The organism is uncultured Stenotrophomonas sp. (genome assembly GCF_913778665.1).
In the GTDB taxonomy this organism is placed as follows: domain Bacteria; phylum Pseudomonadota; class Gammaproteobacteria; order Xanthomonadales; family Xanthomonadaceae; genus Stenotrophomonas.
Window position 1 is genome coordinate 55,021 of record NZ_CAJYVQ010000005.1, and the last position, 90,742, is coordinate 145,762.

A 90,742-nucleotide genomic window follows, 5' to 3' on the forward strand; every position below is an offset into this window, starting at 1 on the left:
TGTCCTTGGAGTAGAAGTCCATGCGCGACTGCGCACTGCAGCCAGCCAGCAGGCCGAGCAGCAGGCCTGCGGCCAGGCGCAGGCCACGTTGGGGGAACGCAATGCCTTTCACGGTTCGCAGGCTCAGTTGATCATCATGTGGTAGTGCATGCTCCAGATGATCCAGACCGACAGTGCGACGATGATGAACAGGATCACCAGGGTGAACACGAAGCTGGCCAGGTTCCAGCCACCTTCGGACGTGCGGTCCATGTGCAGGAAATAGACCAGCTGTACCAGGATCTGCGCCACCGCGAAGCCGACCAGCAGGAACAGCGTGAGCGGCCGCGACAGCACTGGGTTCATCACCAGCGCGAACGGCACCACGGTCAGCAGCGCGCACAGCACGAAGCCGATCAGGTAGGACTTGGTGGAGCCGTGCGCATTGCCGGCGCGCGAGGTTTCGACGTGGGCCATGTCAGAAGGCTCCGATCAGGTAGACGAAGGTGAAGACGCAGATCCACACCAGGTCCAGGAAGTGCCAGAACAGGCTCAGGCACGACACGCGGGTGATGTTGGTCGGGGTCAGGCCGCGGCTGTAGACCTGGTGCATGACCACCGCCATCCAGATCAGGCCACTGGCCACGTGCAGGCCGTGGGTGGCGACCAGCGCGAAGAACGCCGACAGGTAGGCACTGGTGCTGGGGCCCGCGCCTTCGTGAATCAGGTGCGAGAACTCGTAGATCTCCATGCCGATGAACGAAGCGCCGAGCACGAAGGTCACGCCCAGCCAGCGCAGCACCGCCGAGGCATCGTGGCGATGCATCGCCAGCACGGCCTGGCCGTAGGTGATGCTGGAGATCAGCAGCAGGAAGGTCTCGGCCATCACGAACGGCAGCGAGAACAGCTCCTTGCCGGTCGGGCCGCCGGCGTAGGCGGTGCTGAGCACCGCGTACGAGGCGAACAGCGAACCGAACAGCACCAGGTCGGACATGAGGTAGACCCACATGCCGAACACCTTCATGCCGCCCTGCTCGTGGCCGTGGTCGTGCGCGTGGTGGTCCTCGTGCGCCTGCGTGTCGCTGGCCAGCTCGGGGCGGGTCAACAGGTTCATGCGCGTACCTCCTTCAGCTTGGCCAAGCTGGCCGCTTCGGTGCGCGCCACCTCTTCGGAACTGACGTAGTAGTCCACGTCCTCGTCATAGGAGCGCACGATCAGGGTGACGATCATCGCGATGAAGCTGGCTGCGGCCATCCACCAGATGTGCCAGACCAGAGCGAAGCACAGCACCAGAATCCAGATGTTGAGGATCAGCGGTACGCCGGTGTTCTTCGGCATGTGGATCGGTGCGTACGTCTTCGGCGGCGGCGGCAGGCCGCGCTTCTTCGCTTCATGGAAGGCATCCAGCTCATCGGCCTTGGGCACCACGGCGAAGTTGTAGAACGGCGGCGGCGACGGCGTGGCCCATTCCAGCGTGCGTGCGTTCCACGGGTCGCCGGTCAGATCCAGGTTGCGCTTGCGGTCGCGCACGCTCACGTAGATCTGCACCAGCATCAGGATGATGCCCGCGAACACGAACAGCGCACCGATGAACGCGGCGATCAGGTACGGCGTCCACGCCGGGTTGTCGTACTGGTTCATGCGGCGGGTCATGCCCATGAAGCCCAGCATGTACAGCGGCATGAAGGCCAGGTAGAAGCCGATCACCCAGCACGCGAACGACCACTTGCCCAGGCGCTCGTTGAGAGTGAAGCCGAACACCTTCGGGAACCAGTAGGCGAAGCCGGCCAGGTAGCCGAACAGCGCGCCGCCGATGATGGTGTTATGGAAGTGCGCGACCAGGAACAGGCTGTTGTGCAGCAGGAAGTCCGCGCCCGGGATGGCCAGCAGCACGCCGGTCATGCCACCGATGGTGAAGGTGACCAGGAAGGCGATGGTCCACAGCATCGGTACGCTGAACTCGACACGGCCGCCGTACATGGTGAACAGCCAGGTGAAGATCTTCACGCCGGTGGGGATGGCGATGATCATCGTCATGATGCCGAAGAAGGCATTGACGCTGGCACCGGAGCCCATGGTGAAGAAGTGGTGCAGCCAGACGATGAACGACAGGATGCCGATTGCCAGCGTGGCGCCGACCATCGACTTGTAGCCGAACAGTTTCTTGCGCGCGAACGTGGCGGTCACTTCGGAGAAGATGCCGAACGCCGGCAGCACCAGGATGTACACCTCCGGATGGCCCCAGGCCCACACCAGGTTCACGTACATCATCGGGTTGCCACCCAATGTGTTGGTGTAGAAGTTGAAGTCCAGGTAGCGATCCAGGGTGAGCGCGCCCAGCGCCACGGTCAGGATCGGGAAGGCGGCGATGATGATCACGCTGGTGACCAGCACGGTCCAGGTGAACACCGGCATCTTCATCAGGGTCATGCCCGGCGCACGCATGCGCAGGATGGTGATGAACAGGTTGACGCCGGTCAGCAGGGTGCCGATGCCCGAAGCCTGCAACGCCCATATGTAGTAGTCCACGCCAACGCCTGGGCTGAACTCGATGCCCGACAGCGGCGGATAGGCGACCCAACCGGTCATGGCGAATTCGCCAACGCCCAGGGAGATCATCATCAGCGCTGCGCCGACCACGAAGATCCAGAAGCTGAAGGCGTTGAGGAACGGGAACGCCATGTCGCGCGCACCGATCTGCAGCGGCACGATGATGTTCATCAGGCCGACCACGAAGGGGGTGGCCACGAAGAAGATCATGATCACGCCATGCGCGGTGAAGATCTGGTCGTAGTGCTCGGGCGGCAGGAAACCGTCACTGCCCGGCCCGGCCGCGGCCAGCTGTGCGCGCATCATCAGCGCGTCGGCAAAGCCGCGCACCAGCATGACCAGCGCCACCACCACGTACATGATGCCGATCTTCTTGTGGTCCACGGTGGTGAACCAGTCGCGCCACAGCGGGCCCCACAGCTTGAAGTACGTCACTGCGCCAAGCAGCGCGAGGCCACCCAGCACCATGGCCGCCAAGGTGACCACGACGATCGGCTCGTGCAGCGGCACGGCCTCCCACGTCAATTTACCCAACATGTTCGTTACTCCTGGGAAACCTGGGCACCATCGGCAGCGCCCGCCGGGGTAGCAGCAGCGGTGTTCTCACCGACGCCGATGAACTGGTCGATGACCTTCTTGAACAGCAGCGGTTCAACACTGGAGAAGTGCTGCACCGGTGCGTTCTTCGACGGCGCGGCCAGCGCCTTGAACTGCGTGAAGCTGAGCGCGTCCGGCGCGCTGCGCACCTCGGCCACCCAGCGCTCGAAGTCTTCGTTGCTGCTGGCAGTGGCGATGAACTTCATGTTCGAGAAGCCATGCCCGCTGTAGTTGCCGGACATGCCGCGGAACTGGCCGGGTTCGTTGGCGATCAGGTGTAGCTGCGTGCGCATGCCGGCCATCGCGTAGATCTGCCCACCCAGCTGCGGGATGAAGAAGGTATTCATCGTCGAGTTGGAGGTGATGTTGAATGCCAGCGGGCGGTTGGCCGGGAAGTTGAGCTGGTTGACCGTGGCGATGCCCAGGTCCGGGTACACGAACACCCACTTCCAGTCGGTGGCGATCACGTCCACGTGCAGCGGCTCACCGGCCACGTCCAGCGGCTTGTAGGGGTCCAGCTCGTGGGTGGACTTCCACACGATCACCGCCAGCACCGCGATGATGATCAGCGGCACGCCCCAGACCACGATCTCCACCTTGGTGGAGTGCGACCAGTCCGGCGTGTATTTCGCGTTGGTGTTGCCGGCGCGGTAGCGCCACGCGAACACGAAGGTCAGCACGATGGCCGGTATCACCACGATCAGCATCAGGCCGATGCAGATCAGGATCAGGTCGCGCTGGGCGAGCCCGACCATGCCCTTCGAATCCAGCAGCACCCAGTCACAGCCCGACAGGCCGACGCAGGCCAGGGCGACCAGCGCCAGGCGGATGCGGTTCCAGCAGATATTCATTGGAGGTCAACCCTGTTGAAGAAGCGCGCTTGACCGGCTCGCCTGCGCGCAGCGCCCGGGCGTGGAGCGGCTACACTGTGGGTACGAGGTCGCCTACAAGCAGGCGAACCACTCCAATCAAGCCCATACAAGATACAGCATTGTATGGACTTGTGCATCTGCACGTATGGAAAAATCTGACCGATGACGCCACCTGCCGCCGGCCGCCGCCTGAAACACCCCAATCGCACCTGGGTCCGCCCCTTCCGCGAGGGCGCCGGCCCGCTGTACCTGCAGATTGCCCAGCAGGTGCGCGAGGCAGTGGATGACGGCGTGCTGCGCCCGGGCGACCGCCTGCCGCCACAGCGCGACCTGGCCCAGCAGGTGGGCGTGGACCTGACCACGGTCACCCGCGCCTTTGCCGAACTGCGCCAGGCCGGCCTGCTCGATGCGCAGGGCGCGGGCGGCACCTTCATCGCGCTGTCGGCCGGCAACCGCAGCACCTCGGTCGACCTGAGCATGAACATCCCGCCGCTGCTGGGCAGCGCGCCGTTCGCACAGGGCATGGAGGCCGGCTTCCAGCACGTGGGCCAGCAGCTGGGCCAGGGCGAACTGATGAGCTACCACGTCGGCGCCGGCACCCGCGAGGACCGCGCCGCCGCCGTACAGTGGCTGGCACCGATGCTGGGTACAGTCGGCGCCGACCAGGTAGTGATCTGTCCCGGTGCGCAGACCGCGCTGTGTGCATTGATCCTGGCCCGCACCCAGCCGGGCGAGCTGATCGCCGCCGAACAGCTGACCTACCCGGGCCTGCTGGCCGCCGCGCGCGTGCTGCAGCGGGGCGTGGTGCCGGTGGCGATGGACGCCGAAGGCATGCTGCCCGAGGCTCTGGAAGAAGCCTGCCAGCTGCGCCGCCCGCGCCTGCTGTACCTGGTGCCGACCATCCAGAACCCCACCACGGCAACGATGTCGGCGCAGCGCCGGCAGGCCCTGCTGGATGTCGCCAAGCGCCACGATCTGACCGTGATCGAAGACGATCCCTACTGGTTGCTGGCCGGGGACGCCGCGCCGCCGCTGGCCGCGCATCGCGACGCCGGCTGCTCTGTCTACTACATCTCCACCCTGTCCAAGTGCCTGGCGCCTGGCCTGCGCACCGCCTACCTGGTGGTACCGGCCGGCGAGCCGATGGAACCGGTACTGGACGCCCTGCGCGCCATCGCACTGATGCCGACCCAGTCGATGGTGGCGGTGGCTTCGCAGTGGATCCGCAGTGGCCAGGCCCAGGACATGGTGCAGCGCTTCCAGCAGGAGCTGCGCGAGCGCCAGGCCATTGCCGCCCGGTATCTGCCCACCCGCGCCCAGGCCCATCCGGCCGGCCTGCACGTGTGGCTGCCGTTGCCGCCACGGCTGGACCAGTACCGGCTGATCCAGGCCGCCCAGGAACAGGGGCTGGGCATCGCCAGCTCCGACGCCTTCAGCGTGGAGGAGCCGCCACCGGGCAACGCGATCCGCCTGTCGCTGGGCGGCGCGGTCGACCAAGGCGCGCTGGCCGGGGCGCTGGCGAAGCTGAATGAGATCCTGTCTGAAGCGCCCGAGGCCCGGCACAGCGCCATTGTCTGAGTCATCCACGTGGCACGGCATCCATACAAGGTGATATTTTGTATGCAATGTATGGATGAAGGGACGTGCATCGATGCGCGCCGAGAAACTGAAGTTCCACCTGGTGATGGCCGGTTGCGGCGGCTTTGTCGTGCTGATGATGGCCGCGCTGGCCTGGGTCTGCCTGCAGCCGCAGACCGTGGACGTGCAGGCCGCCGAGCGCCACGCCATCGAGCAGTGCGTGCAGCGCAGCGAGGACCCGTCGCGTAGCGAGATCCAGCGCCGCGCGCAGGCCGATTCCTGCCGCGAGATGCGCAAGCAGTACGTGCACAAGTTCGGCCGGGAAGACTCCTGATGGGCGCAGCCGCGCCGCGCCGCCGCTTGCTCCTGCCGACGATGATCGCCCTCGCCTGCCTGTTCATGGCCGGCGTGGCGACAGCCCTGTGGCAGTACTTCGGCTACAGCGCGCAATCCACGTTCACCGAACAGGTCATCGTGTTCGACGACGCGCAACTGCGCCTGCCGGCCGATCTCGCCGGTGACACCGGCCGCATCCGCGTGGTGCACTTCTGGGACCCGGCGTGCGCGGTCTGCAACCGCGAGACCGGTGCGCACCTGAGCTACCTGATCAGCATGTACCGCCGCGCTGGCATCGACTTCTATGCAATCCGACGCCCGGGCACGCAGGGCGAACTGCCCGAGCCACTGCGCAGCAAGGTGATCAACCTGCCTTCCATCGACGGCATCGAGCACATTCCGGCCAGCCCGGCGGTGGCGATCTGGGACCGGCAGGGACATCTGGCCTACGCCGGCCCATACAGCATCGGCATGGTCTGCAACTCGGCCAACAGCTTCGTCGAACCGTTGCTGGACAAACTGGTGCGCGGCGAGACCGTGCGCCCGAAAGGACTGCTGGCCGTGGGCTGCTACTGCCCATGGCAGGCCAAGCGCTGAGGACGCGCCATGACACCCTCGATGCTGGCGTGCATGGCCGCCGCAAACAACAACGGCGGTCACCTGCCCGAACCGACCGATGGTTATGGACAGGCTCCCGCCGTTGCAAGCAACGATACGCCCCGACATGCTCCGTACATGCCGCGACCGGATGTCGCAGCGCGCGAGTGGGTGCAGGATGTGCTTGCGCACAGCGGGCCGATCTACCTGCGCATCGTCAATTCGCTGGAACGCACGGTGCGCCGTGGTGGTCTGGCACCCGGCCAGCGCCTGCCGTCGCAGCGCGCGTTGGCGCGACAGCTTGGCATCGACCTGACCACGGTCACCCGCGCGTTCGATGAAGCACGCAGGCGCGGCCTGATCGAGGCACGCGGTCCGCAAGGCAGTTTCATCGCACCGCCGAAGGCCGGCTTCGAGCAGGTGGTGGACCTGAGCATGAACGTGCCGCCGGTGCCCGACGCCGACGTGCTCGCCGAAACGCTGCGGCGTGGCGCCGCCGCTGTGCTTGCGCGCAGCAACGCATCGAACCTGATGACCTACCACCTGGGCGGCGGTAACCCGACCGACCGCCATGCGGCGGCGCGCTGGCTGCAACCGATGCTGGGCGCGGTGGACGATGCCTGCCTGCTGCTGACCGAAGGCGCGCAGGTGGCGTTGTCGGCGATCCTGCTGAGCCAGAGCCGCGACGGCGATGCCATCCTATGCGATGCGCTGGTGTATCCCGGCCTGTTGCAGGCGGCCGCAGCACTCGGCCGGCGATTGCTGCCCGTGGCCAGCGACGAACACGGCATGTGCCCCGACGCGCTGGCGCGACAGGCACGCGAAAACGGCGCACGGCTGGTCTATCTCAACCCCAGCTGCCAGAACCCGACCGCGCTGACCCTGCCGTTGCAACGGCGCGAGGCACTGGCTCGGGTGCTGGAACGCGAAGGCCTTCTGGCGATCGAGGATGATCCGTACTGGCACCTTGCCGAGGACGCACCAACACCGCTGGCGACACTGGCGCCACGCCATGTGTTCTACGTGGCAACGCTGTCGAAGGTGATCAGCCCCGGCCTGCGTACTGCCTTCGTGCACTGCCCAGGCGCCGCACACGCCGAGGCGATGACAGCCGCACTGCGGGCAACGCGGTTGATGGGCCATCCGCTGGTGTCGGCGCTGGCCAGTCAGCTGCTGCTGGATGGCTCGGCACAGTCGCTGCTGGCGCAGGTACGCAGCGAGGCACGTGAGCGCATGCGGATGGCGCGGTACCTGCTGGCGCCGTCGCTGCTGCAGCGTGCCGAGGGCCTGCATGCCTGGTGCCGGATACCGGCGCCGTGGACCGATGCGACCCTGGTGCGTATCGCCCAGCTGCAGGGGCTGGCGATCGCACCGTCATCGGCATTCTGCCCGCCGGGGGTGCTGCATCCGAATGGCGTGCGGCTGTCGCTGGGGCTGGCAGCGGACCGCAGGCAACTGGAAAGCGCGTTGCGTCGGATCGACCGCCTGTTGTTGTCGGATGCCTTGCCGGCGATCGAACGGTAGCGCTGGTCCCTGCCCGGCGAGACGAAGGGTTGGCCCGGTGGATCCACGCCATGCCTGGATAGGATATGCCCACCAACGGTCGGCACCCGCCAGACCGGTCGTGCCGGCCGCTGGCCGGCAGTACCGTTTACTGTCAGGCCAGGGCGGAGAGAGCCTGCACCAGAGCGTCCATCTGCGCTGGCCGGGTGAATACCGACGGTGTCACCCGCACGCAGGCACCCGATTCCAGTCCATCGCGATAGGTGGTGAAGATCCGATATTCATCCAGCAGGCGCTTCTGCAGTACCTGGTTCTGTTCCACCGAGGTGTGGCCGCGCAGGCGGAAACTGGCCAACGCACTGGCCAGCGCCGGATCCGGCGGAGACAGCACTTCGATATGCGCCATCTGCCGCGCGGGCACCGTCCAGCGTTCACGCAGGTAGCGCAGGCGCGCCTGCTTGTTGGCGGCACCGATACGCTGGTGCAATGCGATCGCCTCCGGCAGCGCCAGGTAGGCGGCGAAGTTGACCGTACCGGTATGAACGCGGCTGCCGACACGGCCATCGTCGGTCTCGCCCATGTACGGGTCCAGGTCCGCCACACGCCCCCTGCGCACGTACATCGCGCCGACGCCGACCGGCGCACCGATCCACTTGTGCAGGTTGATGCCAACGAAATCAGACTTCAGCTGCGGCACCGTGTAGTCGATCTGGCCGAACCCGTGCGCGGCATCGACGATCACATCGATACCACGCGCACGTGCGCGTTCGGCAATCTCGGCCACCGGCAGCACCAGCCCGTGGCGATGGCTGACCTGGGTCAGCAGCACCAGCTTCAGCCGCGGCAATCGCGCGAATGCGGTCTCGTAGGCCTCCACGGCCTGCGCGTGGTCCGGCACCGGCGGCAGCGCGATCCGCTCGACCTGTACGCTACGACGCTGCTGCAGCCAGCGCATCGCTCCGATCATGCTGTCGTAGTCGATGTCGGCGTACAGCACCTGGTCGCCCGGCTGCAGGCGGTTGTAGCCGCCGATCAACGCCAGCATCGCTTCGGTGGCGCCCCGCGTCAGTGCGATCTCATCGGCGCCGACACCGAGCAGTTCGGCCACCTGCCGCTGTACCCCCATGTACTGTGCCGGGAACGCGCGGCGCCCATACCAGGCGTTACCACGATTCACCTCGGCGCTATGGTGCTGGTAGCTGGCCAGCGTCTCGCGGCCCATCGCCCCCCAGTAGCCGTTCTCCAGGTGGTTCACTTCATCGGTGATGTCGAAGTGGCTGGCCACGGTCGACCAGTAGTTCTCATCGTGGGCCAGCATGTCCGGCGCCACGGTCGTCGCGGGAATCTCCATGGCCGCAGCGTAATGCGAAGTACCGCTGGCAGCGAGTGAAGGCAACGCCGCAGCGGCCGGCAGCAATGCACCGGCACGCAGCAGGGAACGACGACGAGCGTCCATCAGAAGGTCAGCCGGTACTGCGCGTACAGGTTGGCACCGTCGGTGTCATACGGCGCGTTGCGCGAGTAGACCAGGCCTCGGCTGGCCTGGAACGTTGCCTCGTCCGGATAGCGGTCGAACACGTTGTCGGCGCCGACGCGCAGGCTGTGGTGTTCGTTGATGCGATAGCCCAAGGCCAGGTCGAGGAAGCTCATCGCACCGAAGCGCTGGTAGATGTCGCCGGCCGCGTTGCCGCTGGAATCGGTCCAGGCACCGTAGTAGCGCATGCGCGCCATCAGCGACCAGGCGCCAATGTCCCAGCTGCCGGTCAGGCTGCCCTTGTGCGCGGGCAGGCGGTCCTCGAACAGCACGCGCTGGGTTTCGTTGGTGGCCACCGAGGTGCGGCCGTTGTCCACGCGGGTACGGTTGTAGTTGTAGGCCAGGGTCAGCGTCATGCGGCCGGCGCCGAGATCGCGCGGGTAGTTGCCGACCACGTCCACGCCGGTGGTGGTGGTGTCGAAGTCGTTGGTGAAGTAGTTCACCGAGGTATAGCCAAGCGGATTGGGCGTACCGGCCGGAATGGCGAAGCTGGCCGACTGGCTGAAGCGGTCGGTGAGCTTGATCTGGTAGACGTCCACCGAGCCTGACAGGCCCAGGTCGGTGCGCCAGGTCAGGCCCAGCGAGGCGGTGCGCGATTCTTCCGGCTTCAACGGCCTGGCGCCGAGCAGCTGCGCCAGCGGATCGTTCGGCGACAGGCGGCCACTGGTGAAGATCTGCAGCGTGCGCGTGTCCAGGCCCTGGCTGGTGCTGGTGGTGTTGAGCTGCGCCGGCGTCGGTGCGCGGAAGCCGGTCGACACGGTGCCGCGCAGGGCCACCTCCGGGGTGATCGCAAAGCGTGCCGAGAGCTTGCCATCCAGCGTGCTGCCGAAGCTGGAGAAGTCCTCGTAGCGGCTGGCTGCGCCGATGCTCCAGCGTTCGCCCAGCGGCACTTCAATATCCACGTAGGCGGCCTTGCTGCGCTGGCTCCACTGCCCGGCCTGGCTGGCCGAAAAGCCCGGCGCACCATTGGCATTGGCCTCCAGGCCCGCCACGGCGCCCGGACCCACCGCGTACGAGGCCGGATCACCGGCGCGCACCTGGTAGGTCTCCTGGCGGAACTCGCCACCAAAGGCGACGTTGACCGGCTTGGACAACGCAGCCACGTCCCATTCGTAATTGAAGTCGGCGTTGGCGTTCTTCTCGGTCTGGGTCAGGCGGCCGAGAACGAAGTCGGTCGGGCTGGCTGGGCCGAGCGAGGCATTGATCGAGTTCTTCAGGCTGTAGTCGATGGCGTTGCGACCATACGAAGCACTGACATCCCAGCGCAGCTTCGGCGTGATCTCGCCACGCAGGCCGCCAACCAGCTGCAGATCGTTCTGCACGTTGCCGTACTGCGGGCTGAAGCCGACCGGGTACAGCGAACGCAGGTTCCAGCCCGGGAAGATCGACGTGGTGCGGTAGGCACCGGTGGTGGTGTCCGGGTTGCGCCAGTTGAAATCGCTGACGCCATCACTGTGGCTGTAAAGACCGAACGCGTACAGCTCCAGCGCCTCGCTGGCGTTGGCCTTCACGTTGAAGCCAACGCGGCGGCTTTCCAGTTCCGGCTGGCCCCAGCGCTGCACCGGATTGGGCACGTCCAGCTCCGGATGCGCGGCCTGGAAGGCGATGGCATCCGGGCGCTGGCGGGTGCGCGACGTGGCATCGGAATTGAACGACTCGGCGAACAGCACCAGGCTGCCATAGTCACCCAGCGACCAGCCGGTGCGCGCACTGAAGTCGCGCGAGGCACCGTCGCCCTGTGCGTACTGCGAGTAGCCTGCGGTGATCTCGGTGCCCGGGCCGTCTTCGAGAATGATGTTGATGACGCCGGCGATGGCATCCGAGCCGTACTGCGCAGACGCACCATCACGCAGTACCTCGATGCGCTTGATTGCACTGGTCGGAATCTGCGCCAGGTCGGCGGCCTGCGCGCCACGGTTGCCGAGCAGCGCGCTGCGGTGGAAGCGGCGGCCGTTGACCAGCACCAGGGTCTGGTCCGGCGACAGGCCACGCAGGGTGGCCGGGCGCACGAACACCTGGCCATCGGCCATCGGCAGGCGCTGCACCACGAACGACGGCACCAGCTGGGCCAGCACGTCCTTCAGGTCGGTGGATTCAACGGACGTGATGTCTTCCTTGGTGAACACGTCCACCGGCGCCAGTGTTTCGAACTGGGTGCGGTTGGACGCGCGGGTACCGGTGACCAGCATCGCGTCGAGCTGGGAGGGCGCCGCACGGCTGCCGCTGGTGGCATCGACCGCATCGGATTCCGCTGCGATCGCGCCTCCTGCGCTGGCCATGGCAAGGGCAAGGAGGATGGAACGCGAAAGCTTCGAACGATGCACGGCAGGACTCCGGGAGGACGCGACAGGGCCAGCACCTGTGCGCACACAACAGGCCTGGCCAAGGCGCGCAGTCTCGGCGCGATGTGTGAAGGAGGCATGACGTCAGTACGACAGCTTGATGCGCCAACCAAGGTTGGCCCCTGCCAAGGCTCATCCTTGGATCCACGCCCGGCATGGAGGGGCAATGCAGACCCACGCCCCATCCCCGCACACAGCGGCTAGCCGTTGCCGTCGTCGCCAAAGCCGAAACGGGCCGGCCGTGCCGTTCGCAGCGGAACGAACATCATGGCGGCGAACACCACCAAGGCGGGGGTGGACATGATCCAGATGCCCCGGTTGCGAATCCCGATCCCCATGAAGTCGACCTGCAGATCGCCGATCCACTGCAGCTGCGTCAGTATCATCACCAGCCCGCCGAGAGTCGCGCACGGCAACCCACCGTGACCGGCCCCAAGCAACGTCGGTGTCAGAAACCCGGCCAGCAACGCGAAGCCGACACGGTACACCCAGGGATTGCCGCGCCACCGTGGCGCACCGAACAGCATCAGCAGCATCAGCGCCAGGGTCAACAGACTGGGAAGTACCCAGAGGGCAAGCAGCATTTCGATCATCTCGATCATCGGCCGGGCTCCGCTGGCCTGGCATCCCACGCCGTCGATCGCATCTCCCTGCCCCCCATCACGTCCATGAAGCACGCATTGTTGCCGGTACGCAGGCACGCGCAAGGCCCCGGCAGCGCAAGAACTGCTAAACGCCGCGCCTGCCGATCCGCTACTGTGCCGGCATTGGATGCGGGGAACGGCAGGATGAGCGCGGCAGGCAAGGCGTTGTGGTACATCGAAACCCATGCGGAGCAGCCGCTGGCCCTGGCCGATATCGCAGCAGCAGCGGGGCTGTCGCCCTTCCATCTGTCACGCCTGTTCCAGGCCCGCACCGGCACCTCGGTGGTGCGCTACCTGCGTGGACGCCGCCTGACCGCCGCTGCTCAGCGGCTGGCCAACGGTGCGGGCGACATCCTGCAGGTGGCCTTGAGCGCCGGCTACACCACCCACGCTGCGTTCACCCGCGCCTTCTGCGAACAGTTCGGGCAGACCCCGGAGCGGGTGCGCGAACAGGGCACCGATGGGCTGGCGCTGGTGCAGGCGATCCGCCTGGACGATGCGCCGGCTGCCTGCGCTGAGGCACCACGGCTGCTCGACACGCCCGCGTTCCAGCTGGCCGGGATCGGCATGCGTCATACCCGCGACAGTGGCGGTGCGATTCCCGGGCAATGGGCCCAGCTCAACCGCGAATGGCCGACGCCGGCGCCGATCAGTTTCGGCGTATGCTGCAACAGCGACGACGACGGCGGCTTCGACTACATCGCCGCGTTGCCGGTCAGTTCACTTCGCGCCGTGCCCACGCACTGGCAACGCGTGGACGTGCCCGCACGGCGCTATCTGGTGGCCTGGCACGGTGGGCATATCTCGGCCATCCGTTCCACCTGGTTCTGGCTGCTGGACCACTATCTGCCCGGGTCTGGCCTCAGCCTGGCCGACGCGCCTGACCTGGAGCGCTACGACACCCGCTTCGATGAGCACACCGGCAATGGCGGCGTGGAGATCTGGTTGCCGGTAGACGAGCGTCCCTGCTGACATGGAGCTGAAGATGCGTATGAACACCGCGATTGCCGGGTTGCTGCTGATGGTATCGGCGCTCTCCGCGCGCGCAGACGGCAGCTGGACCGCCGGCGAGCGCCATGGCACCACGACGGTGGCCAGTGCCGTCGTGCGCGACGCAGCGCAGCGCGACGCGCTTCGCTACACGGTCTGGTATCCGGCACCGGCCAGCAGCCGGGAAACTGCGCTGACCATCGGCCCACCCGACGCGCCGCTTTTCGACGTCGGCCGGTCGGCCAAGGATGCACCGGTCGCGGGTGATCGCCTGCCCACGCTGCTGCTGTCACACGGTAACGGCGGCAGTGCACGCATGATGGGCTGGTTGGGCACGGCGCTGGCGCGGGACGGCTATCTGGTGATCGCGGTGGATCATCCCGGCAACAACGGTGCCGACGAGATGACGCTGACCGGCAGCATGCTGAGCTGGCTGCGCGCGGACGATCTGCGCGCCGCGTTGGCGGCGGTGAAGGCCGATCCGAATCTGGGACCCCATGTCGACGCCGGACGACTGGGCGTGGTCGGCTTCTCCGCCGGCGGTTACACCGCGCTGCTGGCCGCTGGCGCACGCCCCGACTTGCAACGACTGCTGGCGTTCTGTCGCGCACATCCCGATGACGGCGTCTGCCAGCCGCAGCAGGAGGCCGCCATGCACACGATGCAGGCGCGCCTGGCCGCTGCCGCTTCACCCGCGCTTGCCCCCTGGATCGCCGAGGCCGACGCACAGCGCGCGATTCCTGGCGTGCGTGCCGTGTTCCTGCTGGCGCCCGCCATCGTCCAGGCGTTCGCGCCCGCGCAGCTGTCCGCGTTGCAGCAGCCGGTGTCGATCACGCTGGGCGAGGCTGACACGGTTGCGCCGCCGGAAACCAATGGTGCGGCCGCACAGGCGCACATCCCGCACGCCACGCTGCAACGCCTGCCGGATGTGGGTCACTACGACTTCCTGGCGGACTGTACCGCTGTGGGCATGCAGAGGCTGCCCGAGCTCTGCAGCACTGCGGTTGCCAGGACGAGAACCCACCGGCAGGCGATGGATGCAGCCGTGCGATTCTTCGCCGACGCGTTGCGCTAGTGGCCGCCGGGTGCGACCGGGCGCTACAGTGATAGCGCCCACGGAGGAACGATCATGCGCCTGCTGCACCTCACCCTGCCGGTCTCCGATGTCGGCGCCGTTGCTGCGTATTTTCACGATGTCCTGCAGCAACGCGTGGTCGGCAACCATGTGCACATCGGCTGGAGCACGATCGAGCTCCAGCCTGCGCAGGATCATCCGGTCGGTGGCGTGCACCTGGCCTTCAACGTGCCGGACAACCGCTTCGGCGAGGCGATGACCTGGCTGCGCGAGCGCACGCCGTTGCAGCGTAATCCGGCGGGACTGGACTACTTTGCGCTGGAGAGCAGCTGGCAGTCGCAGTCGGTGTACTTCACCGGCCCCGATGGCCTGATCCTGGAGCTGATCGGCCGTCGTCGCCTGCCGGCCAGTGCCCGCGAAGGTGCATTCCACGGCAGTGAGCTGACCTGCCTCAGTGAAGTCGGACTGCCCAGCCACGCTGTAGGCGCCATACGCGAACAGGCCAGCCAGCGATTCGGCCTGCAACCAATCAGCCCGCCCTCGCCGCAGTTCGCACCGATGGGCGATGACGAGGGCCTGCTGATCGTGGTGGCGGCCGATCGGCGCTGGTTCCCCGAACAGAAAGACCTGCCCAACGCGCAGGGGCTGACGCTGCAGGTTGGCGATGTGGCCGGCCAGGGTACGGTCGAGGAGGCCGCGCAGGGCTGGCGCGTGCAGGCGGGCTGAGCTACCAGCTGCCCGACGCACCGCCTCCGCCGCTGCGGCCCCCGCCGCCGGACCAGCTGCCGGAGATGCTTGACGATGAACGTGACGACGCGCTGCTGGAAGCGCTGCGGTGGCCACCGGATGCGCTGCCGCCGCCGCGCGCCTTCTCAGCCGGCAGCATGGTGAAGACCCAGGCGAAGTACAGCACGAGCGTGCCGGCACTCCACCCGATCGTCGCCGCAAGGCGCGCAACCGGGTCAGCCCGATCAATGGCGAGCAGGGCGACGATCGCGTAGCCAGCGGTCAGCAGCAACAGCACTGCGAACCGCGCCCCGAAGCTGCTGCGGTCCTTGTGCCAGCGCGCACGGCAGGCCTGTACGAGGAAGAACACCAGCATCGCGGCAATGCCCACGGCCAGGTTCAGCAGCGTGTGCAGGGCCATACTGGGCGGCAACTGTCCACGCAGCAGCATCACCACGCAGAAGCCCGCACTGACCCCGAGCATGCCCAGCAGCACGATGCGCAGGCCTCGGCTGCGGCGCCAGCACCAGCCAAGCAGGCTCGCCACCGGCACGGACAGCGCCAACACGATGCAGAGCGCCGCCAGTGCCGGGCGCGGTGCCCACAATACTGCCGCCAGTACCCCTGCGGCCACGACCGCAGTCACCAGCATTGGGCGAGCCCAGGCCGGCAACTTCTTCGGTCGCGCCGATCGCTTGGCACCCGCCCGCGACGTGCCGCGCTGGCGCTCGCGATGCCGGCGTGCGAAGTCGTCCGGCATCCTGGCCGCGGGCCGCGAAGATGGTGAGCGCCACAGGCCGGCGAAGAAGCCTGCCAGCAGCGCCAGTGCGATCACCGAATCCGCACTGCCCCAGTCCGATGGCAGCGCGCTGCGCGCCGACGGGTCTTCCCAGCCCGGCAGTTCTTCCCCGTCGATCAGGGCAACCACCATCCTGGTTCCGTCCAGCAACCCTTGATCGAGGTCGCCATCGCGGAAGCGCGGCACGATCGCCTTGTCGATGATGCGTGCAGCATACGCATCCGGGATTGCACCCTCCAGGCCATAGCCGGTCTGTATGCGCACGCGGCGATCCTGCACGGCCACCAGCAGCAGCACACCATCATCGATGCCGTCACGGCCCAACCGCCACTGCTCGAACACCCGCTGGGCGTACGCCTCGATACCCTCATCGCCAACATGATCGACCACCAGCACCTGCAGCTGCGCACCGGTACGTGCCTGCAGCTGCAGTGCTTGCCCGCGCAGCGCCGCGCGGGCATCCGTTGACAATGCACCCGCGGTATCCACCACCGGATCATCCAGCGCAGGCACCGCAGCAGCGGCCATCACCGCCATCGGCAGCAGGCACCACAGCATCAACAGCCATGCCCGGGCCCGGCTCCGCGTCATCTTCCGCATCCTGATCATGCGCCCTCCCCTTGCTCGATCCGCGCATGCAAGGCCTGCAACTGCACGGCCATCTGGTTGAACACCTTCAGGTCCGCATCCACCAGGGCCGGCCAATCCGGCGCGCGCCCCAGCAGCTGCGCTACCTGTGCCTGCGGCGCGCGGTCGAAGCCTTCGCCCAGCACGGCGAGATAGCGCTGGCGGAATCCTTCCGGATCGTGCTGGTCCTGCACATAGAGCTGTACCGCCAACAGCCCTGCATACAGGTAGTTCACCAGATAGTTGGGGTCTTCATACATCAGGCGCTTGGCCATCCAGCTGTTGCGCAGCTGCGGATAGCGTTCTGGTTGCTGGCCGAAACGCGCCAGCACCTGCCCGGTCAGTGCATCAAGGTCATCGGCCGTCCCCAACGTACCGGCGGCGGCACCCTGGTAGATCGACTGCTCCAGCTGCGCTTCCTCGGACGAGGTGAACAGCTGCATCACCATGTCATCCAGCAGCGACTTCAGGTAGTAGGCCTTGGCCCGCGGGTCCTGCGCCTGCTGGTACAGCTGGTCGCGGAAGCGCAGCTCGCTGTAGATGGCGAACGCCTCGGTCAACCATGGGCTGCCATTGCGCTGCAGCGGCGAGGCATGACCACGCTGCATCCACTCACCGTGCAGGGCATGGCCGGCTTCGTGCGCGATCTCGACGTCGCTCTCCAGATCACCGCTGCGCATGCCGACAAACAGCATTGCCGGTGCGTCGGGTGCATTTACCGGGAATGCATCCTGGCTGCGCTCACCACGCTCGGTGGCGAGGTCCATGCGCCGGTTGCCGGGATCGAGCAGCGCACGCAGCTCGGCGACATACGCCGGCCCCAGATGCTGCATGGCGTCGGCGGCGGTATCACGCAGCTGCGCCAGCGTCAGCACCGGTGGCGTGTAACCGGCATCGGGCACCGTGGTATCCCAGAGTTGCGGCGAATCGATGCCGGTACGTGCGGCGTGGCGCAGCAGGATGTCCTGGTAGGCGCGTCGGTCGCCTGCATGGTGTTCGATTGCCAGCAAGGTCACATCCACCGTCGGCGCGTCCAGGCCCATGTGCTGATAGCCACGCGCCGGCGCCGGACCTTCGCCTTGCAGGCGCGCGGCCGCATCGTTCACCTGCACCAAGCCTAGCAGCACCGACGCCATCGGCTCGCGGCGCGACTGCAGTCCCTGCCAGTAGCCCTTCCAACCCGCCTCGCGCAAGGTGCGGTCTGGCTGCTGGGCCAGCGCCTGCCGGTCTCGCCCCGTATCCCAGCGCCGTCCGCCGCGCTCGATCTGCGGGTACACAGCCGTGCGCAGGATCTGCCCGCGCAGGCGCGCGAAGCTGTCCAGCGCCGGATCAGCCAATGCATCCACCGCCTCATCCAGCTCGGCATTGGCCGGGGCAGCGGCGTCCTTCAGCGCACGCGCGCGCAGGAATCCATACGGCGCCGCCCACGCCGCGTCCGCGGGCGCCTCGCGCAGCACGGCGCGGCCGGTACGGGCAATGCGGCTGCACAACCCCATCACCTGGTCCAGCGCCTGTGCCGGACGATGATCGCGCGCGTTGCGGGCGGCCTGCAGGTGCAGGTAGCCGTGATGGCGCAGGCACTGCGCTTCCATGACCTCGGCCTGCCGGAAACGCTCCGCAGGCGCGATGCCGGCCGCGTGCTGCAGGGCTTCCAGCTGCCTGCCCAGCGCATCACGTGCGCTCTGCTCGGCTGCGGCGTTGGCGAAGTAGGCGCGGTCGTCGGCGCGCAGCGACTCCGCGCGCAGACCGCTGAAGGGCACCACCGCCAGCAGCGCGGCAATGGCGGTGGTGGCAAGCATCCTGCGAGTCTGCATCGGCGTCTCCCTGCCTGGGTCAGGCTTCGAGCCTAGCAGCCAGCCGCCCGCCCTGCCTGTGCCGAGTGAGGCTTCAGATCGACTCATCCTGGCGCTTGACCAGCGTCCAGCACGGCGCCTGCGCGAAGGTGTAGGTCTGCTGGTCACTGCTGTCCGGGGTACGGATCTGCACCTGGCGTTGTCCATCGGCCAGCACGCTGATCTGCATCTCCCGCCCCTGTCCGGCCAGCGTTGCCGGATCGGGCATCACCGGCCACTCGACGTCGGCCAGCGCCAGCCGGTTTTCCACGTTGCGCGGTTCCGGTTCGGCCTCGGCATCGATGTAGGTGTCCAGCAGCGGATCGGCGGTCGCCGTTTCCTGCAGCGTGATTTCGTTGCCGAAATGCTTCAGGAAGGCATCGAAGTCCGGGTACGCGCAGTCCGTGGCGGCGGGGGCGGGAGCGGGCTGCACGACTGCCGCAGTGGTCGCCGGTGCCGGTGTGGCCGCTACGGCCCGAGCGGCTTCGGCAGGAGCGCTCTGCGGCGCGGGCTGGCACGCTGCCACGGCCAGCGCGGTGGCAAATACCAGTACAGCGGAAGCGCGATCGCAACGCATGGGCTCATCCTGAATCCGGTTCAGTCGCCCCATGCTAACGCGCGACCTACAATTCCGGCATTCCGCCTGTCCGAGATGACCATGCGCCGCCTGCTTCTCCTGTTTGGCCTGATGCTGCCGGCGCTGTGGCCTGCGCACGCCATGGCCGTCGATGTCCGCGAAGGTGACCTGTTGTTCGTCACTGCCGGTCATAGCGGCCTGAGCGCGGCCATCGACGATGCCACCGGCAAGCAGGGCGCCACCAGCTTCGATCACGTGGCACTGGTCGCCTCGTCACCGTCGGGCTGGGAGGTGCTGCACGCCGACGAGCAGGGATCACGCCGGCAGCCGCTGTCCGCGTTCCGCCAGGATGCGCAGGCCAAGCAGCGGAAGATCGTGGTCTATCGCCTGCGTGCGCCGCACCGGGACGCGATCAAGGACGCGGTCGCCACCGCGCGCACGATGCTGGGCAAGCCCTACAACACCTCGTATGTGTTGAACGAGGACAGCTACTACTGCTCGGACTTCATCGAACGCACCTTCCGCGCGCATCACGTGTTCGCGCTGCAGCCAATGAACTTCCGCAATCCGGAGACCGGGCAGATCGCACAGCATTGGGTCGATCTTTACCGTGGCATGGGCATGGAGGTGCCGCAGGGTCAGCCCGGCACCAATCCGAACGACATGTCGGCAGCACCGGTGCTGCAGCGTATCGGCGTGCTGGAATAAGCGAAGCCCCGCACGAGGCGGGGCTTCACCGGTCACACCGCGTGTGCGGCGAGGTCATTCTTCTTCGTCATGGCCGCCCTGCTGCTGGTTGCGCTCTTTGCGCTGCTGGTCCTGCTGCTGTTGCTGCTGCTGGTCGCGACGACCCTGCTGCTGGTCCTGCTGGTTCTGCTGACCCGGCTGCTTCTGGTTCGGGTTCTGGTTCTGCTGTGCCATGTCCATTCTCCGAAAGCCACGCGCGAAATGCGGTGGACGCAGCCATCGTCTGCAGCCGTTGGTTAACCACGCGTGGGTGGGCGGCTACAGTCGCGTGTACGGCCGTGAATGAACGCGCGCGGCCCCTTGCGGCACAAGCCCCTGAAGGATTCATGCGGGTTCGGCATGTGCTCATGCCGTGGTCAGTGAGGCGCGCATTCATGGCATCCGCTGGCGGAAACACGCGCTGAACGAGGCTGGTTTCCCGGCGCATGCAGGAGTCAGCTCTGCATTCACGGCATCACCGGTGGCACATACGCCAAGGTCATCCCCAGCAGCCACAGCAGGCCCAGCACCAGCGGGATGTGCACCAGCAGCTGGATGAAAGTGAAGCCGACGATGTCGCGTGCCTTCAGGCCCAGCACGCCCAGCAGCGGCAGCATCCAGAACGGATTGATCAGGTTCGGCAGCGCTTCGGCGGCGTTGTAGACCTGCACCGCCCAACCCAGGTGCGCCTTCAGTTCGTTGGCGGCCTGCATCACATACGGCGCCTCGATGATCCACTTCCCACCACCGGACGGCACGAAGAAGCCCAGCACCGCTGAGTAGACACCCATCACCAGCGCGAAGCTATCGGTGCTGGCCACGTGCACGAACAGGCTCGACAGCCGGTGCGCCAGCGTCTGCCCATCACCGCCAGCAGCATGGGTGAGGATCATCGCGATGCCACCGTACAGCGGGAACTGGATCAGCACGCCGGTGGTGCTCGGCACCGCCTTGGCCACCGCGTTGAGGAAGCTGCGCGGCCGCCAGTGCAGCAGCAGGCCCAGCGAAATGAACAGGAAGTTGTAGGTGTTGAGATTGGCGATGGCGGTGACCACCGGCTTGTTGGCGAACTCGTTGAACAACCAGCCGAAGGCGAGCAGCGAGAGCAGTACGGTCAGCAGCGGGCTGTATTCCAGCCATTCGCCCGGGCGCGTGCGGCGCTGCAGCGGCTCCGGCTCGGCCTGCGCGGCGCCGGGGAAATCCTCGGCGGTACGCGCACTGGCGGCTGCCGGTGCGGTCAGCCAGGCAATCAGCAGCGAGACCAGGATCAGTGCCGCGGTCAGTGCGATCGATTGCCACAGGAAGATGGTTTCGGTGAACGGCAACACCCCGGTGATCTCGACCAGCCCCGACGGCATGCTGGCCGGATTGGCCTGCAGCTGCGCAGCCGACGAACTCAGCCCCATCGCCCACACCGCGCCCAGCCCCAGGTAGGCCGACGCACCCGCGGCACGATAGTCCATGCGCAGCTCGGTGCGGCGGGCCAGCGCGCGCACCAGCAGGCCGCCGAACACCAGCGAGAAGCCCCAGCTGAGCAGCGAGGCGAGCATGCTGACCAGGCCCACGTACACCACCGCACCGCGGCCGGTGCGCGGCACCCGGGCCAGGAAGTCGATGAAGCGCGCGACCACCGGTGCGGTCGCCACGGCGTAGCCACCGATGACCACGAAGGCCATCTGCATGGTGAAGGGGATCAGGCTCCAGAAGCCGTCACCGAAGGCACTGGCGGTGGCCTGCGGAGTCGAACCGAAGCCCATCGCGGCAAGTGCGACGATGACGACGCCGAGCACCGCGAACACGTACGCATCGGGGAACCACTTTTCCGCCCAGGCGGCCGAGCGCAGTGCTGCGCGCGCCATCCAGCCATCCTGTACTGCTGCCGTCGAGGCCATCGCCTACCCTCCCAGGTTCGATGGCCCGATTCTGGGCGGTGGGATGCGGGCTGTCTGCCACCTATTGGTCGTAGGTGGCGGAAGGCGGTAGTGCCGGCCGCTGGCCGGCAACCTCGGGATCGCACATGGGTGCAGCCGGCCAGCGGCCGGCTCTACCGTACCCTGGGCTCAGCGCAGCGCCAGGTCCACTGCGATGCCGGCAAACAGCGCGGCACCCACCCAGTTGTTGTGCAGGAACGCCTTGAAGCACGGACCGCGCTCGCGGTTGCGGCAGATCCAGAACTCGTACACCACCAGCGCGGTGGCCACGGCCACGCCGGCCAGGTAGTACCCGCCCAGCCCGCCGCGTACGCCGACCAGCGCCATGGTGGCCAGGAACAGCGCGTACAGCACGCCCTGGATGACCAGGTCGAGATCACCGAACAGGATCGCGGTGGAGTGCGAGCCCATCTTCAGGTCGTCCTCGCGGTCGACCATGGCGTACCAGGTGTCGTAGGCGGTGGACCACAGGATGTTGCCGGCATACAGCAGCCAGCCCAGCATCGGCACCTCGCCCTGCACGGCGGCGAACGCCATCGGGATACCCCAGCCGAATGACATGCCCAGGTAGACCTGCGGCAGGTGGGTGTAGCGCTTCAGGTAGGGGTAGCTGGCGGCGAGGAACACGCCGATGAAGCTCAGGCCGATGGTCAGCCCGTTCAGGGTCAGCACCAGGCCGAAGGCCACCAGCATCAGCACGGCGAACAGGGCCAGCGCGGCGCGGCCGCTGATTGCGCCGGTGGCCAGCGGACGCGCCTTGGTCCGCTCCACGTGCGGGTCGAGCCAGCGGTCGGCGTAATCGTTGATGACGCATCCGGCCGAGCGGGTCAGCCACACACCGGCGGTGAACACGAACAGCGTCCACAGCGGCGGCAGCCCGCCAGCGGCCAGCCACAACGCCCACCAGGTGGGCCACAGCAGCAGCAACGTGCCGATCGGGCGATCAGCGCGCATCAGGCTCCAGTAATGCCGCCAACGCGGCGTCGCCGACGATTGCGGCGAAGTGAGGGGGGTATCAGCCATGCCGATAGGATACTCCTGCCCCTCCGGCGGGGCTTTGCCCGGCGGGGGGAGATTTGTTTGGCGAAACTGGATAGAATGCCCGTCCCGCACCGCCTCATGGCGCTGCGATGCCCGCCCCGGCACTGGTCGGTGGCGCGGCGGTTCTACAACGCGCCCGTAGCTCAGCCGGATAGAGTAGTGGCTTCCGAAGCCATTGGTCGGGGGTTCGAATCCCTCCGGGCGCGCCATCTCCCCCTGCTCCACCCTGTTACCGCACCTGGGGCATGCGCCGAGCGTAGCTTCGATTCGGATCCGGTGTGGCGCGCACGATCGGACTTCGTGCGTGCCTGATCATGCCGGGCAACCAGCACAGCACCGACAGCAGGGCCAAGATCGCGGCCAGCCAGAACCATCGACCCAGGGTGTAGGTCCAGATCACGGGAAATACAGCCAGCATGGCGATGAACTGTGTGTACAGCAGATAGAACGTGTGCATGCCCAGACGAGGGTCCGAGCGCAGCACCACGCCACACCCGCGGCAGGCCGTCCTCGCTTGGCGTTTCCCTGCGGAGTGCAGTGGAAACCGCTGGCCTGCGGCGGCGCAGAGCGGGCAGGTGAACGTCATCAAACGCATGCGCTGCATGCCCTTGCACATCCTGATGGATGCCACAGCATACGGCAGATGCAGCAACGCCGGGCATGGCCCGGCGTTGTGTTCAAAGCAGTCGAGCATGGCTCGACGCTACAAGAGCGGGTCAGTACTTCCCATCAAACGCAAAGATCGGCTTGCGCTGCTTCCACGCACCCGCGGTAAAGTCCGGGAACTCCAGGGTCTGGAAGCTGTTGGCGATCGACTGTTCGCTCAATGGGGTGATCGCGCTCCAGGTCACTGCATCGTAGATGTCGATCGGCATAGGCGCCTTGGCCTTCAGCGCTTCAACGAAGGCGTGGATGACGAACCAGTCCATGCCACCGTGGCCGGCGCTGGCGGCGGTGTCGGCATTCTGCTTCCACAGCGGGTGCTCGTATTCGTCCTGGTACTTCTTGAATTCTTCCCACTGGTGCGGCGGGCTGCGGCCTTCGATGTGGATCGAATGGTTCACATCCATCCACAGGCCCTTGGTGCCCTGCACACGGAAGCCCATCGAGTACGGACGCGGCAGCGAAGTATCGTGCTGCAGCAGGATGGTTTCGCCATTCTCGCAGGCCAGCGTGGTGGTGACGATGTCACCCAGCTTGAACTTCACCTGGGTGCTGGGGTGGGTGGTGCCGCCACTCTTGGCCACGGTGTATTCGTGCAGGCCGCGGGCCTTGGTCGCGAAGGCATTGATGTGGGTGAAGCGGTTGCCACGGTTGATGCCGGTGTACATCGCGCACGGGCCGATGCCATGGCTGGGGTACAGCTCGCCGTTGCGCTCCACCGAGTGCTCGGTGCGCCAGCGCGCTTCGCTCCAGCCCTTCGGGCCGAATTCCACGCCGCTGTCATAGGGCTGGTTCGGATCGCCGGAATTGAACTTCACCCCGCGCAGGTCGTGCTGGTAGCCGGCCTGCAGGTGCACCAGCTCGCCGAACAGGCCCTGGCGCACCATCTGCAGCGCGGCCATCACGTCGCGGCGGTAGCAGACGTTTTCCAGCAGCATGTACGGGGTGCCGGTACTCAGCTGGGTCTTCAGCACATCCCAGTGGTCCTGGAGGGTGATGCCGGCCACCACTTCACAGCCCACCGCCACCCCGGCCTGCATCGCGGCAATCGCCATCGGCGCGTGGTATTCCCACGGCGTGGCGATGATCACGCCATCGATGCCCTTCTGCTCCAGCAGGCGCTTCCAGGCGTTGGTATCGCGGTCCTGGCCGTAGGTCTTCGGGGCCGGCTTGCCGGCCTTGGCCACCATGTCCATGGCACGGCCGAGCATGATTGGTTCGATGTCGCACAGCGCGACCACCTCGACGTCGTCGCGGCGCACCAGCTCCTTCAGCAGCACCAGGCCACGCATGCCGGTACCGATCATGGCCAGGCGCACCTTTCGCCCACGCGCCCAGGCCGGGGTCTGCGGCAGCAGGCTGCTGGCGGCGACAGCGGCACTGGCCGCGATGAATTCCCTACGTTTCATGGCAAACATCTCTCCTCTTGGCAGCGTGCCGGCCGCAGCCGGCACGCCAGGTCACGCAAACGGGATTACTTGAACCGGTAGCCGATGGTCACACTGTAACCACGGCCGAAGATGGTCGCGTAGTCACTGGAGTCACCCAGGAAGCTGTTCGGATCGTAGAACGGCAGTCGATTGAACAGGTTCTTGACGGTGAAGCTCAGGTTCCATGCATCATCCGGGCGCCAGGTGACGCTCATGTTGGCGGTCCACCACGACGGCGCACCATCACACTTGCTCTTCTGCAGGGCCAGGTAGCCGCCGGTGCAGGTTTCCTTGTTGTTGCTCACTTCATCGACCTGGTCGGTGGCCCACTTGGTGCCGCCCACGTAGTTGACGAACATGCTGGTGGTGACCTGCTTGTAGGTCCAGTCGGCATTGAGCGTGGCACGCAGGCGCGGGTTGTTGTAGTAGCCCACTACGTCGCCGTAGTACCAGCCGTTTTCCGCATCCATGTAGAAGCGGTTGCGGTTGGCAATGGTGGCGGCCAGGCCGATGTTCAGGTTGCCCCAGTCACCCAGCGAGAAGCGGCTGCGCGCATCGATGTCGAAACCGTCGATCAGCGTCTTGCCACGGTTCTTGTACTGGCCCACCACGCTGGCGACGTTGCCTGCCGAGTAGCCCGGCAGGTTCGCCGGGCAGCTCACGCCGCTGGCCGGGTCGGCGCACATTGCCGCCAGCTGGGCCAGGTTGGCACGGTCGCTGTCGGTGATCGGCGAGCGCGACATCGAGATGATGTCTTCCATGCGGCGATAGTCCGGCGCGACGATCTCATTGTTGCGGTAGATGAACCAGTAGTCGGCCGACACCGACAGCCAGGTGGCCGGCTCGTAGACGAAACCGAGCGTGGCGATCTTTGCCTTTTCCGGCTTCAGGTCCTTGTTCGGCTGGGTCATGCGTGCCACGGTGCGGCTGCAATCGACGTTCAGCAGGTTCTTGCCGAGGTCGACGTCACCCGGCCGCTGCGACTTCAGCAGCAGGTTGGCGATGGCATTGGTCTCGTTGCAGCGCAGCTCGTCGCGGAAACCGCCCAGCTGCGCGAACACGCCACCGTTGCCGGACTCGGCCAGGCTCGGCGCGCGGAAGCCGGTAGAGTAAGTACCGCGCAGCATCAGCTGGTCGAAGGCCTGGTACTTGAAGCCGATCTTCGGCGCCACGTTGGCGCTGAAGTTCGGGTACTTGTCCACGCGCACCGCCGCATCCAGTTCCAGCTTGTCAGTGATCGGCGCCACGGTCTCGGCAAACAGCGCGTAGGTGTTGCGCTTGCCGTCGAACCACGAACCACCCTGCTGGGTGATCAGGCCGTTGGCGGCGTCGGCGTTGCCCGGGGTATAGAAGGTTTCGCGGCTGGCGTTGAAGCCGAAGGCCGCACGCATCTCACCGGCCGGCAGCTGGGACAGTGGGCCTTCGATCTTGCCGTCGAGGGTGTGCAGGCGGGTCCACGACTGGATGTCGAAGGTCGGGAACGCTTCACGGATCAGGGCAGCATTGGCTTCACTGATCTCACCGAACTTGTAAGCCGGGTGGTCGGAGATGATCACGCGGCCGGTGCCCGGATCGATCGTGTACGGGCCGAACGCCTTCTCGAAGCCCTTGGTGTTGACGTTGATCGTCTGGTAGGTGGTGGAGTGGGTACCGGCGCTGGCGAACGCGGTTTCCCAGTTCCAGTCACCGACGTTGCCGCGCGCGCCGGCCAGCACGCGGTAGCTCTTGTCGGTGTTGCGCTGGCCGAAGTAGTCCGGGCCGGCATCCTGCAGCAGGTAGTTCAGGCCGACCACCCCGCCCATCATTGCCTTCAGCTGCGGGCTGGCGTGGTTGTATTCGTTGTTGGGGCCCAGGAACGGGTACAGGAACTGATTGACGGTGTTGCCGGTATTGCGCGAGAACCAGCTGGTCGGGTTGCCGGTGGTGGTGCCGTAGGTGCGCGGCGTGCCGCCGTTGGCACGCAGGTCGATGTCGGTATAGGTCGCCTCGGCGAAGATCTCGGTGCTCTCACCCACCAGGAAGGTGCCATTGAGGTAGGCGGTGTTGCGCTCGGACTTGGCGCCGGCATCGATCTCGTTGTTCATCCAGGTTTCCCAGACGCAACGCGGACCGGCCGCTTCACTGGTCAGCACGTTCTTGCAGCCCGGCGCCGCTTCCTGCACACGACGGCCGGTGACCGGATCGAAGGCGAAGTAGCTGCCCGGGTTGAACTCGCCCGGCTTGCTGCCCACGCCCAGGCGCAGGTTGTTGAGGTAGTTCGGGTTGTTGACGTAGTACTGCGCGGGGCGCTTGTCGTAGAAATCGCTCAGCGGGATCGCGTCGCGGCGGTACATGTTCACCGCGCCGTAGATGTTGAAGCGGTTCTCGGCCAGGTCGCCGAAGCCGGCGGTGATGCTGGCCTGGCGCTCGCCGTAGGAATCGATGCGTGAGGAGGTGTCGTTGGTGAAGCTGATCTCGGCACCCTGGAAGTTGCGCTTGGTGATCACGTTGATCACGCCGGCCACGGCGTCGGTGCCGTACACCGCCGAGGCGCCGTCGGTCAGCACTTCCATGCGCTCGATGGCGGCGGCCGGAATTGCGTCGATGTTGACGAACTGGGTCTGGAAGCCTGCCGGTGCGCCGTAGTACGACAGGCGGCGCCCGTTCAACAGCACCAGCGTGCCCTGCGCACCAAGGCCACGCAGGTTGGCCTGCGAAGCGCCATCGGAACCGGTGAACAGCGAGCGCGCATCCTGCTGTGCGGGGCGTGCCGCGGGCAGGTTGTCGAGCACCTGCAGCAGGGTGCGCGCCCCCATGTTCTGGATGTCCTGCTTGCTGATCACCTGCACCGGCGAGGCGGTTTCAACGTCGGTGCGGCGGATGTTCGAGCCGGTGACCTCGATGCGGGCCAGGTCGGTGGCCTTGTCCTTGCTGTCCTGGGCGAACACGGGAGCGGCGACCGACAGCAACACGCCGGCGATGGCCAGCGACAGCGGAGCGATCGAACGACAGGGGGGGCGGTGGTGGCGGGCGGGCAACATCGGGGTTCTCTCCTGGCAGGGGTGCAGCGCAATAGGTGAGCGCGTGGGCGTTCGGCGGGCAAAACGCTCCCGGGCCACGGCCACGAGGGCCGTAGTCGGAATGGGCGGGGGGAGGAGCGGTGTTACGAGGGGGTCATGGGGCGACGATGCTGGCGGAGTCGCCCTCCTGGCCGATCAGCACGGCATTGGCCCAGTTGGCGCAGACCTGGGCGGGTTGACTGCCCTGCGCACCCAGCGTGCGCAGGCTCAGGGTGGAAAGGCCACGAATGTCCAGCTCCGGCTTGACCACGCCGGGCGCCTTCACCAGGCCGCTGTCGTACAGCAGGCGGTTGTCACCCCAGACCTGGAACTGCAGCCCACCCGCGCTGCGGCAGGCGTCGTCGATGCCGAGGTCGGCACGCAGCAGGTGCCAGCCGCCCTGCAGGCGCAGGTCGATGCGGCTGTTGGCACCCACGCCCAGGCCACGGCGGAACTGCAGGCCGTTCATGCGCATGCCGGCGTCGCCACGGAACGACTGGTCGGCGCGCACCTGGCTGGCCAGCGCGGCCGGCACCGGCAGCTCGGAGAGATAGCGCTGCCGGGCCGGTCGCTCCGGTTCCTGGTGTTCGAGGATGTGGAAGGTGGACAATGCGATCGGGCCGACGTCGCGCGGCTGCAGCGCATCGAAGGCGCGGGCGCTGCCCTGCGCCGCAGTGACCATCGGATCGGTGCTGCTGGCGCCATCGCCCTCGGGGTTCTGCACGCTCAGCACGCGGAAGCGCAGCAGGCGACCGGCGTGGGCCGGGAAGTCGATGCGCTGCACGCCTTCCTTCAACTGCAGGCGGCCACGTGCGACCGGTTCGCTCCACTCGCCGTTGCTGTCACCCAGGTACACCTCGTAGTCGCGTACCTGACCATGCTTCCAGTTCTTGTCGTTGCGCGGTGCGATGTCGATGCCATCGATCATCTTCCGCTCACCGAACCCGATCACCCACTCATGCGCACCAGTGCGCACCGCCTGGTTGCGCACGCTGCGGAACCAGGTTGCCGGATCGTCGTCGAAGGCATTTTCAAGGGCGTGGCCGGGCTCTTCGGCCGGGCGGTTGACCACCAGCAGGCTGTCGGCGGGCAGTTCGCGGCCGAGCACCGGCGCGGCCGGATACACGTCGTCGGCAGCCGCTGCGGCGATCGTGAAATCCAGCTGCAGCTGCAGCGGCTGGCGGATGTCCTGGGTAGCGGTACGCACGTGCAGCGTGCCACGGCGCTCCTTGGCATCGAAGTACCAGCCTTCAGCCGCAGCGTTGAACGCAGCGGCGTCAGCCAGCGCCGGCAGCGCGCGGCCACCGGCCTGCACCGCACGCGGTGCCTGGCGGCTGAGCACGCGCAGGCCATAGCGGCGCTGCGGCAGCTGGCCGCTGTACTGGCCCTGCACCGGATCGATCTGCACCTGCACCGGGCCACTGCCCTGCGCCGGCGCCTGCACGCGGATCCGCTGCGTGCTCGACTCGCCCTGCTGGTAACGGCGGGTGTTGCCGTCGTCTTCGTACAGCGTGTACTGCGAATCACCTTGGGGGTACAGGTCGAAGGTGACTTCATCGAGCGGCTTCTCACCGTCGAACAGCATCGACGGATACATCGGCAGGATCGCACCGGCGCGCACGAACACCGGCAGCGTGGCCAGGTCCACCTGGCGGTCGAGTTGGCGTCCGTCGGCACCGGCCTGCACGCGGCGGCCATCCCAGTAGTCGATCCAGCCGCCGGCCGGCAGGTGGATGTCACGGCGCCAACCACGACTGGCCGCCTGGCTGCGGTACACCGGCGCCACCAGCAGGTCGCGGCCGAGCAGGAACTGGTACTTGTAGGTTTCATCCTGCGCATGCGGGTCGCGCGGGTTGTCCCACATCAGGCCGCGCACCGGCGGCGCACCGGTCTGCGCGGCTTCGTGCACCAGCCCGTACATGTATGGGGTCAGGCGCATCTTCAGCTTCAGGTAATCGCGGTTGATGCTGCGGTACGGCTCGTCGTACCACCACGGGTGCTTGCGCGCGTTCGACGACCAGCCGCTCATGCCCATCAGTACCGGCGTGAACGCCTTCCACTGCAGGTCGCGGGTGAAGGTCTCGGCGCTGCCGCCGAAGATCGCATCCACATCGCCGCTGGCGTAGGCCATGCCGGACAGGCCCGAACCGACCAGGGTCGGCACGTGCCAGCGGATGTAGTCCCAGCTGCTGCTCTGGTCGCCGGTCCAGGCCACTGCGTAGCGCTGGATGCCGGCCCAGCCCATCACCGTCCACAGGAACGGGCGCGAATCGGAATTGTCGAGGATGCCGTTGAACGCCTGACGGTTGGCGTCCATCGCGAACTGGTAGCCCTTGCCGGTCCAGGCCACGTCCAGCTTCTGCACGCGGCTGCCGGCCTTGCCCACTTCCCAGGCGATCTTGTCGACGCCGTTCTCGGTCCACAGGCCGGTGCGGAAACCGTAGCCGGCCAGCCCCTTCACCGTTTCCGGCAGCTGCTTGTAACCGCAGCCGTAGCCATCGTTGGGCAGGATCCAGCCACCGGGCATGTCGTGGGCACGGTACTGCTTGGCCACGCTGTCGATCACATCGGGGGTGGTGCCGGTCGGGCCGTCGCTCCAGCCTTCGGGCACGGTGCCGGGCTTCTTGCTGTTGTCGCCGTCGTTGTAGCAATCGGCATCGCCGTAGGACAGCGCCCAGCGTGCCACCATGTTCGGGCGGCCGGTCAGCTGGGTGTAGCGCTCGATCAGCTTCGGCAGATCCGCTCCGACGAAGTAGTAGGCGTCGAAACGGTCTTCGCGATGCAGCAGCGTGGCCTGGTCGGCCTCGCGCAGATCGTAGCTGCCATCACTCCAGGTATTGCGCAGCATGCCCCAGCCACGGCTGCTCAGCAGCATCGGCGCCGGGCTCGGGCGGTCGCCCTCTTCCCAGCCGCCGGAATAGGACACGTCCAGCTCGCGGCCCTTGAACTGGTAGCGGCCGTTCTGCTGGCCACCGCCGAAGTAGCCTTCATCGGCCTGCGACGACAGCACCTGCACGCTCTGCGTGGCATCCAGGTCCAGCGGCTGAAGCTCCTGCCACAGCGCGGTGGGCTGGCCGTTGTCCAGGCGCTCCAGGCGCATGCGCAGCGGCTGCCGCTGCACATGCAGCACCAGCGCATCGGTACGCACGCGGATTTCCTGTGCATCTTCTTCCAGCTGCACCTGCACGTTCGCCTTGGGCTGCGGCACTACGATCGGCGCGGCCTTGTCGCCGGCGCCGGTCAGCGTGCCGTTGCGGCCGGCCTGCACGCGGATGATGTCGGTGGCCGGCAGTTCGATGCGGATGCGCGCGCCCTTGTCGGTCTGCAGGTCCCAGCCCTGCACGCCGTCGCGGCTGTCGCTGGCACTGACCGAACGCAGGTTGCCGACCGGCTCGGCATGGGCCGACGTGGACGCCAGCATCAATGCCGGCAACAGGGCCAGCATCAGCGGCGAGCGACGAACGCAGTTTTCCACGCGGACTCCCAACCCGTTCACCGGGCGTTTCGAAAGCGATTGAGCCGACTCTAGGGCAGCGATTCGAAAGATGTCAACAAATTGAAAGGAAAAAGGAAGATATATTCCTTTGAAACGAAAGTTGTTGCGTCGCAATACTTTGTTTAAGCGTTTGAAGGCACCTGTTAAGCATTGTGCGATACGGCATTCGGCGGTTTCTTTCGTTTCCGGGCATGCCCGGGGCAGAGCGAAGCCGGCATCACATTTTCTTTCTTTTTACTTTCGCTATTTGACATTTCGAAAGAAAACGCAGATGGTGCGCTGGCCCAACTGGAACCTCCGAATGGACGTCACCCTGCTTTCCGATGTGTCCGCCTGGCAGCGCCTTGGCGGAGCCGATACCGCTACCGAAATCGCCCAGCAGCCTGCGCTGTGGGAAGCCCTTGCACAGGACCTGTCGCGGGCCCGCGACCGCCTGCAGGCCTTCCTCGGCGACAGCCTCAACGATCCCAACCAGCGCGTGCTGTTCACCGGCGCTGGCAGCTCCGGCTTCATCGCCGAAATGGTGGCCGATGCGATCAATGCACAGTGGCCGGCCGAGGTGCGCGTGGTGCACACCACCAGCCTGCTGACCCACCCGGCGCTGTACCTGCAGCGCGACCGCCCGACCCTGCTGGTGTCGTTTGGCCGCAGTGGCTCCAGCCCGGAAAGCGTGGCGGCGGTGGACCGCGTGCGCGCCGATGTGGATGACGCACGCTTCCTCGACATCACCTGCAACGCCGATGGCGAACTCGCCCGACGCGGCGCCGGCCGCGCAGATACCTGCACCCTGCTGATGCCCTCGGCCAGCTGCGACCGCGCGTTCGCGATGACCAGCAGCCTGACCTGCATGCTGCTGGCTGCGCTGACCGTGTTCGACCGCTCGTCGTGGGATGCCCGCGTGGCACGCCTGAAGCAGGTCGCCGCGCTGGCCCGCGAAGGCCAGGCGCAGTGGGATGCACCGGTGGCAGCGCTTGCGCAGGGCCCGTTCAACCGCGTGATCTACCTCGGCAGTGGCCCGCTGGAAGCACTGGCGCGCGAGTGCGCGCTGAAGGTGCTGGAGCTGACCGCCGGCCGCGTGCTGGCGTTGGCCAATACGCCACTGGGCTTCCGCCATGGCCCGAAGTCGACGCTGGACGGCAACACCCTGGTGGTGGTGCTGCGCAGCGCGCAGCCGCTGGCGCGCCGCTACGAACAGGACCTGCTGGACGAACTGCGCCGCGACGGCGTGGCCGGCCAGGTGCTGGCGATCGGCCCGCACTCGGATATCGGCACCGATGACGAGTACACCCTTGTGGTGCCGCCGCTTCACACTGCATTCGACGACCCGTGGCTGGCGCCGGTGTGGCTGGGCTTCGCGCAGCTGTTCGCGCTGCAGCGCTCGGCCGCGCTTGGCCTGACCCCCGACAACCCGTTCCCGGACGGCACCGTCAACCGCGTCGTCAAGGGCGTCACCATCCACCATGGCTGAGCTGATCGCCCACGCCTGCTATGGCATCGACATCGGCGGCACCAAGATCGAGCTGGTGGCGTGCGATGCGGCGATGCAGGTCACCTGGCGGCGCCGGGTCAGCACCCCGCAGGGCGACTACGACGGCTTCCTGCAGGCCCTGCTGGGCCTGGTGGCCGACGCGGATGCTGCGCTGGGCCGCAATGATTCCGCCATCGGCATCGCCCTGCCCGGCGTGCGTGATCGCCGCACCGGCCGCCAGCTCAGCGCGAATGTGCCGGCATTGACCGGCCACAGTGTGGCCGCCGACCTGCAGGCGCGCCTGCAGCGACCGCTGCACTTCGGCAACGACCTGCAGTGCTTCGCCCTGTCCGAGGCACATGGCGGTGCCGCTGACGGTTACCCCAGCATGTTCGGCGCCATCCTCGGCACCGGTGCCGGCGGCGGCTTCTGCCTGCAGGGCCGCCTGCTGTCCGGCTTCAACGGCCTGGCCGGCGAATGGGGCCACTGGAGCGTGCCCGGCCACCTGCTGCAGCGCCATGGCCTGCCACTGATCGACTGCGCCTGTGGCCTGCAGGGCTGCGTGGAGCGCTACGTGTCCGGCAGCGGGCTGGCAATGATCGAGCGCCACCTCGGTGGCAGTGCCGCGGACGCCAGCGCCGTGATCGCCCTGGCCGAAGCCGGCGATGCACGTGCGCGCAAGGCGCTGGACATCCACCGCGATCTGCTTGGCCACAGCCTGGCCGCGCTGGTGCTGGCGCTGGACCCGCACGTGATCGTGCTCGGCGGCGGCCTGTCGCAGTACGTGCCGCTGTACCAGCAGCTGCCGGCCGCGATTTCCGCGCATCTGTTCAACGGCGTGCAGATACCCCCGATCGTGCCACCGCGCTTCGGCGATGCCGGTGGCGCACGCGGTGCTGCCCTGCTCGCCTGCCAACCCTCGTTTTCCTGATCGACCGGAGCCTGACCATGTCCCCGTTGCAGACCCTGCTTGCCTCCCACCGCGCCGGTGCCAATGTCGGCCTGTACAGCGTCTGCTGCAGCAACGAGCAGGTGCTGCGCGCGGCCATGCACGTGGCGCTGGCGCATGGCACCGTGCTGCTGATCGAGGCCACTTCCAACCAGGTCGACCAGTTCGGCGGCTACACCGGCATGACCCCGCCGCAGTACCGCGACTACGTCGGCACGCTGGCCGATGAGGAAGGCTTCCCGCGCGAGCGGCTGATCCTGGGCGGTGACCACCTTGGCCCGAATGCCTGGCAGAAGCGCCCGGCCGCCGAGGCGATGACCCACGCACGCGTGCTGATCGAAGCCTATGTCGCCGCCGGCTTCCACAAGATCCACCTGGATTGCAGCATGTCCTGCGCCGATGACCCGGTGCCGCTGCCGGACGCCATCGTCGCAGCGCGTTCGGCCGAGCTGGCTGAAATCGCCGAGCGCACCGCTGCGGATCATGGCCTGCCGCCGCCGGTCTACGTGATCGGTACCGAAGTGCCGATTCCCGGTGGAGAAGCCTCGCTGGCCGAGGGCCTGCAGGTGACCACACCGGCCGCCGCAGCGCAGACCCTGGCCATTCATCAGCAGGCCTTCGACACTCCGCAGCTGCGCGATGCCTGGCAGCGCGTGATCGCGATGGTCGTGCAGCCGGGCGTGGACTTCGACCACAGCAGCGTGCACGAGTACGACGCCACTGCCGCCAGCACGCTGGCCGATTTCCTCGAACAGCAGCCGCGCATCGTGTTCGAAGCGCATTCCACCGACTACCAGCGCGAAAGCGGCCTGCACGCACTGGTGCGCGACCACTTCGCCATCCTCAAGGTTGGCCCGGCGGCGACCTTCGCCTATCGCGAAGCGCTGTTCGCGCTGGCCGCGATCGAGGCCGAACTGCTGCCGGCCGCACAGTGCTCGCGCCTGCCGCAGGTGCTGGATGACGTGATGGTGGCGCAGCCGAGGTACTGGCAGTCCTACTACCAGGGCGATGAGGCAGCGCTGCGGCTGCTGCGCAGTTACTCCTTCAGCGATCGCTGCCGCTACTACTGGGGCGAGCCGGCGTTGGTGGAGGCGGTGCAGACCCTGTTCGCCAACCTGGAACGGCACGCGCCGCCGCTGGTACTGCTCAGCCAGTACCTGCCCGAGCAGTACCGCGCCGTGCGCGAGGGCACACTGGCCAATACGCCTACCGCGCTGGTGCAGCACCGCATCGGCCTGTGCCTGGGCGAGTACGCCCGTGCCTGCAGCGCCAACCAGGCCGGAACCCGCACGCACCACGCAGGCGCGGCTGCCGCCGCTGCTGCGAACGGCTAATCTCTACCTTTCCCCGCGACACCGAGAATGGCCATGCGCAACACCCGCTCCCGCCGGCAACAGATCCTGCAGCTGCTGATCGAGCACGGCTCGGTGCAGGTAGCCGATCTGGTCGAGCGCTTCGGCGTGTCGGCGGTGACCATCCGTGCCGACCTGACCCACTTCGAATCGCAGGGCCTGGCCAACCGCACCCACGGTGGCGCCACGCTGGTGCGCACGCCGCCGCAGGAACAGGACATCCACGAAAAGGACGCACTGAACCTGCCGCTGAAGGAATCGATCGGCGCGTGTGCCGCGCGCCTGGTGCGGCCCGGTGACAACATCATCATCGACTCCGGCTCGACCACGATGACCCTGGCCCGTCACCTGCGAAGCCAGCGCGACGTGACGGTGATGACCAACGGGCTGAACATCGCCTGGGAACTGGCCAACGCGCCCGGCATCAACGTGCTGCTGACCGGTGGCCTGCTGCGCCAGCAGTCGCTGTCGCTGCAGGGCAGCCAGGCCGAGGCCAGCCTCAATTCGTACAGCTTCGACACCCTGTTCCTGGGCGTGGATGGCCTCGACCTGCAGTTCGGACTGACCACCCACGACGAAGCCGAAGCCCGCCTCAACCACCGCATGGTCGAGCGCGCGCGCCGCATCGTGGTGCTCACCGACGCCTCCAAGTTCGGCCGCGTCAGCCTGCACCGCATCGCGCTGCTGGATCAGATCCACTCCATCATCACCGATGCCGGCATCGACGACGCATCCCGCGAGGGCCTGCAGCGGCTGGGCATCGAAGTGATCATCGCCGAGCCCGCCGCATGACCGACACCCGCTCCCTGCATGGCCGCATCCTCACCCCGCTGGGCTGGCGGCGCGGCCAGGTCCACTTCGATTCGCGCGTGCGCCAGCTGCAAGTAGACGACCACAGCGGCGCTGATGACCTGCAGCTGCCGGTAATCCTGCCCGGCTTCATCGACCTGCACGTGCATGGTGCGGCCGGCGTGGACCTGATGCAGGGCGGCGACGTGGCCCGCACCATCGCCCGCACCCACCTGCGCTTTGGCACCACTACGCTGCTGGCGACCACCATGACCGCCGGCCTGGACGAGATCGAGCACGCGCTGCAGGGCGTGGCCGCCACCATGGCCGCGCCCGATGCCGATGCGGCGTGCATTGCCGGTGTGCATCTGGAAGGACCGTTCATCAGCCCGCAGCGGCTGGGCGCACAGCCCAACCGTACCATCGAAGCAACACTGGCGCTGGTGCAGCAGCTGCACGCGCTGGCACCGATCCGGGTGATGACGCTGGCGCCGGAGATCGGCGAGCACACCGCGCTGATTCCCGCGCTTTCCGCGATGGGCATCCGCGTGCAGCTCGGCCACAGCGCTGGCACTTACGAGGACGGTGTGGCCGCCCTACAAGCCGGCGCTTCCGGTTTCACCCACCTGTTCAACGGCATGACCGGTGTCGACCACTACCGCCCGGGCATTGCCGCCGCTGCGTTGGCACATGCGCAGTACGCCGAGATCATTCCCGACCTGCAGCACATCCACCCCGGCGTGATCCGGCTGGCCGCGCGCGCGATTCCGCGCCTGTACGCGGTGACCGACGCCACGGCCGCCACCGGCATGCCCGATGGCGAGTACGCGCTGGGCGAACAGCGCGTGCACAAGTGCGGCGGCTGCGTGCGCCTGGCAACCGGTTCGCTGGCTGGCAGTGCGCTGACCATGGACCAGGCGCTGCGCAACCTGGTGCGCGTCGGCCTGGACCTGGCCGATGCCTCGCAGCGCGTTTCCACCTTCCCGGCCGACTACCTGGGCCTGGGCGATCGCGGCCGCATCGCGCCCGACGCCCGCGCCGACCTGGTGGTGCTGGACGCCGGATTGCGCCTGCAACAGGTGGTGGTCGGCGGGCGCGTGGTTGATCTGACCTGACGCACGCGATGCGGCCCGGACGCCGCGCGGGCGCCCCGTAGAGCCCAGCCACGCTCGGCTCACCGCGCGAAGTGCGGCTTGGGGAACCTCGATATCGGAACGGAAAGCAGCCGAGCATGGCTCGGCTCTACTTGAAGCGCGCAAGCGCAATGCCTCAGCCAAGCACCATCCCCGTTATTCCAGGAATACGCCGATGACCGCAGCCGCCGCACCTGCCGTACCCGCTTCCACCGCTCCGCGCTGGCCCGTACGCTATTTGCTCTTCATCGGCGGCCTCGGTGGCCTGTTGTACGGCATCGACATCGGCATCATCGCCGGTGCCCTGCCCTATCTTGAAGCGACCGCCAGCCACGCCTGGCAGCTCAGCAGCCAGCAGCTCGGCTTCGTGGTGGCGGCAGTACTGCTGGGCAGCGTGCTCTCCTCGCTGTTCGCCGGCATGATCGCCGACCTGATCGGCCGCCGCGGCGCGATGCTGCTGGCCGGCCTGCTGTTCACCGCCTCGATTCCGATCATGGCACTGGCCTCCGGCTACACGCCGCTGCTGCTGGGACGCCTGCTGCAGGGCATCAGTGGCGGTTTGATCGGCGTCGTGATTCCGCTGTACCTGGCCGAAGTGCTCAGCCCCGAACGGCGCGGGCGCGGCGCGGCCATGTTCCAGCTGCTGCTGACCGTTGGCCTCGTATTGGCAGCCCTGATCGGCCTGTACCACGCCCATGCCGTGGATGCCGCCGCCGAGGCCGTACGCTCGCTGCCGGTCGCACAGCAGGCGCAGGAACTGTTCACGGTGAAGGACCACGCTTGGCGCACCATCTTCTGGACCTGCCTGGCGCCTGGCCTGCTGTTCTGCGCCGGCATCTTCTGGCTCTCTGAATCACCACGCTGGCTGGTACGCCGCGGCCGCATCGACGAAGCGCGCCGCAGCCTGCAGCGCGTCCTTCCCGCCGTAGACGTCGAGCCCACGCTGGCCCAGATCCAGGCCCCGGAATCGAGCAGCAGCGACGGCAAGCGCGACCCGCTGCTCAGCCGCCGCTACGTGGTGCCGTTCGTGCTCGCGTGCGTGGTGCTGGCCTGCACCCAAGCCACCGGCATCAATTCGGTGCTGGCCTACGCGGTCAACATCCTCAACCAGGCGGGGCTGTCCGGGTCGGTCGCCAATGGCGCCGACGTCGCCATCAAGCTGCTCAACGCGGTGATGACCGTGGTCGCGCTGCTGCTGGTCGACCGCAAGGGCCGCAAGTTCCTGCTGATGCTGGGCAGCGGTGGCATCTGCCTGGCCCTGCTGGCCGCAGCCACGCTGTTCTTCCAGGCCGAACGCGGTCGCGCCGACGTGCAGCCGCAGCTGCAGGCGGCGGTCAGCGGCGACGGCCTGCAGCTGGTGCTGGATGACGCGCAGTGGCAGCGCCTGAGTAATGGCATCGACAGCCAAGGCCGACCGATGCAGCTGACCGTGTCGTACGCCTATGGTGACTTCACCAATGTGCGCGCCCTGCGCAGCGACAACCTGACTGATCGCGAGCTGCGCATCGAGCGTGCCGGCACTGTGCAGCCCGACAGCGTGATCGGCGCGTTCTTCCGCAAGCTGCATCTGAACCCGTTCGCCGACCCGGCCAGTGCCGCACGGGCACCGCTGCGCATCGAACAGGCCCGCATTGGCCCGGTGCCGCCGCCTGCCCATGGCTGGGCGGTGGCCACCTGCATCCTGGTGTTCGTCGCGTTCTTCGCGGTCGGCCCCGGGGTGTGCGTTTGGCTGGCACTGTCGGAGCTGATGCCGAACCGCATCCGCTCCAACGGCATGAGCATCGCACTGCTGATCAACCAGTTCGTGTCCACCACCATCGCCGCCATCTTCCTGCCCACGGTGGGGCACTACGGCTACGCCAGCATGTTCGTGTTCTGGGCAGCGTGCACCTTCGTGTTCTTCCTGGTGGCCGCGTTGTGGCTGCCCGAGACCAAGGGCAAGTCGCTGGAAGAGATCGAGGCGCGGTTCGCCCGGTAGCGGTCGACCTGGGTCGACCTCCGCGCGCGGCGCGGAGGTGTGGGCTCGCCCGTCATTTACCCGTGATGTGCCTGGCCAGCTCCTGCGCTTCGTCCTTGCCCGGCAACCCGCTCAGATTCATCGATTCAGAGAACGGTCCCTGCACCGTCGCCACCATCAGCACCCGGCCATCCACGCTGATCGCAATTCGCTGGCCGACCATCGCCGCTGTGCCATCGCGGATGCGCTGGTGCGCCTCAGGCCGATAGCGGATCTGCAGTGCCGTCAGGCCGTCGTCATCCTGCACAGAGCGCACATCGGCGATGTCCGCGCTGCCGGCAATCGGAGGCTCGCGCAACGTCAATGTCTCGTCCTGCCACTGCACCGGCACACCCTTGCCGGCCGCATCGACCGCGCTCAGGCGCACATCCACACCAGGAAGTGGCGGGCGGTCCGGTCCCACCTGCGTACCGGGCGTGGCCGCCGGCATGCATCCGGCCAGGACCATCGCCGCACCCAGCACCACCGGAAGCAGCGCCTTCACTTCAGCTTCCGCAGCTTGAACGCCACCAGCACCTGCAGCAGCCCGTACAGCAGGCTGCCGATGCCGATCCACAGTGTGGTCACCGCCACGCCCGCATACGGGTTGGCCGCAAACAGCAGGCCCAGCACCACGGCCAGCACACCGCTGAGGATCAGCAGCCACTCGCCCTGGATCTGCTTGCGCACGCGGATCGCGAACACGATGCGATAGATGCCGGCCACCAGCAGCCACGCCGCCAGGAACAACACCAGCACGCTGGCGGTGGCCAGCGGATTGATCACCGCCAGGATGCCGAAGCCCAGCGAGGCGATGGCATACAGGGCCAGCCAGCCACGCGAAGCGCCACTGCCTCCGGTCACCAGCGCGAACAGGCTGATCACGCCTTCGACAATGGCCACCACGCCCAGTGTCCACGCCAGCGCCATCGCCGCCGACAGCGGCCAGCCGACGGCAACAATGCCGAAGCCCAACGCAACCAGGCCGTACAGCAGCAGGATCCACCAGCTGCGCCCAACTGCCGACAAAAGGGGAGACAAGGGGGAATTCATGGCCACTCCTTCGTTCCGGAATCGGCCCCATCCTAGCCGCTCCACATGAAAGCGGTGATCACGGCACCCGTGCGCAGACCCACACGCGTACCTCGTCTGCGCCCGCCAGGCGCAGCGTCTCGGCAATCTCCATGACGGTGCTGCCGGTGGTCATTACATCGTCCACGACGGTCAACCGTGGAGGCACCGGCCCGCGCACATCGAAGGCATCGAACAGGTTCTCCCGGCGCTGTTCAGCGCTGCGCTCGGACTGCGGTGGGGTATGCCGACGCCGGTACAGCCCGTGCCAGACCGGCATCGGCAACAACCGGCACAGTTCCGCGGCCTGGTTGTAGCCACGCTGGCGCAGGCGCCGGTTGTGCAGCGGCACCGGGGCCAGCGGCGGGCACGACCATGGCGGTGCAGCACGCAGCATCAGCTGCACCAGCAGGCGACCGGCGGCCAGATCCTGGTGGAACTTGTAGCGCGCCAGCAACTGGTCGACCGGTGGCAGGTACAGCAGGCTGGCATGGGTGGCGGCCTGCGGTGGTGCCTCCTCGCGGCAGCTGCCGCAGACGATCAACGCGGTCTCCGGCAGCGGCAGTGCGCAGCGCAGGCAGGCACGGCTGGACCAGGGCAGATCGGCGAGGCAGGCGCGGCAGAGGTCCAGATCATCGTGGCCCGGGTCACCACAGACCAGGCAGCGCAGTGGCATGAGCAGGTGAAGCAGCGAGTGGAACATGCCGTGGCGGGCGTTGACAGGTGACAGACGCATGGCCCAGCCTTCCATGGCATCACGCGCGTGACCATCGGCAGACGCCGCATCCCGCTGTCAGGCCGCACTGCCAATGCCATCGGTGCGTGTCTTGGTCAGTATTCCCCCGATGCGACTAGCTGGCGCGTTCGCGCGCTGCCGCTGGCACCATCAACAGCTCCGCCAACCCGCGATAGATCGGTACCCTGCACACCAGCCCGGACACACCACGGGCGATCAGCACCGTCGCCAGGATCGGCAACAGCAGGTCGCCGCTGTCGGTCAGTTCCAGCGAGATCACCGCCGAGGTCAGTGGCGCCTGGGTGACGCCGGTCAGGTAGGCACACATACCCAGCAGCACGAAGGCACGCGGGTCCACGCTCGGCATCAGCACGGCCAGGTTGTGGCCAACTCCGGCACCGACCGCCAACGCAGGGGAGAACAGCCCACCCGGAATGCCTGCCACGTACGAGGCCAGGTTGGCCAGCAGCTTCATCAACCCGAACTCGTGGCCGACCAGCGCCTGGCCCTGCACCAGGCTGCGCGCCTGTTCGTAACCGGTACCGAACGCGCCTTCGCCGAACACCAGGGCCAGCACGACCACCACCAGGCCGCAGCCCGCGGCCAGCAATACCGGATGCCGCTGCCGCAGCTGGCCCAGCCAACGCGGACGGCCCGCCGCGCTGGCCAGTACCGCACGTGCGAACAGCCCGCCCAGCAGGCCCGCCACCACGCCGCACAGCAGGATCGCCAGCCAGCCTTGGCCCAGCGGCAGGCGTGCACTCACATGGCCGAAGTAGGTGTAATTGCCGAGCAGGCCCAGCGACACCACGCCACCGACGATCACCGCGGTCAACAGGGTGCCGGAGAAGCGATGTTCGAAACGGCCGCTGAGCTCCTCGATGGCGAAGACGATGCCGGCCAGCGGCGTGTTGAACGCCGCCGCAATACCCGCAGCGCCACCGGCCAACAGGAAGTGCGAGAGCTCGCGGGGATCCTTGAAGCCGAACCAGCGGCCGAACAGGTACATCAGGCTGGCGCCCACGTGCACGGTCGGGCCTTCACGGCCAACGGATGCGCCACCCAGCAGTGACAGCGAGGTCAGCAGCAGCTTGCCGGCCGACACAGCGGGCGAAAGGTTGGTTTTCCGGAACGGCTCATCGGGCTTGTCCAACGCAGCGATGACCTGCGGAATGCCGCTGCCACGCGTGGGTTTGAGCACGCCGGAAGTGAGCCACGCCAGCAGCGCGAAGATGCCGGGCGTGAGCAGCAGGGCCCACCACGGCGAGTGCGAGGTGATGCGCTGGAACAGATGGAAGGCGGCGTCGCTGGCCTTGGCAAACAGGATGGCCACCAGCGCGACGGCCACCGCGCCGCCCCAGAGCGCGGCACGGCGGCGCCAGGCCTCGCTGAGAACCAGCGCGGTGATACGGCCGCGGAGGCGATGGAGATCGGTCATGCAGGGCAGTGTGGACGCAACGGGAGCAGGCAGACAGCGGCCACTGTGGCTGAAGGCCTTGCAGGATGCGGTGAAACGCGGCCAGTCCGCCGGGGTGAATGGGAGTAAAGCCCGTAAACCTCTTCATATCATCACTGGTTGACAGACTTTCTTGACCCACCCACACTGCCGCCCTCGCTCCACTCGTACGCAAGGTCCCGCCATGGCTGCTGCCATCCGCCACGACTGGCAACACGACGAACTGCAGGCGCTGTTCGATCTGCCGTTCCCCGAGCTGCTGTTCCGCGCCGCGGCGGTCCATCGCGAGCACTTCGACCCATCGCAGGTACAGGTGTCCACGCTGCTGTCGGTGAAGACTGGTGGCTGCCCGGAAGACTGCGCGTACTGCCCGCAGGCGCAGCGCTACAACACCGGGGTGAACGCGCAGAAGCTGATGGAGACCGATGCGGTGCTGGCCAAGGCGCGCCAGGCCAAGGCCGCCGGCGCCTCGCGTTTCTGCATGGGCGCCGCATGGCGTTCGCCGAAGGACCGCGACATGCCGAAGGTGGCGGCGATGATCGCCGGGGTGAAAGCACTGGGGCTGGAAACCTGCGCCACGCTGGGCATGCTCAGCAGCGAGCAGGCGCGCGCGTTGAAGGATGCGGGCCTGGACTACTACAACCACAATCTCGACACCGCGCCGGACTACTACGATTCGATCATCCACACGCGCCAGTACCAGGACCGCCTGGATACGCTGGAACACGTGCGCGATGCCGGCCTGAAGACCTGCTGCGGCGGCATCGTCGGCATGGGCGAGACGCGCGCGCAGCGCGTCGGCCTGCTGCTGGCGCTGGCCACGCTGCCGGCGCATCCCGATTCGGTGCCGATCAACAAGCTGGTGCAGGTGGCGGGCACGCCGCTGCATGGCAGTGCCGAGCTGGACCCGTTCGAGTTCGTGCGCATGATCGCAGTGGCGCGCATCGCCATGCCGCGCGCGATGGTGCGGCTGTCGGCCGGGCGCGAGGCGATGAGTGACGAACTGCAGGCGCTGTGCTTCCTGGCGGGTGCCAACTCGATCTTCTACGGCGACAAGCTGCTGACCACCGGCAACCCGGAGAGCGAGCGCGACCTGGCTTTGTTCGCACGCCTGGGCCTGCAGCCGATGGCAGTACAGGTGGATGCCGAGGGCCATGACCACGGCGGCACCGTGCATGCCGACATCAGCACCGATGCGCCCGGCTGCGGTTGCGCTCACGCGGCGTGAGGCGGGGCGCAGGCAGGCGTCGCGGCAACGCGCTACCCTAGCCGCCCCGTCGCCGCATTCAGCCGCCATGGACCGCCCCGACCTGACCGCACGACTCCACTCCCAACGCGCCCTTCGCGATACCCAAGGCCGTCGCCGCCCGCGACGCACGGTCAGCCGTCGTGATGGCGTGCGCCTAGAAGTGGACGGCCAGTGGCTGACCGGCTTCTGCAGCAATGATTACCTGGGCCTGGCGCAGCAGTTCAGCGTGGTCAACGCGCTGCAGGATGCCGCCGCGCGCGAGGGCGCCGGTGCCGGTGCCTCGCACCTGGTCTGTGGTCACCACGCGCTGCACGACGCCCTCGAACGCGAGGTGGCCGACTGGCTCGGCTACCCGCGCGCACTCCTGTTCGGCAGTGGCTTCGCCGCCAACCTGGCGGTGCAGCAGGCGCTGCTGAGCGAAGAGAACGACGTATGCGTGCAGGACAAGCTCAACCACGCCAGCCTGCTTGATGCCACGCGGCTGGCCGGTGCGCGCCTGCGCCGCTACCCGCACCTGGATGCGGAAGGCGCAATGCGCCAGCTCAGGCACGCGCCCGACGGCGCGGCGATGCTGGCCACCGATGGTGTCTTCAGCATGGATGGCGACATCGCGCCGCTGCGTGCACTGTCGCTGGTCGCGCGCCTCCAGCAGGCGCTGTTCTACGTCGACGATGCGCATGGCGTGGGCGTGGTCGGTGATGGCCGCGGCAGCGTGGCCGCCGCCGGGCTCGGCGTGGACGACGTGCCGCTGCAACTGGTTACGCTGGGCAAGGCCCTGGGCGGTTCCGGCGCGCTGGTGCTGGGCCGCGACGATCTGATCGAGCATCTGGCCGAAACCGCGCGCCCGTACATCTACACCACCGCCGTGCCACCGGCGATGGCCGCCGCTGCACTCGAGGCGGTACGCCTGGCGCGCCGGGACAACTGGCGCCGTTCCAAGCTGGCCGACCTGATCGCGCTGTTCCGCAGCGAAGCACGCCGCCACGGGCTGGACCTGATGGCCTCGGAAACACCGATCCAGCCGCTGCTGTGCGGCGATGACCACAGCGCCATGGCGATGTCCAAGGCGCTGGAACAGGCCGGCTGGCTGGTCGGCGCGATCCGCCCGCCAACGGTGCCGGAAGGCAAGGCGCGCCTGCGCGTCACGCTGTCCGCACTGCATACGCCGGACCAGGTGCGCGGCCTGGTCAGCGCCATTGCCAGCGCGCGTGACCGCCTGACCCTGGCCGTGCGCGAGACCCCGCCGCCACCGCTGCCTGCCTTTGCCTGAGTTTCAGTCGTTGCCCATGCATATCGAAGTCACCGGCCGTGGGCCGGACCTGGTGTTGATCCACGGTTGGGCCCTGCAGGGCGGCGTGTTCGCGCCGCTGGTACAGCGGCTTGCGGATCAGTTCACCCTGCATCTGGTCGATCTGCCCGGTCACGGCCACAGCCGCGACGACACCACGCCACTGCGCCTGCCGTTCGTGGTCAGTGCCATTGCCGCGGCCACGCCGCCGGCGGTGTGGTGCGGCTGGTCGCTGGGCGGCCTGTTCGCACTGCACGCGGCGGCAACGCTGCCGAAAGTGCGCGGGCTGGCGATGATCGCCGCCACGCCGCGCTTCGTGCGAGGCGAGGATTGGCCCCATGCGGTGGAACCGGCGGTGTTCGAGCAGTTCGGGCGCGAGCTTGCGACCGACTTCGGCGGCACGCTGGAACGCTTCCTGGCGCTGGACGTGATGGGTTCGGCGCACGCCCGCGAGGAGCTTCGCACCCTGCGCCAGCGCCTGGTCGAGCGCGGTGCGCCTACCGAGCGCGCGCTGTTGGAAGGCCTGCGCCTGCTGGAAAGCACCGACCTGCGCGGAGCATTGCCGACGCTGGGCAAGCCGAGCCTGTGGATCGCCGGCCAGCGTGACCGGCTGGTGTCGCCGACGGCGATGCAGGCTGCCGCTGCGCTGGCCCCGGGCGCGCAGGCGCTGACCATCGCCCACGGCGGCCATGCGCCCTTCCTCGGCCATGCCGATGAGGCGGCCGCCGCCCTGCAACACTTCGTTGCCGGCCTGTCACCGGCCGATGGCGGACAATGAGCGCCTTCCACATTCCGCAGGACTGACGCATGGATCTGGGTGTCAACGGCCGCTGGGCACTGGTCTGCGGCGCCAGCAAGGGGTTGGGCCTGGGCTGCGCGCGTGCGCTGGTGCGTGAGGGCGTGAACGTGGTGATCGTGGCCCGCGGCGAGGCTGCATTGCAGATCGCTGCCGAGGAACTGCGTGCGCTTCCCGGCGCCGCTGAGGTCCGCGCCGTCGCCGCCGACGTCACCACCGAGGCCGGCCGTACGGCTGCGCTGACCGCCTGCCCGCAGGTGGACATCCTGGTCAACAACGCTGGCGGCCCACCGCCCGGCGACTTCCGTACCTTCGAGCGCGACGACTGGATCGCCGCACTGGACGCCAACATGCTGGCGCCGATCGCGCTGATCCGCGCCACCGTGGACGCGATGATCGCACGCGGCTTCGGCCGCATCGTCAACATCACCTCGTCTGCGGTGAAAGCCCCGATCGACATCCTGGCGCTGTCCAACGGTGCGCGCAGCGGCCTGACCGGTTTCGTCGCCGGCCTGTCGCGCCGCACCGTGGCCCACAACGTTACGATCAACAACCTGCTGCCCGGCCAGTTCGACACCGACCGCCTGCGCGCCAACTTCGCCCACAGTGCGGGCAAGGACGGCGACGCCGCGGAAGTGGCCGAGCGCCGCCGCCAGCAGATTCCCGCCGGCCGCTTCGGTACGCCGGACGAGTTCGGCGCCGCCTGCGCCTTCCTGTGCAGTGCACAGGCCGGTTACCTCACCGGGCAGAACCTGCTGATCGACGGCGGCGCCTACCCCGGTACGTTCTAAGAGAGTTTCGCAATGCCGTCCCACTTCGATGCCCGCCATGTCCGCCGCGCGTTCGCGCGTGCCGCCAGCAGCTACGACGCCGCTGCCGCTCTGCAGCGCGAGGTGCAGTCGCGGCTGATCGAGTCGCTGGACTATATGGAGGCGCGCAAGCCGGAGGTGGTGCTGGACATCGGCGCCGGTACCGGCCACGCCAGCGCACTGATCAAGAAGCGCTGGCCGAAGGCACAGGTGATCGCGCTGGACGTGGCGCTGCCGATGCTGGACCAGGCCAAGCGCCAGGCCGGCTGGTGGAGGCCGTTCCAGCGTCTTTGCGGCGATGCCGCTGCACTGCCGCTGGCCGACAACAGCGCGGACGTGATCTTCAGCAATCTGTGCCTGCAGTGGGTGGACGACCTGCCGACGGTGTTCGCCGGGTTCCGCCGCGTGCTCAAGCCGGGTGGCCTGCTGCTGTGTTCCACCTTCGGCCCGGAAACGCTGGTTGAACTCAACGAGGCGTTCGCGGCCGCCGATGACCGCCCGCACGTGAGCCGCTTCGCGCAGATCGCCCAGTTCGGCGATGCACTGATGATGGCTGGCTTCCGCGACCCGGTGCTGGACCGCGATCTGTTCACCCTGACCTACGACGACCTGCCCTCGCTGATGCGCGAGCTGCGCGCGATGGGCGCGACCAATGCGCGCGTGGACCGCCGCCATACCCTGACCGGGCGCGGACGTTTCGCTGCCGCCGCCGCGGCGTATGAACCGATGCGGCGTGCCGACGGCAAGCTGCCCAGCAGCTGGGAAGTGATCTATGCCCACGCCTGGGCACCGGACCCGGGCGCGCCGATCCGCGAAGGCGGGCATGACATCGCCTCGGTGCCGGTGTCGGCGATTCCGATCCGCCGCAAGCAGACCTGACTGTCTGGCAGCACCGGGCCATGCCCGGCGAGCGCTCAGGTATTGCCCGGCGAACTCAGCGGCGGGCGCACCAGGTCACGGTGGAAGAAGTAGATCTCCTGGACCAGGAAGCGCCAGCTGGTATGGAAGCTGCGGAAACGCGTGCTGGGCGTGGACGAGGCCATCGCATCGATGCCCAGCGCCTTGCTCAGGCGCAGCGCGCGCGCCATGTGCAGCGGGTCGCTGACAATGATCACCCGGTGCAGGTCGCGCTGGTCCATCAGCCGCTTGGCTTCCACCAGGTTCTGCACGGTATTGCGCGAGGCGGTCTCGATCAGGATCGCGTCGTCGGGCACGCCGTGCTTGAGCGCGTAGCGTCGCGCAACCTGTGATTCGGCAAAGCGCGCACCGGTGCCACCATAGCCACCGGTGAAGATCAGCAGCGGCGCAAAGCGGGCCTCATACAGATCCAGCCCATGGCGGATGCGTTCTTCGAACACTGGTGACGGCTTGGCGTCATAGGCGGCGGCACCCAGCACGATGATGGCGTCGGCCTTGGCGGCTTGGTCACGTTCACCCACCCAGACGATCCAGGCGGTCACGCCGAGCAGCCAGATCACCAGCAGCACGAACAGCCGCCACAACCAGCCCAGCAGGCCGGTGCGTTCACGGTGCCGCCCGCGACTCACGCCGTCCCCCAGCGCAGGGCTGGCAGATCGACGTTGCCGCCGGACAACACCAGGCCCACGCGCAGGCCGGCGAAGCGTTGCGGCTGCGCCAGCACCGCAGCCAGCACGGTGGCCGACGAGGGTTCCACCACCTGCTTGAGCACATCCCACAGCAGGCGCATCGCCGCCAGCGTCGCGGCATCATTGACCACGATCACCTCGGCACCGGCGGCGCGCAGCAACTCGAAATTGGGCGCGCCGATCAGGGTACGCAGGCCATCGCAGATGGTGTCCGGGGTGAACGCGCCCTGGCGCTCGCCGCTGGCCAGCGAGCGGGCGGTGTCATCGGCGCCGGCCGGCTCGGCCAGAATCAGCCGGGTGTGCGGGCTGGCGTGCTGCAGGGCCAGCGCGGTACCGCTGGCCAGGCCACCGCCGCCCACCGGCACCACCAGCACATCGAACGGGCCGTCGCTGTGCAGCAGTTCCAGAGCCGCCGTGCCCTGCCCGGCCATCACCCCCGGGTCCGCATACGGATGGACCAGGGTCGCGCCGGTATCGGCCTGCACCTTGGCGCAAGTGGCCTCACGGTCGGCGATGGTCGGGGGGCAGCGCCAGAGCGTGGCGCCGTGGCGGGCGATATTGGCCAGCTTGGCCGCCACTGCCCCTTCCGGCACCACCACATGGCAGGGAATGCCGCGGGTGCGTGCGGCCAGGGCCAGCGCGGCACCGTGGTTGCCGGAGGAATGGGTCACCACGCCGGCACTGGCACGGTCAGCGTCGAGCGACCACACCGCATTGCAGGCACCACGAAACTTGAATGCGCCACCGCGCTGCAGGTGCTCGGCCTTGAATACCAGCTGTGCGCCGGTCATCGCGTCAAGTGCGCTCGATCGCAGCACCGGGGTCACGCTGGCATGCGGGGCGATCCTCGCAGCAGCAAGCAGGACGTCGTCGGTGCGGGGCAACAGTGAATCGCTCATGACGCAAGATTAACGTATGCCCCCGCGCTGGCGACCAGGGCACAGGTCATGCCAGCATGCGGGCCTACGCCTCCATTCATCCTGGCCAGCCGAATTAAGGGCCGATTCAATGCCCGCGCACGAAGCTGGTTGCACACCCGTCCTCTGGGGGGACCCACCATGAGAATGCGCCTGTTGCTTGCCGGTGGCCTGTTGCTGGGCCTGACTGGCTGCACCACCTACGACTATGTAGGCGGTGGCCGCGGTGGCGGCTACTACCACGGCGCGCCGTCGGTGGAGTACCGCTACCCGGCCGGCTATCCCTACAACTACGGCTACCCGTATTACGGTGGCTATGGCGGCTATTACGGCGGCTATGGCAACCCGTACTACTCGCGCCCGATCTACCGCCCGCCGCACAACCACCGCCCGCCGCCGCGTCCGCCCGGCAACGGTGGCGAGAACCGTCCGCCGCCGCCACGGCCGTCGTACAACGGTGGCTCCCCGTGGCGGAACATGGATTCGATGCGCCGCCCGCCGCAGTCGAACATGCAGCCGCGGGCGCCCGCCCCGCAGGCCCGTCCGGCCCCGGCACCGAGTGCGCCGAGGATGAACGGTTCCCCCTGGCGCAACATGGATCGTGCGACGCAGCGCACAGTTGAGCGCTGAACCGTCTTGCATTTCACACGGTCCAAGCCGCAATCTACGGGGGCAGTGACGGCCTGCGTCACAAAGTGACAAAAGCGACATAGGCCGTCGTGAATAGCTCTACGTCGATATCCGACAGGAACATCTGGATCCCCCCTGTTCCGGCCCTGTCGGATGTCGGCACCTCTGAAATGCAGACGGCCCCGCTATGCGGGGCCGTTTGTTTTTGGATGCCGCCGCAGAGACATCCGCGCATGGCGTGGATGGGGCCTTCCCGGCCCCTCCAAAAAAAACAGGGCCGGGCAGTCCCCCGACTGCCGGCCCTCTGCTCCCCCACCGTGCGCCTGTACCGGCCCCTGTTCCAATTCCGGTCACGGGCGCCTGAGGCGCCAGCCACGATGGGTGCTATTGGGTTATCTGCAAAAATCCTGCCAACTTTAGGGCTTATTTCGGCGTCAGGCCCCCGACCCCGGCGCCCTGGCCCCGAATGGCGCTAAAATCGCCACCCCGGCGCCGCCCCCGGCCGCGCCCGCCCCCAGCTGAACAGCCTCCATGAACCCGTCCTTCCATCGTTACGACGTCATCGTCATCGGCGGTGGCCACGCCGGCACCGAAGCCGCGCTGGCCGCCGCCCGTACCGGCGTGCGCACCCTGCTGCTGACCCACAACGTCGAAACCGTGGGCGCGATGAGCTGCAACCCGGCCATCGGCGGCATCGGCAAGGGCCACCTGGTCAAGGAGATCGACGCCCTCGGAGGCGCGATGGCGCATGCCGCCGACCGTGCCGGCATCCAGTGGCGCACGCTCAACGCGTCGAAGGGCCCGGCCGTGCGCGCCACCCGCTGCCAGGCCGACCGCAACCTGTACCGCATGGCGATCCGCGCCATCGTCGAAGGCCAGGACAACCTGACGGTGTTCCAGGCCGCGGTTGATGACCTGGTCATCGAAGGCGACGCCGTGCGCGGCGTCATCACCCAGACCGGCCTGCGCTTCGATGCCGGGGCGGTGGTGCTGACCGCCGGCACCTTCCTGGCCGGCAAGATCCACGTCGGCCCGACCCAGTACGCCGCCGGCCGCATGGGCGATCCACCAGCCACAACGCTGGCCGCGCGCCTGCGCGAGCGCCCGTTCCAGGTCGACCGCCTGAAGACCGGCACGCCGCCACGCATCGATGGCCGCTCGCTGGACTACAGCGTGATGGACGAGCAGCCCGGCGACACGCCGCGCCCGGTGATGTCCTTCCTCGGTTCGGTGGACGAGCATCCGCAGCAGGTCAGCTGCTGGATTACCCACACCACCGAGCAGACCCACCAGATCATCCGCGACGCGCTGCACCGCTCGCCGCTGTACAGCGGCCAGATCGAAGGCATCGGCCCGCGCTACTGCCCGTCCATCGAAGACAAGGTGGTGCGCTTCGCCGAAAAGGCCAGCCACCAGATCTTCGTCGAACCCGAAGGCCTGGGCATCGTCGAGATCTACCCCAACGGCATTTCCACCTCGCTGCCATTCGACGTGCAGCTGGAGATGGTGCGCAGCATCCGCGGCTTCGGGAACGCGCATATCACCCGTCCCGGCTACGCGATCGAATACGACTTCTTCGATCCGCGCGGGCTGAAGGCCTCGCTGGAAACCAAGCTGGTCAACGGCCTGTTCTTCGCCGGCCAGATCAACGGCACCACCGGCTATGAAGAAGCCGCCGCGCAGGGCCTGCTGGCCGGCCTCAACGCCGCACGCCAGGTGCGTGGGCTGGACGGCTGGTGCCCGCGCCGCGACGAGGCCTACCTGGGCGTGCTGGTGGATGACCTGATCACCCACGGCACCAACGAGCCGTACCGCATGTTCACCAGCCGCGCCGAATACCGCCTGCAGCTGCGCGAGGACAATGCCGACCAGCGCCTGACGCCGGCCGGCCGCGAAATGGGCCTGGTCGACGACCGCCGCTGGCACGCGTTCGAAACCAAGCAGGCCGCCGTCGCCGCCGAGCGCGCGCGACTGGGCGCGCTGTGGGCGACTCCGGCCAATGCGCTGGGCCGTGAAGTGCAGGAAACGCTGGGCGTGGCGGTCAGCCGCGAAACCAACGTGCTGGACCTGATCAAGCGCCCCGAGCTGGATTACGCGCAGCTGATGCAGGTGCCGTCGCTGGGCCCGGCCGTGGCCGACGGCAAGGTGGCCGAACAGGTGGAGATCGGCGTGAAGTACGCCGGCTACCTGGATCGCCAGCGCGAGGAAATCGAGCGCCAGCAGCGGCATGAGGCCACGCCGATCGCCGAGGCGTTCGACTATGCGGCCGTGCGCGGGCTGTCGGCCGAGGCGCTGCAGAAACTGGAGCGCGTGCGCCCGCAGACCATCGGCCAGGCGCAGCGCATTCCGGGCATGACCCCGGCGGCGATCTCGCTGCTGCTGGTGCACCTGGAGCGGGCGCGCCGCGGGCGCGTGGCGTAAGCGGTCGCACCTGCTTCTGGAGGGTGCTGAGCCGACCAAGGTCGGCACCTGCCGGAACGAACGCGCTACCGCGCGTCCGCGCCGCCGCCCAGTGCCTTGAACAACATCACCCGGTTGCCCGCTTCCTGCTGCTGCAGCGCGATCAGGTCCTGCTGCGCGGCATACAGGCTGCGCTGCGCATCCAGCGACTGCAGGTAGCCGTCCAGCCCGGTACGGTAGCGCGCATCGGCCAGCGTGTAGCTGCGCTGGCTGGCGGCCACCAGCGCGCGTTGCGCGTCCATCTGTGCGGTCAGGTGATCACGCGTGGCCAGCGCATCGGCCACTTCACTGAAGGCCTGCTGGATCGCCTTCTCGTACTGCGCGATGCCAATGTCCTTGCCGATCTTCGAGGCATCCAGCGACGCCTTCAATGCGCCGGCATGGAAGATCGGCGCGGTGATGCTGGGCGCGAATGACCAGCCACGGGTGCCCGCCGAGAACAGCGTCGACAACGCAGTAGAGCTGTGGCCGTAGTTGGCGGTCAATGTCAGCGTCGGGAAGAATGCAGCGCGCGCGGCACCGATATCGGCATTGGCGGCCTGCAACGCATGCTCAGCGGACAGTACATCCGGGCGCTGCAGCAGCACGCTGGACGGCAGGTTGGCCGGCAACGGCGCCAGTGCCACGCTGCCATCCAGCGCCTGCGTGGTCGGCAGCAGGGCTGGATCCAGTGGCTCCCCCACCAGCAACTGCAACGCATCGCGATCCTGCGCCTGCTGGGTCTGCAGCTTGGCGAGCGCGCCGCGCGCGGCTTCCACGCTGGTCTGCACCTGCGACAGGTCCAGCCCCGAGGCCAGCCCCTGCGCATGACGCGCCTCGGTGCGCTGCAGGGTCTGCTGCTGGCTGTCCAGGGTCTGTTGCGTGAATGCCAGCGACTGCCCATCGGCGGCCAGCGCCAGCCACGCCGTCGCCACTTCGGCGACCAGGCTGGTGCGCGCCGCACGCTGGTTCTCGGCACTGGCCAGCCAGTTCTGCAGGGCCTCATTCTTCAGGCTTCGGATGCGCCCGAACAGATCCAGCTCCCAGCTGCTGATGCCGACCTGCACCGCGTCGGACTCGGTCACCTGGGTGGCGCCGGTCTCACTGTTGGCATCGCTGACCCGCGCGCGGGTGACACTGCCGCTGGCGTCCACCGACGGCAGCAGTGCTGCACGCTGGATACGGTACTGCGCCCGCTCCCTCTCCACCTGCAGCACCGCCACGCGCAGGTCGCGGTTGTTCTGCAGCGCCAGCGCGATCACCTGCTGCAGGCGCGGTTCGAGAAACACCTCGCGCCAGGCCGGCATCGCCAGCGCCGGGTCGGCCTCGCCGGTGGCCTCATTGCCGAACTGCACCGGTACCGGTGCTTCGGGCCGCTGGTAATGCGGGGCCATGCTGACGCAGCCACCAAGCACAGCGGTCATCGTCGCGGCCGCAAGGGCGCGCAGCAGTATCGGCTTCATGGGCTTGCCTCCGGGACAGTGGCGTGGGTCGCTGCACGCCCGGGGAACAGGCGGCGCACCAGCAGGTAGAACAACGGCACGAAGAACATGCCCAGCACCATCGAGGCGACCGTGCCGCCGGCTACGCCGGTACCCAGCGAACGGCGCGCGGCCGAACCGGCGCCGGTGGCGAACACCAGCGGCAGCACGCCCATCAGGAACGCCAGCGAGGTCATCACGATCGGCCGCAGCCGCAGGTAGACCGCCTGCAGGATCGCCTCGCGGGTGCTCTTGCCCTGCTGTTCGAGGATGCGGGCGAACTCGACGATCAGGATGCCGTTCTTGGCCGCCAGGCCAATCGTGGTCAACAGGCCGACCTGGAAGTACACGTCATTGTTGAGGCCGCGCAGGTTCATCATCAGCACCGCGCCGAACACGCCCACCGGCACCGCCAGCATCACCGCGAACGGCACCGCCCAGCTTTCATACAGCGCGGCCAGGCACAGGAACACGAACAGCAGCGAGATGGCGTACAGCATCGGTGCCTGGTTGCCCGACAGCTGTTCCTGGTAGGCCATGTCTGACCAGGCGTGGCTGAAGCCTTCCGGCAGCGTGTCGGCCAGGCGCGCGATCTCGGCCATTGCCTCACCGGAGCTGACGCCGGGCGCCGGCTGGCCGGTGATCTCCATCGCCGAGATGCCGTTGTAGCGCTGCAGCGCGGCCGGTGCGCTGGACCAGTGTGCACTGACCAGCGATGACAGCGGCACCATCTGCCCAGCCTGGTTGCGTACGCTCCAGCGCTCGATGTCCTGCGGCTGCATGCGTGCTTCGGCGGTGCCCTGGATGAACACCTTCTTGATACGGCCCTTGTAGATGAAATTGTTGACGAAGTCGCCGCCCAGCGCGGCATTCAGGGTGTCATTGATGTCCTGCGGGTTCACGCCCATCGCCTGTGCCTTGGCGTCGTCCACCTTCACCGCGTACACCGGCGCGTCTTCCAGGCTGGCATAGCGCACGTTGACCAGCTTCGGATCCTTGGCGGCTTCCTTCAGCAACGTGTTGCGTGCAGCCACGGCGGCCGCATGGCCGGCACCGCCTTCGTCCTGCAGCTCCAGGGTGAAGCCGCCCGCATCGCCGAGGCCGAGGATGGCCGGCGGCGAGGTGATGAACACCTGCGCATCGGGCACGCTGGCCATTGCCTTGGTGAGCCGCGCGGCGATGGTATCGGCATCGTCCTTGCGGTCATCCCAGTCCTTCAGGCGGATGAAGGCCTGACCGACGTTCTGGCCACTGCCGGTCACGCTGAAACCGGCGGTGGCCTGGATCGACAACACGCTGTCGTCCTTCACCGCTGCGGCACTCAGACGATCCATCACCGCGCGGGTCTGCTCAAGCGTGGCGCCGGCCGGCAGCTTCACCAGCGCGTTGAGCATGCCCTGGTCTTCATCGGGCAGGAACGCGCCCGGCAGGTGCCACAGCAGCAGGCCGGTGACCACGCTCAGCATCAGGTAGAACACCACGCCCAGCGTGCGCCGGCCGAGGAAGCCATCCACGCGTCGGCGCAGCCCGTTCGAGGTGCGCTCGAAACGGTGGTTGAACCAGATGAAGAACTTGCCCAGCAGGCTCGGTTCGCCGCCGTGGTCGTCGTGCGGATGCCCGCCCTTGGGAATCGGGTGCAGGATGCTGCCGCACAGCGCCGGAGTGATGGTCATCGCCACCAGCACCGACAGGATCATTGCTGCAGCAATCGTTACCGAGAACTGGCGGTAGATCACGCCGGTGACACCGCTGAAGAACGCCATTGGCAGCAACACCGCGGTCAGCACCAGCACGATGCCGACCAGCGCGCCGGTGATCTGGCCCATGGCCTTCAGCGTGGCCGGCTTCGGCGCCAGCCCTTCGAAGGTCATCACCCGTTCCACGTTCTCCACCACCACGATGGCATCGTCCACCAGCAGGCCGATGGCCAGTACCAGCGCGAACATGGTCAGCGTGTTGATCGAATAGCCGAACGCGGCCAGCACGCCGAATGTGCCCAGCAGCACCACCGGCACCGCGATGGTCGGAATCAGGGTGGCGCGCCAGTTCTGCAGGAACAGGTACATCACCAGCACCACCAGGATGATCGCCTCGATCAGGGTGATCACCACTTCCTTCAGCGAGATGGTCACGAACGGCGTGGTGGTGAACGCCACGTGGGCGGTGTAGCCATGCGGCCAGTACTTCTGCAGCTGCTGAAGCCGTGCATCGATGGCCTTGGACACGGCGATGGCGTTGGCACCGGCATTGAGTTCGATACCCAGCGATGCAGACGGCTTTCCGTTGAAGGTGCTGATGCTGTCGTAGCTCTCCGGGCCCAGCCCGATCTTCGCCACGTCACCCAGATGCACCACGCTGCCGTTGGCATCGGCCTTCAGCACCACCTGCGCGAACTGTTCGGGCGTGTGCAGGCGGCTGCGCGCGGTCACCGTGGCGTCAAGCTGCTGGCCCTTCAGCGCCGGCTGGCCGCCGAGTTCACCGGCCGAGACGTCGGTGTTCTGTGCCTGCAGCGCGGTCTCGATGTCCGACGGCATCAGCGCGTACTGGCGCATCTTCTCCGGGTCCAGCCAGATGCGCATGGCGTACTCCTGGCCGATCGGCTGGATGTTGCCGACACCACTGACGCGGCTGATCTGGTCATCGATGCGCGCTTCCATGAAGTTGGCGACATCGAAGTTGTCCATGCTGCCGTCCTCGCTGGTGAACGACAACACCTCGAAGATCGAACCACTGGACTTGGTGATGGTCAGGCCGTTCTGCTGCACCGCCTGCGGCAGCGTGGCCATGGCCGCCTGCAGCTGGTTCTGCACCTGCACCTGTGCGGTGTCCGGGTTGGTGCCGGTGGCGAACACCAGGTTCACCTGTGCCGAGCCGTCGGAGGCGCTGGTGGAGGTCATGTACATCAGGTGATCGAGGCTCTGCTGCGACTGCTCGATGACCTGGGTGACCGCGTTTTCCACGGTCTGCGACGAGGCACCTGTGTAGGTGGCGCGGATGGTGATGGTGGGCGGGGCGATCTGCGGGTAGCGGTCCACCGGCAGGATCAGGATCGCAAACAGGCCGAGCAGGCTGACCGCAATGGCGATCACCCAGGCGAAGATCGGCCGGTCGATGAAGAAACGAACCATGCGCGGCAGGCCTCAGTGCGACTTTTCGTCGGTGTTGCCGTTCGGGTCGATCGCCGGCATTGCTGCCAGCTCCGCCGTCGTGGCCTGCACCGCCTTTACCTGCTGGCCGAGCGATACCGCACTGCCGTTGCTGACGATCACCCGTTCGCCGGCCTTGAGGCCGTCGGTGATCTGCCACTGGTTGCCGACCACCTGGCCAGTGCTGACCCGGCGCTCGATCACGTGGTCCTTGGCATCGAGCAGGCGCAGCAGCGGCTCGCCGCGCTCGTTGCGCAGCACCGCCTTCTGCGGCACCAGCAGCGCGCGCGCGTCGGTGGCCATCGGCAGCACCGCCTTCAGGTACATGCCCGGCAGCAGCAGGCCCTCCGGATTCGGGATGACCGCCCGCAGCACCACGTTGCCGGTGCCCGGATCCACCGCACTGCCGACGAACTCCAGCGTGCCCTCATGTGCATAGGGGCTGCCGTCTTCCAGCAGCACCTTCACCTGTGCCTTGCCATCGATGGCCTTCACCAGGCCGGCATCGAGCTGCTTGCGCAGCGCCAGCATCTGCGTACTGGACTGGGTCACATCCAGGTACACCGGGTCCAGCCGCTGGATGGTGGCCAGCGCGGCGTCCTGCCCGGCCGCGACCAGCGCACCGGCGGTGACGCTGGAGGTGCCGATGCGGCCGTCGATGGGGGCGGTCACGCGAGTGTAGTCGAGGTTGATGCGCGCGGCCTGCAATGCCGCGCGCGCGGCAATCACGTTGGCCTGCGCCTGCTTCAATGCCGAGGTGGCGTCATCGGCATCCTGCTTGCTTGCTGCGTCCATGCTCACCAGCGCGCGGGTGCGCTCGGCCTTGGGTTGTGCCGACAGCACGGTAGCCTCGGCCTGCGCCAGCTGGCCACGGGCGGTATCGAAGGCCGCCTGGTATGGCGCCGGATCGACCTGGTACAGCAGCTGGCCCGCCTTGACCTGCTGGCCTTCGGTGAACAGACGCTGGCGGATCAGGCCGCCGATCTGCGGCCGCACCTCGGAGATCTCGAACGGTACCGCGCGGCCCGGCAGGGTCTGCTGCAGCGCCAGCGGTTGCGCGCTGGCAGTGATGACGCCGACCTCGGGCGTGGCCGGTGCTTCTGTCCTGCCCGCCGAACAGGCCGCCAGGGCCAGCAACAGGGGCAACAACAGCGGACGGGGGGAACGGGAGAGCGGGCGCAGTAAGGACATGGGGGCGTGGGAGCCTTGCGTTGACCCCTCGCACGCTGCCGTGAAACTGTGCAGAGAATATGGAGATTGCGCGACGGGCTCAGCTGGCGCTTGCTTTCGGCGCCGCATGCGCCGCTAATTGCCCTCGCGATGGCGAAGATTCGACTCAAACTCGGCCTGACCGCGAAGACCTTCCTCGCGATCTTCACTGCCTGCCTGCTGGTGCTGGCAGTGAACGGCATTGCCAGCCGCGTCGCCTTCCAGACCGGCTTCCTGGACTACCTCAACGACCAGGGCGACCTGCGCATGCAGCGGCTGATGCCACACCTGCAGCGCGAGTACCGTGAGCACGGTGGCTGGGCGCATCTGCACGGTGATGGCGACCGCTGGGCACGGCTGCTGCGCCCGGATCTGGCCCACGGCCACGAAGGTCCGGTGCCGCCGCTGTCCGACCAGACCGGCGTGCCATCACGGCTCGGCCTGTTCGATGCGCAGCACCGCTTTGTGGCCGGCAATCCCGATGCCACCAGCGATGACGAACCTCACGCGGTGCAGGTGGACGGGCAGACCGTCGGTTGGCTGGGCATGGTGCCCTTCCAGACCGTGATCGCCACCAACGACCTGAACTTCTACAACACCCAGGTGCGCGCCTGGTGGGTGATCGGCATCGCGCTGCTGCTGGTAACGGTGCTGCTGGCCTGGCTGGTTTCGCGCGCGTTGCGCCAGCGCCTGGCCAAGCTGGCCGCGGCTACCCACCGGCTGGCCGCAGGTGACTATGGCACCCGCATCGAACGCACCAGCGACGATGAGCTGGACGCACTGGTCAACGACTTCAACCGGATGGCACAGGCGCTGGACGATACCGAGCGCAACCGCCGCGCCTTCATCGCCGACATCTCGCATGAGCTGCGCACGCCGCTTGCAGTGGTACGCGCCGAGCTGGAGGCGATCGAGGATGGCATCCGTCCGCTGGATCGTGCCAACCTCGGGGCCCTGCAGGGCGAGATCCGCCAGCTGGGCAAGCTGATCGACGACCTGCACGACCTGTCGATGACCCAGTCCGGTGGCCTGGCATACCGCTTCGCACCGCTGGACCTGATGGCACTGCTGCGCAGCGAACTCAACGGCATGCGTGTGCGCTTCGCCCATGCAGGGCTGGCTCTGGAAGAAGACCTGCCCGCCACGCCGTTGCAGGTGTCCGGTGACGAACGGCGCCTGCAGCAGGTACTGGCCAACCTGCTGGAGAATGCTCTGCGGTACACCCACGCCGGCGGCCGCGTGCACGTGCAGGCCGCGCGCGTGCCGGCCGGCGTGCAGCTGATCGTGGAAGACACCGCGCCAGGCGTGCCGGCCGACAAGTGCGCGCTGCTGTTTGAACGCTTCTACCGCGTGGAAAGCTCGCGCAACCGCGCCAGCGGCGGCAGTGGCCTGGGTCTGGCGATCAGCCACAACATCATCGTCGCCCACCACGGCCACATCCACGCCGAGCCCTCGCTGCTGGGTGGCCTGCGCGTGGTCATCACCCTGCCGGAGCCTGCATGAGCACGTCCCCCGCCGACGCCGCGAAGATCCTGATCGTCGAGGACGAGCCCCGACTGGCCTCGGTGCTGCGCGATTATCTGGCCGCCGCCGGCATGGTCAGCGAATGGGTGGATGATGGCGGCCAGGTGATCGAGGCCTTCGCACGCTACCAGCCCGACCTGGTGCTGCTCGACCTGATGCTGCCGCAGCGCGATGGCGTGGACCTGTGCCGCGAACTGCGCGCTGGCAGCGACGTGCCGGTGATCATGGTGACCGCGCGGGTGGAAGAGATCGATCGCCTGCTCGGCCTGGAGATCGGCGCCGACGACTACATCTGCAAGCCGTTCAGCCCGCGCGAGGTGGTGGCGCGGGTGATGGCGGTGCTGCGCCGTTACCGCCCCGACCCGGCGGCGCGCGCCAACGGCGGCCTGCACATCGACGAGCCTGCCGCGCGCGCCACCTGGAACGGCAAGGGCCTGGACCTGACCCCGGTGGAATACCGCCTGCTGCGCACCCTGCTGGCCACGCCGGGCCGGATCTGGGCGCGCGATGAACTGCTCGATCGCTTGTACCTGGACCATCGCGTCGTGGTCGACCGCACCGTCGACAGCCACGTGCGCAACCTGCGCCGCAAGCTGACCGACGCCGGCATGGAAGGCGAACCGATCCGCTCGGTGTATGGCATGGGCTACAGCTACGAGCCGTGATCGCGTTCGCCAAGCATGGCCGGGCGGGCGCAGCGATGCAGACCTGCGCTACAGTCGAGCACGCTCGACACTACGAACACGACTGCATGGACGACATCCACCCGATCGCGCCGGACAAGCGCACCGCCATCCTTTCCACCCTGGCCGAGATCGAACAACGCTACGACGTACGCGTGCTGCTGGCCTGCGAGTCGGGCAGCCGTGGCTGGGGCTTTTCCTCACCGGACAGCGACTACGACGCGCGCTTCATCTACGTGCATCGCCAGCCGTGGTATCTCAGCGTCAACGAGAGCACCGGTCCCGGCGAAGCGCAGCGCGATGTGATCGAACTGCCGATCGACGATGAGCTCGACGTCAGCGGCTGGGACCTGCGCAAGGCACTGCGGCTGGTCTCAAAATCCAATCCGACACTGATTGAATGGCTGCGTTCGCCGATCATCTACCAGCGGGATCACACTGCGGTGTCGCAGCTGTGGAAGGCTGCTGAGTCGTTCTATTCACCCCTGGGCACGTGGTGGCACTACTTCAACATGGCGCGCTCGAACCATCGCGGTTACCTGCGTGGTGACACGGTGCGTACGAAGAAGTACCTGTACGTGCTGCGCCCGCTGCTGGCCTGCCAGTGGATCGAACACGAACGGACACCCCCGCCGATGGCCTTCGAGGATCTGCTGGACCGACTGCTGCCGCAGGGCCCGGTGCGTGAAGCCATCGATGCTCTGCTGGTAGTAAAACGTGCCAGTGCCGAGGTCAGTGCCGGGCCACGCATCGCGGCAATCAGCGATTTCATCGATCATGAACTGGCCGCCCGTGCCGAGCTGGCCCCGCACCTGCCTGCTGGCCAGGGCGACAGCGCCTGGCTGGACGGGCTGTTCCGGCAGATGCTGGCCGAGCATGCGCCGACCTGAGCGGCCGCACCTGCTTCTGGTAGTGCCGGGCGCTGGCCGGCAATCGCGGAAATCCAGTCGGGCTCATGGGGTTGCCGGCCAGCGCCCGGCACTACCGATGCTTCTGCCGCGTATCATCGTCGCGAACGAGCTGATTTCCGGAGACACCGATGAACCCGCTGCGCCCCTTCCGCGACAAGATGCCCGTCCTCGGCGAGCGCGTGTACATCGACCCGGCCTGCACCGTCATCGGTGATGTGGAACTGGGCGACGACGTGTCGGTGTGGCCGGGCACGGTCATCCGCGGCGACGTCAATTACGTGCGCATCGGTGCGCGCACCAACGTGCAGGACGGCACCATCATCCATGTCAGCCACCACAGCCCGTATAACAAGGCCGGCTGCCCGACCCTGATCGGCGAGGGCGTGACCGTCGGCCACGGCTGCATCATCCACGCCTGCACCATTGGTGATTACAGCCTGATCGGCATGGGCGCCTGCATCCTCGACGGTGCCCGCGTTGAACGTCACGGCTTTGTCGGTGCCGGCGCGGTGGTCGGCCCGGGCAAGGTGGTGGGCGAAGGCGAGCTGTGGGTCGGCAATCCGGCCCGGCCGGCGCGCACGCTGAGCGACAAGGAGATCGAGTCGCTGCATTACTCGGCCGACCACTACGTACGGCTGAAGGGCGAGTACCTGGGCTGAACGGCCAACACCGCCCGACGGCTCTGCTAAAGTCTGGGCCCGACCAGGATCTGTCGAGACCCCCCCATGCCTGTGGCTGCCTGCCGGAGAGGACTCCGGCGCCCACAACGAAGGCCATCGCGCTGATGGCCGCACCGATGCTCGATACCTGCCGCGAGGTGGTGACGCCGGAGGGTGTGCCACTGCAGTTGCCCGCGGCCGGCCCGGTGCCGCGGGCGATGGCCTGGCTCGTCGACCTCGGCGTGCGCATCGCGGTGCTGGTGCTGATGGCGATCCCGCTGGCCCTGCTGGACGAGTTCGGCTCCGGGCTCAACCTGGTGCTGATGTTCCTGGTCTACTGGATCTATCCGATCGTCTGCGAGGCGCTGTGGGGCCGCACCCTGGGCAAGCGTGCGCTGGGGCTGCGCGTGCTGTCCCGCGATGGCGCGCCGGTGGGCTGGATGGCGGCGATCACCCGCAACCTGCTGCGTACCGTGGACATGCTGCCGTTCGGCTATGCGCTGGGCCTGGTCAGCAGCCTGTTCGATCCCCATGGCCGCCGCCTCGGTGACCTGGTCGCCGGCACCGTGGTGGTGCACACACCCGCGCATTACCTGCCGCCGCCGCCCACCATCGACAGCGTGCTGGCCCCGCCGCAGCCGCTGCGGCCGGAAGAACAGGCCGCACTGATGGCCTTCGCCGAACGCGCGCCGCGACTGTCGGTGGCGCGCCAGCAGGAGCTGGCCGGCATCGCCGAACCGTTGACAGGCACCCCCGGCCAGGTCGGCGTGCTGCGCCTGTATGCCATGGCCAACTGGCTGCTGGGGCGACGATGAAGCAGGAACAGTTCGTCGCCCGCTACCAGCAGGAGTGGCAGGACCTGGAGCAGTGGCTGCTGCTGCGCGCGGCTGCCTCGCGCCGCGCGCGCCGCAAGGCCAGCGGCCTGGCATTGGACGACACCGCTTTCCCGCAGCACTACCGGCGCCTGTGCCAGCAGCTGGCGCTGGCCCGTGAGCGCGGCTACAGCCCACAGCTGGTGCAGCGCCTGCAGCAGCTGATGCAGCGGGGCCACAGCGTGCTCTACCGCACCCGGCCGACGCGCTGGCGCAGCGCACTGGAATTCCTGGTGGCCGACTTCCCGCTGCTGGTGCGCAGCCAATCACGCAGCATGTGGGTGGCGCTGGCGATGTTCGCGGTGCCGGCGCTGGCCTGCTTCGTGCTGACGCAGACCCATCCCGAGCTGATCCACCTGCTGATGGACAACCGCCAGATCGCCGCGATGGAGCGCATGTACGATCCGGCGGCCGAGCGCCTGGGCCGAGACAGTGGCACCGACTGGATGATGTTCGGCCACTACATCCTCAACAACATCAGCATCGCCCTGCGTACCTTTGCCAGTGGGCTGCTGGCCGGGCTGGGCACGCTGCTGGTGCTGCTGTTCAACGGCGTGACCATCGGTGCGGTGGCGGGCCACCTGCAGCACATCGGCCATGGTGGCCCGTTCTGGCGCTTCGTGGTGGGCCACGGCGCGTTCGAACTGACCGCGATCGTGATCGCCGGCGGCGCCGGGTTGCAGCTGGGCATGAAGCTGCTGGCACCAGGCCGCCGCAGCCGCCTGGATGCGCTGGTCGACGGCGGCCGCATCGGTGCCCGGCTGTGCCTGGGCGTGGCCTTCATGCTGCTGGTGGCGGCATTCATCGAAGCCTTCTGGTCGTCGATCGCCGAGGTACCGGCGTGGGGCAAGTTCAGCGTGGCGGGCGTGCTGTGGGCCGGCGTGCTGCTGTGGCTGTGGCGCGGCGGACGTGGAGGCGGCGATGCGCATTGACCGCCTGGACGTGGTGCTGCGCGCGCGCAGCGGCTGGGAAGCGATGGAGCTGGGCAGTGCGCTCGCCCGCCGCCATGCACGCGCCGTGTGGGGCAGCTGGCTGCTGGCCAGTGCCCCGTTGTTCGTGATCTTCAATGTGCTCGGAGGGTGGCTGGATGCGTTCGGCTGGGCCTGGCTGGCGATGTGGTGGTGCAAGCCGCTGTTCGAGCGCGCCCCGCTGTACGTGCTGTCGCGCGGCATCTTCGGCGAGCCGGTGGGCGCGCTGGCTGCATTGCGCGCGCAGCGCAGCTGGGGCAACGCAGGATTCTGGGGCTACCTGGGCTGGCGCCGCTTCAGCGTGCTGCGCAGCCTGTGCCTGCCGGTGAACCTGCTGGAAGGCAATGCGCCGCACCAGCGCGGTGCGCGCCGCCGCGCGGTGGCGGCCGGCGCTGCAGGCTCGGCGATGGTGCTGACGGTGGTCTGCATGGCGTTCGAAACGGTGCTGGTGACCGGTGCGATCGGCGCGGTGTTCATGTTCATGCCGCTGGAACTGATGTCTGAATCCTGGCGCGCAGCGTGGGACATGATCGGCAAGGACACGCCGGCGTGGGCACGCTTCGGCTTCAACCTGGCGTGCTGGCTGGCCTCCGTGCTGATTGGCCCGTTCTTCGTCGGTGCGGGCTTTGGCCTGTACCTGAACCGGCGTACGCAGATGGAGGCGTGGGACGTGGAGATCGCGCTGCGCCGCCTGCGCGAGCGCCTGCTGCCGGCCACCTCGACGCTTGCGTTGCTGCTGTGCCTGGCGTTGCCGCTGGTACCCGTGCCCGTGCACGCGCAGGACGCGGATAGCGGGCCCGAGCGCGCACTGGGAACACCCGGCAACGACGACGCCAATGAGGACGAGGCCGACGAATCCGCGATCGATCCGGCCAACACGCCGGCAATGATCTTCGGTAGCACGCCCGTGGACACCGCCGGCTTCCGCCAGGCCGTGAACCGCGCCTATGAGGATCCGCTGCAGCGCCCCACCCGCCAGGTCACGCGCTGGAAGCCGATTGAACAGGCCGAGGAAAAGAAGAAGGGCGACAAGGTGCTGCAGAAGGATGGTGACGGCCGCAACGAACGCAAGGCGCGCAAGGGCGGTATCGCCTGGCTGGCACGGTTGGCCGAATGGGGGCTGTGGGCGCTGCTCGGTGTCCTGCTGCTGGTGCTGCTGCTGACCGCGCGCCTGTGGCTGCCGTGGCTGCGTGGCAGCGGCCGGCGCAAGGCGAAGGCGCCGCCGCCGGTACACAAGGAGACCGTGGAACTGCCGGCGGTGCTGCCGCCGGACGTGGCCACCCAGGCCAGGCTGTTGTGGGACCAGGGTCGGCCGCGGCAGGCGTTGGCCCTGCTGTACCGGGCCAGCGTGCGTACCGTGGGCGAACGCAGCGGCATCGCGCTGCCGCCGGGCGCCACCGAAGCACAGTGCCTGCGCGCCTCGCGACGCATGCCCGAGACCGCCGACCGTGACCTGTTCGCGCGCATCGTGCGCATGTGGCAGTACGCCGCCTACGGTGGCCGCCTGCCCAGCCGCAGCGACTTCGATGCCCTGGCCGATACCCTTCGCCAGCAGTACCGGTGGCAGGCATGAGCCCGCGTCTGTTCTGGTCACTGCTGCTGGGTACGCTGGTGCTGTTCGGCGTGCCGCTGACCATCCTCTACCTGCGCACGCATGAGCGGGTCACCGAGACCGTGCGGCTGCCGCCGCAGGGCGAGGCCAGCTACAACCCGCTGTACGTGCTCGGCCAGGCGCTGCGAGCGGACGGCATCGACGTGCATTCGCAGCCGCGGCTGGAACTGCAGCAGATGGCGCTGGGTCCGCACGACACGGTGGTGCTGCTGCAGGACAGCAGCGAACTGCCGGCCCCCGCCGTGCGACAGCTGCTGGACTGGGTCGCGCGTGGCGGTCACCTGCTGGTGCGCACGCCGCCCCCGGCCGAGGACGATGCCCGCAGCACGCAGGGGCCGCTGCTGGACCAGCTCGGCGTGGACAGCCTGTTCCAGCACAGTGATTGCCAGCCGTTCCACATCGACGACGACGCGGGTCATTCCGAATTCTGCGGGGGTCGCCGTTTCACCCTGGGCTTCGCCGCCAGTGCACAGGCCGAACGCCGCTGGGGCAGTGACCACGACCTGGTGTTCGCACGCCTGCGCCATGGCCAGGGCAAGGTGAGCGTACTGGCGGACATGGAGTTCATGCGCGGCGATGTCGATTCGCCCGCCGCCCGCGTGGCCGCCGAGGCCGGCCGCGCCAGCGATGGCCTGCACGATCCTGCCCACCGCGACCTGACCCGCTACCTGCTCGACCCCAACTACGGCAAAGGTGCGGTCTGGCTGGTCTATGCCGGCCGCCCGCCGTCGCTGTGGGTCCGCCTGTTCTGCCAGGGCTGGCCGTTGTGGGCACCGCTGCTGCTGGCACTGCTGGGCTGGCTGTGGGCACGCTCGCAACGCTTCGGCAGCCTGCAACCGTCGACGGTGCTGGAACGCCGCTCGCTACTGGAGCATGTGCGCGCCAGCGGCGAGCTGCTGTTGCGCTTCGGCCACGGCGCGCGCCTGTATGAGGCCGTGCTCGGTCTGTTCCTGCACCGCCTGCGCCTGCGCGCCCCGGTCGCCGCTGCGCTCGATGGCGCACCGCGTGAGCAGGCCATCGCCGAGCTGCTGAAGTGGCCTCAGGGCCGTGTCGCCAGCGCGCTCACGCCCCCTCCCCCGCACGATTCCTCCGCCCTGCGCGAGCGCATCCGCTTGCTGCTCCAGATGAGATCCCTGCTATGACAGAAGTCCCCGCGCTGCCGGCAGCCGCCAACGCCGGCCTGATCGAACGTGTCGACGCCATCCGCGAGGCCATCAGCCACGCCTTCATCGGCCAGGCCGACGTGCTCGACCAGATCCTGGTGGCGCTGCTGGCCGGTGGCCACGTGCTGATCGAAGGCGTGCCCGGGCTGGGCAAGACCCTGCTGGTGCGCGCCCTGGCGCAGGCCCTGGAGCTGGACTACGGCCGCGTGCAGTTCACACCGGACCTGATGCCCAGCGACGTCAGCGGCCACGCGGTGTACGACCCGAAGAGCGAGAGCTTCAAGATCCGCCGCGGCCCGGTGTTCACCAACCTGCTGCTGGCCGACGAGATCAACCGTGCGCCGGCCAAGACCCAGTCGGCGCTGCTGGAAGTGATGCAGGAAGGCCAGGTCACCATCGAAGGCAAGGCCTTCACCCTGGCGCCGCCGTTCATGGCGCTGGCCACGCAGAACCCGCTGGAACAGGAAGGCACCTATCCGCTGCCGGAAGCGCAGCTGGACCGCTTCCTGCTGAAGGTGCTGATCGACTACCCGCAGCTGGAGGACGAAAAGCGCATGGTGACCGCGATCACCAGCGGCCGCGCTGCCAGCGATTTCGACCTGAGCCAGGTGCCGCGCGTGCTCGGCGCCGGCGAGCTGCTGGAACTGCAGCGTGCCACCGCGGCGATCACCGTCGATGACGAAGTGATCGACTACGCGGTACGCATCGTCGCCGCCACCCGGCAGTGGCCGGGCATCGCCGTCGGCGCCGGTCCGCGCGGCAGCATCGCGCTCGTGCGCGCATCGCGTGCGCAGGCGGTATTGGCGGGCCGTGACTTCGTCACCCCAGACGACGTGCGCGACATCGCACGCCCGGCGCTGCGCCATCGCATCGCGCTGGCACCGGAACTGCAGATCGAAGGCCAGGATGCCGACGACGTGCTGGGCGCGTTGCTGGCCAAGGTGGAAGCGCCGCGCCGATGAGGCCGGCCCCGCTGCTGCTGGTGCTGTTGCTGGCCTGGGCCACCCTGGGTGGCCTGGTGCTGGGCGGAATGCTGCCACGCTGGGGCTGGGCATTGGCCGGGCTGGCCATTGCCGTGCCGGCCCTGCTGGACCTGTGGCAGCAGGCACGACGTCCTTCGCCGCAGATCCAGCGCGAGCTGCCCGAAGCGCTGGCGCTGGGCGTGCGCCGTGAAGCCGCGCTGCGCCTGCAGGCGCCGCAATCGATGACGGTGCAGGTGTTCGATCAGGTGCCCGGCGGCTGGCCGCTGGAATCGCTGCCGCAGCGCGTGCGGCTGCAGGCAGGTACGGCATCCACCCTGCACTACCACCTGCAGCCGCTGCAGCGGGGGCATTTCCGCTTCGAAGGGGTGCACCTGCGCATGCGTTCGCCGTGGCGCCTGTGGTGGCAGCAACGCACGCTGCCGCCGGTGCTGGAGGTGCGGGTCTATCCGAACTTCGTGCCGCTCACCCGCTTCGCATTGTTCAGTGCTGACCAGGCCTCGCGGCTGGTGGGTGCGCACGTCAAGCGCCGCCGTGGCGAAGGCACCGACTTCCACCAGATGCGCGAGTACCGCGTCGGCGACAGCCTGCGCCAGCTCGACTGGAAGGCCACCGCGCGTGCACGCAAGCTGGTCTCGCGCGAGTACCAGGACGAAAAGAACCAGCAGTTGCTGCTGATGCTGGACAGCGGCCGCCGCATGCTGGCCAGCGAAGGCGGACTGTCGCACTTCGATCACGCGCTGAATGCCTCGCTGGTGGTGGCCTATCTGGCACTGCGCCAGGGTGATGCCGCCGGCCTGATCGCCGCCGGTGGCGAGCGTCGCTGGGTCGCGCCGCAGCGCGGCATGGGCACGGTCGAGCACCTGCTGCGCGCCAGCTACGACCTGCAGCCGCGCGCGGTGGCCACCGACTATCTGGCCGCCGCCACCGAAGTGTCACTGCGCCAGCGCCGACGTGCGCTGGTGATGCTGGTCAGCAACGTGCGCGACGAGGACATCGAAGACCTGCTGGCGGCGGTGCGCCTGCTGCAGCGGCGCCACCTGGTATGCGTGGCCAGCCTGCGCGAGCGCGAGCTGGACGGTGCGCTGGACGGCGACGTGCAGACGCTGGAGGACGCGGCCCAGGCCGGTGCCGCCGCGTTGTACCTGCAGCAGCGCGCGAAGGCGCACGAAGCACTGCGCAGCGAGAAGGTGATGGTGCTGGACGTGACCGCCGACGCCCTGCCGGGGGCACTGGTGGAGCGCTACCTGGCGGTGAAGCGCGAAGGGTTGCTGTAGTCCCGCGCTTGACCGGAGCATCACCCTGCGCACTCCGTTGCCGATCAGCGGCCGGCACTACCCTTGCAGCAATCGCCGCTGCAAGCGCTCCACCGTGCGCTGCAGCAGCACCCGGTTGCGGCCCAGCTTCATCCACTGCGGAAGGCGCGAGAACATCGAGCGATTGGTGACACCCGCGCGCTCGCGCAGGGGCGCGGCGGCGTAATCGTGCAACGCCTGCAGATGGGCCTCGTTGTAGGCCCACAGCACGCCGGCCGCGGTCTTTTCGACCAACCGCAGCGGCAGGCCGAAGTGTGGATCGATCGCCTCATTGCCACGCCACCGCGACAGCGTGACCTCCACCTCGCTGCTGCGTCCGCACTGACCGCAGTCCGCCGCCAGCGTCCGCAACGGCGGCGTTGCACGCGCGCGGTGCAGCTCGGCGCGGACCCATTTGTGCCCACAGTATCCGCAGGGACGATAGCCGCTGTAGCGCACCGGCCCGACCCAGTCGCCCGCAACACAGCAACCACAGCCGCATACACTGTCCAGGGCTGCGCTGCAGCCCAGGCAACGGAAACGTCGCGATCCCGACGTCCCCACCACCCAACCGGGCGTATCGCAGCGATGGCAGCGCACCGCGATGCGGTCCGAATAGCGCGACAGCGCATGGCCGTCATCCAGGTGCCGACCCGGCAACGGCGCAGGCCGCAGGTCGCGATTGCGTTGCTCCGACATCAGACGTAGATCCGCGTCGGCGCCTCGTCGACGATCGCGTGCGGCAGGAAGCGCGCGCTGTCGCGGGTGATCGCGCTGTTGTCCTCGCGGATGCCGATGCCGCAGGCGTGGTCGCCGATCACCCAGCTGCCGATCAGCGGGTAGCCGCCTTCAAAGCGGGTCAGCGGATGTGCGCGCTGGATGATCGCCGGGCCATCGTAGGGACCGTCGCTGCGCTGGGTGCTGCCATCGGCCAGGTGCATCTCGATGTTGGCGCCTTCGCGCGAGAACAGCGGCTTGCGCACCCAGCCCGACGCCAGCGTGCTGCCGTCATCGAAGTGTGCTTCCAGCAGGTTCGGATGACCGACGTTGCGCTGCCACAGCAGCGGCAGGATGCCCTTGTTGCTCAGCACCGCCTTCCACGCCGGTTCGAGCAGCTGCACGCCCGAACCGGGCAGTGCGCGGCCGAACTCCTCGGCCATCAGGTCTTCCAGCGGATACAGCTTGAACAGCGTACCGATCACCGAATCGTCCAGCGCGGTGAAACGGCCGTCCTCGGACAGGCCGATATCCTCGATGGCGATCGCCTGGCCGTGCAGGCCCGCCTGCGAGGCGCAGTCGCGCAGATAGTCGACGGTGCCACGGTCTTCGTCCGAACTGCCCACTGCGCTGAAGTACAGCGGCGGTGGCAGCTGCGTTGCCAGTTCGCCGAAGCGCTCGACCAGCGCTTCATGGATCGCATTGAACTGGTCGGCATGCTGCGGCAGGCGACCGGCATTGCGCTGGTCCTCCAGCCACTGCCACTGGAAGAAACTGGCCTCGAACAGCGAGGTCGGCGTGTCGTAGTTCAGCTCGTACAGCTTGGCCGGACCGGTGCCGTCGTAGGCCAGGTCCAGGCGCCCATACAGATGCGGCTGGCGCTGGCGCCAGCTGTCGGCGATCCAGTCGCGGTAATGCGACGGAATCGCCAACTGGTCCATCAGCCGTTCGCTGGCGATGACATCGCCGACCAGGTCCAGCGCCATCTGGTGCAGCTCGGCGCTGGGGTCTTCGATGTCCTGTTCGATCTGGCGCAGGGTGAAGGCGTAGTACGCGCTTTCATCCCAGTACGGCTGGCCATCGATGGTGTGGAAGCGAAACCCCGCCTCTTCCGCGCGTGCCCGCCACTGGGCACGCTCGGCAATCCGGATGCGCTGCATGGGTCGATCAGCCGCCGTAACTGCCGCTGGTGCTGCGGCGTGCGCTGGTGTTGCCGAAGCCACCACGGCTGGCAGTGACCGCACGGTTCGGCTCGCTGGTGACCGGTGCGAGGCCGGCCTTGCCGGCGCCGATACCGCTGGCGGTATTCAGGCCACCGGTGCCGCCCGGCGCCGGACGCGCCCAGCCGGCGTTCTTGTCCTGGTACGCCGGTGCCGACGCCGGCGCCTGCGGGGCCAGGCCACCGCGGTTGCTCAGCATCTGCGACATGAAGAAGCCCATCATCATCGGGCCGATGAAGGAGGTACCGGCCGAGGTGTGCTGCTGCACGCACTGTTCCGGCTTGTAGTCCTTCTCGCAGGCTTCCTTGCTGGCGTACTTCGGCGCCGCATCGGCGGCCTGCTTCTGCGCTTCGGCGAAGGCATTGCGGCACGACGACGGATCGCCGGTAGCCTCGGTGCAGGCCTCGACCGAGGTGTACAGGCCTTCCTGCACCTTCACCTCCGGCTCCTTCTGGCAGGCGGTGAACAGCAGCGGCGCAGCGCTCATCAGCAGCAGCGCGGTGGTGCGGGAACGTTTCATGGCCTCATGCCCTGTCGATGGATCAATGCCCAATGATGCCAAATCCTGGCCAACAACCGGAATCGGCAAAGTCCGAAAGATGAACGGAATTTCATTTTCGCCTTCCGTCTGCCCTCCATCCACGCATGGCGTGGATCTACGGGCCCCCGGTCAACTGTCGAGGGCGGGGTGGGTCCGGTTGCGGGGGCGTGAGCGCCATGGATCGCGCGACCGAGCCTCCAGGGACGGATTTACGGCGTCCCCCGCAACCGGACCCACCTCGCCATCCCACGTATAGCCAGCTCTTGACGTTGACGTTGATTCGGCAGGTGCAGGGCGCAGCCCTGCCGGGCCACCTTCGGTGGTTGCAGCAGCAACCGAAAAAATTGTCCATGATCGGGCGACCCTTACGTCGTACGGCCCGCCCGTTCCGCCAGCCATGCCCGAATACCGTTCCCGCACCTCCACCGCCGGCCGCAACATGGCCGGCGCCCGCGCCCTGTGGCGTGCCACCGGCATGAAGGATGGCGACTTCCACAAGCCCATCATCGCCATCGCCAACTCTTTCACCCAGTTCGTGCCCGGCCACGTACACCTGAAGGACCTCGGCCAGCTGGTCGCGCGCGAGATCGAACAGGTCGGCGGCGTCGCCAAGGAATTCAACACCATCGCCGTGGACGACGGCATCGCGATGGGCCACGACGGCATGCTGTACTCGCTGCCCAGCCGCGAGATCATCGCCGACTCGGTCGAATACATGGTCAACGCGCACTGCGCCGACGCGCTGGTATGCATCAGCAACTGCGACAAGATCACCCCCGGCATGCTGATGGCCGCGCTGCGCCTGAACATCCCGGTGGTGTTCGTCTCTGGCGGGCCGATGGAAGCGGGCAAGACCAAACTGTCCGAGCACAAGCTGGACCTGGTCGATGCAATGGTGGTGGCCGCCGATGACAGCGCCTCCGACGAGAAGGTCGCGGCGTTCGAGCGCAGCGCCTGCCCGACCTGCGGCTCCTGCTCGGGCATGTTCACCGCCAACTCGATGAACTGCCTGACCGAAGCATTGGGCCTGTCGCTGCCCGGCAACGGCACCACGCTGGCGACCCATGCCGACCGCGAGGCGCTGTTCCGCCGCGCCGGCCGCCTGATCGTCGAACTCTGCCATCGCTGGTATGGCGGCGAAGATCCGAGTGCGCTGCCGCGCGGCATCGCCACCCAGGCTGCGTTCGCCAACGCGATGGCCCTGGATATCGCCATGGGCGGTTCCACCAACACCATCCTGCATCTGCTGGCCGCGGCGCAGGAGGCAGAGGTGGACTTCGACCTGACCCACATCGACGCACTGTCGCGGCGCGTGCCGCAGCTGTGCAAGGTCGCGCCGAACACACCGAAGTACCACGTCGAGGACGTGCATCGCGCCGGCGGCGTGTTCGGCATCCTCGGCGAGCTGGACCGCGCCGGCCTGCTCGATACCTCGGTACCGACCGTGCACAGCGCCAGCCTGGCTGACGCGCTGGAACGCTGGGACGTGGTGCGCAGTGACAACGACACCCTGCATACGTTCTTCAAGGCCGGCCCGGCCGGCATACCCACCCAGGAAGCCTTCAGCCAGGCCACGCGCTGGCCGACGCTGGACATCGACCGCACCGAAGGCTGCATCCGTTCGCTGCAGCACGCGTATTCGCTGGAGGGCGGCCTCGCCGTGCTGCGCGGTAACCTCGCTCTGGATGGCTGCGTGGTGAAAACCGCAGGCGTGGATGAATCGATCCACATCTTCGAAGGCCCCGCACGCGTCTACGAAAGCCAGGACGCGGCCGTCGCCGGTATCCTCGCCGACGAAGTGCAGCCGGGCGACGTGGTGGTGATCCGCTACGAAGGCCCGAGGGGTGGCCCGGGCATGCAGGAAATGCTGTACCCGACCAGCTACCTGAAGTCGAAGGGGCTGGGCAAGCAGTGCGCGCTGCTCACCGACGGCCGCTTCTCCGGTGGCACCTCGGGCCTTTCGATCGGCCACGTATCGCCGGAAGCCGCCAGCGGCGGCGCGATCGGCCTGGTGGAAGACGGCGATCGCATCCGCATCGACATCCCTTCCCGCCGCATCGACCTGCTGCTGGACGAGGCCATCCTGGCGCAGCGCCGCAGCGAGGCCGACGCACGTGGCTGGAAGCCGCGCGCGCCGCGCCCGCGCAAGGTCACCAGCGCGCTGAAGGCCTACGCCCTGCTCGCCACCAGCGCCGACAAGGGCGCGGTGCGCAACACCGCCCTGTTGGGCGATTGATGAAAAGGCGACGGAGGGGATTGAGTCGTTTGTGGCACAAACGACTCAATCCCCTCCGTCGCCTTTTTTTCCGAGGATGATGCGTGCCGGGCACTCACCCGCGCCAATCCATCTACCGAGGGATGGCAGAGAAACACCGCATGGGCATCGCCGCGCGTTTCGAAACGCAGATCCTTGCCGCTCCATGATTCGGGCTCACCCTTCAGCACCGCGCCACTACGGTGCAGGTCGGAAGACAACTCGATCTTCATCTGCGTGCTCCCTGCCTGGGCAGGTTAGGCCGGCAACCGGTGATCTGCCGGCCAGCGGTCGGCACCACCCGGACGATCTGCCACGGTTTCCGGGCACTCACGACAGCGTGCGTGATGGGCTCAGCCGATCACCCGCTTGAACGGCGGCAGCGCGTCGATGATGCGTTTGCCGTAGCGGCGGGTCAGCAGCCGCGAATCGAGGATGACCACGCGGCCGGTGTCGGTGGAGGTGCGGATCAGGCGGCCGGCGAACTGGGTCAGCGTGCGCAGCGCGTGCGGAATGGCGATCAGGTTGAACGCATTCAGCCCACGCCCCTCGAACCATTCGCTGAGGGTGGCGGTCTGCGGATCGGTCGGCACCGCGAACGGCACCTGGGTGATCACCACCGTGGTGCAGGCCTCACCCGGCAGGTCGAGGCCCTCACCGAACGAGTTCAGGCCGAACAGCACCGAGCCCTCGCCCGCTGCGACGCGGCGCAGGTGTTCGTCGATCAGCCGGGTCTTGGACATCTCGCCCTGCACCAGCACCTGCTTGCGGCGCGCGGCCGACATCAGGCCGGCCACCTTCTCCATCTTCCAGCGCGAGGTGAAGAGCACCATCGAGCCCTTGGCCCAGTCCAGCTCGGTGTCGAGATAGCGCGCCACTTCGCGCGGATGGCCTTCGCGGTCGTCCGGGGTAACCGGAAACTTCGGTACGATCAGCTCGGCCTGGTTGGGCAGGTCGAACGGCGACGACAACGAGACCATCTCGGCCTCTTCAGGAATGCCGTTGTCGATCGCCAGCGACTGGAAATCACCGCCGCCGGTCAGCGTCGCCGAGGTCATCACCACCGAGTCCACTTCATCCCACAGGAGCTTGCGCAGCACGTGCGCGGCCGACACCGGCGAGCCGTGCAGCACCAGGTCGCCGTCGCGGGTGGCGGTGACCCAGCGCGCCATCGGCGGCGCGCCGTCCTTGTCCTCGCGGCGCCAAGCCTGCCACAGGTTGTACTGCTGCTCGATCATCTCCATCGCCATGCCCAGGTTGCGCTGCAGGCGCTCCCGCGCGGCATCGTCCGGCTTGCCCTTGGCCACCTGCGCGGTGGCCGCATGCGCCCAGTTGTAGAGACTGCGGGTATCGTCGGCCAGCGCTTCGATCGGCTCGCGCCAGGCCTCGGGCAGGCGGCCATTGGCGGCGCGCCACATCGGTTCCTCGTCGGCCGGCGCCGGCATCCACACCCGCTCGATGTGGTCACGGAACGCGCGCAGCTGCTTGGCCACGTTGCTGGCCACTTCGATCGCCTCGTTCGGCAGCAGGTTGCCGAGGCGGTCCTTGTCGACCGCGCGGTAGGCACCGGCGATCAGGATCTGCAGGCGGCCGGTGCGCTTGGCCATCTCGTCCAGCGCCAGGCTGGCCGCACCCTGGTCGATCGCCACATTGCCGATGTGATGGCCTTCGTCCAGCACCAGCAGCATGTCCGACGGCGGTGCGATCAACGGCTGGCCGTTGTCGCTGTCGCCGATCGACAGCGCCGACAGCAGCAGCGCATGGTTGGTGACCACGATCTGCGCATCGCGCACCGTGTTGCGCGAACGCAGCACCGCGCACTGCGCCGAATACGCACAGCGGCGCCCGGCGCAGCCCGACGCTGGCGTGGTGATGCGGCTGCGCAAGCCGGGACTGATGGTCTCCGGCGCGTTGTCGATGTCGCCGTCCCAGCTGCCGCCAGTGAAGGCGTCGGTGAGGCGCTTGGCGATGTCCATCTCGATCGGTGCCAGCGGCCGGTCGAACAGCGGCGCGTCATCCTCGAACATCCCGCCCTGCGAGCCCTCGCCCTGCGCCTCGGCGGCATTGCGCGTGCACAGGTAGCGGGTACGGCCCTTGGCCAGCGCCACGGTCGCGTCCAGGCCGGTGGCCTTGAGGAAGTTGGGAATATCGCGCTCGACCAGCTGCGACTGCAGGGCCACGGTGCCGGTGCTGATCACCAGCTTCTTCTTGCTGGCCAGCGCGATCGGTACGCCTGCGGTCAGGTAGCCCAGGCTCTTGCCGACGCCGGTGGGCGCCTCGACCACGCCGACGCCGCCACTTTTGGACAGCGCGCGCGACACCACGCCGATCATCTGGCTCTGCGAGCGGCGGGTGGAAAAGCCGGGCGTATTGGCCTGCAGCGTCGTATACGCCTTGCGGATCGCGTCCTTCAAGGAGTCGTCGAGCGTGCGCGGAGCGGCGACGGTTTCGGTCACGCCGGGAAGTACCGTGGCTGGATCAGGCCGACCATTGTCGCATGGCCGGCCGCATTCACCGCCGCTGCCACCCTGAACGGGCCAGCGACGACGCCCGCTGGCGGTCACGGTCCACGGGCCGCACCGCCGCGGGGGGCAGATGCGCCGGGCATGTCCCGGCGCGAGCGGTCAGGAGGCCGGGAGCGTACGGGTACGCAGCAGGCGCACCAGCGCCCATACCACCAGTACCACGCCGATGGCCTCGACCATCGCCAGCGCGAAATGCAGCACGCCGAGGATGGCACTCAGGCTGGACACGGAACTGAAGTCACCGCTGCGGATCATCCACATCGGCAGGATGCCCGCCGCCATGCCGCCGAGGCTGGCCAGCAGCAACAGCAGCAGGCCGACCAGGGCGCCGGTACGGGTGGCATCACGCGGCGCACCGACCACCCAGACCAAGCCCACGCACAGTGCGATCAGCACTGGCAGGCGCACGCCCACCATACTCAGCACCGTGACCAGCAGGGTTGCGTTGTCCATCGCTCAATCCTCGCCGGCCAGTACCGCTGCGCCCTCGCGCAACGACTGGTAGACCTCATCGGTCTGCGGGCGAACGCCGTGCCACTGCAGGAAGCTCTCGGCGGCCTGTTCGACCAGCATGCCCAGGCCATCGACGGTGTTGCGGCAGTTCGCCGCGCGTGCCCAGGCCAGGAACGCGATGGCCGCCTCGCCGTAGTTCAGGTCGACCGCAGTGGTCATCGAGTTGACCAGCGACAGCGGCAGCTTGAACTCGACGTCGCGATCGCGGCCGGCCGAGGTGGCGTTGACGATCAGTTCGAAGTCGCCCAGATCGCGCAGGTCTTCCCAGTAGCGGCTGATCGCGCGGCCCGGCTCGCCCATGGCGTCGATCAGTTCATCGGCGCGTTCCGGCGTGCGGTTGACCACCACCAGCTCGGTGATGCCCGCATCGAGCAGCGCCGGGGCGACACTGCGCGCCGAGCCACCGGCGCCGATCAGCAGCATGCGGCGGCCGCGCAGGTCCAGGCCGTGGCGATCGGTCAGGTCGCGCACCAGGCCGATGCCATCGGTGGTGTCACCGTGCCAGCGGTCGCCCTTGCGCAGCAGGGTGTTGACCGAGCCGGCGCGGCGCGCGCGCGCGGTCAGCGTGGTGCACACCGAAAACGCGGTTTCCTTGTGCGGCAGGGTGACGTTGGCACCGACACCACCCTCGGCGGCGAACGCCTCCAGGCCGGCCAGGAACGCATCCGGGGCCAGGTCGATCGCGCGGTAATCCACCGCGATGCCTTCCTGGCGACCGAACGTCGCATGGATCTGCGGCGACTTCGAGTGGGCAACGGGGTGTCCGAAGACGGCGTAACGGTCGGTCATGGAATCCTCAAGCTGGCTAGACTGATGCTCTTTCGTGCACGGACCCGGATGATGCGCATCACCCCGCCCCTGCTGGTGCTTGCCGCCAGTCTACTCTCTGCCCCCGTGGCGATGGCGTTGAACGAATACGGCATCGAAGGCATGGGCGTGGTCTCGACCCGCGCCGACGAGGGTCGCGCCACGATCAGCGCGGATGGCCAGCGCATCGTCTTTGCCCGCCGCGGCGAGGCCGGCTGGGGCCTGTGGCAGGCTCGCGTGGTCAATGGCCGCTGGCAGCAGGCGCAGGCGCTGCCGGTGGGCGTGGCCGGCGAGGCCCGCGATCCCTACTTCAGCCGCGATGGCCGCTGGCTGCTGTTCGCGGCAGGCCGCCAGGGCGCACTGGCACTGTACCGCGCCGCAGTCGCCGCCGATGGGCAGCTGGGCAAGGCGCAGCCTTTTGCGGGCGAGGGTGGACGCGGTGAAGAGCGCGGGCCGGCCCTGAGCGCGGATGGCACGCGGCTGTTGTTCGCCCGCCAACAGGGCCGTGGCGCTGGCTGGGACCTGTTCGTGGCAACGCTGGACGCGCAGGGCGTGCGTGGCCCGGCCACCGCACTGGCCGCGTTGAACAGCACCGACGACGAGACTGACGGTGACTGGCTGGGCAACGACGGCGCGGTGGTGTTCAACCGTGGCAGCGGCGCGACCGCGCAGGTGTGGAGCAGCGGCTGTGCGTGGACTGGCGCGGCACTGCAACCGTTGGGGCTGTCGTTCAACCAGGCCGGCGGCTGGACCGGCGCGCCGGTGATCGACAACGCCAGGCCGGGCGAAATGATGGTGGCCAGCAGTGCGGCCAAGGCGCCGCGTGCCGGTGGCGTGGACGTGTATCGGTTGGCGGTGCCGAAGGTGGCGGCGGTGCAGGGGTGCGTGCCGGGCGTAAGGTGACGGCGCTACCGGTAGATCCACGCCATGCGTGGATAGCCGTTCGGTAGATGCCAACCCTGGTTGGCATGGAGGAAGGTGCCAACCAAGGTTGGCCCCCACCCGTCAGCGCGACAACACCCTGGCGCGCTGCTGCTCGTACTCGACCTCGCTGAGCTGGCCATTGTCCCTGCGCTGGTTCAGCGCGGCCAGCTCGGCCTGCACGCTCTCCGGCAGGGCCTGCTCACGGGCCACGTGGCGGGCGGCCGAGAGCTGCTCCGGCGGGCGCTTGCCGGCCCGCCAGGCGGCGATGAAGACACCGACGATGATGGCGCCGAACACCAGCGTACCGATGCCCCAGATCAGCCACTGCATCCATCCCAGTTCGGGTCCCATCGCGCATTCCTCCGTCTATCGTGGCGCCATTGTCAGCGCTCGCGCAGCCATCGCGCCACCTGCGGCGCGAAATAGGTCAGCACGCCATCGGCGCCTGCGCGCTTGAAGCCCAGCAGCGACTCCAGCACGCAGGCACGCTCGTCCAGCCAGCCATTGGCGAAAGCGGCCTTCATCATCGCGTACTCGCCACTCACCTGATAGGCGAAGGTCGGCACGCCGAAGGTTTCCTTCACCCGGCGCACCAGGTCCAGGTAGGGCATGCCCGGCTTGACCATCACCATGTCGGCGCCTTCTTCCAGGTCCAGCGCAATTTCGCGCAGGGCCTCGTCGCCGTTGGCCGGGTCCATCTGGTAGGTCTTCTTGTCGGCCTTGCCGAGGCTGGCGGCGCTGCCCACCGCATCACGGAACGGGCCGTAGAACGCCGAGGCATACTTGGCCGAGTAGGCCATGATGCGTACGTTGAGGTAGTGGTTGGCATCGAGCGCGCGGCGGATCGCGCCGATGCGGCCGTCCATCATGTCCGACGGCGAGACGATATCCGCGCCGGCCTCGGCATGCGACACCGACTGCTTCACCAGCGCGTCGACGGTGATGTCGTTCAGCACGTAGCCCTTGTCATCGATGATGCCGTCCTGGCCATGCGTGGTGTAAGGGTCCAGCGCCACGTCGGTCATCACCCCCAGTTCCGGGAAGCGCGACTTCAGCGCACGGATCGCGCGCTGCGCCAGGCCGTCTTCGGCCCAGGCGGCCGAGGCATCCAGCGACTTCAGCGACGGATCGATCACCGGGAACAGGTCGATCACGGGGATGCCCAGCTCCAGCGCCTCTTCGGCCACCTTCAGCAGCTCTTCGATCGACAGCCGCTCCACGCCCGGCATCGACGGCACCGCGATGCGGCCGGCCCGTTCGTGCACGAACACCGGGTAGATCAGGTCATCGGTGGTCAGCGTGTTCTCGCGCATCAGGCGGCGTGAGAACTCGTCATGGCGCATGCGGCGCGGGCGGTACAGCGGATGGGACATGGCAAGCTCCGAGGAGTGGCTATTGCAACAGGTAACCCTGCGGCAGCAGGGGTTCGGGCAAAGGGCGTTCGCCGAGCGCGTCGAGCTGGTCGATCTCGATCGTGCGCACCAGCGCGTCCAGCGGCAGGTCGTTCGGCTCCAGGCCGAACGGGTCTTCCATTTCTTCGCCCAGCTGGTCCAGGCCGAAGAAGGCGTAGGCCAGCACCGCCGACAGCACCGGCGTGCCCCAGCCCAGCGAACTGGCCAGGCCGAACGGCAGCAGCACGCAGAACATCCACGCGCAGCGGTGCAGCAGCAGGGTGTAGGCGAATGGCAGCGGGGTGGTGAGGATGCGCTCGCAGCCGGCCTGGATCGACGACATCGCGTGCAGGCGCTCTTCCAGCTGGGCGTACAGGATCGGGTTGAGCGCGCCGCTACGCAGCGGCTGGGCCAGCTCGGCGGCGATCATCGCCAGCAGCGCATCGGCCACGTTCTCGCGCTGGCCCAGCTGTTCGCGCTGTGGCTTGTCCAGCCACGGCAATGCCGCCAGGGCGACGATTCGCCCGCGCAGGCGCGCTGCCAGCGCGTGGGCGAAGGCCGTAGTGAGGTAGGCAATGCGACGGCGAGGGCCTTCGTCATCGGCCAACAGGAGGTGGACCTGGCGGGCCAGCGAACGCGACTCGTAGACCAGCTGGCCCCACAGCTTTCGGCCTTCCCACCAGCGGTCGTAGCAGGCGCTGTTGCGGAAGCTGAGGAAGATCGACAGGACCAGCCCAAGCAGAGTGAACGGGGTCACCGAGACGCGCTCGATGCCGGTCGGCGGCGCCAGTTCCACCACCGCGGCCACCGCGATGGACAGGATCAGGATGGCCAGCACCTTCGGCGCGATCGCTTTGACGATCGAGCCGCGCAGGATGTACAGCAGTTGCCAGCCGTGGGGACGGGGTCGGATGATCATCGGGCAGCCGCGCCGGGCGCGGATTCACAGGCACGCGGGGGGCTCGCGCAGCCATGCATTGTACCCCCCTGCCCGGTCCGGGGCCGTGTGCCTGCGACGCCCTGTCGCACCCGGTTCCGGGCTCAGATCACGCCGCCGCCCAGGCCAAGACGCAGGATGCCGACCACCACCACGATGCCGTTCAGGACCAGCCCGGCCCAGGCCCGGCCACGCTTGCTCGGATGGGTGAACAGGATGCCCAGCGCGGCAATCACCGCGCCGACGGCGGCGAACGGGATCAGGAACCAGTTGCCCCAGCCCAGCAGCGGAATCAGCGCCAGGATCATCCACAACAGCGCCAGTACGCCCCACAACAGACTGATCACACCCATGCCGCTCTCCTGCCGTTGGTTCCTGGGCTCAACCATAGACGTTCCCGCCGCTGCCGCCTACTGCCATTGGCAAGGCTGTCACCGGGGCCGTGCTAGCGTGCCTTGGTGCGTGCCCCGGCCCGGATGTTGGCGCCGATTCAGAGTGGCCCGCCGATGATCGCAACCAGTCCTGCAGGGGTGATGCCATGAACATTCGTTGGGCCGCACTGGCGGCAATGCTGCTGGCCGCAGCCGGTTGTGCCAGCACCTCCAAGGTGATGCTGGGCCGCGCCCGCGCACCGATCGATCCGGCACTGGTGCAGATCTATTCGACACCACCGGCCGGCTCCCAGGAAATCGCCCAGCTGGAAGCGGCCTCTGCGGTGGGTTTCGGTACCCAGGGCCAGACCGATGCCGCAGTGGCGCGACTGAAGCGTGAAGCTGCGGCGCTGGGTGCCAACGGCGTGGTGCTGGTAGGCGTGGGTAGCAGCGGTTCGCCGGTCGGCATGTCGGTCGGCGCGGGCAGCTTTGGCTCGCATGTCGGCGGTGGCGTCGGCATCGGCATTCCGACCACGCAGAAGCGCGCCGCCGGCGTGGCGATCTGGGTGCCGAACCCGGAACCACCGGCACGGCTGCCGACGCAGGTGATTACCCCGCAGCGCTGACGCAACCGCGTCGGCGTGGGTAGCGCCGGGCATGGCCCGGCGGCTTTTCCCGCTGCACTCGCCGGGCATGGCCCGGCGCTGCCGCTTACTTTTTCTGGTACTTCGGCACGAACTGCTGCTGCACTGCTTCAGCCAGCTGGTCCGGCGGCAGCAGCCCCTGGTCGAGCAGGAAGTTGTTGAACGCCAGGCGATCGAACTTCGCACCCAGCGCCAGCTCGGTCTGCATGCGCAGTTCCAAGATGCGGGTATAGCCGTAGAAGTAGCTGCCGGCCTGGCCCGGCATGCGCACCATGTAGCGGTCCAGTTCCTGCGTGGCCATCGCCTTGGACAGGCCGACCTGCTGCATCAGCACGCGCTCGCCATTGGCCCGGTCGGTCAGGCCGAGGTTGAGCATCGGGTCGAGCATCGCACGTGCGGCACGCAACAGGCGGAACTGCAGCGCGATCATCTGCCCGTCCAGCGGCTCGTAGGGCACCATCTCGGCCTCGGCATACAGTGCCCAGCCTTCCACGTTCACCGAATTGAACGCGAACATGGTGCGTGCCAGCGACACACCACGCTCAACCATCGCGGTGAACTGCAGCTCGTGGCCGGGGCGGCCTTCGTGCGCGCTCAGCGTCCACGCCGCCGCGCCGAAGTTGAAGTCGTCGTACTGTGCGCCCGGGCCCGCCGCCGGATTGCCCAGCGGCAGCACGAAAGTGCCCTGCTGCCCGGTGTTGTTGACCAGCGGCGCCGGCAGGAAATGCGGGGCAGGGCTGGCCGCGCTCTCGGCCGCCGAGCCCAGGCGCATCTGCATGGCGCGCTTGGGCACGTCGACGATTGCATGCTCGCGGATCAGCGGATCGATCGCATCGATCACCTTGCGGTAATGGCCTTCCAGCTGGTCGTCGGCGATCTTGTCGGCCTTCAGCGCGCGGATCACCGCCACCGGGTCGCTCGGATCGGCCACCTTCAGGCCCTTGTCCTTTACCACCAGTGGCGCCAGCTGCTGCATCGCCGAGCGGGTTTCCATGAACTCCAGCTGCGCGCGCTGCATCAACAGCTTCGGGTCGATGTCGATGCCTACCTGCTTGAGCTGGTAGGCGTACAGCGGCGCCGGCAGGCGTGCATCGGCACGTGCCTTCGGCAGCACGGTCGTGCGCGTCCAGGCGGCGTAGTCCTTCATCTGCCCGGCCAGCGTCTTCATCGCCTCATCGGCACCGGCGATCTGGTACTTCTTCAGCAGCGACTCGATGCCGGTGATGTAGGTCTCGACGTTGTCCAGCGACTGCTGCACTTCGATCTTCGTCGGCTGCAGCAGGCTGCTGTCCTTCAGCCGCTCTTCATAGCGCTGGCGGGCCAGCGTGGTGAAGGCAGTGCCGCCCGGCTGCAGGCCGGCATAGGCCTTGAGACGATCGATCGCCTTGGCACGGCGCTCGGCCGGTACCTGGTCGGACAGCAGCAGGTTCAGGCCGCTGAAAACCGTCTGCGGCGCGTCGCTCCACGGCAGCAGGTATTTCTCGCTGAGCTCGCTGCCTTCGATGTTCTGGTTGGCGGCGTGGATCATGATCTCCAGGTCCTGGCGGACGTTGGGATCCTTTTCGGTCGCCAGCTTCGCCTTCAGTTCGTCGCGGGCCTTGGCCATCGACGCGCGGTAGCGCTTGCCGTTGTCGGGGCCGAGGTCAGCGACCTTGTCGTCGTAGCCGGGCACGCCGAAGAAGCCGGTTTCTTCCGGCTGGAATGGGCCCTGGGCATCGAGCAGGATCTGCGCCAGCGCATTGCTGCGGGCGACCCAGGCCGGGTTGGCCGGGGTGGCGGCCTTGGTGGCAGGTGCGGCCAGTGCTGGCGGTGCGGACAGCAGCGGGGCGGCGCTCAGCGCCAGGGCAACGGCCAACGCAATCGGCTTCATGGTGCACTCCAGGACAGGGTTGCCCGCACCCTACGCGCTCACGGCGATGGCGACAATCGGCGGGAAGTCATGGCGAACGGGTTGTGCGGCCGACGCCACAGAAACCTGCCGGCGTGGAGTCGACACCCCGCAGTCGCCTGCGCCCGGAGGTCACAACGCCGCGGCAAGTGGGCATTCACCGCGATCACGGCACGCCTGCAGTGCGCATTCGTGCGCGGCCTCGTCATCGTCCAGCGCCGTCAGGTCGAACGTCTGCTTGTCTTCGGCCAGGACGTACATGACCGGGTAATCCCACACGTCGTCGCTGCGGGTGCCCTTCACGAACAAGCGGCCATGCGCATGCGGGCCTTCCAGTGCCACGGTCAGGCCGACATCGCGCTGGCCGTTGATCGCGGTCTGCATGCTGCCCAGCGGCATCGACTCGGCCTGCAGCGGCTCACCGAAGGCTTCCACCAGTTCGATGCTGCAGCCGGCGCGGCGCAAGGCTTCGCGCATCGGTGGGCTCTCGCGCGCTGCCTCGCTCCAGCGCAGCACGCTCCAGATCACCACGCCTGCGGTCATGCCCATGACCAGCACCACCGCCAGTGGCATCGCCCAACGCCAGTGGCGGCGCCACCAGCCGGAACGCGGCGGGCCATGGGCGGGAATCGGCGGTGGCTGGATCATCGGCGGGCTCCTTCCCGGTGGTGGATCAGGGTTTCAGGCAACGTCCCAGGAAGGCTTCGGCGACGCGGTAGCGATGCAGTGCATCCGCGCCGGACAGGCCGTGCTTGGCACCCGGGTAGGTCATCAGTTCGAACGGCTGGGCACGCTTCTGCAGCGCGCTCATCAGGCTGGTCGAATTGGTGAACAGCACGTTGTCGTCCGCCATGCCGTGGATCAGCAGCAGCGGCGAACGCAGGCCGTCGATATGGGTCAGCACGCGCGCTTCGCGGTAGCCGGCTTCATTGCGCGCCGGCAGGTCCATGTAGCGCTCGGTGTAGTGGCTGTCGTACAGGCCCCAGTCGGTCACCGGCGCGCCGGCCACGCCACAGGCGTAGCTGTCGGAGGCCTTGGCCAGCAGCATCAGCGTCATGTAGCCGCCATTGGACCAGCCCTGCACGCCGATGCGCGCCGGGTCCACCCACGGCTGCTGCTTCAGCCAGGCCACGCCGCGCAGTTGGTCGCTCACTTCCACCGTGCCCTGCTTGCCGTACAGCGCGCCGCCGAAATCACGGCCACGGCGCGGGGTGCCACGGTTGTCCAGCGAGAACACCACGTAGCCCTGCTGGGCCAGGTACTGGTTGAACAGGTGATCGCCGCGGCCGGGCCAGCTGTCGGTGACGGTCTGGCTGGCCGGACCGCCGTACACGTACACCGCCACCGGGTAGCGCTTGGACGGATCGAAACCGGCCGGCTTGATCAGGCTGTAGTTCAGCGCGGTCTTGCCGTCAGCAGCGGTGAGCGTGCCGAACTCGATCGGGCGCTGCGCATCGCGGTAGCGCGCATACGGGTGCTTGGGATCGGCCAGATCGTTCTCGAGCAGGGTGGCGATCTTCTCACCGTTGGCGCGGAACAGTTCGATCTGCGGCGGCGTGCTGCTGTTGGACCAGCTGTCGACATAGACGCTGGCGTTGCGCGCGAAGCTGGCGCTGTGCATGCCCGGCGCCTTCGACAGGCGTTGCGGCTCGCCACCCTGCAGCGACACCGCGTAGATCTGGCTTTCGCGCGAGGTCTCGATGCCGGCGCGGAAGTAGGCCTTGCCAGCCTTCTCATCGACCGCCAGCAGTTCGTCCACCGGCCAGTTGCCGCGGGTCAGCGCGGTGGCCTTGCCCTTGCTGTCGATGCGGTACAGGTGCTGGAAGCCGGTGCGCTCGGACGACCACAGCACGCTGCCGTCTTCCAGGAAACGCAGGCTGTTGTGCAGTGGCACCCAGGTCGGGCTGGTTTCGTGGACGAGCACGCGCTGGGTGTTGGCGGCGAGGTTCACTTCGACCAGGTCAAGCTGCTTCTGGTCGCGCGACTGGCGCTGGAAGCTCAGGTGCTGCGGGTCGCGCCAGTCGACGCGGGCCAGGTAGATATCCTGCTCCTTGCCCAGGTCGATCCACTGCATCTGTGCATGCTCGACCGGCGAAACGACACCGAGCTTCACCTGCACGTTGGCATCGCCGGCGGCCGGGTAACGCTGTTCGATCACATCGGTGCGATCGGCATAGACCTCGTAGCGCTTCTGCACCGGTACCGGCGATTCGTCGATGCGGGCAAAGGCGATCGCCGAATCATCCGGCGCCCACCAGTAACCGGTGTGGCGGTCCATTTCCTCGTCGGCGACGAACTCGGCCACGCCGTTGCCGATGGTGGTGCTGCCGTCTCGGGTCAGCTGCACCTGCTTGCCGCTGGCCAGATCGATCACCCACAGGTTGCGACCGCGGATGAAGCTGACGAAACCGCCCTTCGGTGACAGCTTGGCATCGGTGGCAAAGCCTTCGCCGTGGGTCAGCTGGCGCACGGCAGCTTGGCCCTGCTGCTTCAGGTCGTACAGGTACAGCTCGCCGCCCAGCGGGAACAGCAGGCGCTGCGCGTCCGGTGACCACTGGTAATCGACGATGCCGGTCATGGCGGCGATGCGCTGGCGCTCGCGGCGGGCCTTCTCTTCGTCGCTGAGGGTCTCGGTGCCGGGCAGCACCACCTTGGAATCAACCAGCAGGCGGGTCTGGCCGCTGCCGATGTCATAGGTCCACAGATCCAGCTGGTTGCGGTCGCTGTCCTTGCCGCGCAGGAAGCTGACCTGCGAACCGTCCGGCGCCACCTTGGGCTTCATCAAGGTCGGGCCGGACAGCGGCAGAGGGCCGGTGATGGCTTCCAGGGTCAGCTTTTCAGCGTGGGCGGCGGTTGTGGTGGCAAGCATGAGGGCAAGCGAAGCGAACAGGTGGCGCATGGAAGATCCCGGCAAACGGCAGGTCCGCCCCCGCGATGGACGCGGAGCGGTCGTCCCCCATCCTAACCAAGCCTGTGCGGGAAGGCAGCATGACCTTTTGCCCATGCCCCGGTGCTGGGGTCAGAGCCCTTTGCGCTGCAAAGGGATCCGACCCCGGCGCGATCAACGCTTGCCGAACAGGTGCTTGCGTTCTTCGTCGCTGAGTGGCTTGCCAGCGTTGGGGTTGACCTGCTCGCGCAGGGCATAGGCACGCTGGGTGGCCGGGCGCGCGGCAATCGCTTCATGCCAGCGCTTGAGGTTCGGGAATGCGGTGAAATCCACCGGCAGCTTGTCGTAGGCGCCGATCCACGGGTAGCTGGCCATGTCGGCGATGGTGTATTCCTCGCCGGCCAGGAACGCGTGCTGGGCCAGGCGCTTGTCCATCACCCCGTGCAGGCGGCGCACTTCGCTGTCGTAGCGCTCGATGGCATACGGGATCTTCTCCGGCGCGTACACGTTGAAGTGGCCCATCTGGCCGCTCATCGGCCCCAGCCCGGCCATCTGCCAGAACAGCCATTCCAGGGTGGTGACGCGGCCACGCGCGTCGCTGGGCAGGAAGCGGCCGGTCTTCTCGGCCAGGTACAGCAGGATCGCGCCGGACTCGAACACGCTCTGCGGCGGGCCCCCGTCGGCCGGGGCGTGGTCGACGATGGCCGGCATCTTGTTGTTGGGCGAGATGGCCAGGAACTCCGGCTTGAACTGGTCGCCCGAACCGATGTTGACCGGATGGATGCGGTACTCCAGGCCGGCTTCTTCCAACAGCAGGGTCACTTTGTGGCCGTTCGGGGTGGGCCAGTAATACAGGTCGATCATGGCGGCGGCTCGGGGTGCGGAAAGGAACCTGAAGTCTAGTGCGTGAGTTGGCTTGGCACCGTCATGGCGGGCCAGTAACCTCGCCACTCCCCCGAAACGCAGTATCCCCCGCATGAGTGCAAACCGACCGCCGCTCTCCCCCCTGTCCACCCTGATCTTCGCCTCGCGCTGGCTGCAGCTGCCGCTGTACCTGGGCCTGATCGTGGCGCAATGCGTCTATGTCTACCTGTTCGGCAAGGAACTGTGGCACCTGATCTCGCACTCGCCGTCGATGGGCGAGCAGCAGATCATGCTGATCGTGCTCGGCCTGATCGACGTGGTGATGATTTCCAACCTGCTGGTGATGGTGATCGTGGGCGGCTACGAGACCTTCGTTTCACGCCTGCGCCTGGAGGGCCATCCGGACCAGCCGGAATGGCTGAGCCACGTCAACGCCAGCGTGCTGAAGGTGAAGCTGGCGATGGCGATCATCGGCATCTCCTCGATCCACCTGCTGAAGACCTTCATCGCCAGTGGTGGGCTGGGCGCCATGCCGTTCTGCACGCCGGACCGCATGGCGCTGGCCGCCGAGAACATCGCCGCGGCGCAGTGCACCAACCTGACCCCGGACGGTGTGCTGTGGCAGACCATCATCCACTGCGTGTTCATCCTGTCGGCGATCGGCATCGCCTGGACCGACAAGCTCATGTCCAACAGCCACAGCAAGCCCCACGACAAGTCGCACGACCACTGATGTCGTTGCCAGCAGCGGCATGACGCCGTTGCCCGTCCCGGCCACCGCCCCTTGTACGCGGCGGTGGCCGGGATGCTAGATTGCACCCTCGCCGTTGCCGGCGGTGGCGTCGGGAAACGTCACCCTGCCGCGCCCGGACCGCAGGTCCCGGCCATGCGTATCAATGATTTACGTCACGTCGTCTTCTAGAGGGGAGCAGGATGTCGCACGTCTCAACGATCACCGCCGCGCGCCGGTGGCTGCCGGTTGCCCTGGCACTGGCCCTGGCCGCCTGCTCGGGCAAGGAAGAACCCACGGCACCTGCTGCCGCCACGGCACCTGCCGCCACTGCACCCGCCGCACCGGTGGTCGCTGCCAAGGTGCAGTCGATGGGCACCGAGCAGCTGCGCGAGTCGGCCAGCCAAGCGCTGCGCGAGAACCGCATGTACGCACCGGCCGGCGACAACGCCATCGAGTACTACCTCGCCCTGCGGGACAAAACTCCGGACGACGCCTCGGTGAAGAGCGCGCTGACCGACCTGCTGCCCTACACCCTGATCGCCGCCGAACAGCACCTGGGTCGCGAGGACTACACCGAGGCGCAGCGCCTGGTGGCACTGATCGAGAAAGTTGACGCCTCCGCGCCGGCGCTGCCGCGCCTCAAGGACGGCCTGGCCAAGGGCGTGCAGAACGCCGCCAAGCGCACCGAAGCGGAAGCCGAGAAGGCGAAGAAGGACGCCGAGGACCGCAGCAAGCAGCTGACCGAGCAGCAGCGCCTGACCGAGCAGCGCGCCAAGGAAGCCGACGCCGCCAAGCAGATTGCCGCCCAGCAGGATGCCGCGCGCCGCGACAACGAGCGCCAGGAAGCCGAGCGCCAGGCCGCCGCCCGTCGTGAAGCCGAGCAGAAGCAACAGCAGGCCGCCGCCCAGCAGGCCACGGCCGCACGCCAGGCCGCCACGCCTGCCGCGCCCACCCTGCGCCCGGTCAGTACCCCGGCGCCGCGCTATCCCGGCGAAGCCCTGCGTTCGGGCACCTCCGGTGAAGTACTGGTGGAGATCACCGTTGGCACCGACGGCTCGGTGACCAATGCCCGCGTGCTGCGCGCGACGCCAGGCCGCGTGTTCGACCGCGAGGCCCTGAACGCGGTGAAGCGCTGGCGTTTCGAGCCGGTCAGCGCCCCGGTCACCACCCGCCGTACCCTGGTGTTCGCGCCGGGCAACAACTGAGGCAGGTCGAGGTAGCGCCGGGCCACGCCCGGCGACGATGGATCAAGGCCCGGCATGTCCGGGCCTTGTCCGTTTCAGGCCGCTCCATCGATCAGCCGCTGCAGTGCTGGATCACGCGCCACCAGTACCTGGAACAGGCCCAACGCGTGCAGGCCCGGCAGCAGCGCGCGCAGATCCGCTTCGGCAGTGGCACGGGTGCCGGGATCGCTGGCCGGATCCTGCCAGTCGCGGACGCTGGCCAGGAAGGCCCCGACACTGCCCTTGCGCACGGTCAGGCCGTTCACCTGCACGTCGTTCTGATGGTCGGGAAGGATGTCCTGTGGCTGCATGATGGTTCGCTCAGTACGGGGGTCGCGTCCAGTGTCCTGCGTTGCCGTCCGCGATTCTGCCGTATAAATGCCAATTGATATGGCAAATCAGTCACACAACACGTTGATCGACCTCGCGCTCGCCAACGCCGCCCACGGACCGGTCGTGCTGGCGGTGCAGCAGCGCCTGGGCGGTCCACGCCGTACCGCACGCCACCAGCACGCGCGTGGGCAGTTGCTGGGTGCGCACCAGGGCCTGTTGCGGATCGAGGTGGGCGACCTGCACTGGCTGCTGCCTGCGGGTCATGTCGCCTGGATACCGCCCTCGCTGCCACATGCGCTGGCCAGTGCCGCGCGCTTCGATGGCTGGAGCCTGTACTTCAGCGACGACGCCTGCCTGGGCCTGCCCGCCACTGCGCGCATTTTCCAGCCCAGCACGCTGCTGCAGGCTGCGACGATACGAGCACTGCAATGGCCCCATCGGCCACTGGATGCCGCGCAGGAGCGATTGGCCGGGGTGATCGCCGATGAGATCGCCAGCAGTACGCCATTGCCACTGGCCCTGCCACAGCCCCGCGACCGCCGCCTGCGCAGGATTGCCGCCGCGCTGGCGCGTGCGCCGCATGACAATCGCACCATCGAGGACTGGGCCGCCGCCAGTGGTCTGTCCAGCCGCAGCCTGGCCCGCCACTGGCTGGCCGAGACCGGCATGACGCTGAGCCAGTGGCGGCAACGACTGCGTGTGCTGCTTGCGCTGCCACACCTGCTGGCAGGCAATTCGGTGATCAGCGTCGCGTTGTCGATGGGTTACGACACGCCCAGTGCGTTCATCGCCGTGTTCAAGCGCGAGATGGGGGTGACGCCGGCGCGGTATGGCGCTGGATGAGTGCTGGGATGGCGGGTCGGTGAACAGGGATCCGCCTCGCTGTCCCGGATAACCCGGACCCACGCTGGGCGACCTAGTTCTCCGGACGCCACATCATCCGCTCCTTGTGGCGCTCCATTGCGCGCGCATAGATCGCCGGGTCACTCGCGAACTCCGCCATGAACCGCGGCTCTGGAAGTCGATACGGATCTTCCGGATCAATCTGGCACTCCGCCTCGATCTCCGGCGGGAACACCGGCTTGCGGCAGGTCTTGAAGGTCAGCCACCGGCAGAGCGTCAGCGCGCCGTAGACCGGGAACATCAGGTTGGTACGCAACGGCATCAGCGCCGTGCCCATCATCAGGATCACCATCAGCCAGCAGTTGCGGATCGTTGGATCCGACGAGAGCGTGATGACCCGGTCCAGTGGATCGTCGTAGCAGCCCTCCGGGCCGTCCTGCATGTAGCGGCAGATCA

General features: G+C 67.8%; 80 protein-coding genes, 1 tRNA gene and 1 pseudogene (1 of these 82 cut by a window edge). 38 read left to right on the plus strand and 44 right to left on the minus strand.

The features are described from left to right. The 5 genes in view from QZ853_RS06850 to cyoA are tightly spaced (at most 11 nt apart) and all read right to left on the minus strand, a layout consistent with a single transcriptional unit that may run on beyond the window. Nucleotides 1-112 carry the beginning of an SCO family protein gene (locus QZ853_RS06850; RefSeq protein ID WP_295571545.1) on the minus strand. The gene continues 575 nt to the left of window position 1, outside the view, so 112 of the gene's 687 nt are visible here — the first part of the coding sequence; the start codon lies at nt 110-112; the stop codon falls past the left edge of the window. 11 nt (nt 113-123) lie between these two features. Then, entirely contained in the window at nt 124-456 is a 333-nt protein-coding gene (gene cyoD, locus QZ853_RS06855; protein ID WP_295571546.1) for a cytochrome o ubiquinol oxidase subunit IV, read from the minus strand. Between the two features lies 1 nt (nt 457). Further along, nucleotides 458-1,093, minus strand: a complete 636-nt coding sequence (gene cyoC / locus QZ853_RS06860; protein ID WP_295571547.1) for a cytochrome o ubiquinol oxidase subunit III — start codon at nt 1,091-1,093, stop codon at nt 458-460. Further along, on the minus strand, nt 1,090-3,066 hold the full coding sequence (gene cyoB / locus QZ853_RS06865; protein WP_295571548.1) for a cytochrome o ubiquinol oxidase subunit I: 1,977 nt from the start codon (nt 3,064-3,066) through the stop codon (nt 1,090-1,092). Before cyoB ends, cyoC begins: the two co-directional genes overlap by 4 nt. A gap of 5 nt (nt 3,067-3,071) precedes the next feature. Next, nucleotides 3,072-3,977, minus strand: a complete 906-nt coding sequence (cyoA, locus tag QZ853_RS06870; protein WP_295571549.1) for a ubiquinol oxidase subunit II — start codon at nt 3,975-3,977, stop codon at nt 3,072-3,074. A gap of 183 nt (nt 3,978-4,160) precedes the next feature. On the opposite strand from cyoA, the gene QZ853_RS06875 reads away from it, so the two are divergent. From QZ853_RS06875 to QZ853_RS06890, 4 genes are read left to right on the plus strand one after another with little or no spacing between them, the layout of a single operon-like run. Further along, on the plus strand, nt 4,161-5,576 hold the full coding sequence (locus tag QZ853_RS06875; protein ID WP_295571550.1) for a PLP-dependent aminotransferase family protein: 1,416 nt from the start codon (nt 4,161-4,163) through the stop codon (nt 5,574-5,576). Between the two features lie 55 nt (nt 5,577-5,631). Continuing rightward, nucleotides 5,632-5,910 (plus strand): hypothetical protein, encoded by a 279-nt coding sequence (locus QZ853_RS06880; protein WP_295571551.1) that lies wholly within the window; start codon nt 5,632-5,634, stop codon nt 5,908-5,910. Continuing rightward, entirely contained in the window at nt 5,910-6,509 is a 600-nt protein-coding gene (locus QZ853_RS06885; protein ID WP_295571552.1) for a DUF6436 domain-containing protein, read from the plus strand. Before QZ853_RS06880 ends, QZ853_RS06885 begins: the two co-directional genes overlap by 1 nt. Before the next feature lie 9 nt (nt 6,510-6,518). After that, nucleotides 6,519-8,033, plus strand: a complete 1,515-nt coding sequence (locus QZ853_RS06890; protein WP_295571553.1) for a PLP-dependent aminotransferase family protein — start codon at nt 6,519-6,521, stop codon at nt 8,031-8,033. Nucleotides 8,034-8,166: 133 nt separating this feature from the next. Here the strand turns inward: QZ853_RS06890 and QZ853_RS06895 are convergent, their stop codons facing one another. The 3 genes from QZ853_RS06895 to QZ853_RS06905 all read right to left on the minus strand — a co-directional run bounded on the left by QZ853_RS06895 (nt 8,167) and on the right by QZ853_RS06905 (nt 12,490). Continuing rightward, entirely contained in the window at nt 8,167-9,468 is a 1,302-nt protein-coding gene (locus tag QZ853_RS06895; protein ID WP_295571554.1) for an aminotransferase class V-fold PLP-dependent enzyme, read from the minus strand. Further along, nucleotides 9,468-11,870: a TonB-dependent receptor gene (locus QZ853_RS06900; protein WP_295571555.1), complete on the minus strand. Its 2,403-nt coding sequence runs from the start codon at nt 11,868-11,870 to the stop codon at nt 9,468-9,470. The genes QZ853_RS06895 and QZ853_RS06900 overlap by 1 nt, the downstream gene beginning before the upstream one ends. 218 nt (nt 11,871-12,088) lie before the next feature. Next, complete coding sequence (locus QZ853_RS06905) at nt 12,089-12,490, minus strand: hypothetical protein (protein ID WP_295571556.1); 402 nt, start codon at nt 12,488-12,490, stop codon at nt 12,089-12,091. A 186-nt stretch (nt 12,491-12,676) separates the two neighbouring features. Here QZ853_RS06905 and QZ853_RS06910 point away from each other — a divergent pair, with 186 nt between their 5' ends. From QZ853_RS06910 to QZ853_RS06920, 3 genes are read left to right on the plus strand one after another with little or no spacing between them, the layout of a single operon-like run. Beyond that, complete coding sequence (locus QZ853_RS06910) at nt 12,677-13,504, plus strand: AraC family transcriptional regulator (protein WP_295571557.1); 828 nt, start codon at nt 12,677-12,679, stop codon at nt 13,502-13,504. Between the two features lie 13 nt (nt 13,505-13,517). Beyond that, a complete protein-coding gene (locus QZ853_RS06915) occupies nt 13,518-14,597 on the plus strand; it encodes an alpha/beta fold hydrolase (protein WP_295571560.1) in 1,080 nt (359 codons plus the stop codon). Nucleotides 14,598-14,651: 54 nt separating this feature from the next. Further along, on the plus strand, nt 14,652-15,323 hold the full coding sequence (locus QZ853_RS06920; protein ID WP_295571561.1) for a VOC family protein: 672 nt from the start codon (nt 14,652-14,654) through the stop codon (nt 15,321-15,323). 1 nt (nt 15,324) lies between these two features. On the opposite strand, the gene QZ853_RS06925 is transcribed toward QZ853_RS06920, so the two are convergent. From QZ853_RS06925 to QZ853_RS06935, 3 genes are all read right to left on the minus strand, one after another. After that, nucleotides 15,325-16,722: a TPM domain-containing protein gene (locus tag QZ853_RS06925; RefSeq protein WP_345777894.1), complete on the minus strand. Its 1,398-nt coding sequence runs from the start codon at nt 16,720-16,722 to the stop codon at nt 15,325-15,327. Between the two features lie 5 nt (nt 16,723-16,727). Then, nucleotides 16,728-18,563, minus strand: a complete 1,836-nt coding sequence (locus tag QZ853_RS06930) for a M3 family metallopeptidase (protein ID WP_295571563.1) — start codon at nt 18,561-18,563, stop codon at nt 16,728-16,730. A gap of 73 nt (nt 18,564-18,636) precedes the next feature. Beyond that, entirely contained in the window at nt 18,637-19,158 is a 522-nt protein-coding gene (locus QZ853_RS06935; protein ID WP_295571565.1) for a hypothetical protein, read from the minus strand. An 81-nt stretch (nt 19,159-19,239) separates the two neighbouring features. Here QZ853_RS06935 and QZ853_RS06940 point away from each other — a divergent pair, with 81 nt between their 5' ends. Further along, the gene (locus QZ853_RS06940) at nt 19,240-19,866 is read left to right on the plus strand and encodes a YiiX/YebB-like N1pC/P60 family cysteine hydrolase (RefSeq protein WP_295571566.1); all 627 of its coding nucleotides are present in this window, start codon (nt 19,240-19,242) and stop codon (nt 19,864-19,866) included. 54 nt (nt 19,867-19,920) lie between these two features. Here QZ853_RS06940 and QZ853_RS06945 read toward each other — a convergent pair whose 3' ends face one another. The 3 genes from QZ853_RS06945 to ubiA all read right to left on the minus strand — a co-directional run bounded on the left by QZ853_RS06945 (nt 19,921) and on the right by ubiA (nt 22,838). Continuing rightward, nucleotides 19,921-20,079, minus strand: coding sequence for a hypothetical protein (locus tag QZ853_RS06945; RefSeq protein ID WP_014038817.1), 159 nt, complete (start codon nt 20,077-20,079; stop codon nt 19,921-19,923). A gap of 272 nt (nt 20,080-20,351) precedes the next feature. Beyond that, nucleotides 20,352-21,776 (minus strand): TIGR00366 family protein, encoded by a 1,425-nt coding sequence (locus tag QZ853_RS06950; protein WP_295571567.1) that lies wholly within the window; start codon nt 21,774-21,776, stop codon nt 20,352-20,354. 168 nt (nt 21,777-21,944) lie between these two features. Continuing rightward, nucleotides 21,945-22,838 (minus strand): 4-hydroxybenzoate octaprenyltransferase, encoded by an 894-nt coding sequence (gene ubiA / locus QZ853_RS06955; RefSeq protein ID WP_133935828.1) that lies wholly within the window; start codon nt 22,836-22,838, stop codon nt 21,945-21,947. Between the two features lie 150 nt (nt 22,839-22,988). On the opposite strand from ubiA, the gene QZ853_RS06960 reads away from it, so the two are divergent. Beyond that, nucleotides 22,989-23,065, plus strand: a tRNA-Arg gene (locus QZ853_RS06960). A gap of 20 nt (nt 23,066-23,085) precedes the next feature. On the opposite strand, the gene QZ853_RS06965 is transcribed toward QZ853_RS06960, so the two are convergent. The 4 genes from QZ853_RS06965 to QZ853_RS06980 form a co-directional block, all read right to left on the minus strand. After that, nucleotides 23,086-23,550, minus strand: coding sequence for a hypothetical protein (locus tag QZ853_RS06965; protein WP_295571571.1), 465 nt, complete (start codon nt 23,548-23,550; stop codon nt 23,086-23,088). Between the two features lie 22 nt (nt 23,551-23,572). Next, nucleotides 23,573-24,928 (minus strand): Gfo/Idh/MocA family oxidoreductase, encoded by a 1,356-nt coding sequence (locus tag QZ853_RS06970; protein ID WP_295571573.1) that lies wholly within the window; start codon nt 24,926-24,928, stop codon nt 23,573-23,575. A gap of 65 nt (nt 24,929-24,993) precedes the next feature. Then, entirely contained in the window at nt 24,994-27,969 is a 2,976-nt protein-coding gene (locus tag QZ853_RS06975; RefSeq protein WP_295571574.1) for a TonB-dependent receptor, read from the minus strand. 133 nt (nt 27,970-28,102) lie between these two features. After that, a complete protein-coding gene (locus QZ853_RS06980) occupies nt 28,103-31,462 on the minus strand; it encodes a TIM-barrel domain-containing protein (protein ID WP_295571575.1) in 3,360 nt (1,119 codons plus the stop codon). A gap of 322 nt (nt 31,463-31,784) precedes the next feature. Between QZ853_RS06980 and QZ853_RS06985 the strand changes: the two genes are divergently transcribed. The 6 genes from QZ853_RS06985 (at nt 31,785) to QZ853_RS07010 (ending at nt 39,152) form a co-directional block, all read left to right on the plus strand. Next, on the plus strand, nt 31,785-32,951 hold the full coding sequence (locus tag QZ853_RS06985) for an SIS domain-containing protein (protein ID WP_295571576.1): 1,167 nt from the start codon (nt 31,785-31,787) through the stop codon (nt 32,949-32,951). Next, nucleotides 32,944-33,882, plus strand: a complete 939-nt coding sequence (locus QZ853_RS06990) for an ROK family protein (protein WP_295571577.1) — start codon at nt 32,944-32,946, stop codon at nt 33,880-33,882. The genes QZ853_RS06985 and QZ853_RS06990 overlap by 8 nt, the downstream gene beginning before the upstream one ends. A 17-nt stretch (nt 33,883-33,899) precedes the next feature. Then, nucleotides 33,900-35,234, plus strand: coding sequence for a D-tagatose-bisphosphate aldolase, class II, non-catalytic subunit (locus QZ853_RS06995; protein WP_295571578.1), 1,335 nt, complete (start codon nt 33,900-33,902; stop codon nt 35,232-35,234). A gap of 33 nt (nt 35,235-35,267) precedes the next feature. Continuing rightward, nucleotides 35,268-36,044 (plus strand): DeoR family transcriptional regulator, encoded by a 777-nt coding sequence (locus QZ853_RS07000; protein ID WP_295571579.1) that lies wholly within the window; start codon nt 35,268-35,270, stop codon nt 36,042-36,044. Beyond that, on the plus strand, nt 36,041-37,156 hold the full coding sequence (locus QZ853_RS07005) for an amidohydrolase family protein (protein WP_295571581.1): 1,116 nt from the start codon (nt 36,041-36,043) through the stop codon (nt 37,154-37,156). Before QZ853_RS07000 ends, QZ853_RS07005 begins: the two co-directional genes overlap by 4 nt. A gap of 193 nt (nt 37,157-37,349) precedes the next feature. Beyond that, nucleotides 37,350-39,152 carry an MFS transporter gene (locus QZ853_RS07010; protein ID WP_295571582.1) on the plus strand — a complete coding sequence of 601 codons (1,803 nt, stop codon included), beginning with the start codon at nt 37,350-37,352 and terminating at the stop codon, nt 39,150-39,152. Nucleotides 39,153-39,204: 52 nt separating this feature from the next. Here QZ853_RS07010 and QZ853_RS07015 read toward each other — a convergent pair whose 3' ends face one another. The 4 genes from QZ853_RS07015 to QZ853_RS07030 all read right to left on the minus strand — a co-directional run bounded on the left by QZ853_RS07015 (nt 39,205) and on the right by QZ853_RS07030 (nt 42,415). After that, nucleotides 39,205-39,675, minus strand: coding sequence for a hypothetical protein (locus tag QZ853_RS07015; RefSeq protein ID WP_295571583.1), 471 nt, complete (start codon nt 39,673-39,675; stop codon nt 39,205-39,207). Further along, on the minus strand, nt 39,672-40,223 hold the full coding sequence (locus QZ853_RS07020; protein WP_295571584.1) for an HdeD family acid-resistance protein: 552 nt from the start codon (nt 40,221-40,223) through the stop codon (nt 39,672-39,674). Before QZ853_RS07020 ends, QZ853_RS07015 begins: the two co-directional genes overlap by 4 nt. 58 nt (nt 40,224-40,281) lie before the next feature. Further along, nucleotides 40,282-40,977, minus strand: coding sequence for a ComF family protein (locus tag QZ853_RS07025; RefSeq protein ID WP_295571585.1), 696 nt, complete (start codon nt 40,975-40,977; stop codon nt 40,282-40,284). Between the two features lie 115 nt (nt 40,978-41,092). Next, nucleotides 41,093-42,415, minus strand: a complete 1,323-nt coding sequence (locus QZ853_RS07030) for a chloride channel protein (RefSeq protein ID WP_295571587.1) — start codon at nt 42,413-42,415, stop codon at nt 41,093-41,095. Between the two features lie 202 nt (nt 42,416-42,617). Here QZ853_RS07030 and bioB point away from each other — a divergent pair, with 202 nt between their 5' ends. From bioB to bioC, 5 genes are all read left to right on the plus strand, one after another. Further along, entirely contained in the window at nt 42,618-43,661 is a 1,044-nt protein-coding gene (gene bioB, locus QZ853_RS07035; protein ID WP_295571588.1) for a biotin synthase BioB, read from the plus strand. Between the two features lie 67 nt (nt 43,662-43,728). Further along, nucleotides 43,729-44,952, plus strand: a complete 1,224-nt coding sequence (gene bioF, locus QZ853_RS07040) for an 8-amino-7-oxononanoate synthase (RefSeq protein ID WP_295571589.1) — start codon at nt 43,729-43,731, stop codon at nt 44,950-44,952. Nucleotides 44,953-44,968: 16 nt separating this feature from the next. Next, nucleotides 44,969-45,748 carry a pimeloyl-ACP methyl ester esterase BioH gene (bioH, locus tag QZ853_RS07045; protein ID WP_295571591.1) on the plus strand — a complete coding sequence of 260 codons (780 nt, stop codon included), beginning with the start codon at nt 44,969-44,971 and terminating at the stop codon, nt 45,746-45,748. Nucleotides 45,749-45,777: 29 nt separating this feature from the next. Next, nucleotides 45,778-46,557 carry an SDR family oxidoreductase gene (locus tag QZ853_RS07050; protein WP_295571594.1) on the plus strand — a complete coding sequence of 260 codons (780 nt, stop codon included), beginning with the start codon at nt 45,778-45,780 and terminating at the stop codon, nt 46,555-46,557. Nucleotides 46,558-46,569: 12 nt separating this feature from the next. Further along, the gene (bioC, locus tag QZ853_RS07055; protein WP_295571596.1) at nt 46,570-47,454 is read left to right on the plus strand and encodes a malonyl-ACP O-methyltransferase BioC; all 885 of its coding nucleotides are present in this window, start codon (nt 46,570-46,572) and stop codon (nt 47,452-47,454) included. Nucleotides 47,455-47,489: 35 nt separating this feature from the next. Here the strand turns inward: bioC and QZ853_RS07060 are convergent, their stop codons facing one another. Next, the gene (locus tag QZ853_RS07060; RefSeq protein ID WP_295571654.1) at nt 47,490-48,134 is read right to left on the minus strand and encodes a YdcF family protein; all 645 of its coding nucleotides are present in this window, start codon (nt 48,132-48,134) and stop codon (nt 47,490-47,492) included. Further along, entirely contained in the window at nt 48,119-49,081 is a 963-nt protein-coding gene (locus QZ853_RS07065; protein WP_295571598.1) for a pyridoxal-phosphate dependent enzyme, read from the minus strand. Before QZ853_RS07065 ends, QZ853_RS07060 begins: the two co-directional genes overlap by 16 nt. A gap of 159 nt (nt 49,082-49,240) precedes the next feature. Between QZ853_RS07065 and QZ853_RS07070 the strand changes: the two genes are divergently transcribed. Beyond that, on the plus strand, nt 49,241-49,729 hold the full coding sequence (locus QZ853_RS07070) for a hypothetical protein (RefSeq protein ID WP_295571600.1): 489 nt from the start codon (nt 49,241-49,243) through the stop codon (nt 49,727-49,729). A gap of 531 nt (nt 49,730-50,260) precedes the next feature. Further along, nucleotides 50,261-52,150, plus strand: coding sequence for a tRNA uridine-5-carboxymethylaminomethyl(34) synthesis enzyme MnmG (gene mnmG, locus QZ853_RS07075; RefSeq protein WP_295571602.1), 1,890 nt, complete (start codon nt 50,261-50,263; stop codon nt 52,148-52,150). Between the two features lie 65 nt (nt 52,151-52,215). Here the strand turns inward: mnmG and smeC are convergent, their stop codons facing one another. From smeC to smeA, 3 genes are read right to left on the minus strand one after another with little or no spacing between them, the layout of a single operon-like run. After that, nucleotides 52,216-53,631: a multidrug efflux transporter outer membrane subunit SmeC gene (gene smeC, locus QZ853_RS07080; RefSeq protein ID WP_295571604.1), complete on the minus strand. Its 1,416-nt coding sequence runs from the start codon at nt 53,629-53,631 to the stop codon at nt 52,216-52,218. Beyond that, nucleotides 53,628-56,777, minus strand: a complete 3,150-nt coding sequence (gene smeB, locus QZ853_RS07085) for a multidrug efflux RND transporter permease subunit SmeB (RefSeq protein ID WP_295571606.1) — start codon at nt 56,775-56,777, stop codon at nt 53,628-53,630. The genes smeC and smeB overlap by 4 nt, the downstream gene beginning before the upstream one ends. Before the next feature lie 12 nt (nt 56,778-56,789). Beyond that, nucleotides 56,790-57,986 (minus strand): multidrug efflux RND transporter periplasmic adaptor subunit SmeA, encoded by a 1,197-nt coding sequence (smeA, locus tag QZ853_RS07090; protein WP_295571608.1) that lies wholly within the window; start codon nt 57,984-57,986, stop codon nt 56,790-56,792. Nucleotides 57,987-58,115: 129 nt separating this feature from the next. On the opposite strand from smeA, the gene baeS reads away from it, so the two are divergent. The 10 genes from baeS to QZ853_RS07140 all read left to right on the plus strand — a co-directional run bounded on the left by baeS (nt 58,116) and on the right by QZ853_RS07140 (nt 68,653). After that, a complete protein-coding gene (gene baeS / locus QZ853_RS07095) occupies nt 58,116-59,507 on the plus strand; it encodes a sensor histidine kinase efflux regulator BaeS (RefSeq protein ID WP_295571609.1) in 1,392 nt (463 codons plus the stop codon). Beyond that, complete coding sequence (locus QZ853_RS07100; protein WP_295571610.1) at nt 59,504-60,193, plus strand: response regulator; 690 nt, start codon at nt 59,504-59,506, stop codon at nt 60,191-60,193. Before baeS ends, QZ853_RS07100 begins: the two co-directional genes overlap by 4 nt. Before the next feature lie 86 nt (nt 60,194-60,279). Continuing rightward, a complete protein-coding gene (locus QZ853_RS07105; RefSeq protein ID WP_295571611.1) occupies nt 60,280-61,101 on the plus strand; it encodes a nucleotidyltransferase domain-containing protein in 822 nt (273 codons plus the stop codon). Between the two features lie 149 nt (nt 61,102-61,250). Further along, complete coding sequence (locus tag QZ853_RS07110) at nt 61,251-61,781, plus strand: gamma carbonic anhydrase family protein (RefSeq protein WP_286070286.1); 531 nt, start codon at nt 61,251-61,253, stop codon at nt 61,779-61,781. 125 nt (nt 61,782-61,906) lie between these two features. Further along, on the plus strand, nt 61,907-62,596 hold the full coding sequence (locus QZ853_RS07115; RefSeq protein WP_295571614.1) for an RDD family protein: 690 nt from the start codon (nt 61,907-61,909) through the stop codon (nt 62,594-62,596). Beyond that, nucleotides 62,593-63,585, plus strand: a complete 993-nt coding sequence (locus QZ853_RS07120) for a stage II sporulation protein M (protein WP_295571615.1) — start codon at nt 62,593-62,595, stop codon at nt 63,583-63,585. Before QZ853_RS07115 ends, QZ853_RS07120 begins: the two co-directional genes overlap by 4 nt. Beyond that, on the plus strand, nt 63,575-65,194 hold the full coding sequence (locus tag QZ853_RS07125; RefSeq protein ID WP_295571617.1) for a DUF4129 domain-containing protein: 1,620 nt from the start codon (nt 63,575-63,577) through the stop codon (nt 65,192-65,194). Before QZ853_RS07120 ends, QZ853_RS07125 begins: the two co-directional genes overlap by 11 nt. Beyond that, a complete protein-coding gene (locus QZ853_RS07130) occupies nt 65,191-66,375 on the plus strand; it encodes a DUF4350 domain-containing protein (RefSeq protein ID WP_295571619.1) in 1,185 nt (394 codons plus the stop codon). The genes QZ853_RS07125 and QZ853_RS07130 overlap by 4 nt, the downstream gene beginning before the upstream one ends. Next, nucleotides 66,372-67,358 carry a MoxR family ATPase gene (locus QZ853_RS07135; protein WP_295571621.1) on the plus strand — a complete coding sequence of 329 codons (987 nt, stop codon included), beginning with the start codon at nt 66,372-66,374 and terminating at the stop codon, nt 67,356-67,358. Before QZ853_RS07130 ends, QZ853_RS07135 begins: the two co-directional genes overlap by 4 nt. After that, nucleotides 67,355-68,653, plus strand: coding sequence for a DUF58 domain-containing protein (locus QZ853_RS07140; RefSeq protein WP_295571623.1), 1,299 nt, complete (start codon nt 67,355-67,357; stop codon nt 68,651-68,653). Before QZ853_RS07135 ends, QZ853_RS07140 begins: the two co-directional genes overlap by 4 nt. 57 nt (nt 68,654-68,710) lie before the next feature. Here QZ853_RS07140 and QZ853_RS07145 read toward each other — a convergent pair whose 3' ends face one another. The 3 genes from QZ853_RS07145 to QZ853_RS07155 are packed head-to-tail and all read right to left on the minus strand — an operon-like array spanning nt 68,711 to nt 71,128. Further along, nucleotides 68,711-69,370, minus strand: coding sequence for a hypothetical protein (locus QZ853_RS07145; protein ID WP_295571625.1), 660 nt, complete (start codon nt 69,368-69,370; stop codon nt 68,711-68,713). Beyond that, nucleotides 69,370-70,548, minus strand: a complete 1,179-nt coding sequence (locus QZ853_RS07150; RefSeq protein ID WP_295571627.1) for a glutathionylspermidine synthase family protein — start codon at nt 70,546-70,548, stop codon at nt 69,370-69,372. Before QZ853_RS07150 ends, QZ853_RS07145 begins: the two co-directional genes overlap by 1 nt. 7 nt (nt 70,549-70,555) lie before the next feature. Then, the gene (locus tag QZ853_RS07155) at nt 70,556-71,128 is read right to left on the minus strand and encodes a DUF1190 domain-containing protein (RefSeq protein WP_005420172.1); all 573 of its coding nucleotides are present in this window, start codon (nt 71,126-71,128) and stop codon (nt 70,556-70,558) included. 418 nt (nt 71,129-71,546) lie between these two features. Between QZ853_RS07155 and ilvD the strand changes: the two genes are divergently transcribed. Further along, a complete protein-coding gene (gene ilvD / locus QZ853_RS07160; RefSeq protein ID WP_295571629.1) occupies nt 71,547-73,385 on the plus strand; it encodes a dihydroxy-acid dehydratase in 1,839 nt (612 codons plus the stop codon). Here ilvD and QZ853_RS07165 read toward each other — a convergent pair. The 4 genes from QZ853_RS07165 to aroE all read right to left on the minus strand — a co-directional run bounded on the left by QZ853_RS07165 (nt 73,319) and on the right by aroE (nt 77,230). Further along, nucleotides 73,319-73,636 (minus strand): hypothetical protein, encoded by a 318-nt coding sequence (locus QZ853_RS07165; protein WP_295571632.1) that lies wholly within the window; start codon nt 73,634-73,636, stop codon nt 73,319-73,321. The two genes, ilvD and QZ853_RS07165, sit on opposite strands and share 67 nt — an antisense overlap. Nucleotides 73,637-73,756: 120 nt before the next feature. Then, on the minus strand, nt 73,757-75,859 hold the full coding sequence (dinG, locus tag QZ853_RS07170; protein ID WP_295571633.1) for an ATP-dependent DNA helicase DinG: 2,103 nt from the start codon (nt 75,857-75,859) through the stop codon (nt 73,757-73,759). Between the two features lie 168 nt (nt 75,860-76,027). Further along, nucleotides 76,028-76,381, minus strand: a complete 354-nt coding sequence (locus tag QZ853_RS07175) for a hypothetical protein (RefSeq protein ID WP_295571634.1) — start codon at nt 76,379-76,381, stop codon at nt 76,028-76,030. A 3-nt stretch (nt 76,382-76,384) separates the two neighbouring features. Next, complete coding sequence (gene aroE, locus QZ853_RS07180; protein WP_006475709.1) at nt 76,385-77,230, minus strand: shikimate dehydrogenase; 846 nt, start codon at nt 77,228-77,230, stop codon at nt 76,385-76,387. A gap of 48 nt (nt 77,231-77,278) precedes the next feature. Between aroE and QZ853_RS07185 the strand changes: the two genes are divergently transcribed. Further along, a complete protein-coding gene (locus QZ853_RS07185) occupies nt 77,279-78,151 on the plus strand; it encodes a hypothetical protein (protein WP_295571635.1) in 873 nt (290 codons plus the stop codon). A gap of 102 nt (nt 78,152-78,253) precedes the next feature. Here QZ853_RS07185 and QZ853_RS07190 read toward each other — a convergent pair whose 3' ends face one another. The 4 genes from QZ853_RS07190 to QZ853_RS07205 all read right to left on the minus strand — a co-directional run bounded on the left by QZ853_RS07190 (nt 78,254) and on the right by QZ853_RS07205 (nt 80,853). Beyond that, complete coding sequence (locus QZ853_RS07190; protein WP_295571636.1) at nt 78,254-78,523, minus strand: SHOCT domain-containing protein; 270 nt, start codon at nt 78,521-78,523, stop codon at nt 78,254-78,256. A 32-nt stretch (nt 78,524-78,555) separates the two neighbouring features. Further along, nucleotides 78,556-79,545, minus strand: coding sequence for a porphobilinogen synthase (gene hemB, locus QZ853_RS07195; protein WP_295571637.1), 990 nt, complete (start codon nt 79,543-79,545; stop codon nt 78,556-78,558). A 19-nt stretch (nt 79,546-79,564) separates the two neighbouring features. Beyond that, nucleotides 79,565-80,482, minus strand: coding sequence for a bestrophin family ion channel (locus QZ853_RS07200; RefSeq protein ID WP_295571638.1), 918 nt, complete (start codon nt 80,480-80,482; stop codon nt 79,565-79,567). Between the two features lie 122 nt (nt 80,483-80,604). Further along, a complete protein-coding gene (locus QZ853_RS07205; protein ID WP_006475755.1) occupies nt 80,605-80,853 on the minus strand; it encodes a hypothetical protein in 249 nt (82 codons plus the stop codon). A gap of 185 nt (nt 80,854-81,038) precedes the next feature. Here QZ853_RS07205 and QZ853_RS07210 point away from each other — a divergent pair, with 185 nt between their 5' ends. Continuing rightward, complete coding sequence (locus QZ853_RS07210; RefSeq protein ID WP_295571639.1) at nt 81,039-81,497, plus strand: hypothetical protein; 459 nt, start codon at nt 81,039-81,041, stop codon at nt 81,495-81,497. 85 nt (nt 81,498-81,582) lie between these two features. On the opposite strand, the gene QZ853_RS07215 is transcribed toward QZ853_RS07210, so the two are convergent. From QZ853_RS07215 to QZ853_RS07230, 4 genes are all read right to left on the minus strand, one after another. Then, nucleotides 81,583-83,385, minus strand: a complete 1,803-nt coding sequence (locus QZ853_RS07215; RefSeq protein WP_295571640.1) for a DUF885 domain-containing protein — start codon at nt 83,383-83,385, stop codon at nt 81,583-81,585. A 150-nt stretch (nt 83,386-83,535) separates the two neighbouring features. After that, a complete protein-coding gene (locus QZ853_RS07220) occupies nt 83,536-84,051 on the minus strand; it encodes a cytochrome c oxidase assembly factor Coa1 family protein (RefSeq protein WP_295571642.1) in 516 nt (171 codons plus the stop codon). A 25-nt stretch (nt 84,052-84,076) separates the two neighbouring features. After that, nucleotides 84,077-86,302, minus strand: a complete 2,226-nt coding sequence (locus tag QZ853_RS07225; protein ID WP_295571644.1) for a S9 family peptidase — start codon at nt 86,300-86,302, stop codon at nt 84,077-84,079. A 162-nt stretch (nt 86,303-86,464) separates the two neighbouring features. Continuing rightward, nucleotides 86,465-87,154 carry a glutathione binding-like protein gene (locus tag QZ853_RS07230; protein WP_295571645.1) on the minus strand — a complete coding sequence of 230 codons (690 nt, stop codon included), beginning with the start codon at nt 87,152-87,154 and terminating at the stop codon, nt 86,465-86,467. A 112-nt stretch (nt 87,155-87,266) separates the two neighbouring features. Between QZ853_RS07230 and QZ853_RS07235 the strand changes: the two genes are divergently transcribed. Further along, complete coding sequence (locus QZ853_RS07235; protein WP_295571646.1) at nt 87,267-87,887, plus strand: TIGR00645 family protein; 621 nt, start codon at nt 87,267-87,269, stop codon at nt 87,885-87,887. 200 nt (nt 87,888-88,087) lie between these two features. Continuing rightward, the gene (locus tag QZ853_RS07240; protein WP_295571647.1) at nt 88,088-89,092 is read left to right on the plus strand and encodes an energy transducer TonB; all 1,005 of its coding nucleotides are present in this window, start codon (nt 88,088-88,090) and stop codon (nt 89,090-89,092) included. 74 nt (nt 89,093-89,166) lie between these two features. On the opposite strand, the gene QZ853_RS07245 is transcribed toward QZ853_RS07240, so the two are convergent. Then, nucleotides 89,167-89,421, minus strand: a complete 255-nt coding sequence (locus QZ853_RS07245; RefSeq protein WP_295571649.1) for a hypothetical protein — start codon at nt 89,419-89,421, stop codon at nt 89,167-89,169. A 79-nt stretch (nt 89,422-89,500) separates the two neighbouring features. Here QZ853_RS07245 and QZ853_RS07250 point away from each other — a divergent pair, with 79 nt between their 5' ends. After that, nucleotides 89,501-90,286 carry a helix-turn-helix transcriptional regulator gene (locus QZ853_RS07250; protein ID WP_295571650.1) on the plus strand — a complete coding sequence of 262 codons (786 nt, stop codon included), beginning with the start codon at nt 89,501-89,503 and terminating at the stop codon, nt 90,284-90,286. 73 nt (nt 90,287-90,359) lie between these two features. Here QZ853_RS07250 and QZ853_RS07255 read toward each other — a convergent pair. Next, nucleotides 90,360-90,742 (minus strand): annotated as a pseudogene (locus QZ853_RS07255) (hypothetical protein); the annotation flags it as partial.

Excerpts from the sequence above, each read along its gene's own strand:
- cyoD (WP_295571546.1), bottom strand. The coding sequence starts at position 456 with ATGGCCCACGTCGAAACCTCGCGCGCCGGCAATGCGCACGGCTCCACC.
- cyoC (WP_295571547.1), bottom strand. The coding sequence starts at position 1,093 with ATGAACCTGTTGACCCGCCCCGAGCTGGCCAGCGACACGCAGGCGCAC.
- cyoB (WP_295571548.1), bottom strand. The coding sequence starts at position 3,066 with ATGTTGGGTAAATTGACGTGGGAGGCCGTGCCGCTGCACGAGCCGATC.
- cyoA (WP_295571549.1), bottom strand. The coding sequence starts at position 3,977 with ATGAATATCTGCTGGAACCGCATCCGCCTGGCGCTGGTCGCCCTGGCC.
- QZ853_RS06875 (WP_295571550.1), top strand. The coding sequence starts at position 4,161 with ATGACGCCACCTGCCGCCGGCCGCCGCCTGAAACACCCCAATCGCACC.
- QZ853_RS06880 (WP_295571551.1), top strand. The coding sequence starts at position 5,632 with ATGAAGGGACGTGCATCGATGCGCGCCGAGAAACTGAAGTTCCACCTG.
- QZ853_RS06885 (WP_295571552.1), top strand. The coding sequence starts at position 5,910 with ATGGGCGCAGCCGCGCCGCGCCGCCGCTTGCTCCTGCCGACGATGATC.
- QZ853_RS06890 (WP_295571553.1), top strand. The coding sequence starts at position 6,519 with ATGACACCCTCGATGCTGGCGTGCATGGCCGCCGCAAACAACAACGGC.
- QZ853_RS06895 (WP_295571554.1), bottom strand. The coding sequence starts at position 9,468 with ATGGACGCTCGTCGTCGTTCCCTGCTGCGTGCCGGTGCATTGCTGCCG.
- QZ853_RS06905 (WP_295571556.1), bottom strand. The coding sequence starts at position 12,490 with ATGATCGAGATGATCGAAATGCTGCTTGCCCTCTGGGTACTTCCCAGT.
- QZ853_RS06910 (WP_295571557.1), top strand. The coding sequence starts at position 12,677 with ATGAGCGCGGCAGGCAAGGCGTTGTGGTACATCGAAACCCATGCGGAG.
- QZ853_RS06915 (WP_295571560.1), top strand. The coding sequence starts at position 13,518 with ATGCGTATGAACACCGCGATTGCCGGGTTGCTGCTGATGGTATCGGCG.
- QZ853_RS06920 (WP_295571561.1), top strand. The coding sequence starts at position 14,652 with ATGCGCCTGCTGCACCTCACCCTGCCGGTCTCCGATGTCGGCGCCGTT.
- QZ853_RS06925 (WP_345777894.1), bottom strand. The coding sequence starts at position 16,722 with ATGCGGAAGATGACGCGGAGCCGGGCCCGGGCATGGCTGTTGATGCTG.
- QZ853_RS06930 (WP_295571563.1), bottom strand. The coding sequence starts at position 18,563 with ATGCAGACTCGCAGGATGCTTGCCACCACCGCCATTGCCGCGCTGCTG.
- QZ853_RS06935 (WP_295571565.1), bottom strand. The coding sequence starts at position 19,158 with ATGCGTTGCGATCGCGCTTCCGCTGTACTGGTATTTGCCACCGCGCTG.
- QZ853_RS06940 (WP_295571566.1), top strand. The coding sequence starts at position 19,240 with ATGCGCCGCCTGCTTCTCCTGTTTGGCCTGATGCTGCCGGCGCTGTGG.
- QZ853_RS06945 (WP_014038817.1), bottom strand. The coding sequence starts at position 20,079 with ATGGCACAGCAGAACCAGAACCCGAACCAGAAGCAGCCGGGTCAGCAG.
- QZ853_RS06950 (WP_295571567.1), bottom strand. The coding sequence starts at position 21,776 with ATGGCCTCGACGGCAGCAGTACAGGATGGCTGGATGGCGCGCGCAGCA.
- ubiA (WP_133935828.1), bottom strand. The coding sequence starts at position 22,838 with ATGGCTGATACCCCCCTCACTTCGCCGCAATCGTCGGCGACGCCGCGT.
- QZ853_RS06965 (WP_295571571.1), bottom strand. The coding sequence starts at position 23,550 with ATGCTCGACTGCTTTGAACACAACGCCGGGCCATGCCCGGCGTTGCTG.
- QZ853_RS06970 (WP_295571573.1), bottom strand. The coding sequence starts at position 24,928 with ATGAAACGTAGGGAATTCATCGCGGCCAGTGCCGCTGTCGCCGCCAGC.
- QZ853_RS06975 (WP_295571574.1), bottom strand. The coding sequence starts at position 27,969 with ATGTTGCCCGCCCGCCACCACCGCCCCCCCTGTCGTTCGATCGCTCCG.
- QZ853_RS06985 (WP_295571576.1), top strand. The coding sequence starts at position 31,785 with ATGGACGTCACCCTGCTTTCCGATGTGTCCGCCTGGCAGCGCCTTGGC.
- QZ853_RS06990 (WP_295571577.1), top strand. The coding sequence starts at position 32,944 with ATGGCTGAGCTGATCGCCCACGCCTGCTATGGCATCGACATCGGCGGC.
- QZ853_RS06995 (WP_295571578.1), top strand. The coding sequence starts at position 33,900 with ATGTCCCCGTTGCAGACCCTGCTTGCCTCCCACCGCGCCGGTGCCAAT.
- QZ853_RS07000 (WP_295571579.1), top strand. The coding sequence starts at position 35,268 with ATGCGCAACACCCGCTCCCGCCGGCAACAGATCCTGCAGCTGCTGATC.
- QZ853_RS07005 (WP_295571581.1), top strand. The coding sequence starts at position 36,041 with ATGACCGACACCCGCTCCCTGCATGGCCGCATCCTCACCCCGCTGGGC.
- QZ853_RS07010 (WP_295571582.1), top strand. The coding sequence starts at position 37,350 with ATGACCGCAGCCGCCGCACCTGCCGTACCCGCTTCCACCGCTCCGCGC.
- QZ853_RS07020 (WP_295571584.1), bottom strand. The coding sequence starts at position 40,223 with ATGAATTCCCCCTTGTCTCCCCTTTTGTCGGCAGTTGGGCGCAGCTGG.
- QZ853_RS07025 (WP_295571585.1), bottom strand. The coding sequence starts at position 40,977 with ATGCGTCTGTCACCTGTCAACGCCCGCCACGGCATGTTCCACTCGCTG.
- QZ853_RS07030 (WP_295571587.1), bottom strand. The coding sequence starts at position 42,415 with ATGACCGATCTCCATCGCCTCCGCGGCCGTATCACCGCGCTGGTTCTC.
- bioB (WP_295571588.1), top strand. The coding sequence starts at position 42,618 with ATGGCTGCTGCCATCCGCCACGACTGGCAACACGACGAACTGCAGGCG.
- bioF (WP_295571589.1), top strand. The coding sequence starts at position 43,729 with ATGGACCGCCCCGACCTGACCGCACGACTCCACTCCCAACGCGCCCTT.
- bioH (WP_295571591.1), top strand. The coding sequence starts at position 44,969 with ATGCATATCGAAGTCACCGGCCGTGGGCCGGACCTGGTGTTGATCCAC.
- QZ853_RS07050 (WP_295571594.1), top strand. The coding sequence starts at position 45,778 with ATGGATCTGGGTGTCAACGGCCGCTGGGCACTGGTCTGCGGCGCCAGC.
- bioC (WP_295571596.1), top strand. The coding sequence starts at position 46,570 with ATGCCGTCCCACTTCGATGCCCGCCATGTCCGCCGCGCGTTCGCGCGT.
- QZ853_RS07065 (WP_295571598.1), bottom strand. The coding sequence starts at position 49,081 with ATGAGCGATTCACTGTTGCCCCGCACCGACGACGTCCTGCTTGCTGCT.
- QZ853_RS07070 (WP_295571600.1), top strand. The coding sequence starts at position 49,241 with ATGAGAATGCGCCTGTTGCTTGCCGGTGGCCTGTTGCTGGGCCTGACT.
- mnmG (WP_295571602.1), top strand. The coding sequence starts at position 50,261 with ATGAACCCGTCCTTCCATCGTTACGACGTCATCGTCATCGGCGGTGGC.
- smeC (WP_295571604.1), bottom strand. The coding sequence starts at position 53,631 with ATGAAGCCGATACTGCTGCGCGCCCTTGCGGCCGCGACGATGACCGCT.
- smeB (WP_295571606.1), bottom strand. The coding sequence starts at position 56,777 with ATGGTTCGTTTCTTCATCGACCGGCCGATCTTCGCCTGGGTGATCGCC.
- smeA (WP_295571608.1), bottom strand. The coding sequence starts at position 57,986 with ATGTCCTTACTGCGCCCGCTCTCCCGTTCCCCCCGTCCGCTGTTGTTG.
- baeS (WP_295571609.1), top strand. The coding sequence starts at position 58,116 with ATGGCGAAGATTCGACTCAAACTCGGCCTGACCGCGAAGACCTTCCTC.
- QZ853_RS07100 (WP_295571610.1), top strand. The coding sequence starts at position 59,504 with ATGAGCACGTCCCCCGCCGACGCCGCGAAGATCCTGATCGTCGAGGAC.
- QZ853_RS07105 (WP_295571611.1), top strand. The coding sequence starts at position 60,280 with ATGGACGACATCCACCCGATCGCGCCGGACAAGCGCACCGCCATCCTT.
- QZ853_RS07110 (WP_286070286.1), top strand. The coding sequence starts at position 61,251 with ATGAACCCGCTGCGCCCCTTCCGCGACAAGATGCCCGTCCTCGGCGAG.
- QZ853_RS07115 (WP_295571614.1), top strand. The coding sequence starts at position 61,907 with ATGGCCGCACCGATGCTCGATACCTGCCGCGAGGTGGTGACGCCGGAG.
- QZ853_RS07120 (WP_295571615.1), top strand. The coding sequence starts at position 62,593 with ATGAAGCAGGAACAGTTCGTCGCCCGCTACCAGCAGGAGTGGCAGGAC.
- QZ853_RS07125 (WP_295571617.1), top strand. The coding sequence starts at position 63,575 with ATGCGCATTGACCGCCTGGACGTGGTGCTGCGCGCGCGCAGCGGCTGG.
- QZ853_RS07130 (WP_295571619.1), top strand. The coding sequence starts at position 65,191 with ATGAGCCCGCGTCTGTTCTGGTCACTGCTGCTGGGTACGCTGGTGCTG.
- QZ853_RS07135 (WP_295571621.1), top strand. The coding sequence starts at position 66,372 with ATGACAGAAGTCCCCGCGCTGCCGGCAGCCGCCAACGCCGGCCTGATC.
- QZ853_RS07140 (WP_295571623.1), top strand. The coding sequence starts at position 67,355 with ATGAGGCCGGCCCCGCTGCTGCTGGTGCTGTTGCTGGCCTGGGCCACC.
- QZ853_RS07145 (WP_295571625.1), bottom strand. The coding sequence starts at position 69,370 with ATGTCGGAGCAACGCAATCGCGACCTGCGGCCTGCGCCGTTGCCGGGT.
- QZ853_RS07150 (WP_295571627.1), bottom strand. The coding sequence starts at position 70,548 with ATGCAGCGCATCCGGATTGCCGAGCGTGCCCAGTGGCGGGCACGCGCG.
- QZ853_RS07155 (WP_005420172.1), bottom strand. The coding sequence starts at position 71,128 with ATGAAACGTTCCCGCACCACCGCGCTGCTGCTGATGAGCGCTGCGCCG.
- ilvD (WP_295571629.1), top strand. The coding sequence starts at position 71,547 with ATGCCCGAATACCGTTCCCGCACCTCCACCGCCGGCCGCAACATGGCC.
- QZ853_RS07165 (WP_295571632.1), bottom strand. The coding sequence starts at position 73,636 with ATGAAGATCGAGTTGTCTTCCGACCTGCACCGTAGTGGCGCGGTGCTG.
- QZ853_RS07175 (WP_295571634.1), bottom strand. The coding sequence starts at position 76,381 with ATGGACAACGCAACCCTGCTGGTCACGGTGCTGAGTATGGTGGGCGTG.
- aroE (WP_006475709.1), bottom strand. The coding sequence starts at position 77,230 with ATGACCGACCGTTACGCCGTCTTCGGACACCCCGTTGCCCACTCGAAG.
- QZ853_RS07185 (WP_295571635.1), top strand. The coding sequence starts at position 77,279 with ATGATGCGCATCACCCCGCCCCTGCTGGTGCTTGCCGCCAGTCTACTC.
- QZ853_RS07190 (WP_295571636.1), bottom strand. The coding sequence starts at position 78,523 with ATGGGACCCGAACTGGGATGGATGCAGTGGCTGATCTGGGGCATCGGT.
- hemB (WP_295571637.1), bottom strand. The coding sequence starts at position 79,545 with ATGTCCCATCCGCTGTACCGCCCGCGCCGCATGCGCCATGACGAGTTC.
- QZ853_RS07200 (WP_295571638.1), bottom strand. The coding sequence starts at position 80,482 with ATGATCATCCGACCCCGTCCCCACGGCTGGCAACTGCTGTACATCCTG.
- QZ853_RS07205 (WP_006475755.1), bottom strand. The coding sequence starts at position 80,853 with ATGGGTGTGATCAGTCTGTTGTGGGGCGTACTGGCGCTGTTGTGGATG.
- QZ853_RS07210 (WP_295571639.1), top strand. The coding sequence starts at position 81,039 with ATGAACATTCGTTGGGCCGCACTGGCGGCAATGCTGCTGGCCGCAGCC.
- QZ853_RS07215 (WP_295571640.1), bottom strand. The coding sequence starts at position 83,385 with ATGAAGCCGATTGCGTTGGCCGTTGCCCTGGCGCTGAGCGCCGCCCCG.
- QZ853_RS07220 (WP_295571642.1), bottom strand. The coding sequence starts at position 84,051 with ATGATCCAGCCACCGCCGATTCCCGCCCATGGCCCGCCGCGTTCCGGC.
- QZ853_RS07225 (WP_295571644.1), bottom strand. The coding sequence starts at position 86,302 with ATGCGCCACCTGTTCGCTTCGCTTGCCCTCATGCTTGCCACCACAACC.
- QZ853_RS07230 (WP_295571645.1), bottom strand. The coding sequence starts at position 87,154 with ATGATCGACCTGTATTACTGGCCCACCCCGAACGGCCACAAAGTGACC.
- QZ853_RS07235 (WP_295571646.1), top strand. The coding sequence starts at position 87,267 with ATGAGTGCAAACCGACCGCCGCTCTCCCCCCTGTCCACCCTGATCTTC.
- QZ853_RS07240 (WP_295571647.1), top strand. The coding sequence starts at position 88,088 with ATGTCGCACGTCTCAACGATCACCGCCGCGCGCCGGTGGCTGCCGGTT.
- QZ853_RS07245 (WP_295571649.1), bottom strand. The coding sequence starts at position 89,421 with ATGCAGCCACAGGACATCCTTCCCGACCATCAGAACGACGTGCAGGTG.
- QZ853_RS07250 (WP_295571650.1), top strand. The coding sequence starts at position 89,501 with ATGGCAAATCAGTCACACAACACGTTGATCGACCTCGCGCTCGCCAAC.